The 108460-nt window shown below is 56.2% G+C and carries 95 protein-coding genes, 2 tRNA genes, 1 pseudogene and 1 riboswitch (1 of these 99 only partly in view); of the genes and pseudogenes, 56 read left to right on the top strand and 42 right to left on the bottom strand.

Going from position 1 to position 108460, the window contains the following annotated elements; translation table 11 throughout:
- Nucleotides 1–95 carry the start of an argininosuccinate synthase gene (locus ACR0AA_RS15310; protein WP_209224461.1) on the bottom strand. It extends 1132 nt beyond the left edge of the window, so the window shows 95 of its 1227 coding nt (coding positions 1–95); it begins with the start codon at nucleotides 93–95; its stop codon lies off the left edge, out of view.
- A 141-nt stretch (nucleotides 96–236) separates the two neighbouring features.
- Here ACR0AA_RS15310 and ACR0AA_RS15315 point away from each other — a divergent pair, with 141 nt between their 5' ends.
- The 3 genes from ACR0AA_RS15315 (at nucleotide 237) to ACR0AA_RS15325 (ending at nucleotide 3288) form a co-directional block, all read left to right on the top strand.
- Nucleotides 237–1004 (top strand): hypothetical protein, encoded by a 768-nt coding sequence (locus tag ACR0AA_RS15315; protein WP_480756364.1) that lies wholly within the window; start codon nucleotides 237–239, stop codon nucleotides 1002–1004.
- Between the two features lie 58 nt (nucleotides 1005–1062).
- Entirely contained in the window at nucleotides 1063–2289 is a 1227-nt protein-coding gene (ilvA, locus tag ACR0AA_RS15320) for a threonine ammonia-lyase IlvA (RefSeq protein WP_480665325.1), read from the top strand.
- 117 nt (nucleotides 2290–2406) lie between these two features.
- Complete coding sequence (locus tag ACR0AA_RS15325) at nucleotides 2407–3288, top strand: hypothetical protein (protein WP_480665324.1); 882 nt, start codon at nucleotides 2407–2409, stop codon at nucleotides 3286–3288.
- 32 nt (nucleotides 3289–3320) lie between these two features.
- On the opposite strand, the gene ACR0AA_RS15330 is transcribed toward ACR0AA_RS15325, so the two are convergent.
- Nucleotides 3321–3644, bottom strand: coding sequence for an Hpt domain-containing protein (locus ACR0AA_RS15330; RefSeq protein WP_480756365.1), 324 nt, complete (start codon nucleotides 3642–3644; stop codon nucleotides 3321–3323).
- 164 nt (nucleotides 3645–3808) lie between these two features.
- Here ACR0AA_RS15330 and ACR0AA_RS15335 point away from each other — a divergent pair, with 164 nt between their 5' ends.
- Nucleotides 3809–5080: a PP2C family protein-serine/threonine phosphatase gene (locus ACR0AA_RS15335; RefSeq protein ID WP_480665322.1), complete on the top strand. Its 1272-nt coding sequence runs from the start codon at nucleotides 3809–3811 to the stop codon at nucleotides 5078–5080.
- Here the strand turns inward: ACR0AA_RS15335 and ACR0AA_RS15340 are convergent.
- Nucleotides 5074–5523, bottom strand: coding sequence for an NUDIX hydrolase (locus ACR0AA_RS15340; protein ID WP_480665321.1), 450 nt, complete (start codon nucleotides 5521–5523; stop codon nucleotides 5074–5076). The two genes, ACR0AA_RS15335 and ACR0AA_RS15340, sit on opposite strands and share 7 nt — an antisense overlap.
- 76 nt (nucleotides 5524–5599) lie before the next feature.
- Between ACR0AA_RS15340 and hslO the strand changes: the two genes are divergently transcribed.
- From hslO to ACR0AA_RS15380, 8 genes are all read left to right on the top strand, one after another.
- Complete coding sequence (hslO, locus tag ACR0AA_RS15345; protein ID WP_480665320.1) at nucleotides 5600–6577, top strand: Hsp33 family molecular chaperone HslO; 978 nt, start codon at nucleotides 5600–5602, stop codon at nucleotides 6575–6577.
- A complete protein-coding gene (locus ACR0AA_RS15350; protein WP_480756366.1) occupies nucleotides 6561–7166 on the top strand; it encodes a CoA pyrophosphatase in 606 nt (201 codons plus the stop codon). Before hslO ends, ACR0AA_RS15350 begins: the two co-directional genes overlap by 17 nt.
- Nucleotides 7163–8317, top strand: coding sequence for a CCA tRNA nucleotidyltransferase (locus tag ACR0AA_RS15355; protein ID WP_480665318.1), 1155 nt, complete (start codon nucleotides 7163–7165; stop codon nucleotides 8315–8317). Before ACR0AA_RS15350 ends, ACR0AA_RS15355 begins: the two co-directional genes overlap by 4 nt.
- A gap of 191 nt (nucleotides 8318–8508) precedes the next feature.
- On the top strand, nucleotides 8509–10347 hold the full coding sequence (locus ACR0AA_RS15360; RefSeq protein ID WP_480756367.1) for an ABC transporter ATP-binding protein: 1839 nt from the start codon (nucleotides 8509–8511) through the stop codon (nucleotides 10345–10347).
- On the top strand, nucleotides 10344–12176 hold the full coding sequence (locus ACR0AA_RS15365; protein ID WP_480756368.1) for an ABC transporter ATP-binding protein: 1833 nt from the start codon (nucleotides 10344–10346) through the stop codon (nucleotides 12174–12176). The genes ACR0AA_RS15360 and ACR0AA_RS15365 overlap by 4 nt, the downstream gene beginning before the upstream one ends.
- Nucleotides 12177–12215: 39 nt before the next feature.
- On the top strand, nucleotides 12216–13445 hold the full coding sequence (locus ACR0AA_RS15370) for a class I SAM-dependent RNA methyltransferase (RefSeq protein WP_480756369.1): 1230 nt from the start codon (nucleotides 12216–12218) through the stop codon (nucleotides 13443–13445).
- Between the two features lie 15 nt (nucleotides 13446–13460).
- Nucleotides 13461–14246, top strand: a complete 786-nt coding sequence (locus tag ACR0AA_RS15375; protein WP_480665314.1) for an ion transporter — start codon at nucleotides 13461–13463, stop codon at nucleotides 14244–14246.
- Nucleotides 14247–14303: 57 nt separating this feature from the next.
- Nucleotides 14304–14822: a L,D-transpeptidase family protein gene (locus tag ACR0AA_RS15380; RefSeq protein ID WP_480665313.1), complete on the top strand. Its 519-nt coding sequence runs from the start codon at nucleotides 14304–14306 to the stop codon at nucleotides 14820–14822.
- Here ACR0AA_RS15380 and ACR0AA_RS15385 read toward each other — a convergent pair.
- The 7 genes from ACR0AA_RS15385 to cysQ all read right to left on the bottom strand — a co-directional run bounded on the left by ACR0AA_RS15385 (nucleotide 14806) and on the right by cysQ (nucleotide 22805).
- The gene (locus tag ACR0AA_RS15385) at nucleotides 14806–16251 is read right to left on the bottom strand and encodes a nodulation protein NodH (protein ID WP_480665312.1); all 1446 of its coding nucleotides are present in this window, start codon (nucleotides 16249–16251) and stop codon (nucleotides 14806–14808) included. The genes ACR0AA_RS15380 and ACR0AA_RS15385 overlap by 17 nt on opposite strands.
- A gap of 6 nt (nucleotides 16252–16257) precedes the next feature.
- Complete coding sequence (locus tag ACR0AA_RS15390; RefSeq protein ID WP_480756370.1) at nucleotides 16258–17958, bottom strand: DUF5927 domain-containing protein; 1701 nt, start codon at nucleotides 17956–17958, stop codon at nucleotides 16258–16260.
- Nucleotides 17955–18941, bottom strand: coding sequence for a glycosyltransferase family 2 protein (locus tag ACR0AA_RS15395; RefSeq protein WP_480665310.1), 987 nt, complete (start codon nucleotides 18939–18941; stop codon nucleotides 17955–17957). Before ACR0AA_RS15395 ends, ACR0AA_RS15390 begins: the two co-directional genes overlap by 4 nt.
- A 146-nt stretch (nucleotides 18942–19087) precedes the next feature.
- Nucleotides 19088–20146 (bottom strand): glycosyltransferase family 2 protein, encoded by a 1059-nt coding sequence (locus ACR0AA_RS15400; RefSeq protein WP_480756371.1) that lies wholly within the window; start codon nucleotides 20144–20146, stop codon nucleotides 19088–19090.
- 7 nt (nucleotides 20147–20153) lie between these two features.
- The gene (gene galE / locus ACR0AA_RS15405; protein ID WP_480665308.1) at nucleotides 20154–21137 is read right to left on the bottom strand and encodes a UDP-glucose 4-epimerase GalE; all 984 of its coding nucleotides are present in this window, start codon (nucleotides 21135–21137) and stop codon (nucleotides 20154–20156) included.
- Between the two features lie 70 nt (nucleotides 21138–21207).
- Nucleotides 21208–22008 (bottom strand): 3-deoxy-manno-octulosonate cytidylyltransferase, encoded by an 801-nt coding sequence (locus ACR0AA_RS15410; RefSeq protein ID WP_480756372.1) that lies wholly within the window; start codon nucleotides 22006–22008, stop codon nucleotides 21208–21210.
- Nucleotides 22008–22805: a 3'(2'),5'-bisphosphate nucleotidase CysQ gene (gene cysQ / locus ACR0AA_RS15415; protein ID WP_480756373.1), complete on the bottom strand. Its 798-nt coding sequence runs from the start codon at nucleotides 22803–22805 to the stop codon at nucleotides 22008–22010. The genes ACR0AA_RS15410 and cysQ overlap by 1 nt, the downstream gene beginning before the upstream one ends.
- Nucleotides 22806–22927: 122 nt before the next feature.
- Here cysQ and ACR0AA_RS15420 point away from each other — a divergent pair, with 122 nt between their 5' ends.
- Nucleotides 22928–23749, top strand: a complete 822-nt coding sequence (locus ACR0AA_RS15420; RefSeq protein WP_480665305.1) for an ABC transporter permease — start codon at nucleotides 22928–22930, stop codon at nucleotides 23747–23749.
- On the opposite strand, the gene ACR0AA_RS15425 is transcribed toward ACR0AA_RS15420, so the two are convergent.
- Complete coding sequence (locus ACR0AA_RS15425; protein ID WP_480756374.1) at nucleotides 23746–24348, bottom strand: alpha-ketoglutarate-dependent dioxygenase AlkB family protein; 603 nt, start codon at nucleotides 24346–24348, stop codon at nucleotides 23746–23748. The two genes, ACR0AA_RS15420 and ACR0AA_RS15425, sit on opposite strands and share 4 nt — an antisense overlap.
- Nucleotides 24349–24561: 213 nt before the next feature.
- Here ACR0AA_RS15425 and dnaK point away from each other — a divergent pair, with 213 nt between their 5' ends.
- The 13 genes from dnaK to radC all read left to right on the top strand — a co-directional run bounded on the left by dnaK (nucleotide 24562) and on the right by radC (nucleotide 36121).
- A complete protein-coding gene (dnaK, locus tag ACR0AA_RS15430) occupies nucleotides 24562–26472 on the top strand; it encodes a molecular chaperone DnaK (protein WP_480665303.1) in 1911 nt (636 codons plus the stop codon).
- Nucleotides 26473–26546: 74 nt separating this feature from the next.
- Nucleotides 26547–27698, top strand: coding sequence for a molecular chaperone DnaJ (gene dnaJ / locus ACR0AA_RS15435; protein ID WP_480756375.1), 1152 nt, complete (start codon nucleotides 26547–26549; stop codon nucleotides 27696–27698).
- 123 nt (nucleotides 27699–27821) lie between these two features.
- Nucleotides 27822–27927, top strand: a riboswitch (TPP riboswitch).
- A gap of 45 nt (nucleotides 27928–27972) precedes the next feature.
- Nucleotides 27973–28776: a bifunctional hydroxymethylpyrimidine kinase/phosphomethylpyrimidine kinase gene (gene thiD, locus ACR0AA_RS15440; RefSeq protein ID WP_480665301.1), complete on the top strand. Its 804-nt coding sequence runs from the start codon at nucleotides 27973–27975 to the stop codon at nucleotides 28774–28776.
- Nucleotides 28773–29750 (top strand): FAD-dependent oxidoreductase, encoded by a 978-nt coding sequence (locus tag ACR0AA_RS15445; RefSeq protein ID WP_480665300.1) that lies wholly within the window; start codon nucleotides 28773–28775, stop codon nucleotides 29748–29750. Before thiD ends, ACR0AA_RS15445 begins: the two co-directional genes overlap by 4 nt.
- On the top strand, nucleotides 29734–29928 hold the full coding sequence (thiS, locus tag ACR0AA_RS15450) for a sulfur carrier protein ThiS (protein WP_480665299.1): 195 nt from the start codon (nucleotides 29734–29736) through the stop codon (nucleotides 29926–29928). Before ACR0AA_RS15445 ends, thiS begins: the two co-directional genes overlap by 17 nt.
- 3 nt (nucleotides 29929–29931) lie before the next feature.
- The gene (locus ACR0AA_RS15455) at nucleotides 29932–30696 is read left to right on the top strand and encodes a thiazole synthase (protein ID WP_480665298.1); all 765 of its coding nucleotides are present in this window, start codon (nucleotides 29932–29934) and stop codon (nucleotides 30694–30696) included.
- Entirely contained in the window at nucleotides 30693–31289 is a 597-nt protein-coding gene (locus ACR0AA_RS15460; protein ID WP_480665297.1) for a thiamine phosphate synthase, read from the top strand. Before ACR0AA_RS15455 ends, ACR0AA_RS15460 begins: the two co-directional genes overlap by 4 nt.
- Nucleotides 31286–32248 carry a HesA/MoeB/ThiF family protein gene (locus tag ACR0AA_RS15465; protein ID WP_480665296.1) on the top strand — a complete coding sequence of 321 codons (963 nt, stop codon included), beginning with the start codon at nucleotides 31286–31288 and terminating at the stop codon, nucleotides 32246–32248. The genes ACR0AA_RS15460 and ACR0AA_RS15465 overlap by 4 nt, the downstream gene beginning before the upstream one ends.
- 19 nt (nucleotides 32249–32267) lie before the next feature.
- Nucleotides 32268–33203 carry an ABC transporter substrate-binding protein gene (locus ACR0AA_RS15470; RefSeq protein ID WP_480756376.1) on the top strand — a complete coding sequence of 312 codons (936 nt, stop codon included), beginning with the start codon at nucleotides 32268–32270 and terminating at the stop codon, nucleotides 33201–33203.
- Nucleotides 33200–33874, top strand: a complete 675-nt coding sequence (gene tenA / locus ACR0AA_RS15475; RefSeq protein ID WP_480756377.1) for a thiaminase II — start codon at nucleotides 33200–33202, stop codon at nucleotides 33872–33874. Before ACR0AA_RS15470 ends, tenA begins: the two co-directional genes overlap by 4 nt.
- Nucleotides 33871–34599 (top strand): ABC transporter ATP-binding protein, encoded by a 729-nt coding sequence (locus ACR0AA_RS15480; protein WP_480756378.1) that lies wholly within the window; start codon nucleotides 33871–33873, stop codon nucleotides 34597–34599. The genes tenA and ACR0AA_RS15480 overlap by 4 nt, the downstream gene beginning before the upstream one ends.
- Entirely contained in the window at nucleotides 34596–35330 is a 735-nt protein-coding gene (locus ACR0AA_RS15485; protein WP_480756379.1) for an ABC transporter permease, read from the top strand. The genes ACR0AA_RS15480 and ACR0AA_RS15485 overlap by 4 nt, the downstream gene beginning before the upstream one ends.
- A 35-nt stretch (nucleotides 35331–35365) precedes the next feature.
- Nucleotides 35366–36121: a RadC family protein gene (radC, locus tag ACR0AA_RS15490; protein ID WP_480665291.1), complete on the top strand. Its 756-nt coding sequence runs from the start codon at nucleotides 35366–35368 to the stop codon at nucleotides 36119–36121.
- 3 nt (nucleotides 36122–36124) lie between these two features.
- Here the strand turns inward: radC and ACR0AA_RS15495 are convergent, their stop codons facing one another.
- From ACR0AA_RS15495 to secA, 3 genes are all read right to left on the bottom strand, one after another.
- Complete coding sequence (locus ACR0AA_RS15495; RefSeq protein ID WP_480665290.1) at nucleotides 36125–37669, bottom strand: phosphate ABC transporter substrate-binding/OmpA family protein; 1545 nt, start codon at nucleotides 37667–37669, stop codon at nucleotides 36125–36127.
- A gap of 24 nt (nucleotides 37670–37693) precedes the next feature.
- Nucleotides 37694–38617 (bottom strand): hypothetical protein, encoded by a 924-nt coding sequence (locus tag ACR0AA_RS15500; protein ID WP_480665289.1) that lies wholly within the window; start codon nucleotides 38615–38617, stop codon nucleotides 37694–37696.
- Between the two features lie 100 nt (nucleotides 38618–38717).
- On the bottom strand, nucleotides 38718–41435 hold the full coding sequence (gene secA / locus ACR0AA_RS15505) for a preprotein translocase subunit SecA (RefSeq protein WP_480665288.1): 2718 nt from the start codon (nucleotides 41433–41435) through the stop codon (nucleotides 38718–38720).
- A gap of 176 nt (nucleotides 41436–41611) precedes the next feature.
- Between secA and ACR0AA_RS15510 the strand changes: the two genes are divergently transcribed.
- The 3 genes from ACR0AA_RS15510 to mutT are packed head-to-tail and all read left to right on the top strand — an operon-like array spanning nucleotide 41612 to nucleotide 44087.
- Nucleotides 41612–42460: a peptidylprolyl isomerase gene (locus ACR0AA_RS15510; protein ID WP_480665287.1), complete on the top strand. Its 849-nt coding sequence runs from the start codon at nucleotides 41612–41614 to the stop codon at nucleotides 42458–42460.
- Nucleotides 42461–42465: 5 nt separating this feature from the next.
- A complete protein-coding gene (argJ, locus tag ACR0AA_RS15515) occupies nucleotides 42466–43692 on the top strand; it encodes a bifunctional glutamate N-acetyltransferase/amino-acid acetyltransferase ArgJ (RefSeq protein WP_480756380.1) in 1227 nt (408 codons plus the stop codon).
- Nucleotides 43689–44087, top strand: a complete 399-nt coding sequence (gene mutT, locus ACR0AA_RS15520) for an 8-oxo-dGTP diphosphatase MutT (protein ID WP_170404924.1) — start codon at nucleotides 43689–43691, stop codon at nucleotides 44085–44087. Before argJ ends, mutT begins: the two co-directional genes overlap by 4 nt.
- 96 nt (nucleotides 44088–44183) lie before the next feature.
- On the opposite strand, the gene ACR0AA_RS15525 is transcribed toward mutT, so the two are convergent.
- Nucleotides 44184–44522 carry a c-type cytochrome gene (locus tag ACR0AA_RS15525; RefSeq protein WP_480665285.1) on the bottom strand — a complete coding sequence of 113 codons (339 nt, stop codon included), beginning with the start codon at nucleotides 44520–44522 and terminating at the stop codon, nucleotides 44184–44186.
- Nucleotides 44523–44866: 344 nt separating this feature from the next.
- Between ACR0AA_RS15525 and ACR0AA_RS15530 the strand changes: the two genes are divergently transcribed.
- The 10 genes from ACR0AA_RS15530 (at nucleotide 44867) to ACR0AA_RS15575 (ending at nucleotide 55777) form a co-directional block, all read left to right on the top strand.
- Nucleotides 44867–46810, top strand: coding sequence for an AMP-binding protein (locus ACR0AA_RS15530; protein WP_480665378.1), 1944 nt, complete (start codon nucleotides 44867–44869; stop codon nucleotides 46808–46810).
- A gap of 78 nt (nucleotides 46811–46888) precedes the next feature.
- A complete protein-coding gene (locus ACR0AA_RS15535; RefSeq protein WP_480665284.1) occupies nucleotides 46889–47707 on the top strand; it encodes an ABC transporter ATP-binding protein in 819 nt (272 codons plus the stop codon).
- Between the two features lie 29 nt (nucleotides 47708–47736).
- Entirely contained in the window at nucleotides 47737–48723 is a 987-nt protein-coding gene (locus ACR0AA_RS15540) for a branched-chain amino acid ABC transporter permease (RefSeq protein WP_480665283.1), read from the top strand.
- Between the two features lie 4 nt (nucleotides 48724–48727).
- A complete protein-coding gene (locus ACR0AA_RS15545; RefSeq protein WP_480665282.1) occupies nucleotides 48728–48985 on the top strand; it encodes a hypothetical protein in 258 nt (85 codons plus the stop codon).
- 3 nt (nucleotides 48986–48988) lie between these two features.
- Entirely contained in the window at nucleotides 48989–50065 is a 1077-nt protein-coding gene (locus ACR0AA_RS15550; RefSeq protein WP_480665281.1) for a branched-chain amino acid ABC transporter permease, read from the top strand.
- A 75-nt stretch (nucleotides 50066–50140) separates the two neighbouring features.
- Nucleotides 50141–51424, top strand: a complete 1284-nt coding sequence (locus ACR0AA_RS15555; RefSeq protein WP_480665280.1) for an ABC transporter substrate-binding protein — start codon at nucleotides 50141–50143, stop codon at nucleotides 51422–51424.
- Nucleotides 51425–51494: 70 nt separating this feature from the next.
- On the top strand, nucleotides 51495–52328 hold the full coding sequence (locus tag ACR0AA_RS15560) for an ABC transporter ATP-binding protein (RefSeq protein WP_480665279.1): 834 nt from the start codon (nucleotides 51495–51497) through the stop codon (nucleotides 52326–52328).
- 19 nt (nucleotides 52329–52347) lie between these two features.
- Entirely contained in the window at nucleotides 52348–53565 is a 1218-nt protein-coding gene (locus ACR0AA_RS15565) for a phenylacetate--CoA ligase family protein (RefSeq protein WP_480756381.1), read from the top strand.
- A gap of 120 nt (nucleotides 53566–53685) precedes the next feature.
- Entirely contained in the window at nucleotides 53686–55350 is a 1665-nt protein-coding gene (locus ACR0AA_RS15570; protein ID WP_480756382.1) for an ABC transporter permease, read from the top strand.
- 76 nt (nucleotides 55351–55426) lie between these two features.
- A complete protein-coding gene (locus ACR0AA_RS15575) occupies nucleotides 55427–55777 on the top strand; it encodes a DUF2794 domain-containing protein (RefSeq protein ID WP_480665276.1) in 351 nt (116 codons plus the stop codon).
- Here ACR0AA_RS15575 and ACR0AA_RS15580 read toward each other — a convergent pair.
- From ACR0AA_RS15580 to ACR0AA_RS15590, 3 genes are all read right to left on the bottom strand, one after another.
- Nucleotides 55774–56511, bottom strand: coding sequence for a C40 family peptidase (locus ACR0AA_RS15580; RefSeq protein WP_480665275.1), 738 nt, complete (start codon nucleotides 56509–56511; stop codon nucleotides 55774–55776). The genes ACR0AA_RS15575 and ACR0AA_RS15580 overlap by 4 nt on opposite strands.
- Entirely contained in the window at nucleotides 56508–57890 is a 1383-nt protein-coding gene (locus ACR0AA_RS15585; RefSeq protein ID WP_480665274.1) for a leucyl aminopeptidase family protein, read from the bottom strand. The genes ACR0AA_RS15580 and ACR0AA_RS15585 overlap by 4 nt, the downstream gene beginning before the upstream one ends.
- Before the next feature lie 63 nt (nucleotides 57891–57953).
- On the bottom strand, nucleotides 57954–58337 hold the full coding sequence (locus ACR0AA_RS15590; protein WP_480665273.1) for a hypothetical protein: 384 nt from the start codon (nucleotides 58335–58337) through the stop codon (nucleotides 57954–57956).
- 150 nt (nucleotides 58338–58487) lie between these two features.
- On the opposite strand from ACR0AA_RS15590, the gene ACR0AA_RS15595 reads away from it, so the two are divergent.
- Nucleotides 58488–59138 carry a carbonic anhydrase gene (locus tag ACR0AA_RS15595; protein ID WP_480665272.1) on the top strand — a complete coding sequence of 217 codons (651 nt, stop codon included), beginning with the start codon at nucleotides 58488–58490 and terminating at the stop codon, nucleotides 59136–59138.
- A gap of 102 nt (nucleotides 59139–59240) precedes the next feature.
- The gene (locus tag ACR0AA_RS15600; protein ID WP_480665271.1) at nucleotides 59241–59777 is read left to right on the top strand and encodes an SRPBCC family protein; all 537 of its coding nucleotides are present in this window, start codon (nucleotides 59241–59243) and stop codon (nucleotides 59775–59777) included.
- A 362-nt stretch (nucleotides 59778–60139) separates the two neighbouring features.
- Here ACR0AA_RS15600 and ACR0AA_RS15605 read toward each other — a convergent pair whose 3' ends face one another.
- From ACR0AA_RS15605 to ACR0AA_RS15615, 3 genes are all read right to left on the bottom strand, one after another.
- A complete protein-coding gene (locus ACR0AA_RS15605; protein ID WP_480665270.1) occupies nucleotides 60140–61162 on the bottom strand; it encodes an aspartate-semialdehyde dehydrogenase in 1023 nt (340 codons plus the stop codon).
- Nucleotides 61163–61273: 111 nt separating this feature from the next.
- Complete coding sequence (locus tag ACR0AA_RS15610) at nucleotides 61274–62314, bottom strand: glycosyltransferase family 4 protein (RefSeq protein ID WP_480665377.1); 1041 nt, start codon at nucleotides 62312–62314, stop codon at nucleotides 61274–61276.
- A gap of 19 nt (nucleotides 62315–62333) precedes the next feature.
- The gene (locus tag ACR0AA_RS15615; protein WP_480665269.1) at nucleotides 62334–63506 is read right to left on the bottom strand and encodes an MFS transporter; all 1173 of its coding nucleotides are present in this window, start codon (nucleotides 63504–63506) and stop codon (nucleotides 62334–62336) included.
- A gap of 139 nt (nucleotides 63507–63645) precedes the next feature.
- Between ACR0AA_RS15615 and ACR0AA_RS15620 the strand changes: the two genes are divergently transcribed.
- On the top strand, nucleotides 63646–64788 hold the full coding sequence (locus ACR0AA_RS15620) for a DUF3095 domain-containing protein (protein WP_480756383.1): 1143 nt from the start codon (nucleotides 63646–63648) through the stop codon (nucleotides 64786–64788).
- A gap of 4 nt (nucleotides 64789–64792) precedes the next feature.
- On the opposite strand, the gene ACR0AA_RS15625 is transcribed toward ACR0AA_RS15620, so the two are convergent.
- Complete coding sequence (locus ACR0AA_RS15625; RefSeq protein ID WP_480665267.1) at nucleotides 64793–65563, bottom strand: HpcH/HpaI aldolase family protein; 771 nt, start codon at nucleotides 65561–65563, stop codon at nucleotides 64793–64795.
- Nucleotides 65564–65578: 15 nt separating this feature from the next.
- On the bottom strand, nucleotides 65579–66991 hold the full coding sequence (locus tag ACR0AA_RS15630; protein WP_480756384.1) for a pyridoxal phosphate-dependent decarboxylase family protein: 1413 nt from the start codon (nucleotides 66989–66991) through the stop codon (nucleotides 65579–65581).
- Between the two features lie 236 nt (nucleotides 66992–67227).
- Between ACR0AA_RS15630 and hpaR the strand changes: the two genes are divergently transcribed.
- Both hpaR and ACR0AA_RS15640 read left to right on the top strand, forming a co-directional pair.
- On the top strand, nucleotides 67228–67662 hold the full coding sequence (hpaR, locus tag ACR0AA_RS15635) for a homoprotocatechuate degradation operon regulator HpaR (protein WP_480665265.1): 435 nt from the start codon (nucleotides 67228–67230) through the stop codon (nucleotides 67660–67662).
- 510 nt (nucleotides 67663–68172) lie between these two features.
- Entirely contained in the window at nucleotides 68173–68865 is a 693-nt protein-coding gene (locus ACR0AA_RS15640) for a fumarylacetoacetate hydrolase family protein (RefSeq protein WP_480665264.1), read from the top strand.
- A gap of 8 nt (nucleotides 68866–68873) precedes the next feature.
- On the opposite strand, the gene ACR0AA_RS15645 is transcribed toward ACR0AA_RS15640, so the two are convergent.
- A complete protein-coding gene (locus tag ACR0AA_RS15645; protein WP_480756385.1) occupies nucleotides 68874–70088 on the bottom strand; it encodes a winged helix-turn-helix domain-containing protein in 1215 nt (404 codons plus the stop codon).
- Nucleotides 70089–70092: 4 nt separating this feature from the next.
- On the bottom strand, nucleotides 70093–71118 hold the full coding sequence (locus ACR0AA_RS15650; RefSeq protein ID WP_480665262.1) for a LacI family DNA-binding transcriptional regulator: 1026 nt from the start codon (nucleotides 71116–71118) through the stop codon (nucleotides 70093–70095).
- Nucleotides 71119–71232: 114 nt separating this feature from the next.
- Here ACR0AA_RS15650 and ACR0AA_RS15655 point away from each other — a divergent pair.
- The 4 genes from ACR0AA_RS15655 (at nucleotide 71233) to ACR0AA_RS15670 (ending at nucleotide 75852) form a co-directional block, all read left to right on the top strand.
- Nucleotides 71233–71309, top strand: a tRNA-Arg gene (locus ACR0AA_RS15655).
- 380 nt (nucleotides 71310–71689) lie between these two features.
- Nucleotides 71690–73636 carry an HAD family hydrolase gene (locus ACR0AA_RS15660; protein ID WP_480756386.1) on the top strand — a complete coding sequence of 649 codons (1947 nt, stop codon included), beginning with the start codon at nucleotides 71690–71692 and terminating at the stop codon, nucleotides 73634–73636.
- A 14-nt stretch (nucleotides 73637–73650) separates the two neighbouring features.
- On the top strand, nucleotides 73651–74847 hold the full coding sequence (locus tag ACR0AA_RS15665; RefSeq protein ID WP_480756387.1) for a glycosyltransferase: 1197 nt from the start codon (nucleotides 73651–73653) through the stop codon (nucleotides 74845–74847).
- Between the two features lie 129 nt (nucleotides 74848–74976).
- Nucleotides 74977–75852, top strand: coding sequence for a class I SAM-dependent methyltransferase (locus ACR0AA_RS15670; RefSeq protein ID WP_480756388.1), 876 nt, complete (start codon nucleotides 74977–74979; stop codon nucleotides 75850–75852).
- A 103-nt stretch (nucleotides 75853–75955) separates the two neighbouring features.
- Here ACR0AA_RS15670 and ACR0AA_RS15675 read toward each other — a convergent pair whose 3' ends face one another.
- The 3 genes and pseudogenes from ACR0AA_RS15675 to ACR0AA_RS15685 all read right to left on the bottom strand — a co-directional run bounded on the left by ACR0AA_RS15675 (nucleotide 75956) and on the right by ACR0AA_RS15685 (nucleotide 80954).
- Complete coding sequence (locus ACR0AA_RS15675) at nucleotides 75956–78403, bottom strand: M10 family metallopeptidase C-terminal domain-containing protein (RefSeq protein WP_480756410.1); 2448 nt, start codon at nucleotides 78401–78403, stop codon at nucleotides 75956–75958.
- Nucleotides 78404–78430: 27 nt separating this feature from the next.
- Nucleotides 78431–78871, bottom strand: a pseudogene (locus tag ACR0AA_RS15680) (matrixin family metalloprotease); the annotation flags it as partial.
- 286 nt (nucleotides 78872–79157) lie between these two features.
- On the bottom strand, nucleotides 79158–80954 hold the full coding sequence (locus ACR0AA_RS15685; RefSeq protein ID WP_480756389.1) for an ABC transporter ATP-binding protein: 1797 nt from the start codon (nucleotides 80952–80954) through the stop codon (nucleotides 79158–79160).
- A 613-nt stretch (nucleotides 80955–81567) separates the two neighbouring features.
- Here ACR0AA_RS15685 and ACR0AA_RS15690 point away from each other — a divergent pair.
- From ACR0AA_RS15690 to glf, 3 genes are read left to right on the top strand one after another with little or no spacing between them, the layout of a single operon-like run.
- Nucleotides 81568–82368 (top strand): glycosyltransferase family 25 protein, encoded by an 801-nt coding sequence (locus tag ACR0AA_RS15690; protein ID WP_480756390.1) that lies wholly within the window; start codon nucleotides 81568–81570, stop codon nucleotides 82366–82368.
- Entirely contained in the window at nucleotides 82365–83255 is an 891-nt protein-coding gene (locus ACR0AA_RS15695) for a hypothetical protein (protein WP_480666368.1), read from the top strand. The genes ACR0AA_RS15690 and ACR0AA_RS15695 overlap by 4 nt, the downstream gene beginning before the upstream one ends.
- A gap of 1 nt (nucleotide 83256) precedes the next feature.
- Nucleotides 83257–84405 carry a UDP-galactopyranose mutase gene (gene glf / locus ACR0AA_RS15700; protein ID WP_480756391.1) on the top strand — a complete coding sequence of 383 codons (1149 nt, stop codon included), beginning with the start codon at nucleotides 83257–83259 and terminating at the stop codon, nucleotides 84403–84405.
- A 26-nt stretch (nucleotides 84406–84431) separates the two neighbouring features.
- Here glf and arsB read toward each other — a convergent pair whose 3' ends face one another.
- From arsB to ACR0AA_RS15720, 4 genes are read right to left on the bottom strand one after another with little or no spacing between them, the layout of a single operon-like run.
- Nucleotides 84432–85454 (bottom strand): ACR3 family arsenite efflux transporter, encoded by a 1023-nt coding sequence (gene arsB / locus ACR0AA_RS15705; RefSeq protein ID WP_480756392.1) that lies wholly within the window; start codon nucleotides 85452–85454, stop codon nucleotides 84432–84434.
- A complete protein-coding gene (arsJ, locus tag ACR0AA_RS15710; RefSeq protein ID WP_480756393.1) occupies nucleotides 85451–86728 on the bottom strand; it encodes an organoarsenical effux MFS transporter ArsJ in 1278 nt (425 codons plus the stop codon). The genes arsB and arsJ overlap by 4 nt, the downstream gene beginning before the upstream one ends.
- Nucleotides 86725–87723 carry an ArsJ-associated glyceraldehyde-3-phosphate dehydrogenase gene (locus tag ACR0AA_RS15715; RefSeq protein ID WP_480666364.1) on the bottom strand — a complete coding sequence of 333 codons (999 nt, stop codon included), beginning with the start codon at nucleotides 87721–87723 and terminating at the stop codon, nucleotides 86725–86727. The genes arsJ and ACR0AA_RS15715 overlap by 4 nt, the downstream gene beginning before the upstream one ends.
- On the bottom strand, nucleotides 87720–88553 hold the full coding sequence (locus ACR0AA_RS15720; RefSeq protein ID WP_480666363.1) for an arsenate reductase/protein-tyrosine-phosphatase family protein: 834 nt from the start codon (nucleotides 88551–88553) through the stop codon (nucleotides 87720–87722). The genes ACR0AA_RS15715 and ACR0AA_RS15720 overlap by 4 nt, the downstream gene beginning before the upstream one ends.
- A gap of 349 nt (nucleotides 88554–88902) precedes the next feature.
- On the opposite strand from ACR0AA_RS15720, the gene ACR0AA_RS15725 reads away from it, so the two are divergent.
- The 3 genes from ACR0AA_RS15725 (at nucleotide 88903) to ACR0AA_RS15735 (ending at nucleotide 90649) form a co-directional block, all read left to right on the top strand.
- Nucleotides 88903–88978: transfer RNA gene (locus tag ACR0AA_RS15725), tRNA-Thr, on the top strand.
- A 225-nt stretch (nucleotides 88979–89203) separates the two neighbouring features.
- Nucleotides 89204–89647: a hypothetical protein gene (locus ACR0AA_RS15730; protein WP_480756394.1), complete on the top strand. Its 444-nt coding sequence runs from the start codon at nucleotides 89204–89206 to the stop codon at nucleotides 89645–89647.
- 21 nt (nucleotides 89648–89668) lie between these two features.
- The gene (locus ACR0AA_RS15735) at nucleotides 89669–90649 is read left to right on the top strand and encodes a restriction endonuclease (protein WP_480756395.1); all 981 of its coding nucleotides are present in this window, start codon (nucleotides 89669–89671) and stop codon (nucleotides 90647–90649) included.
- A gap of 115 nt (nucleotides 90650–90764) precedes the next feature.
- Here ACR0AA_RS15735 and ACR0AA_RS15740 read toward each other — a convergent pair whose 3' ends face one another.
- The 5 genes from ACR0AA_RS15740 to ACR0AA_RS15760 all read right to left on the bottom strand — a co-directional run bounded on the left by ACR0AA_RS15740 (nucleotide 90765) and on the right by ACR0AA_RS15760 (nucleotide 96192).
- Nucleotides 90765–92816, bottom strand: coding sequence for a DNA/RNA helicase domain-containing protein (locus ACR0AA_RS15740; protein WP_480756396.1), 2052 nt, complete (start codon nucleotides 92814–92816; stop codon nucleotides 90765–90767).
- Nucleotides 92817–93085: 269 nt separating this feature from the next.
- A complete protein-coding gene (locus ACR0AA_RS15745; protein ID WP_480756397.1) occupies nucleotides 93086–93697 on the bottom strand; it encodes a hypothetical protein in 612 nt (203 codons plus the stop codon).
- Between the two features lie 353 nt (nucleotides 93698–94050).
- The gene (locus ACR0AA_RS15750; protein WP_480756398.1) at nucleotides 94051–94242 is read right to left on the bottom strand and encodes a helix-turn-helix transcriptional regulator; all 192 of its coding nucleotides are present in this window, start codon (nucleotides 94240–94242) and stop codon (nucleotides 94051–94053) included.
- Between the two features lie 88 nt (nucleotides 94243–94330).
- Nucleotides 94331–95008, bottom strand: a complete 678-nt coding sequence (locus ACR0AA_RS15755; protein WP_480756399.1) for a hypothetical protein — start codon at nucleotides 95006–95008, stop codon at nucleotides 94331–94333.
- Nucleotides 95005–96192 carry a tyrosine-type recombinase/integrase gene (locus ACR0AA_RS15760; protein WP_480756400.1) on the bottom strand — a complete coding sequence of 396 codons (1188 nt, stop codon included), beginning with the start codon at nucleotides 96190–96192 and terminating at the stop codon, nucleotides 95005–95007. Before ACR0AA_RS15760 ends, ACR0AA_RS15755 begins: the two co-directional genes overlap by 4 nt.
- A 560-nt stretch (nucleotides 96193–96752) precedes the next feature.
- On the opposite strand from ACR0AA_RS15760, the gene ACR0AA_RS15765 reads away from it, so the two are divergent.
- Nucleotides 96753–97673, top strand: coding sequence for a hypothetical protein (locus ACR0AA_RS15765; protein ID WP_480756401.1), 921 nt, complete (start codon nucleotides 96753–96755; stop codon nucleotides 97671–97673).
- Nucleotides 97674–97990: 317 nt separating this feature from the next.
- On the opposite strand, the gene ACR0AA_RS15770 is transcribed toward ACR0AA_RS15765, so the two are convergent.
- The 4 genes from ACR0AA_RS15770 to ACR0AA_RS15785 form a co-directional block, all read right to left on the bottom strand.
- Complete coding sequence (locus tag ACR0AA_RS15770) at nucleotides 97991–99859, bottom strand: nuclease-related domain-containing DEAD/DEAH box helicase (RefSeq protein WP_480756402.1); 1869 nt, start codon at nucleotides 99857–99859, stop codon at nucleotides 97991–97993.
- A 208-nt stretch (nucleotides 99860–100067) separates the two neighbouring features.
- A complete protein-coding gene (locus ACR0AA_RS15775; RefSeq protein WP_480756403.1) occupies nucleotides 100068–103466 on the bottom strand; it encodes an AAA domain-containing protein in 3399 nt (1132 codons plus the stop codon).
- Nucleotides 103467–103929: 463 nt separating this feature from the next.
- Nucleotides 103930–104844, bottom strand: coding sequence for a hypothetical protein (locus ACR0AA_RS15780; protein ID WP_480756404.1), 915 nt, complete (start codon nucleotides 104842–104844; stop codon nucleotides 103930–103932).
- Complete coding sequence (locus ACR0AA_RS15785; protein ID WP_480756405.1) at nucleotides 104844–105563, bottom strand: hypothetical protein; 720 nt, start codon at nucleotides 105561–105563, stop codon at nucleotides 104844–104846. The genes ACR0AA_RS15780 and ACR0AA_RS15785 overlap by 1 nt, the downstream gene beginning before the upstream one ends.
- Before the next feature lie 250 nt (nucleotides 105564–105813).
- Between ACR0AA_RS15785 and ACR0AA_RS15790 the strand changes: the two genes are divergently transcribed.
- Nucleotides 105814–106629, top strand: coding sequence for a hypothetical protein (locus ACR0AA_RS15790; protein WP_480756406.1), 816 nt, complete (start codon nucleotides 105814–105816; stop codon nucleotides 106627–106629).
- Nucleotides 106630–106631: 2 nt separating this feature from the next.
- Here ACR0AA_RS15790 and ACR0AA_RS15795 read toward each other — a convergent pair whose 3' ends face one another.
- Entirely contained in the window at nucleotides 106632–107309 is a 678-nt protein-coding gene (locus tag ACR0AA_RS15795) for a hypothetical protein (protein ID WP_480756407.1), read from the bottom strand.
- Between the last annotated feature and the right edge of the window lie 1151 nt (nucleotides 107310–108460).

The following is a 108460-nucleotide window of genomic DNA, read 5'->3' on the forward strand; positions in this document are numbered from 1 at the left end:
ACCTCACAACCATACTCGGTCTGCAGCCATTTCAGAATGATCGAGGTATCAAGGCCACCGGAATAGGCCAGAACAACTTTCTTGGGCGCGGACATCTGACTTCCCTTTATGCGTAGAACGACTGGCCCCTAGCGGGTTTTGGACGCGGGGGCAAGTTATCAGCGTTGACGCAGGGAGCGAATTGGGGTGAAACATTTGCATATAAAACAATGATTGGTTGAGAGGGCAGTTGAAAGATGTTGGGCTGGCAGATTTTTGTCCATTCCGTGCGGATGGTGTTTGGAAACATCAAACAGGTACTGCAAATCACGGTAGGTCCCGCATTGGTTGCGACAGCATTGATTGTGGCGCTGTTCCTGGTGTCCGGTATTCCATTGGAAGCCTTTGAAGAAAGCGCAGGAGAGCTACCTCCGGGGACATCTGCAGGGGCTGTTATTCTTTTTGTCCTGGGGTTGATCGCGGTTATTTTTGTCACTGTTTTCTGGATCGCCGTTTCATGGCACCGTTTTATCCTGCTTGAGGAATACCCCAGCGGTATTTTTCCCACGTTCCGCTTCGACAGAATTCTCGCCTATCTGGGGCGCGCGTTGATGCTGGGCCTGCTGTTTGCAATCGCCTGGCTTCCGATGGGGCTGGTTTTCGCAATGCTCGGCCAAAACCTCGTGGGTCTGTCGATCATCGTGGTGGCGGTCTACCTGGTTTATCTGGTGGTCTGTTTTTACCGACTGTCGATCATCCTGCCCGCCACCGCGATCGGTGAACCGATTACAATCGGTAGGGCTTGGAACAGTACGACAGGTATTGCCAGTTCCATATTGGTCCTCATTGTAGTGGCGTTTTTGTTCCAGGTACTGGTTCAGCTTGTATTCACTGTTCTGGCATTCATTCCGGTGTTGGGAATCTTGCTGACAGTATTCTTTGGCACGCTGATTCTGCCGATGATCAACGTCAGCATCATGACCACCATGTACGGAGTTTTCGTCGAAAAGCGGGAACTCACCTGATCGCCGTACACATATGTATTCCTTGCCCTTATAGTCGGGATAAGTCAGTGAAGCGTGCATGACCGATTTCATGACCCGTGCCCGCGCAGCCGAGCAGGCGATGCGCTCTGTTTTCCCGGCAACGCCATTGCAGCGCAATGCCCATCTGTCTGACCGTTTTGGCGCCGATATCTGGCTCAAGCGAGAAGACCTCAGCCCGGTGCGGTCCTACAAGATCCGCGGTGCGTTCAACGCCATGCGCAAGCGGCAGGGGCAGGACCTGTTTGTCTGCGCCAGCGCGGGGAACCATGCGCAGGGCGTGGCCTATATGTGCAAGCATCTGGGCGTGAAGGGTGTGATTTTCATGCCGGTGACGACGCCGCAGCAGAAAATCCAGAAGACCCGCATTTTCGGCGGCGACAACATCGAGATCCATCTGATCGGCGACTATTTTGACGATACGCTGGCCTCCGCGCAGGATTGGTGCGCGCAGCAGGGCGGGCATTTCCTGTCGCCCTTCGACGATGAAGATGTGATCGAAGGGCAGGCCTCGCTGGCGGTTGAGATCGAGGCGCAGCTTGGTGGTGTGCCGGATCATGTTGTTTTGCCGGTTGGTGGAGGCGGGATGTCCTCGGGCGTGGCGACGTGGTTCGGGGATCGGACGCATTGCCTGTTCGTGGAACCGGCGGGCGGAGCGTGCCTGCGCGCCGCGCTGGCGGCTGGCCATCCTATGGCTTTGGATCATGTGGACACGTTTGTTGACGGCGCGGCGGTGGGACGGATCGGTGAAAAACCGTTCGAACTGCTAAAGTCTCGCCATCTGTCGGATGTGCTGGTGATGTCGGAAGACCGCATCTGCGCCACGATGATCGAAATGCTGAATGTCGAGGGCATTGTTCTGGAACCCGCCGGCGCTTTGGCGGTTGAGGCGATCGGCGACGTCCAGAGCTTTATCCGAGGCAAGACCGTGGTGTGCGTCACATCGGGTGGCAATTTCGACTTCGAACGTTTGCCCGAGGTCAAGGAACGGGCGCAGCGCTATTCCGGAGTCAAGAAGTACTTCATTCTCCGGTTGCCGCAGCGCCCCGGTGCGCTGAAAGAGTTTCTGGGCATTCTCGGTCCCGAGGACGATATCGCCCGGTTCGAATACATGAAAAAGTCTGCGCGCAATTTCGGGTCGGTTCTGATCGGGATCGAAACCCGCAAGCCCGAAAACTTTGTGCGCCTGTTTGCGCATCTGGATGACGCCGGCTTCACTTATACCGACATTACCGAGGACGAAACGCTGGCGCAGTTCGTGATCTGAGGCTTTGGTTTCAAGGACTCTGTGCCACAGGGCAACACGCCTGACCTGCAGTAATCTTGTCGGGCGGGTGGAATTCACCTACGCAAAGTCAGGCATTTAGGACCGGAAAGCAGATATATGAAGCCGCTCGCTGCAGTGACCATGGTTTGGCGCGACTATTGGTATCTAGAGAAATGGGTCGCGTATTATGCCGCCCAATTGGGCCGTGAAAATGTATACATCCTGTCGCACGGCGCTGACCCCGAGATCGATCGGATCGGTCAGGGCTGCAATGTAATCGCCATCCTGCGGGACGGATTGCACCAGTCGTTCGACTATGCCCGGTGGCGGATGCTGTCGGATTTTTCCGCCATGCTGACCCAATTCTATGAGCGGATCATTGTTTCGGATTGCGATGAGTTGCTGATGACAGTCGATGGTCGTCCTCTGGTCGAATACCCGTTTGCGTTCGAGGAAAACTCTGCCGGTGCGGTCGGATTCAACCTTGTTGCAACCCGGGATGACGCGGATCAGCAGGCATTGATCACAGACAGCAAATATTGCCTGTTCGAAATCCCTCATTCCAAGCCTTGCCTGGTGCAACGCAAGGTGTCCTTTGGCACTGGCGGGCATGGTGTGATGAACGACAGCTTTGGCCTGCTGCCTGGCTTGTTCAACCTGCATTTCCATTTCGGCAACTGGCAGGAGTTGCAGCGCCGTGAGCAGGAAAGATCACCGCTGGTCGATGAAACCATGGCGGATGGTGTGAAAATCCGGAAATCCCCCGGACAGTCGGTGGGTATCGTTGGCTGGCGCAGGCGGTCGCGCCGTTTTAGACGGATGAACAAGGAACTTACCGGCACGCCCGAACTGCCGATGGAAGACTGTGTCGAGCTATGTCGACAGGAGGCCGCTACGACGCTGAAAAGAATGGATGACGGGTACTTCACACTAGACAGAACGATGGAGTTCAAACTGAAGAAGTTCCGGTTTCCCAGTGAGTTTCCGGTAAAGATCTAGTTGTTTGGGCCCCAACTGCACCGTTACCATCCTCAGAAATTGCTTAGCCCCGATTTGAACTCAGTGGCTGAACTTTCGAACACACTGACAATATTGGGAAGGTCAACGGTTTGGCTTTGTCCTTGTGCTGACTGCCTCTCCCCGTCCTGACAGAGTCTTGCCAGTGCCTCAAAGCCCAGGCTTAGCGCGCTGCCCTTCAGAAAATGCAGGTTCTGTACGTAACCGGTGCGTGCGGTGTCATGCTGCAGCCGGGAAAGCGCCTCATGAACCTCATCGAGGAAGATCTGCACCACCTCATCGAACTCGCTGGCGCCAACTTCGTCCCGTAGCTGTTGGACCCTGGACCAGTTGATCATGCCATCCTCTCTTCACCTGCTCTTCACTTGCCGCGACATACCTTTGATACTGCGAGATAGGTAAAGAGCAGGTTAAGTGGAGTGTTTTGCCGGCTTCACCCTATGTTAAACCGCCGTGCGTTAGGGTCATCGCATTCCGATTAGCGTCGCGGGTCAGGGTAACGGTGGCAGAGGTCAGTCAGGCAGACACCAGATCAGATCTGGATTTTGGTGCGATCCAAAAGGTGCTTGTCGTTGATGACAGCCGCCTGCAGCGGCGGATTCTGGTCGCCTCTCTCAAGAAATGGGGCTTTGAAGTGATCGAGGCGGACAGTGGCGACGTCGCGATCGAAATGTGCCTCAGCGATCCGCCGGATCTTGTGCTCAGCGACTGGGTCATGCCGGGGATGAGCGGGCTGGAATTCTGCAAAGCTTTTCGCGCGCTGGATGGCGATCAATACAGCTATTTCATTCTGCTGACGTCCAAGAGCGAAAAACAAGAGGTTGCGCGGGGCCTTGATGCCGGCGCGGATGACTTTCTGATCAAGCCGCTTGAGGCAGACGAACTGCGTGCGCGCATATCGGCAGGGGCACGCATTCTGGACATGCAGCGCGAACTGTCTGAGAAAAACCGCATGATCGAGTCCGCGCTTGAAGAACTGCGTGTGGCCCATGATGCGATCGACAAGGACCTGATCCAGGCCCGAAAAATTCAGGAATCGCTGGTTCCGGAACTGACCCGGGAGTTTGGCAAATCTCGGGTCAGCTTATTGCTGAAGCCCTGCGGGCATATCGGTGGCGATCTGGTGGGGATGTTTTCTCCGGGCGTCAACCGGCTGGGTTTTTACAGCATCGACGTGTCTGGCCATGGCATCACATCGGCCATGATGACGGCCCGGTTGGGCGGGTATCTGTCAAGCAGTCACTTTGATCAGAACGTGGCCATGGAACGGCGCTTTGACAAATTCTACGCGCTTCTGCCGCCGGAAGAGGTGGCCGCGATGCTGAACTCGCGGCTGATGGCGGATGCGGGCATCGAAGAGTATTTCACGATGGTCTATGCGATAATCGATCTGCGCAATGGGCACCTTAAGATGGTTCAGGCCGGGCACCCTCATCCATTGCTGCTGCGGCAGGATGGGAGCACGGAGTTTCTGGGCAATGGCGGGTTGCCTATTGGCTTGTTGCCGGACGTTACCTTTCAGCGGACAGAAACGTATATGCAACCGGGCGACCGACTATTGCTGTACTCAGACGGGTTTACGGAGTGTGGTCTTGCCGAAGGTGGCTTACTGGAAGACGAAGGGCTGCGTCAGATGGCGCTCGATTGCGCCCCTGGCCGCAGCGGATCAGAGTTTCTGGACGATATGTTCTGGCGGCTGACGCAAGTGATGTCGCCGGACAGTGGTATGGACGATGACGTCTCGGCCGTATTCTTTGAATATAACGGTCACTGAAGCCCTTGCAGATGCAAACCGGCAAAGTGGCGATCACCGCTGTTTCCCAGCTTTTCGACGGCGTCTGCGGTATCCATCCACCGGGCTTCGTGAAACTCTTCACGCGGCGGACCCATGCGGCGCACGGGTTGTGCGCGATAAATCAGACAGACTTTTTCTGCCCACAGATCATATTCCGGCATGTAGGTGAAACGTCGAAAGGCACCTAAACGGCGCGGGGCCGTAATTAACCATCCGGTTTCTTCGAAAACTTCTCGGTGCAGCGCGGATATCGGTGATTCGCCTGGATCAATGCCCCCGCCGGGCAGTTGCAGTTCCGGGTTTAGCCCATCGTCGTACCAGGTGACCAACAACCCCCGCCCGCGCGGCAACAAAGCATAGACACCGGGCCGACGCGTGTATTTGCGTCCCGCTTGTGGGGTTTCACCAAACCGTCTGATCATGTATGGCCCCTTACAACCCGAATTGTTCGACCTATATGCTGGCGGTATGCCAACCTGTGGCGTGTAAGGAAACCCCATGTCTCTTGGAACAAAAATCGCGTGGGACGACACCGTCCTGCCCTTTCAACTGGATGTATCGGACATGCGTGGCCGCGTGGCCCGTCTGGATGGCGTGCTCGACGGCATCCTGAAACAACATGATTACCCCGAAAAGGTCGAGGCCTTGGTGGCCGAAATGGCCTTGCTGACCGCTTTGATCGGCCAGACCGTTGCGCTGCGTTGGAAGCTGTCGCTGCAGGTCCAGTCCAAGGGTGCCGTGCGTATGATCGCTACCGATTATTACGCCCCGCGGAAAGAGGGCGAGCCGGCGCGCATCCGCGCTTACGCCAGCTTTGACCGCGATCGCCTGTCCGACGGGGCACCGTTTGATCAAGTCGGTGAGGGGTATTTCGCAATCATGATCGATCAGGGTGAAGGTACGCAGCCTTATCAGGGGATTACCCCGTTGGCTGGTGGGTCGCTGAGCGCCTGCGCCGAGGCGTATTTTGCCCAGTCCGAACAGTTGCCGACCCGGTTCTCGCTCAGCTTCGGCAAGTCGACCGAGCCTGGCGTTGGCGAACACTGGCGCGCCGGTGGTGTCATGTTGCAGCATATGCCCAAAGCCTCGCCCTTTGTTGCGTCGGGTGAGGGCGAAGGCAAGATCCTGACTGCTGACGATCTGGTCGACGGTGAGGAAGGCGAGAACTGGGGCCGCGTCAACATCCTGTTGGACACGGTCGACGATCTGGAACTGATCGGTCCATCGATCGCGCCCACAGATCTGTTGATCCGGCTGTTTCACGAGGAACAGCCTCGGGTTTATGATGCGCAACCGGTGCAATTTGGGTGTACCTGTTCCGAGGATCGGGTGCGGCAAAGCTTGTCGATCTATTCGGCCAAGGACATTGAAAAGATGACCACGCCGGAAGGTGAGGTGACTGCCGATTGCCAATTCTGCGGCGCGCATTACGTGCTGGATCCCTCCACGGTCGGATTTGATGCCGACGGTGCCTGATCCGACAGATCAGCTGCGGGCGGCACTGCGCCGCCCCGGCGACGGGTCGAGCGATTTCGACCTGAACCCCGATACCGTTCTGCCCGAAGGGCGTAAACTGCGCCCCGCCGGAGTCCTGGTTCCAATCTCAGTTGTTGATGGCGCTCCGCGTTTGATCCTGACCAAGAGATCGTCGGCGCTAAAGCATCATCCCGGCCAGATCGCTTTTCCGGGCGGCAAGCAAGACGAAGGCGACGCAGACGTCACCGCCACCGCCCTGCGCGAAGCGCGCGAAGAAATCGGCCTGCCATCCGAACTGCCCGAAATTCTCGGACACCTACCCACGCATGAGACCGTGACGTCTTTCACCGTCACACCGGTGGTGGCGATCCTGCGTGAGTCTTTCCAATCCGTGCCCGAGCCCGGTGAAGTAGCCGAAGTATTTTCGGTTCCACTTGCACATGTGCTCAACCCTGCGAATTATATCGTTGAATCGCGCCGGTGGCGTGGACAGAGGCGGTATTATTTTACGGTACCTTACGGCCCCTATTATATCTGGGGCGCAACGGCCCGTATTCTGCGGGGATTGGCAGCACGGATCAGCGAATGACGCAAATCGAAGAAGACTGGGTAACAGAGCCCGCTACGCAACGGGTCTGTGCCGCCTTAACGGATTCTGGGTCGCAAGCCTTGTTTGTCGGAGGTTGCGTTCGCAACGCTCTGTTGGGTGCACCGGTCTCGGATATCGACATTGCCACCGACGCGAGGCCCGAAAAAGTGGTCGAACTGGCGCAAAGTGCGGGGCTCAAGGCGATCCCGACAGGAATTGACCATGGCACCATAACCGTGGTCAGCCAGGGTATCCCGCATGAGATCACCACATTTCGCCGTGATATAGAAACCGATGGCCGCCGCGCTGTCGTCGTCTTTTCCGACAGGGTCGAAGAGGACGCCGCCCGCCGCGATTTCACCATGAACGCGATTTACGCGCGGCCTGACGGCACCGTACTGGACCCTCTGAAAGGGTTGCCCGATTTGCAGGCGCGTCGTGTCCGGTTCATCGGAACCGCAGAGAACCGCATTCGCGAAGATTATTTGCGCTCACTACGCTATTTTCGGTTTCACGCCTGGTATGGCGATGCCGATGCCGGGTTTGATCCGGATGCCCTGGCGGCGATTGCTTCGAATCTTGATGGGCTGACGGACCTGTCCCGCGAACGGGTCGGGGCAGAGCTTCTGAAGCTGTTGGGTGCACCGGATCCGGCCCCCTCGGTTGCCGCAATGCGCAGTGCCGGCGTACTGGCACAGTTGTTACCGGGCGCAGATGATCGTTCACTGGCCCCGTTGGTCGCGCTGGAGCAGCAGGCCGGGGCAAAATCGGATGCCGTGCGCCGTCTGGCGGCAATTGCGACCCCTGAGATTGCAAAGACCCTGCGTCTGAGCCGCGCCCAGTTGCAACGCCTGACCCGCATGCGGGATGAAGCTTCAGGTACGGCCAGCATTGCCGAATTGGGCTTTCGCTATGGCGAAGAAGGCGGGCTGCACGAAACCCTATTGCGCTGCGCCTTTCTGGAGCAGCCCTGGACAGAGTCCATGAGGGATGACCTGAGCGCCGGCGCTGCTGCAACTTTTCCAATCAGTGCCGGTGATCTGATACCCGAATTTACCGGCCCCGCGCTGGGCAGGAAACTGGCCGAGCTTGAGGCACGCTGGATCGCCTCGGGCTTCACGTTGAGCCGCGAAGATCTGCTGGGCGGATAAAGGAAGTCTCAAAAGGGGATGACAAGTAAATTAGTTTATGGTTACTTGCCTCTGTCACATGAATGGAGGGATGCGAATGTATTACGGGATCTGGTTCGGCTAAAGCCGGGACACATTGACCCGTAAGGGTGGTGTTCTGGCGCCATCTTTCTTCGCATGACTTAATTTTCTGCTCAATCGGAGCACTCTCCATGTTTCGCTATTTCGAAAACCTCGTTGACCCATTTGTTGCCTATGACGAAACCGACACGCCGCCCACGCGGTTGTGGCCGTTCATGTTGGATTATTCCAAGCCGTTCTATTGGGTCTTCTTCTGGGCGGCGCTGATTTCCATCATCGTCGCAGCGGTCGAGGTCGGGCTTATCTACTATATGGGGCGTGTTGTTGACCTGTTGTCCGGCACACCCACCGAAGTCTGGCAGGACCACGGGACCGAGCTGATCCTGCTGGCACTGTTCGTGCTGTTTCTGCGCCCTTTGCTGCACGTCGTGGATGTGCTGCTGCTGAACAACACGATCCTGCCGAACTTTGGCACGCTGATCCGTTGGCGGGCGCATAAACACGTTCTGCGCCAATCCGTGGGTTGGTTCGAGAATGACTTTGCCGGCCGCATCGCCAACCGGATCATGCAGACCCCGCCAGCCGCGGGTGAGGCCGTGTTTCAGGTGTTTGATGCCATCTCTTTCTCGATTGCCTACCTGATTGGTGCTGCGATTTTACTGATGGCGGCTGATCCGCGTTTGCTTTTGCCTTTGCTGATCTGGTTTGCGCTCTATGCTGTTCTGGTTCGCTGGACGGTGAAAAGGGTCGGCCCGGCGTCTCAGGCGGCGTCGGACGCGCGTTCGGCTGTGACGGGTCGGGTGGTAGACAGCTATACCAACATTCATTCGGTCAAGATGTTCGCCCACGGCGCGCAGGAACTGGATTATGCGCGTGAAGCCATCGAGAATACACGCCGGACTTTCCAGATCGAGATGCGGATCTTCTCCATCATGGATGCGGTACTGGTCACTCTGAACGGATTGCTGATCGTCGGAGTGGTCGGCTGGGCCATCGCCTTGTGGATGCAGGGCAGTGCGTCCGTCGGCGTGGTTGCGGCGGCAACCGCTCTGACCCTGCGGCTGAACGCGATGACCGGTTGGATCATGTGGGCGCTGACCAGCTTCTTCCGCCAGCTTGGTGTTGTGGCCGAGGGGATGGAGACGATTGCGCAGCCCATCGACTTGCTGGATGCGCCGGAATCCAAGCCCTTGCAGCTGACCAAAGGTCAGATCGACATTCGCGATCTGTCACACCATTACGGACGCAAAACCGGTGGTCTGGATCACGTCAACCTGACCATTCATCCCGGTGAGAAGATTGGCCTGATCGGGCGGTCTGGCGCAGGTAAATCGACTCTGGTTAAGCTACTTTTGCGGTTTTACGACGTGGAACAGGGCGCGATCCTGATCGATGATCAGAACATCGCGAAAGTGACTCAGGACAGTCTGCGCAGCCATATCGGCATGGTTCAACAGGACAGCGCCTTGCTGCACCGCTCGGTGCGCGACAACATTCTGTACGGTCGACCCGAAGCCACGGAAGAGCAGATGATTGCAGCCGCCAGACAGGCCGAGGCGCATGAGTTCATCCTTGATCTGCAGGATCCGGAAGGGCGTACCGGCTATGATGCCCATGTGGGCGAACGCGGTGTGAAACTGTCCGGCGGTCAGCGGCAGCGGGTGACGCTGGCGCGGGTGATCCTGAAGGATGCGCCGATCTTGCTGTTGGACGAGGCGACATCCGCCCTAGATTCCGAGGTCGAAGCCTCAATTCAGGAAACTCTTTACGGCATGATGCAAGGTAAAACCGTGATCGCCATTGCCCACCGGCTCAGCACCATCGCGCAGATGGATCGTATTCTGGTCATGGATGGTGGCCGCATTGTCGAGCAGGGCGGACATTCCGAACTGCTGGCGCAAGGTGGGCTTTACGCCCAGTTCTGGGCGCGGCAATCTGGCGGCTTCCTGAACCCGGAGGCTGCGGAATGAAGGTTACCGACCTGATCAACCCGTTCAAGAACATCGAAACGCCCCCACCGCAAACACTGGGGGCGTTCATTCGCTGGTGCCTGTCGGGGGCCTGGCCGATGATTTTCGTCGCCGCATTCTTCTCGGCCATGGCAGGCGCGATGGAGGCCGGAACGGCATGGGTTCTGGGTTTGGTGATCGACATTGCGACGACAAGCGGGCCAAATGACTTTCTGACCGCTAGCAATGTTTGGATGATGCTTGGGGCCGTGGCTTTTTTCATGTTGCTGCGCCCGGTTTTGTTTGGCTTATCAGCCTATTCGAACGCCTATGTGGTTATGCCGAATATCACACCGCTGGTTCTGGCCAAACTGAACCGGTGGACGCTGGGCCAGTCGGTGACCTATTTCGACGACGATTTTGCAGGTCGCATCGCGCAAAAACAGATGCAAACGTCTAACGCGATGGCCTCGGTCGTGTCCGAAACGATCAGCGCGATCGTTTTCGCTCTTGCCTCGCTTGTGGGCTCTTTGCTTTTGTTAGGGTCTATTCATCCGCTGGTCATGTTGCCCTTTGCGGTTTGGCTGGCTGTGTATTTTCTTCTGATCCGCTGGTATTTGCCGCGCATCCGTAAACGGTCGGCCGCGCGGGCAGGCGCGCGCGCCATGGTCTCGGGGCAGGTCGTTGACACGATCACCAACATCAAGACTGTCAAGCTGTTTGCCCATTCCGACTTCGAGGATCAGGCCGCGCGAAATTCCATGGTGGATCTGCGCGACAAGATGCTTGCCTTCGGCAGCCTGTCGGCCAGCTTCCGTTTGATTCTGATGTTGCTGGCGGGCGTGCTGCCTGTTCTGTTGATCGGGGCGACCTTGTGGCTGTGGCAAGCCGGTGCTGCGACTGCGGGGGATATCGTGGCCGCAGGTGCCGTGTCGATCCGCATTGCGCAGATGACGGGCTGGGTCAGTTTCACGTTGATGGGTCTTTATGCCAATGTGGGTGAGATCGAAAACGGCATGAAAACGCTCGCCAAACGTGAACGGGTCGAAGATCAAGTCGGCGCAACGGAACTCACAGTTCCGGCCGGTCAGATCGATTTTGACCAGGTCAGTTTCGCCTATGGACGGGATGTCGGCGGCGTGTCGGACGTGAACATGACGGTTCATCCCGGCGAAAAGCTGGGCATTGTCGGCGCATCCGGGGCGGGCAAATCGACCTTGGTTTCGTTGCTTTTGCGTCTGTATGACGGCGAGAAGGGCGCAATTCTGATTGATGGGCAGGATGTGTCTAAGGTGACGCAGGACAGTCTGCGCCGCCAAATCGGCATGGTCACGCAGGAAACCGCGATGTTCAACCGCTCTGCGCGCGAGAACATCCTCTATGGTCGTCCCGACGCGACGGAAGAGGAAATGATCGAAGCCGCGCAAAAAGCCGAAGCGCATGAGTTCATCCTCAGCCTTCAGGACGCACAGGGCCGAACCGGGTATGACGCGCATTTGGGCGAGCGTGGCGTGAAGCTTAGCGGTGGACAGAGACAGCGGATTGCGCTGGCCCGCGCAATTCTCAAGGATGCGCCTATCTTGGTGTTGGACGAGGCGACTTCAGCACTGGATTCCGAGGTCGAAGCCTCGATCCAGACAGCGCTGCACCGTGTGATGCAGGGCAAGACGGTACTGGCGATTGCGCACCGCTTGTCGACGCTCAGCGAGATGGACCGGATCATCGTTCTGGATCAGGGGCGCATTGTCGAGGCCGGAGCCCATGAAGCGCTGCTCAAACAGGGTGGGCTGTATGCGCGCTTCTGGCACCGCCAATCGGGTGGGTTCATTCAGGCCGAAGCAGCAGAATAAGGGTTTTGTTGCACGCAAACCCCCGGTATCAGGCGCCCTATGACGCAAACCTATACCATTACCCGCCTTGGGCATCAGGGCGACGGGATCGCCGATGGTCCCGTATACGCGCCACGCACCCTGCCGGGTGAGGTGGTTACCGGCACGCTACTGGGGCAGTTTCTGAGCGATATTCGCGTTGAAACGCCGTCAGATCAGCGGGTCAAAGCGCCCTGTCGTCACTACAAGTCCTGCGGCGGATGCCAGTTGCAGCACGCCGCGGACGATTTCGTCGCAGACTGGAAGGTCGAAGTGGTGCGCACGGCACTGGCCGCGCAGGGGCTTGAGGCCGAAATGCGCCCGATTCATACGTCGCCGGAGCGGTCTCGGCGCAGGGCTACGATCGCTGTTCGGCGGACCAAGAAGGGTACGCTGGCCGGGTTCCATGGCCGTGCCTCGGACACGATCACCGAAATCCCCGATTGCCACCTGCTGGACCCCGCCCTGATTGCGGCCATTCCGGTGGCCGAAGCGCTGGCCGTCTTGGGTGGCAGTCGTAAAGGTGTGCTGGCCGTGACGCTGACGCTTTCCGAAGGTGGATTGGATGTGGCCGTCAAAGGCGGCAAACCACTGGATGGCCCACTGGAACTGGCATTGGCACAGGCGACCGAGAAGCACGGCCTCGCGCGGCTCAGCTGGGATGGGGAAGTGATCGCCATGCGCCAACCGCCGGTCCAGCGCTTTGGCGTGGCCGATGTCGTGCCGCCGCCCGGAGCGTTTCTGCAGGCGACAGAGGACGGAGAACAGGCTCTATTACAAGCGGTTTCAGAGGCAGTTGGAGTGTCCAAGCGCGTTATTGACCTGTTCGCGGGCAGTGGCACGTTCTCATTGCCCCTGGCCGAAAATGCCGAGATCCATGCCGTCGAAGGCGAAGCCGCGATGACGGAGGCGCTGGATCAGGGCTGGCGCAGAGCCCAAGGCCTCAAGCGGGTCACAACCGAGGCGCGCGATTTGTTCCGGCGTCCACTGATGCCCGATGAGCTGAAATCCTTTGATGCGGTGGTGATCGACCCGCCTCGTGCTGGGGCCGAGGCGCAGGTGGCCGAACTGGCGCAGGCATTACGCCCGGTGATTGCCTATGTGTCCTGCAACCCGGTCACGTTCGCCCGCGACGCAAAAACTCTGGTTAATGCGGGGTACACCCTTGAATGGGTACAAGTCGTTGACCAATTTCGATGGTCGTCACACACCGAACTTGCCGCTCGGTTCACTTTGAACCCAAAAACCTGACAGGAGACCACCCGAATGGTGATCGCCCAGCGCTTGCTACCCATTATCGAAGCCCCGATGTTCGGGAAATTCATCACCGGTGTGATCATGTTCAATGCGGTTCTGTTGGGTATGGAGACATCGCCGACGCTGATGGAAATCGCGGGTCCCGCTATTGTGTTTCTCGACAAGCTGTGTCTCGCCATCTTTGTAGCAGAAATCGCGATGAAGCTGATTGCCACCGGGCGCAGATTCTTCACTAGCGGGTGGAATGTTTTTGATTTTGTCATCGTCGGAGTCGCCCTTGTTCCCAGCGCCGGTGCGCTATCGGTTCTGCGGGCGTTACGAATCTTGCGGGTTTTGCGCGTCATCTCGGTGGCGCCGCGTCTGCGCCGCGTGGTCGAAGGATTCATCTCGGCCCTGCCGGGTATGGCCAGTGTGTTCTTACTGATGGCAATCCTGTTCTATATCGGTGCGGTGATCTCGACCAAACTGTTCTCGCAATCCTTTCCGGATTGGTTCGGCGATCTGGGATTGTCGGCCTATACGCTGTTCCAGATCATGACGCTGGAAAGCTGGTCGATGGGCATCGTACGCCCAGTGATGGAGATCTATCCCTACGCCTGGCTGTTCTTTGTCCCCTTTATCATGGTCACGACCTTTGCGGTTGTGAACCTTCTGGTGGGTCTGATCGTGAACTCCATGCAGGACGCGCATCACGCCGAGGATGAAGTCAGAACAGACGCCTATCGCGATGAGGTGTTGGAGCGGTTGGAGTCTATCGAGCGCCGCCTGCTTGAGCAGTCGCACATCAAAAAGTGATTTCAGTTTTCACGTTTTCTGGCATAATACCGAAAAAAAGAGCAGCAGGCAGTGAACATGGATCGTCGAGCATTCGGATTGGGCGCAATGGCAACGCTGAGCCTCTCAGCTTGTGCATCAGCAGGCCCCAGATTTCTGGCATATGATGGACCCGAGGTGACCTCTTTGGTCATCAACAAGGGCGCGCGGAAGCTTTATCTTCTGCACAACGAACATGTCCTTAAGGAGTACAAGGTTGATCTTGGATTTGCCCCGAATGGCACCAAGACCAAACGTGGCGACGGGCGCACGCCCGAGGGCAGTTACCTGATCGACCGGCGCAACCCCAACAGCCGCTATCACCTGTCGCTTGGGATTTCATACCCGAACTCTCAGGATATCGCGCAGGCCAAGGCGGCGGGTGTCGATCCCGGCGGTGACATTTTCATACACGGCCAACCCAAGAAACGGTCCGAGCGGAAGCGCGCGAAAAAGACCGCAGATTGGACTGCAGGCTGCATCGCCGTCAAAAACGACGAAATGGAAGAAATCTATGCGATGGTCAACAAAGGCACGCTGATCACTCTGCGTCCGTAAGCGGCTTCCAGTTTCCGAATCCGAATTGCATGTAGTCACGCTGGTACGCTTCAGCTGCCAGCGTTTCCAGTTTCTCGTCGTAGATGTCGCCCAATGTGAACGGGATGTCTGGCTCGCTGACGACCGGCTTTGGCGGCGCTTCGTGCCCCATCCGGCGGGCCAGATCGGGCAGGGCGGTAAAGCTCTCCTCTTCCCTCAGGATCAGATCGGGCAGGGCGAAGGTTGATATCCCCTCAAGTATCTGTGCCTGGCTGCACCAGGACCCATCCACACGCACGGAGGTTTGCATGGCAAGGTTCTGACGCAGGAAGGTCAGGAACGCGGAAAACGCCTCGTAATGCTGTTCCACAGGATAATTGCCCTGACGCAATTGCCCCGGAATCGGAATTTTCAGACGGTTACGCAGAAAGTTCCGAATTTTCAGGTAGGCGCCAGGCCCGGTGTTCAGGATATGCGCGCAAAACGCGTGGTGCGCGCGCGCCAATGGGTGTCGTAACACGGTGAATTTTCTGTGTCCCGAGTTGGACATTAACCACTGACGGGTCTGCTTTCTGTTCTGGTTGGTGATCAGGCCCTGGGCGTCGACCGCATCCAGCGCAGCCATCCAGCTTGTCACAGATTCTTCCAAGCCCCCGCGCACCGGAAGATACATGAGCGGAGTCTTTGGTGCGGCAACGTAATTCGCGACAACCGGACGACGGCGAGGTTCGAAATTCGGGGTACTGTGCAGATTGAAGCTGTCGATCTGAGACAGTGCCTGCTCCATCTCGTCCGGGTTCGTCACTTTCGACAAGGCCGGCTCCGGGTTCTGCGGCTTCAACGTGTCGTCAATCGCGGAAAGCCTGCCGGACACGCCCAGCCAAGAGGCCAGACCGTTCAAGATGTCCAATCGGGTCAGATCGTCATAGGCGATGAAAAAAGGCGACTGACCGCTTTTCTGCAAGCGCTGCGACAGAGTTAGATGGAACTCTTGCTGCCGGTTCAGGTACTTCACGAAATCTTCGGCATCGAACGCGACCTGTGCCTCGCGGCGGCGCTTTATGTTTTTCAATTGCCATTGCTTGGTTTCCCGCGCGATTTTGAGCGAGACGTAACTGTCCAGCGGGTTGCGGGTCAGAATGATCTTGGCGCAGCGCGGATCGTCCAAAGCAGGCTCTAACACGCGCGGATCGTGCCCCTGAAAGAAACGAAATCCGTTCAGCTCACCCGGTGCCTGACGGATCGCCTTCAGCAAGGCAGCGGGGTCGCGATCACGTTCATCCAGCGAGATGCCCAGCAAGGTATCGGATTTGAGCCGTCCGATGAAATGCGGGTTGAACGCCTCACCATGGCCGGTGACACCTTCGATTGCGTTCAGGTTCTCCTCAAGCAGGTTGGACCCGGTCCGCATGGCTGCAAGAATGATGAAATAGTCGAATTTAGGCGTCATAAAGGGTTACTGCACCAGATAGGGTTTTCGGTACGGTCGGACCCGGTTTGCAAACGCGTCATCCGTCGGAAAGTCACCCATGAGATAAGGGTGCATACCCTGGTTTTTGAGGTTTTGCAGGAACTGACCGAACCCGGATAGATCGACCATCTTGGGCGCTTCGGTCAGGTGGCTGTGGTGGGCTGTGCCGGTTTCTTCCGCGACGGTTAGCAATGGCTCGATCGGGGATTCGACGAAATCGGCCAAAGTCCATGTTCGAACACGCGCTTTGGTCCAGACGGACGATAAAATATCCAGCTGCTTTGTTTCGATCTGCTGAAGCCGGGCGGCCTCGGCCCTTATATCGGCGAAGTTCGTGTTCGACTGAAACAGCGGAATCGCCCAGGCTCCGGTAATGACCGAGATCTGCGCATTCTTGTCCCGTGCAAGAAACCAGTTGATCTCCTGCGTGTCTGCGGGGCCGAACTGAAAACACTGCTGCTCGCCTCGCGTGTTCCAGATCAGGTTCGAAATAAACGCGGTTGGATTATAGTCCCGGAGTTTTGCGCAATCGCTGAGGCCGCCATTGGTGACAGTTTCACCCCCGGCGAATTCGGCGCGCTCCGGGCCAAAAAGATGTCCATGAACACGCGTGCCCGTAACGTTTGCCAGCCAGTGTTCGAAATCTTCGAACAACTCAGTAAAACCCTGAAAAACCGAATACGTGGCAGATGTCAGACCGTTTTCGTTCCCGTGACGGGGAAAACGACTTTGCATATACAGACCATCGCGGCCGCGCGTTCGTCGCTCAACCGCTTTGGAAAAGACCCGGTCAATCTTGCTGGGGTTGGGTTCGGCAGGCTTCATAGCGCCGGCCTGGTCGGTCAGAAAGGCCTGATACAGGCGATCTGCTTGGGGCCAGACTTTACGGGCCACGAAACAGTCGGACCGGCGCAGCAACTGCAGGTGGTCGTCATAGAAGATATGCGGGCGACCCTGATAATCGAATTTCGACAGAGTCAGCGACCGGCTTTCGATATGGGTAGAGTATAGACGGGCCAGCGTCTGGAAATAGCTTTCATCGGGAATCCAGACTCGTCGGAAGTATCGATCATAAGTCTTGCGCCTTGGGTCCTGCAAGATGGCAGAAAGGGTTTGGCGGCTCAGGCACCACCACTGGCTGCCCATATGCGGCACCAGCCCTTCGGGAATGCGGCGGCGTATGCGCAAGGCGCGTTGCAGTTTCACATAGGCGTCGAACAGCTTGCGGTTCTTGCGCCACGAAAAAGGAAACCGCAGGGTAAACCGTTCCTGATCCAACCCGCCAATGGTCCAGCTGACATCGGCGGTTGTGGCGCTTTCGATGAAATCAACACGCGGCCGATCCAAGAGGTAGTTGATCAACTCATCCAGCGGTCGCAAAGGCAGGCAGGCGCCAGAAGACAGGAAAACATGGCGCACATCGGGAAAGGACTTAAGCATCAGCTCGGCCGCAGATTGTGAGGCCGCGACGATTCCCCAGCCGCCCCAGTCACAGACATGACGGTGCGAAAACCGGATCAGCGGATCATCCGAACATGCTGCCACGAATTCCGTGTACACCTTTTTCGACACTTTTTGATCCACGTGGATCACCACCGGACACCCCGAAGCCGTCCAATGGCGCGCGACCTGCCCGGCCCGGTTCAGCGCGGTATGGACCAGCATGACGACGCCCAGGCTGCTCATGCCCAGTTTCCTTTCGACATGAGGCCCAGAATTTCAAGCTGTCGCCAATTGATGTATGCCTCGGACTTGTCGCACCAAAACACCGGATTTTCCACGAGATGTTCCGCATAGGCGCGATACTCGCCCGAGCCGCGGTAGTGTTGCCTACGCTGCAATTCCTCGCTTGCCTTTTCGCTCAACGTGCTGATGAGCTTGGCGTGGAGCAGGGCACCGCTGGTCTTTTCGCCACCCCATTCATCATAAACTTGGTTCAACCCTCGCGGCAGAAGAGAATGGGTCGAACTGACATAGACATAGCGCCTGTCCCATTTCACCAAGGGGATCTTGTTCAATGCCGGTGCTTTGCGCGGAGTGTCCCTGAAAAACACCCGTGCACGCGGTCCGCCTTGAATCCAGAGGTTTCCGTAAGTTGGATTTTTGGTGATCGTGTAGTTGCCGGCATCAAACCAGTTGGCGATTTCGAATGGGTTCTGCCCCTCGGTATAGGTAGCGTCTGCAACGGGACCTTCGGGATACATGTCGATCAGCATCGCGCTGAAGCTGCGCACCGCGCACCCATCCAGCCAATCAGTCAATGCGCGGATAGGCCGTGTGTCGCAGAAGGGGTAGATAAAAAACTCGTCGGGATCGACGGTAAGGACCCAGTGACGGTGGGCATATTTGCGAAGCAGGTAGTTCGACCAGTCGACCCCAAAAGAGGCGCGCTTGTAGCTTGCATCGGCCCGCCAGACCGAGACATCGGGTTGATCCGCCAGATACTCAAGCGAGCCGTCGTCGCTTGCATTGTCGACAAACAGAAAATGATTGATACCCAGCTTGCGGTAGTAGTCCAGAAAATACGAGAGACGGATTTTCTCGTTCCGCATAACGCAGACCAACAGGACATCGCGGCGTTGTATTGCGTTGGTTTTCACGGAAACCGGTTTCAATTCGCGCCGTTTTCGCAGGCATCGAAGAACACGGCGCTTGCGCCGCAATCTCATCCGATATGAATCCAATAGGCCCACGCGACTGCCCAACCTTTTTACCTACGCGAGCATACCCGGTGTCTGAACAAGCCAGAGTGGTGCCGGATAATTGCCGTTTTATGCCATTTTTGCATCTTTCGAAGCAACGGCTTTAAATATAGTTAGTTCGAGTTGTGGTTTTCCCAGTTGATTTCGCCCATCAGGCCCAGCTGCTGCAATTGCCGCCAGTCCGTGTACTTTTCGGATTCCGGTGTCCACATGACCGGGCAATTGATGATTTCATCGTAGTACGCCGTGAATTGATCCGGGTCGTGAAAGTGCTGGCGCCGCTCTTTTTCCACCCTCGATTTTTCAATAACTTCGGGCAAAAATTTCGTATGTAGCAGAACGCCCGATGGTGACGGGTCGCCGGGGCCGCCATAGGCAGCGTTCAATCGGCGCGGCAATGCGGAATGGCATGAGTTAACATAGGCATAGCGCTTCGACCACCGGACCAGCGGGATCTTATTCAGCGTCGGGGAGTGGCGTGGGCTATCCGCAAAGAACATCCGCTCGCGGGCGCCTCCCTGCACCCAAAGGTTGCCCAAAGGGGCTTGCCGTTGCGTGCGGTAGGGGCCGGTATCGAACCAGCTTGCCACCGCGGTCGGGTTGGTCTCGGGGTCATAACTCTGAGAACCCAGTGGCCCTTTGGGATAAAGGTCCAGCATCAGCGCTCCGAATTCGACACGCCCCTGACTGTCCAGCCATTTGGTCAGATCGTGCAGGGATCGGGTATCATGGTCGGGGTAGATCAGCAGTTCGTCCGCATCCACCATCAGGGTCCAGTGGCCATGCCCGTAACGCATTTGCAGCCATGTCAGCCAATCCAGCCCATAGCGCGATGCACGGTAGCTGTCATGGGTCTGCCACAGAGACACGTCTGGTTGTTCTGCCAAATAGTCAACCGACCCGTCATCGCTGCCGTTATCAACAATCAGAAAGTGGTCGACCCCCAGCGCGCGATAGTGGCTGAAGTACCAGTGCAAGCGATCGACCTCGTTTCGCAGGGTGGTAAAAGCCAGAACGTCGCCGGGACCGGTTTCTGACGTGCGGTCGGCAAGACAAGACAGTTGATGGCGGCTGCGAAATGACCGCCACAACAACCGTCGCCGTTTCAGCCGTAACCGGTACTTTTGCACCCATCCAATGGGCGGAAGCGTATCTTCGCTGGTACCGGTCACGCAGATCTCATTTTTCGTAGTGACCGTTCTGATGCCAGCGCCATGCGTCGGCAATCATGGTCTCTAATGTTGACCTTTTTGGCGTCCAGCCCAGCTCTTGACCGGCGCGGACAGAACCAGAGACCAGCTTGGTGCAATCGCCTGCGCGACGTGGCCCGATCGAGTAGGGCACATCGCGGTTGGTGACTGCTTTGGAGTGGTTGATCACCTCCATCACCGAAAAACCGGACCCGGTGCCCAGGTTGAACACGCGGCTGCCCTTTTCCTGCTCCAGCCAGTTCAGCCCCAGCACATGGGCATCGATTAGATCGCAGACATGCACATAATCGCGGATGCAGGTCCCATCGGGCGTGTCATAGTCCGTGCCGAACACGGTTAGCCCGTCGCGCTTTCCGTCGATTGCGTCCAGCATCAGCGGCACAAGGTGTGTTTCCGGGCGGTGGAACTCACCCACGTCACCATCCGGGTCGGCGCCTGCAACGTTGAAGTACCGGAAAATCACATGGTTCAGCCCGTGTGACGCCTGAAAATCGCGCAGGATGTCTTCGATCGCGCGTTTTGAGGCGCCATATGCGTTCAGCGGCATCTGCGGCGTGTCCTCGTCCAACACGACATTGTCATGATCGCCATAGGTGGCGCAGGTGGAGGAAAAGACGAAATTTAGACACCCGGCGGCCACGGCGGCTTCGATCAGGTTCAGGGAACCGGTCACGTTGTTGGACCAGTATCTTCCGGGCTCGGACATTGCCTCGCCGACTTGGCTGAGGGCTGCAAAATGCATCACTGCTGCAGGTTCATACTTGGCAAAAACCTCGTCCAGCCGCGTCCGATCCAGCAGATCGCCTTGTTCGAACGGCCCGAATTTTACCGCGTCCTGCCAACCGGTGACAAGGTTGTCAAAGGTTACTGGCGTGTATCCGGCCTGGGACAATGTTTTACAAGCATGAGATCCGATGTACCCGGCGCCGCCGGTTACGAGAATGTTTGTCATATTGCTTTCCAAATTTCAGTACGGCGCCCAACTAGCCGCAGGCGCGATCGAAGTTCATGGGGAATATTGGTTAATCCAACCCCATCGCTGCCATCATCTCTTCCAGCTTCGGTACATCTTGAGGATTGTTCAACTCCCAGAACTGGCGACCTTTTGCCTCGACCTCTACGCACAAGACCTTGCGGCCGTTTTCCATGAACCGAAGCTGTTCCAGCCCTTCGAGCTGCTCGAGCGGTCCAACGGGCCATGTGGGGTAGGCGGCAAGAGCATCGGGGCGATAGGCGTATACGCCGACATGGTGAAACACAGGCGTCGCCTCATCACCCACAAAGGCCTGATTGGTGAAGGGGACAACCTCTTTCGAGAAGTACATTGCACTGTGGTCGGCCGCGAATACGGCCGTGGTGCCGCCGACGCGCCCATGTTTGCGGTCATTCAGCAAGCTGTTCAACGCGTCGCCGTCGCAGCGCAGAACAGGCGTGGCCACTCCGGCTTCGGGGGCTGCGCGCAGCCCTGCGATCAGGTCCTCGACAAACCAGTGCGGTGTCAGCGGCGCGTCGCCCTGCAGGTTCACGACAATCTCATAACCCGTGCCCAGAACTTCGTGTGCTTCGGCGCAGCGCTCTGTGCCATTGCCGCAGGCTTCGGATGTCATCACGACCTCTGCGCCGAATCCCTCGGATACTTCGCGGATGCGGTCGTCATCCGTGGCGACAACAACCCGGTCAACGCCGGATACGGAACAAGCCGCGCGCCATGAGCGTTCGATCAGGGTCATGGCGTTGCCATTCGCCCCGGTCAGCGGAACCAGTGGTTTGCCAGGATAGCGGGTCGAAGCGTATCGGGCGGGGATGGCAATCAGTACGGACATCAGGCCTCCTTCAAGTCTACGCCCGGAGCGTAGGCGATAAAGAACGGGTTTGCATAGCCGTCCTTGCCGTAGGTCAGCGGCGTGTGGTCATCAAAACGCACAACTCTGCCGCCCGCGCCCGCCAGAACGGCGTGTCCCGCAGCCGTGTCCCATTCCATGGTGCGCCCGACGCGGGGATAGAGGTCCGCCTCCCCGGTTGCGACCAGGCAGAATTTCAGGGAAGAGCCCGCGCTCTTGCTGTCCTGCACCTGGTACTTGTTGATGTAATCCTCGGTCGCCTGATCCCGGTGCGATTTCGACGCGACGATCAAAAGCGCCGAATTGTCCGGTTTAGACACTGATATGGGGGTCACATCCCCAGCATGTGCCTTGTCCAGTGCGCCTGTTTCCTCGACCGATTGTCCATCGGCCTGCGTATAGAACATGCGCCCTTTTGCAGGGGCGTATACGACCCCGCGGGTCGGGACGCCATTTTCGACCAGCGCGATGTTCACCGTGAAATCGCCGCGCCGGTTGATGAACTCTTTGGTACCATCCAGAGGGTCGACGATCAGGAATGTATCACCCTTCTCAGAGTGCGACGCCGCCTGCTCTTCGGTCACCAGCAGGATGTCGGGGAATGCCTCGCGCAGACCGGCCGAGATCAGTGCATCTGCGGCTTCGTCGGCTTCGGTCACGGGGCTGGCGTCGGATTTGACTTTGATGTCGAAGTCATCCGCTTGGTAAATCTGCATGATCGTGTCCCCGGCCTCAAGCGCCAGACGTCTGATTACGGGAATAAGGGCGTCATAGGTCACAAAAATGCTCCGTTCCTGTGGTTTGTTGATCGAAATCCCTGACGGCCTTATGATGTGCCGGTTACGGAACGGCAAGAATTTCGTGGCAGTTTGCAGGTAATTCAGCAGGAAAGAGTGCGCCGGTGTTTTATTTTAAACGAAATCAGACGCTTTTAGGTGGCGCATTTACCTTTTCTGAGCTGGTGTTCCACGCCGTTGTCCGTGGTATTCGATCTGGGCATTCCAATGCCGTGCTGGCGATCGTTATGAACATCATTCAGATCCTCGCACTTGTGACGGTATTTTATCTGATCATGTCGATGCTGGGAACGCGGATCGCCAAAATCCGGGGTGAGTTCATCCTGTTTCTGCTGACCGGCGTCTTTCTGTTCATGACACATATCAAATCGGTCGGTTCGGTCGGTGGTGTCGGCACCGGGAACAACCCAATGATGCTGCACTCGCCCATGAACATGATGGTGTCGCTTCTATCGACCGCATTCGGCACGCTATACACACAGGTCGTATCCATACTTGTGATTCTGTTCGGATACAGTGTTGCCGTTGCGCCGTTGGAGATCCAGGATCCAGGCGGCGCGTTCTACATGCTGATCCTGGCTTGGTTTACGGGCTGCGCCGTCGGCGTTATTTTCATGGCAATCAAGCCATGGTTTCCCAGTACTTCCTCTATTCTCAGCACCGTTTACAGACGCCTGAACATGATCTTCTCGGGTAAAATGGTTGTCGCGAACGCGCTGGGTGGATTCATGCTGAGTTTTTTCGCTTGGAACCCGTTGTTTCACGTGATCGACCAGTGCCGCGGTTTTGTCTTTCGAAACTATTTCCCGCGCAACACCAGTTGGGAATATGCGATCTGGGTCGGTGTGGCGCTGTTGATGATCGGTCTTTTGGGCATTTTCTACACCCGGCAACATGTTTCGGCCAGTTGGGGCGCGCGCCGTTAACTGGCCACGCGCAGGGTCAGGTTGATCCGTCCGCCTTTTGGCAGCAGTTTTGAAGACCCGAACCGGATACGGTCCACGCCATGATAAGTCAGGCGGGCAGGGCCGCCCATAACCACGATGTCCCCTGAGTTCAGCCAAATGGATTCCGTCTTGCCGCCGCGGGACGTGTTACCGATGCGGAAAAGCGCGTCGTCGCCCAGTGATATCGACAGCACCGGCCACGAAAAGTCGGCTTCGTCCTTGTCCTGATGCAGGCCCATTCGCGCGCCTTCGCCGTAGTAATTGATCAGACAGCAATCGGGAGCCTGCTCGGTGCTGGCCAGATCGCGCCAGATATCCAGAATGGGATCCGGGATCGAGGGCCACGCCATCCCCTTTGGATGTTGTGCCTGGTACCGGTACCCGGCTTTGTCGGTAACCCAGCCAAGTGGTCCCGCCGACGTCATACGCACCGACATTTCCTTGCCGGATGGCGTCACGGGACGGAACAAAGGGGCGGATCTCAGAATCGGGCGCAAGGTCTCGATCAGTTGCGCTTGTGCCGCAACGTCCAGATAGGCTTTTCTGATATCAAAACCGCGCAAGAGCAGCCGCGTCATACAAGATTCCCCAATCCTTGCCAAAACCTTGCCAAAAAAGGCCACAGATTCCCGAAAACCTGCCTTTTACACCGCTTGCAGGCTTTTCGTCTCGCCCTTATATACGCCGGGACGCGCGATGGTGTAGGGCTGTTGCGCAAAACAGATCGGGGCCAGATGCCATAACGGGTCCGGACCTCGGGACATCGCCTTGAAGAGAAAGGGATTGAACATATGGGAAAAGTAATCGGTATTGACCTCGGGACCACCAACTCGTGTGTGGCCATCATGGACGGCTCGCAGCCGAAGGTCATCGAAAACGCAGAAGGGGCGCGGACCACGCCCTCGATCGTCGCCTTCACTGAAGATGAGCGACTGGTCGGTCAGCCTGCAAAACGTCAGGCGGTCACCAACCCCGACAACACCATCTTTGGCGTCAAGCGTCTGATCGGTCGACGCGTGGATGATGCAGAAGTCGAAAAAGACAAGAAAATGGTGCCGTACGCCATCGTTGATGGCGGAAACGGTGACGCGTGGGTTGAGGCTCGCGGTGAAAAGTACTCCCCAAGCCAGATCTCGGCCTTCACTCTGGGCAAGATGAAGGAAACCGCCGAGAGCTATCTGGGTGAGGAAGTCACGCAAGCGGTTATCACCGTTCCGGCCTACTTCAACGACGCACAGCGTCAGGCCACCAAGGACGCTGGTAAAATCGCCGGTCTGGAAGTGCTGCGGATCATCAACGAGCCGACTGCTGCCGCGCTGGCCTATGGTCTGGACAAGCAAGAAACCCAAACCATCGCGGTTTATGACCTTGGTGGCGGTACCTTCGACGTGACCATTCTGGAAATCGACGACGGCCTGTTCGAGGTTAAGTCGACCAACGGCGACACCTTCCTGGGTGGTGAAGACTTTGACATGCGCATCGTCAACTACCTGGCGGACGAGTTCAAAAAGGAACACGGTGTCGATCTGTCTGCCGACAAGATGGCCCTGCAGCGTCTGAAAGAAGCCGCTGAAAAAGCCAAGATCGAACTGTCCTCGACCTCGCAGACCGAAATCAACCAGCCGTTCATCTCGATGGGCGCCAATGGTCAGCCGCTGCACATGGTTATGAAGCTGACGCGTGCCAAGCTGGAATCGCTGGTTGGCGACCTGATCAAGAAGTCGATGAAGCCCTGTGCCGCTGCATTGAAAGATGCGGGGCTGTCGGCTGCTGATGTGGACGAAGTTGTTCTGGTCGGTGGTATGACCCGGATGCCGAAAGTGATCGAAGAGGTCACCAAGTTCTTCGGCAAAGAGCCGCACAAAGGTGTGAACCCGGACGAAGTCGTTGCCATGGGTGCCGCCATTCAGGCCGGTGTTCTGCAGGGCGACGTTAAAGACGTGGTTCTGCTGGACGTAACCCCGCTGTCGCTGGGCATCGAAACGCTGGGTGGCGTGTTTACCCGTCTGATCGACCGCAACACCACGATCCCGACCAAGAAGTCTCAGGTCTTCTCGACCGCTGAAGACAACCAGAACGCCGTAACCATCCGCGTGTTCCAGGGTGAGCGTGAAATGGCCGCGGACAACAAGATCCTGGGTCAGTTCAACCTTGAAGATATCCCGCCGGCACCGCGCGGCATGCCTCAGATCGAGGTAACTTTTGATATCGACGCCAACGGCATTGTCTCGGTTTCGGCCAAGGACAAAGGCACTGGCAAAGAGCAGAAGATCACCATCCAGGCTTCTGGCGGTCTGTCGGATGACGACATCGAAAAGATGGTCAAGGACGCCGAAGAGAACGCGGAAGCCGACAAGGAACGCCGCGAACTGGTCGACGCCAAGAACCAGGCGGAAAGCCTCATCCACTCGACCGAGAAGTCGATGGAAGAGCATGCCGACAAGGTCGACCCGACCACAATCGAAGCCATCGAGCTGGCGATCGCCGCGCTGAAGGACGAGCTGGAAACCGAAAATGCCGACAAAATCAAGTCGGGCATTCAGAACGTCACCGAAGCTGCGATGAAGCTGGGTGAAGCGATCTACAAAGCGCAGTCCGAAGAGGCCGAAGACGAGCCTGCGGCGGCAGACGCTGCTCCGGCTGGTGATGACGACATTGTCGACGCCGAGTTTGAAGATCTTGACGACGACAAGCGTAAGTAACGGGTAACCGGGCCAATTCGGGCCGGTCCGGTTGCCGGGCCGGCCCGATTACGTTGAGGCAGAAGGAAAAACTGATGTCAAAACGCGACTACTATGATGTGCTCGGCGTGTCCAAGGGCGCATCAGCGGACGAGATCAAGAAGGGTTTTCGAAAGAAAGCCAAAGAGTTGCATCCCGACCGCAACAAGGACAACCCCGATTCCGAGGCGCAGTTCAAGGAAGCAAACGAAGCCTATGACGTTCTGCGCGATGCCGATAAAAAGGCCGCGTATGACCGCTTTGGCCATGCCGCATTCGAAAACGGCATGGGCGGCGGTGGCCGTCCCGGTGGCGGATTTGGTCAGGGTGATTTTTCCAGCGCCTTCTCGGATGTTTTTGACGATCTGTTCGGCGACTTCATGGGCGGTCAACGCGGTGGCGCTGGCGGTGGTCGTCGTGCTGCGCGCGGATCGGACCTGCGCTATAACCTGCGCGTAACGCTGGAAGAGGCGTTCTCGGGTCTGCAGAAAACGATCACCGTTCCTGCCGCTGTGGCCTGTTCGGCCTGTGACGGCTCGGGCGCAGAAAGCGGGGTCGAGCCCACAACCTGCCCGACCTGTTCCGGCATGGGTAAGGTGCGCGCGCAACAAGGGTTTTTCACCGTCGAACGGTCGTGTCCGACCTGTTCGGGTCTGGGACAGATCATCAAGAACCCCTGTAAATCCTGCGGTGGCGCGGGGCGCGTCGAAAAAGAACGCGCGCTGTCGGTCAACATCCCGGCCGGTGTCGAAACCGGCACCCGTATCCGTCTTGCGGGCGAGGGTGAGGCCGGGATGCGCGGTGGCCCTCCGGGCGATCTGTACATCTTCGTCGAAGTTTCGGACCACAAGCTGTTCGAGCGTGACAGCGTGAACCTATATTGCCGCGTACCGGTCAGTATGGCCAAGGCTGCGCTGGGTGGCTCGATCGAAGTGCCCACCATCGACGGTGGCCGCGGTCGCGTGCAAATCCCGGCTGGCAGCCAATCCGGTCGCCAGATGCGCCTGCGTGGCAAGGGAATGCCTGCCCTGCGCGGCGGCGGTGTCGGTGACATGTTCATCGAGTTGGCGGTTGAAACCCCGGTTAACCTGACCAGCCGCCAGAAGGAACTGCTGAAAGAATTCGACGATCTGGGTGAAGATAACCACCCGGAATCAAATAGCTTTTTTTCGTCCGTCAAATCCTTCTGGGACGGCATGAAAGGCTAGCAGCCTCGATAATCTACGCACAAAAGGCCGGTCCCAAGGGACTGGCCTTTTTTGAGTCCAGTTTGGCCTTCGAAACACACGAAATTGGCCCTTGATTCCCCAGGCAACCCCTGAGATTGTCCGCTCAAACCGTTGGGGTGCCCTGTCCGAGGGCTGAGAGGCGTCAATGCGCTAACCCATCGAACCTGATCCGGGCAATACCGGCGTAGGGAACGGTCTCACAGTGCTTAGACGTTTTCCATGCCCGTTGCCCATTATGAACCGGAGCAACGACATGGCACCTATTGCTTTAACAATCGCAGGATCTGACAGCGGCGGCGGGGCCGGAATTCAGGCCGATCTAAAGGCGATGTCGGCGCTTGGGGTTTACGGGGCCAGTGTGATCACCGCAGTGACGGCCCAGAATACCAGGGCTGTGACTGCTGTGCATGGTATTCCATTGGATATCATTGCTGCCCAGATCGACGCTGTTCTGACCGACCTTGATGTTGGCGCGATCAAGATCGGCATGCTGGCGACACCAGAGATCATCCACAGCGTCGCCGACAGTATCGAGGGTTTTTCCGGGCCGGTTGTTCTGGATCCGGTCATGATCGCAAAATCCGGCGATGCGCTACTGGTCGAAGAGGCCGTACAAACCCTGCGCGATGTGTTGCTGCCCCGCGCGACCGTTCTGACGCCCAACTTGCCCGAAGCTGCTTGTTTACTGGGCGTTGCGCCGGCGGCCACCCTGGATGAGATGGTCGCACAGGGACATGACCTGTGCGAGATGGGCGCAGACGCAGTTCTGATGAAAGGTGGTCACGGTACTGGCGATATTTGCCACGATCTTCTTGTTACAACCCAAGGTGTGACCGGAGAGTTCACGGCCCAGCGCCAACAGACCCATAACACCCACGGAACGGGCTGCACTTTGTCCTCGTCGATTGCGGCCGGGTTGGCCAAGGGTCTTTCACTGACCGACGCCGTGGCTCAGGCGCACGGCTACCTGCAAGGTGCCATCACACAGGCTGACGGTCTGAATATCGGACAGGGATACGGACCAGTACATCATTTCCATCAGGTCTGGCCCGCGTGACGGTCTGGTCGGTCATAGGGGCCGGTGTGGCCGGATTGGCGGTCGCGTCCGAGCTTGTTTCACGCGGGGCCAAGGTGCAGGTGTTTGACCCCGGCGGCTCACCTGGCCCGCATGGGTGTTCATGGTGGGCGGGCGGTATGCTCGCACCCTGGTGCGAATACGAAAATGCCGAGGAACCTGTCCTGCGCCTTGGACAGGCGGCGATTGACTGGTGGGCCTCGCGGACGCAGGTTCACAGGCGCGGTACGCTGGTCGTCGCAAGCCCGCGCGATCTGCCCGATCTGCGCCGCTTCGCCCGAAGGACCGAAGCCTTTTCTGAGGTCAACGGAGCAAAAATCACGTCATTAGAGCCTGATCTCAACAATTTCAGCAAGGGCCTGTTCTTCAGCGACGAGGCCCATCTGGACCCACGTCTGGCATTGCAGGACTTGTCTCGCCAGCTTTGGGATCAAGGAGTCGAGTTCCACCAAAAGCTCGCGCCGATGCAGTTGGAAAACGCCATTGATTGCCGTGGTCTGCATGCGCGCGAATACCTACACGACCTGCGCGGGGTCAAAGGTGAAATGCTGGTGATCCGGTGCCGGGACGTGACCCTGACCCGACCCGTTCGTTTGCTGCACCCGCGCATGCCGCTCTATATCGTGCCGCGCGGGGATGGCGTCTACATGCTGGGCGCAACGATGATCGAATCCGAGGATAGCAGCCGCATCACCGCGCGTTCGATGCTGGAGCTGCTCAGCGCCGCCTACGCGTTGAACCCCGCCTTTGGTGAAGCCGAAGTGTTGGAAATCGGCGTCGATCTGCGCCCGGCCTTTCCAGACAACCTGCCGCGTATCCGGCGGTTAGGACGAACAATCTATGCCAACGGCCTTTATCGCCACGGCTACCTTCTGGCCCCCGCGCTGGCGCAGGGGGTGGCTGATCTGGCGTTGGATAACAAACATTCGGAGATGGTCGATGAAGATCGTGCTTAACGGCGAACCGCGAGAGGTGCGCGCCGAAACCCTTGCCGAGCTTTTGCAGGAATGCGGGCTTTCGGGCCGTGTTGCCACGGCGGTAAACGAGGACTTTGTGCCTTCTGGCCGGCGCATTGCCCATGCGCTCAATGCCGGTGATCGGGTTGAAATCGTTGCGCCGATGCAGGGGGGCTGAGGGATGAAGACGTTCTACGGCACCCAACTACCCAACCCGCTGATGTTGGGCACGGCACAATATCCCAGCCCCGCGATCCTGGAACGGGCGTTTCGGGACAGTGGTGCCGGCGTGGCCACTGTATCGCTGCGGCGCGAATCTGGTGCGGGACAGGCCTTTTGGCAGATGATCCGCGAGTTGGGCGTGCTGGTCCTGCCCAATACCGCCGGGTGCCATACGGTCAAAGAGGCCGTAACCACCGCCCATATGGCGCGTGAGGTCTTTGACACCAGATGGATCAAGCTGGAACTGATTGGCCACTCGGACAGCCTGCAACCGGATGTGTTCCAACTGGTCGAAGCTGCCCGCATTCTCACCGAAGACGGGTTCGAGGTCTTTCCCTACACAACCGACGATCTGATCGTGGGCGAACGCCTGCTGGCCGCCGGGTGCGAGGTGCTGATGCCTTGGGGGGCGCCCATAGGGTCCGGGCGCGGCCTGAACAACGAATACGCCTTACGCGCGATGCGGGCCGAGTTTCCGGACGTGCCGTTGGTGATCGACGCCGGGATCGGTTTGCCCAGCCACGCTGCGCGCGCGATGGAGCTGGGCTATGACGCTGTTCTGCTGAATACCGCCGTGGCACGTGCCGGTGATCCGGCTGCGATGGCGCGCGCGATGTCGCTGACAATCGAAGCCGGGCAACTGGCCTATCGGGCCGACCCGATCGAGGCGCGCGACATGGCCGAGCCTTCGACGCCCGTCATCGGAAAGGCGTTCCTGTCATGACCCTCGACCAGTTTTACCCGATCTTCGACCATTCCGATTGGTTGCGCCGGATGCTGCCTTTGGGCGTCAAGTTGGTTCAGTTACGGATCAAGGACCAACCGGATGAGGTTGTGCGAGAACAGATCGCGATTTCAAGTGACCTCTGTCGCGCGCATGATGCCGTTTTGGTCGTGAATGACTACTGGCGGCAGGCCATCGATGCGGGTTGCGACTGGATTCACCTCGGACAGGAGGATCTGGACGACGCGGACTTGATGGCAATTCGCAAGGCGGGGCTGAAGCTGGGCGTCTCGACCCACGATGATGACGAGCTTGAGCGCGTCTTGGCCATGAGCCCCGATTACGTCGCCTTGGGGCCGGTATACCCGACAATCCTGAAGAAGATGAAATGGCAGCAACAGGGTCTACCGCGCGTGACCGAGTGGAAATCCCGCGTGGGGAGCATTCCTCTGGTCGGGATTGGAGGGATGAGCGTTGAACGCGCGCCCGGCGTCTTGCAGGCGGGTGCGGACATTGTTTCGGCCGTCACGGACATCACCCTGAACGCGGATCCCGAAGCGCGAGTACGCGAGTGGATCGAGGCCACCCGATGAGCCGCTATTCGCGCCAAATGATCTTGCCTGAGGTGGGCGAGCAGGGTCAGGCCCGTCTGTCCGGGGCGCGGGTTCTGGTGGTAGGTGCCGGTGGGCTGGCGGCACCGGTTCTGCCGTTGCTGGCCGGTGCTGGTGTAGGACACCTGACCATCATGGATCGTGATGAGATTGCGTTGTCGAATCTGCATCGCCAGACAGTGTTTACCGAGCGGGATTGCGGCCGCCCCAAAGCGGAGGTTGCAGCAGAACGTTGCCGGGCTCTCAACCGTGAAATCTCGGTTTTTGCTGAAATTCAGGCTCTAACAAGGGCAAACGCGCAGGAATTTGTTTCCGACTCGGGCATCATCCTTGATTGCGCCGACAGTTACGCCGTTAGTTACACGCTTTCGGACGTATGTCGCGAATTGGACAAACCCCTCATCAGTGCTTCGGTGCTTGGATTGTCAGGTTACGTCGGTGGCTTTTGTGGTGGTGCTCCGTCTTTGCGGGCGGTGTTCCCGGATGCGCCCGAAAGCGGTGCCAGCTGCGCCACCGCGGGCGTTTTGGGTTCGGTGGTTGGCATGATCGGGGCGATGCAGGCGCAGATGGCGTTAAAACTGATCCTTGGTGTCGAGCCTTCGCCCCTTGGTCAGATGGTGCAGTTTAACGCCCGCACGCTGCGCAGTACGTCATTCCGATTTGATGGCGCACCGGAACCAGAGCAGAGCTTTCCTTTTCTTTCCGCGAGCCAACTGACCCGTGATGACCTGATTATCGAGCTGCGTGACCAGGATGAGGCACCCGAACCGATCCATCCCGACGCGCACCGAGTGTCGCCCCGGGCTTTGAAGACAATTCAATGCACCGGCCAACGGCTGGCCTTGTGTTGTGCCACCGGTCTGCGCGCCTGGCGTGCTGCGGAAGAACTGAAACCGGATTGGCCTGGCGAGATCGTGCTCGTCGCGGCCTCAACCTCGTGAACAGAAGGAAACGCGAGAAATGAAAAAGCTGATGACAGCGATCGCCCTGCTGGCCGCCGCGCCGGCCTGGGCGGATGACAAGATGACGGTACTGCTGGACTGGTTCGTGAACCCGGACCATGGGCCTATCATTGTGGCGCAGGAAAATGGCTATTTTGCAGATGAGGGACTGGAAATCGAAATCGTCCCGCCAGCCGATCCCTCGGCCCCGCCGCGTCTGGTGGCCGCCGGTCAGGCCGATCTGGCCGTGTCCTACCAGCCGCAACTGCATCTGCAAATCCACGAGGGCCTACCGCTGAAACGCGTTGGCACGCTGGTTGCGACGCCGCTGAACTGCCTGCTGGTGCTTGAAGATGGCCCGATCAAAACGCTGGCCGACCTGAAGGGTAAAAAAGTTGGTTTCTCGGTCGCGGGTGTGGAAGAGGCCGTTCTGACCGCCATGCTGAACGTCCACGGCGTCGCGCTGGACGATATCGAGATGATAAACGTCAACTTCTCGCTTTCGCCGTCTCTGATGACCGGGCAGGTGGATGCGGTGATCGGCGCCTTCCGGAACTTTGAATTGAACCAGATGGACATCGAAGGCGTTGCGGGCCGCTGCTTCTATATCGAGGAAGAAGGTGTGCCGCCCTATGACGAACTGATCTATGTCGCCAACCCTGACACGATGGATGCCGAAAAGGTTGCCCGTTTCCTGGCTGCGACCGAGAAGGCGACCCAGTTCATCGTCAACAACCCGGAAAAAAGCTGGGAAATCTTCGCCGCCACCTCGCCCGAGTTGCAGGACGAACTGAACGCACGCGCCTGGGTCGACACGCTGCCCCGCTTTGCGCTGCGTCCGGCAGGGTTTGACGCGGGCCGCTACGCCCGGTTCGAAGCCTTCCTTAAAGACAGCGGCATGATCGACAGCATCAACCCGGTCAGCGACATCTCAGTCGACGTGACCGTGCAATGAGCGACTATGGCAAAGCGTTCGCGCTGATGCGCGATGCCGCGCAGGAACCGTGGCGGGATTACACCCGCCACGCCTTTGTCGAAGGGATGAAGGACGGCACCCTGCCGCGAGAGGCATTTCTGCACTACCTGCGGCAGGACTACGTGTTCCTCATCCACTTCTCTCGCGCCTGGGCGCTGGCGGTTGTGAAATCCGAGACGCATTCCGAGATGCTAACCGCGGTAGCTACGGTCAATGCGCTGGTGGCCGAAGAAATGCAGCTGCATATCGGGATCTGCGAGGCCGAAGGGATTTCCAGCGAAGAACTGTTTGCAACACCCGAACGCGCGGAAAATCTGGCCTATACGCGCTTTGTGCTTGAGGCCGGGTACAGCGGCGATCTGCTGGATTTGCTGGCCGCTCTGGCGCCTTGCGTGATGGGCTATGGCGAAATCGGCGCGCGTTTGGCGGCGGAAGCCACGTCCGAGACTTATCGCGACTGGATCAACACCTATGCCGGCCAGGATTATCAGGACGCCTGCAAGACGGTTGGAGAGCTGCTGGATCAGGCTCTAATAAGGCGTATTGGTCCGAACTATGCGCTTTCACCCCGCTGGCAGCGCCTGTGTCAAACCTTCCGCACCGCGACCGAGCTTGAGGTCAATTTTTGGCAAATGGGTTTGACCCCGTGACACCAGCGCCCGATCTGACCATCAGCGGGTTCGCCACTATCAACGGCGCGCCTTTGTTCGCGCCTTTGACCTTATCCCTTGCGGCGGGGCAATGGACCTGCCTGCTGGGCGGATCGGGCGTTGGAAAAACCACCATTCTGCGCCTGATTGCCGGCTTGGATACGGGTGCGGAATTCACCGGAGAGATTACGGCCAATGACCGTCAGCCCGTGCACGAGCGTGTCGCTTACATGGCGCAGGATGACCTGCTGTTGCCTTGGGCCACCGTTGCGCAGAACGTGTCGCTGGGCGCGCGGCTACGCGGTGAAAAGCCTGACCTGAAACGCCGGGATCGTCTGATCGAACGGATGCGGCTTGGGGATCACTTGACCAAGAAACCCACTGAGCTGTCCGGCGGTCAGCGTCAGCGCGTGGCACTGGCGCGCACGTTGATGGAGGATCGCCCCATCGTGCTGCTGGACGAGCCCTTCTCGGCCCTCGACGCGCGCACGCGTGCTGACATGCAGGATCTGGCGACCGAAGCCCTGCAGGGTCGTACCGTATTACTGGTCACCCACGACCCGGGCGAAGCTGCCCGATTGGGCCATTCTATCGTCGTCATGACGCGGCATGGCCTGACACCCTGTGAGCCACCCCACGCGATCGCGCCGCGCAAGGTTGATGACTTGGAAACACTGGAAACCCAGGGCGCGTTGCTGCGTCTGTTGCGTGAGGAGGCGGCATGAAGGTGCTGTCAGCCATTGCGGCGACGGTGTTTGCGCTGACCATCTGGCAGGGGATCGTCACTCTGACCGGTCTTCCCAAGTTCATCCTTCCGGGTCCGGCTTTGGTAGCTGAGACGTGGTGGCAAAACCGCTGGGTGATTGCGGAACACACGTGGATCACTGCTGTCGAAGTTGTTATAGGCCTCGCCTGTGGTACGGTTCTGGGGGTTTTGACTGCGTTGCAACTGGCCAATTCCCGAGCCGCGCGGGTGTTGGTGCAGCCGATGCTGGTGTTTACCCAAGCGCTGCCTGTCTTTGCATTGGCGCCCTTGCTGACATTGTGGCTGGGATATGGTCTGTGGTCCAAGGTCGCGATGGCAGTGCTGATCATCTATTTCCCGATCACCTCGTCCTTCTTTGACGGTTTGATGCGGACACCAGCGGGGTATTTGGATCTGGCGCGCACGATGCAGGCCAGTCCACGCTCGGTGTTGTGGCACATTCGTATTCCCGCCGCTTTACCTTCGCTGGCTTCCGGTATGCGGCTGGCCGCTGTCTATGCTCCGATTGGGGCCGTGATTGGCGAATGGGTCGGGTCGTCGCAAGGGCTTGGGTATCTGATGCTGCTGGCCAACGGCCGTGCCAAAACAGACCTGATGTTCGCGGCGATGCTGACGCTGGGTGTTTTCTCGATCCTGTTGCACCTGATTGTCCGACGCGCCACGGCGCATATGGCCGGCGAAATGCGTTAACCATTCAGAAACCGATTCTGCGGCACGGTGGGACTATGACTCAGGACGCCTTTGCCGAAGCCCCGATGCTGTTTGAAACGGACGAAGCCCCGGCGCAACCGCTGCCCACGGGCCGGTTGCCGTCCTACATCAAGGATCACCGCAAACGCCTTCGCGAACGGTTCATGTCCGGTGGATCGGCGGCAATGCCGGATTATGAACTGCTGGAACTCGTCCTGTTTCGGTCGATTCCCCGGCAGGACGTTAAGCCTCTGGCCCGTGCGTTGATGGACACGTTCGGAGACTTCAATCGCGTTCTGACCGCGCCCGAAGAACGGTTGCGGCAGATTAAGGGCGTTGGGGACTCGGTGATTACCGACTTGAAGATCCTTGAGGCCTGCGCTCACCGTATGGCCCGCGCGCGGGTGATGCAGCGCCATGTGATCTCGGGCTGGGATGCGCTGCTGGACTATTGCCATACCACAATGGCTCATCGTGAAACCGAGCAGTTCCGTGTGTTCTATCTGGATCGCAAAAACGTACTGATCGCGGACGAAGAGCAGGCCAAGGGCACCGTGGATCACGTGCCGGTCTACCCGCGCGAGGTTGCGAAACGGGCGTTGGAGCTTAACGCGTCGGCCCTGATCTTGGTGCACAACCACCCTTCGGGCGATCCGACTCCGTCACAGTCGGATATCGACATGACCAACCGTATTCAGGACGCCTGTGTGGCGCTGGGCCTGACCCTGCATGACCACCTGATCATCGGCAAATCGAATGAGCTGAGCTTTCGGTCCGAAGGCTATTTGTGAAGGTTATTGAACCCACACCTCGACTCGCCGATTGACCTTGCGGCCCCAGTCTGTGTCATCGCAGGCCATGGGCATCGCCTCGCCGAAGGCGTCCACGGCGATTTCGACGCTTTCCGGAATGGCGGTTTCCACGGCGGACAAAACCGCGTTGCGAACGGTCTTTGCCCTCAGCAACGCGATCCGGGCATTTGCCGAGGCCGCGCCGTCTCCGTCGCTAAAGCCGACAAACGTAAGCTTGCGGGCGTCTATGGCTCCGGTTTCCAGCGCATGGGCCAATTGCCGGATGTTCGAGCGCGACTGAGCATCCGGGCGGGAGGAACCGGCCTCGAACCTAAAGGACAGGGACAGGCGCGATTGAGGACGTAGTGTGTCGATCATACGCTGCAGTTCTTCCAGCCCAACTTCGGCACCGCCCGAAACCACGGCATTGGCCAGGCGGTCGCCTTGCAGCCCAATCCGCATCGTTTCCGGAGATTGATCCACAAAGCCGGCCTTGCGGATCACCATTTGAGCCTCGGCGCTTTGGGTATAGGCCAGAAATTGCCGCGCGATGCGCGGCAGGCGAATGGCAGGCAAATACAGGAACATCGGTGAGGTCAGCGGGTAGTCCTCGGTCTTGATGGATTGCCTTGTCGCGACAAGGGCGTGACCGCATCCACCGGTCAAGGGCAGGGCGCGTGTGCCTTCTATTTCGGCTTGGCTGGCGATACCGATGGCAAAGGGATCGTCCGCAACGGTGCTCACGAGATCGCTGCTGCGGGGGTGACGGACCACCTCAGCCAAAAGCGTGGCCCTGGCTGGCACTAGCAGCTTATCCTCAACCCCTTGTGCCAGGCCGGAGCCGGTTTCGGGCAGGTGCAGAGAGACAGGCGCATCAGGCCCACCCAGTTCGGACCAGTTCGTGATGTCGCCGGAAAATACCCGCACAAGATCTGCGGGCGATATCTGCCGCACCGGGTTGTCACGCGCCACGATAGGCACCAACGCATCCAGAGCAATGACCCGCGAAGACAGATTGCCCAACCCGGCAGTTAGCGCATCTTTTTGCTCGGATGGGCGAATTTCACGCAGCGCCATCACCACATCGGTCTCGCTGGCAATCAGTTCCGCAAAACCGCCGCCCGTATTGCCCGGGTTGAAAAAGAACCGACCCAAAGGGGCATCGCGTCCGGTCTGGTGCAGCTCATAGGTAAATTCGCCCGTGTCCAAACGGTGCGGTGTGGCTGACAACCCTTCCTGCCGGGCGAATCCGACAATCAGCGCCGGTAGCACCTTTTCGGCCATGACCGAAGAACCGGAAAAGCGAATTTCGGCGACATAGTCGGTCAGACTGGGGCAGGCTGGCCCTTCGCAGGTTACGCCTGACCCATCTATGGTCAGCTCGCCGAACTGGGTGTCAACGCGGTAGAATTCGCCGTCAAAGCCCAACAGGTTGCCTGTGACTTCGACCTTCCCGTCCTGGGATGTCAGGGTAATGTCCTGTGCGGTCACGTTTGACGCCAGCGTCACCGATATCAGTGTGGCCGCTGCCACACGAAAGAATGTCATAAGAAAGCCAAGCCTGCCTGCGGTTTAGTTTGCAGCGATTGTCAGGTCTTGGAGCAGATTATTCAACACCAGAAACTCACCCGACTGCGCGCAATCAGGCAGGGTCAGCGTCAAATCGCGCGACCGCAGGCGGTGGTCGCTGCGCAGTTCCAGGGTTTGGACGCTCAGATCACGGCCGCAATTCACGTCCGTCACTTCGGCCTCAACCGTCAATTCGATTGATCCGCTCTGACTGATCTCAGCTGCCGGGAAAGAGTAGACTTCGATGTTCTGCGCGTCATCAAAGCCCGAATGACCCAGATGCATGACATTGCCCGCACCTTGCGTCGCAGGGTCCGAAGATACGTGGCCTGTTCCGCCATAGCTGGCCCCAAATTCCAGCGCATGGATTTGCAGGTCTGTTTCGCCCTGCCATTGCAATGCAATGCGGGTATAATCGACCAGATCGGGAATGTGAGTGGTGGCTACGGTCCCAGTCTGATCGTCAACCGAGATCAGAAAAATTGCATATTCCGACAGGGCCGGGATCGTCAGGTCCAGCCTGCCGTTTTCGTCCGTCTTTTGAGTAACCGTCAAACCGCTGTGATGAATTTCGATCCGCTCATTCGTGTGGCAGGGGGCTTTGACGGTCAATCTAGCGGCCGCGCCCGGAATGGCCTTGGCGCGGGCGCTGAGGGCACACTTTGCCTGATCAGAGGGGGCTGAACGACTGGGTTGCAGGGTGCGTTGTAAAGGTTGGCTGCTATTGGATTTGTCCAAAGCTGGAGTCGAGGAGGTCAAGACGATGTCCTCCAGCCCGGCGATAACCGTAGACTGGCTAGAATTCACTTCCAATTGCGCCTGCGCGTCATCAGGTTGCGCCGGCGTTCCATTTTGCATCAGGTAACCAATGGCCAAGGCACAAGCGACGGTGCCGCCGGTGGTCACGTAATTCTTTATTACGAACAAAACACCCTCCCCAGTTGAAGGAGCGAGTCGCACCCTGCAGTTGAATCACGGCCAATATGTGGCCGTGAAGCGGACTCAATGTGTCGGGGTCAGGGTGACGTCAGGTCAGTCTGCCGTGGCAATGTTTGAATTTCTTGCCGGACCCGCAGGGGCAGGGATCGTTGCGCGACGGGTTCCCCCAGGATGAAGGATCGTCTTCGACAAAACCGGGGCGCGCGTCGCCCGAAGCCTGCGCTTCGGCCACTGCTTCGGCGCGATCAGTGGCCTGATCCACCGCTTTTTGTGCCTGTGCCTGCTGCGCCTGCATCTGGGCCAGCATCTCGCGCTGTTCCTCTTCGGTCAGCGGGCGGACGCGCGACAATTGTTGGGTTACGGTCTCACGCAAACTGTCGAGCATGCTTTCGAACAGCTGGAAGCTTTCGTTCTTGTATTCGTTCAGCGGATCGCGTTGGGCATAGCCACGGAACCCAACCACCGAGCGCAGATGTTCCAGCGTCAGCAGGTGCTCTCGCCATTTGCCGTCGATGGTCTGCAGCAGAACCTGCTTTTCGATATTGCGCATGTTCTCGGGGCCAAATGCCACCGCTTTCTGTGCCATCATCTCGTCGGCGGCCTTGATCAGGCGTTCGCGCACCTGCTCGTCATCCACGCCTTCCTCGGCAGCCCAGTCCTGAACCGGCGCGTCGATGGTCAGTTTCTCTTTGATGGCTTCATGCAGGCCGTCTGTGTCCCACTGATCGGCGTAGGTTTTCGGCGGCATGTATTCGTCGATCAGGTCGTCGATCACCTGTTCGCGCATATCCGAGACGATCTCGGACAGGTCATCGGTCGACATGATTTCGCGGCGCTGACTGAACACAACCTTACGCTGGTCGTTCATCACGTCGTCGAATTTCAGAACGTTCTTGCGCATGTCAAAGTTGCGGCCTTCGACCTTGGACTGCGCTCGTTCCAGCGACTTGTTCACCCAGGGGTGCACAATCGCCTCACCTTCCTGCATGCCCAGTGTGGTCAGAACCTTGTCCAACCGCTCCGAGCCGAAAATACGCATCAGGTCGTCTTCGAGGCTCAGGTAGAACACGGTGCGGCCCGGGTCACCCTGACGGCCCGAACGACCGCGCAGCTGGTTGTCGATACGACGGCTTTCGTGGCGTTCGGACGCCATTACATAGAGGCCACCGGCGGCCAGAACCTTTTCCTTTTCCTCGGCATGGCGCGCTTCTTCGGCGGCGCGCAATTCGGCCGGGTCGGCCTCGGGGTTTTCGGCCAGTGCTTGCAGCACCTTCATCTCGACATTGCCACCCAGCTGAATGTCGGTGCCGCGACCCGCCATGTTGGTGGCGATTGTAACCGCGCCCAGACGACCCGCGTCGGCGACGATCTGCGCCTCTTGCTCGTGCTGACGCGCGTTCAGAACATTGTGCTGGATGCCTTCTTTTTGCAGCATCTGGCTGAGCAGCTCGGATTTTTCGATGGATGTGGTTCCCAGCAGAACCGGCTGACCCTTTTCCTGAGCTTCCTTGGTCTGCTCGATCATGGCGCCGTATTTCTCAGCGGCGGTACGATAGACCTGATCGTCTTCGTCCAGACGGGCAATCGGCTTGTTGGTCGGAACCTCGACCACACCCAGACCATAGATTTCGGCAAATTCCTCGGCCTCGGTCAGGGCAGTGCCGGTCATTCCACCCAGCTTGTCATACAGGCGGAAGTAGTTCTGGAATGTGACGCTGGCCAGCGTCACGTTCTCGGGTTGGATTTGAACACCTTCCTTGGCCTCGATCGCCTGATGCAGACCTTCGGACAAACGGCGCCCCGGCATCATCCGGCCAGTAAATTCGTCGATCAGAACCACATTGCCGTCGCGCACGATGTAATCCTTGTCGCGCGTGAACAGCTTGTGCGCGCGCAGGCCTTGGTTGACGTGGTGCACAACCGTGGTGCTTTCGGGGTCATACAGCGAATGGCCCTCGGGGATCAGACCAGCGGCGATCAATTGCTGCTCCAGAAACTCGTTGCCCTCATCGGTGAAGGTCACGTTCCGGGACTTTTCGTCCAGCGTGAAGTGGTCATCGCTCAGCAACGGGATCAAACTGTCTATAGCGGTATAAAGGTCTGAGCGGTCCTGCGAGGGGCCCGAGATGATCAGCGGCGTCCGGGCTTCGTCGATCAGGATCGAGTCGACCTCATCCACAATCGCGAAATTGTGGTATTTCTGGTAAATCTGATCCAGATCGGCCTTCATGTTGTCGCGCAGATAGTCGAAGCCCAGCTCGTTATTGGTGGCGTAAGTCACATCACAGGCGTAGGCGGCCTTTTTCTCGTCATCGGGCTGGCCCGACCAGATCACGCCGGTGGTCATGCCAACGGCGGCAAACACCTTACCCATCCACTCCGAGTCGCGCTTGGCCAGGTATTCGTTCACCGTGACCACGTGCACACCTTTGCCGGTCAGCGCATTCAGGTAGGCGGGGAAGGTGGCTACCAGAGTCTTGCCTTCACCCGTCTTCATTTCCGAGATGTTGCCCTGATGCAGAAACGCGCCGCCCATCAGCTGCACGTCAAAGGCACGCAGACCCAGCGCGCGTTTGGCACCCTCGCGGACGTTGGCAAAGGCTTCGGGCAGCAGGTCGTCCAGCGCCTCACCATCAAGTGCGCGTTTGCGCAGTTCGGCAGTCTTTTCGATCAAGCCCTCATCGGACAACTTTTCGAACTCAGGTTCCAGCGCGTTGATCTTTTCGATCAGGGGGCGGGTCGCCTTGATCTTGCGGTCGTTCGGTGTTCCGAACACCTTTTTGGCGAGCGTTCCGAGTCCCAGCATGTTCACTCCAGCGGATCTGTTCTTATCTTGGTTGCGACAGGCTTGCCCACCTTGCGCGCAACCCATAGATACGGGGGGTGAAAGGCGGCCCTGTCCAAGGCTTCAAAGCGATGTAAGCGGCAGGTTCTGAAGTGTCAACGCCGCGCCCTGTCGCGGCAAAGAAATAGGATGATTCCATGCCCAAAGGCCTCACTTTTCTGCCATCGCTGGCGCTTGCAGCCGTGATGGCGATGCCGCTTGCCGCCGAAACCAAGCCTGATCCGGATACCGTCGTCGCTATCGTGAATGGCGATGAGATCACATTGGGTCACGTTATCGCGTCCGTTGCGGCGCTGCCGCCGAATTACTCCGAGATCGAAGATGACGTTCTGTACGGCTTCATCATCGAGCAGTTGATCCAGCAGCAATTGCTTGCTCAGGAACAGGACGCGCTGACCCTGCTGAACCAGCTGGGGCTGGAAAACGAAGCCCGGTCCATGCAAGCGGTGCAGACAGTCAATGAGCTGGTCGGCGACGCTGCGACGGATGAGGCGATCCAGGCCGCTTATGACGCTCAGTTCGGTGATTTTCAGGGCGAAGATGAGTTTGATGCCAGCCACATTCTGGTAGAGACAGAAGAAGAGGCAAAGGCAATCAAGGCGCTGCTGGATGACGGTGCGGATTTTGCTGAGACGGCCAAGGAAAAATCCACCGGCCCGTCAGGCCCCAATGGCGGGTCTTTGGGATGGTTCGGCAAGGGTCGGATGGTGCCTGAATTCGAAACCGCCGTTCTTGAGCTGGAAAAGGGTCAGGTTTCCGAACCGGTTCAAACACAGTTTGGCTGGCACGTGATTATCCTGAACGATACCCGCAAGTCCGAGGCACCGGCGCTAGCGGCTGTACGCGACCAGCTGGCCCAGTCGATCCAGCAGGAGACCATTCAGGCCAAGATCGACGAGTTGACCCAGAAGGCGCAGATCGAACGTCCCGAACTGGAAGGCGCTGGCCCCGAGGTCATCCGCCAGATCGACCTGATTCAGGAGTAAGTCGCGTGGCCAAGATCACCAAGGTTTCTCCGCTGGCCCCGGCGGCATTTCCCGACTTGCCCGCCATTGACGGTGTACGTTTCGCGACGGCCGAGGCTGGCGTGCGTTATCGGGGGCGTACCGACGTTATGCTGGCGGTACTGGACCCGGGCACTTCGGTCGCCGGGGTGTTTACCCGGTCGGCTACCCGTGCGGCCCCGGTACTGGACTGTCAGGAAAAAATCGGCGCGGCCAGTGACGGACCTGCTGCCATACTTGTGAATTCGGGCAACGCCAACGCGTTCACCGGCCACTATGGTCAAACCTCGGTGGCCGAGGTGACACAGGCGGTGTCAAACACAACCGGTGTACCGGCCGAGCGGGTCTTTACCTCATCCACCGGCGTGATCGGGGAACCGCTGCCGCATGACCGCATCGTGGCGCAGCTTGAAGCGCTCAAGGCCAGCCTCAGCCGTCATGCGGTTGAGGACGCGGCGCGAGCCATCATGACTACGGACACCTTCCCGAAAGGCGCAAGCGCGCAGGTCGAGATTGATGGCAAAACAGTCTCTATTGCAGGGATCGCCAAAGGATCTGGCATGATCGCGCCCGATATGGCGACGATGCTGGTTTACATTTTCACCGATGCCAAGGTCGAACAATCCGCGCTGCAGGCAATGCTGGGCGCACAAACCGACCGGACGTTCAACTGCATCACGGTGGATAGCGATACCTCGACCTCGGACTGCCTGTTGTTGTCCGCCACCGGCGCATCCGGCGTGGATGCTACCGGCAATGACGCTTTTGCGGCAGCTTTGGAAAGCGTAATGCTGGATCTGGCGCAACAGGTGGTGCGCGACGGTGAGGGCGCCACGAAATTCGTGGAAATCCGTGTGACCGGCGCCGCTTCGGACGCGGATGCCAAGGTGCACGGGCTGGCCATCGCCAACTCACCGCTGGTGAAAACGGCCATCGCGGGCGAGGACCCAAACTGGGGTCGTGTCGTCATGGCCATCGGCAAGTCCGGCGCTACGGCGGATCGCGACCTGCTGAGCATCTCGTTCGGCGACATTCTGGTCGCCGAAAAAGGCTGGGTCAGCCCCGAATATCGCGAAGAGGACGCGGCCGAGTACATGAAAGGTCAGGATCTGGTGATCGCCGTCGATCTGGGGCTGGGCGAGGGCAAATCCACCGTTTGGACCTGCGATCTGACCCATGGTTATATCGAGATCAACGCGGATTACCGGTCGTGAAAACAGTTCTTGTTTCTGCGGTCGCCTTGATCGACATCGAAGGCCGGGTGCTGCTGGCGCAGCGCCCGGAAGGCAAATCCATGGCTGGCCTGTGGGAATTCCCTGGCGGTAAAATCGAACCTGGTGAAACCCCCGAGGCCGCCCTGATCCGCGAATTGCACGAGGAGCTGGGCATCGACACCTGGGCCTCTTGCCTCGCCCCGCTGACCTTCGCCAGCCACAGCTATGACGACTTCCACCTGTTGATGCCGCTGTTCGCCTGCCGCAAGTGGGAGGGCATTCCGCAGTCCAAAGAAGGGCAGGCGCTGAAATGGGCCCGTGCCAATGAGCTGCGAAACTACCCGATGCCTGCGGCGGATGTGCCACTGATCCCGATTTTGCGGGATTGGTTGTGATTGAGTGTGCTCGAAGACATTCGAACTGGTCCATCGGATGTAAGATGCGCTGACGCAGCGCTCACTCGATCACTCAAGACCAATGGAACTTTGAGACTAATACCGCTTCTGTGCCTCAAAGAATGCAGCAATGTCTTGCAAGTCTTGGTCGCTCAGCTCTTTTAGCTTCCCAGTCATTGCAGCGTTCTTGCTACTATCTTCGCGTGCACCCAACGCGTAGTTTCGCATCTCTTGAAGCAGGTAAACAGCTGGTTGACCGGCCAACATGGGAACCGGTTGAAACGACGTTGATCGGGCATTTCCATCGACACCATGGCAGTGGGCACAATCTGTTCGCGCAAGATTCCGACCGTTTTCCGGATCACCTTCCGCAAGCATAGGACTTGCCATGCATGAGACGGCCATCACCATTATCGCCAGGACACGTTTAGGCATGTTATGCCTCCGCGCAATCGTTTGCTCATCAGATTGTAACATAATCAATTACAACACGACAATCGCGGCGACTTGGCCTCCGACCTGCATCCACAAAAGGCTCAAACGAGCCACCCGCTCGCTTCGCATCAAAATTCGTTCCTCCAATCAGTGACTCCACCCCATGTTACAATTCGTAAGAATTGAGAAAACATCAGGAAAAAGTTGACGTTGATCTTTCCTGTGTCCCTTATCGGGGCATTGGCATCCGGGGTTGATCCTCGGGTTCGCCGTTTCCGGCCCGGAGAAGGGGTCGGATGGGGAGGAGAAAGAGATTGGCTCAGACGCAGTCGAGCGCTGAAGGGATGCACTCCCTTCCGGCGCTTCTACATCGCAATGCGGCCCGGTTCGGGGATGCTCCGGCTTATCGGGAAAAGGAATTCGGGATCTGGCAATGCTGGACCTGGGCTGAAGCAGCCAAGGAAATCCGTGCCATCGCGCTGGGCTTTCTCGAGCTTGGCGTCGAAAAAGGTGACCACATCGCCGTCATAGGCCGCAACCGCCCGGCGCATTACTGGTCGATGGTCGCTGCCCAGATGGTGGGGGCAATCCCCGTCCCGCTATATCAGGACGCTGTGGCCGAAGAGATGGCCTATGTGCTGGAGCATTGCGGTGCCAAGTACGTGGTCTGTGGCGATCAGGAGCAGGTCGACAAGGTCATCGAGATTCAGGAAAACCTGCATCAGGTCAAACATATTCTCTATACCGACAAGCGGGGGATGCGGAAGTACGACCACAGCCAGATGAACGCGTTGGAAGATCTGATGGCCGAAGGCAACGCCGGGCATCAACGGTTCGACGCGGAACTGGACAATCGCATCGCCGGGATCGGATATGACGACACCTGCGTGATGCTGTACACCTCAGGCACCACTGGTAAACCCAAGGGCGTGGTGCTGTCGAACCGGAACGTGATCGAAAGCGCCAAGAATTCGGCCGATTTCGATCATCTGACCCGGAACGAAGACATTCTGTCCTATCTGCCGATGGCATGGGTCGGGGATTTCATCTTCTCAATTGGGCAGGCCTATTGGTGCGGGTTCTGCGTAAACTGCCCCGAAAGCGCCGATACGATGATGACCGACCTGCGCGAAATCGGACCGACCTATTTCTTCGCGCCGCCGCGCGTGTTCGAGACTCAGCTGACCAATGTGATGATCCGGATGGAGGATGCGGGCAAGCTTAAGCAGCGCATGTTCCACCACTTCATGGCGCACGCCAAAAAGGTTGGCGGCTTGCTGCTGGACGGTAAGCCGGTCGGTTTTGGCGACCGTATCAAATATGCGCTGGGCAATATGCTGGTTTACGGACCGCTCAAGGATACGCTGGGCTATGGCCGCTTTCGCGTGGGCTATACCGCGGGTGAGGCGATCGGGCCGGAGATCTTTGACTTCTATCGCTCGCTGGGCATCAACCTGAAGCAGCTTTACGGCCAGACCGAGGCCACAGTTTTCATCACCGTGCAGCCGGATGGCGAAGTGCGCGCAGATACCGTTGGGGTTCCTGCACCGGATGTCGAACTGAAAATCGATGATAAGGGCGAGATCCACTACCGCTCGCCCGGTGTCTTCGTGGAATATTACAACAATCCGGACTCAACGGCCTCGACCAAAGATGCCGAAGGGTGGGTTGCAACCGGCGATGCCGGGTTCATCGAGGAAAGCTCGGGCCATCTGCGGATCATCGACCGGGCCAAGGACGTCGGCAAAATGGCCGATGGGTCGATGTTTGCGCCGAAATATGTCGAGAACAAGCTGAAGTTCTACCCCGATATCCTTGAGGTCGTGCTGTTTGGTAACGGCAAGGACCGTTGTGTGGCCTTTATCAATATTGACCTGACTGCGGTTGGGAATTGGGCTGAACGCAACAACGTGGCCTATGCGTCTTATCAGGAACTGGCGGGCCATCCCCGTGTGTTAGAGACGATTCAAAACCACGTTGAAGAGGTGAATAAATCCGTTGCCGCTGATGAAATGCTGTCAGGCTGCCAGGTGCATCGCTTTGTCGTGCTGCACAAGGAACTGGACGCGGATGACGGCGAAATGACCCGCACGCGGAAGGTACGGCGCGGGTTTGTCGAGGATAAATTCAGCGACATCATCGATGCGCTTTATGACGGGTCCAATCAGGTGTCGACGACAACCGAGGTCACGTATGAGGACGGCCGCAAAGGGTCGATCAGCGCAACGCTTGAGATCGTGGACGCGGCCGTCGTGCCGGTTGCTCAGCACAAGGTGGCGGCAGAATGAGGGCCGGTCGTGCGCCGCTCGACCTGCGGTCATCGCCCCGCCCGCCGTCCCGTTTTTCCGCAAGTCAGGGAGTGACTGATGCTGGATAACTCCGAAGGATATGTCACCGAAGACGGCCGCAAGATCGGCGGTGTGGTGATGGAGATGAAGAACATTACCCTGCGCTTTGGCGGCGTAGTGGCGATCAAGGATATCTCGTTCGATATCCGCGAAGGTGAAATCCGCGCCATTATCGGGCCAAACGGGGCGGGCAAGTCCTCGATGCTGAACGTGATCTCCGGGTTCTACGTGCCTCAGGAGGGTGAGGTCTGGTTCCACGGGGCGAAACGCCCTCCGATGCGCCCTTATGAAGTGGCGCGGCAGGGGATTGCCCGGACGTTCCAGAACATCGCCTTGTTCGAAGGTATGAGCGTTCTGGACAACGTCATGACCGGACGGCTGAATTACATGAAGACGAACATTCTGCAGCAGGCCCTGTGGAAGGGCAAAGCCGAGGCAGAAGAGGTCGAGAACCGTGAAACCGTTGAAAAGATCATCGACTTCCTTGAAATCCAGCACATCCGCAAAACGCCGGTTTCCCGCCTGCCTTATGGTTTGAAAAAGCGCGTCGAACTGGCGCGCGCGCTGGCGGCGGAACCAAAGCTGTTGCTGCTGGATGAACCGATGGCGGGCATGAACGTCGAAGAGAAAGAGGACATGAGCCGCTTTATCCTCGATGTGAATGACGAGTTTGGCACCACCATTGCCCTGATCGAGCACGACATGGGTGTTGTCATGGACCTGAGCGACCGCGTGGTCGTGATGGACTACGGCAAGAAGATCGGCGACGGCACCCCGGACGAGGTGCGCAGCAATCAGGAAGTCATCGACGCCTATCTGGGGGTGAGCCATGACTGACCAACTGACAGACATGAGAGGGGGCGCACATGCCTGATCAGCTGATTTTTGCGATGGAGGTCATCCTCAACGGCCTGATGGCGGGGGTGCTCTATGCGCTGGTGGCTCTGGGCTTTGTGCTGATCTACAAAGCCTCTGGGATTTTCAACTATGCCCAAGGGGTTATGGCCCTGTTCGCAGCGATGACACTGGTCGGGATCATGAACGGGCAGGTGCCGTTCTCGCATCTGATCAACGCAATATTCGGGACTCATATCCACAAGTTCGGATGGAACGTTCCGGCGTTTCTGGCGATTATCCTGACCATGGGTGTCATGGTGGTATTGGCCTGGGCGGTGCAGCGCTTTGTCATGCGGCATCTGGTCGGGCAGGAGCCGATTATCCTGTTCATGGCCACCATCGGATTGGCCTATTTCCTTGAAGGCGTGGCCGACCTGATGTGGGGCTCTGAGATCAAGACGTTGGATGTGGGTCTGCCGCAGGGTATCAACCTATGGATCGATGAGACCACGTTTAACATCTTTGGCTACGGGTTCTTCATCGACAATCTGGATATCGTCGCGACGATCATTGCCGCGCTTCTGGTGGCCGGGCTAGTCGCGTTCAGCCAGTACACAAAACAAGGCCGTGCGATGCGTGCGGTAGCCGATGACCATCAGGCGGCGCTGTCGGTCGGCATCTCGCTGAACTTCATCTGGATCATGGTGTGGTCGGTCGCGGGCTTTGTTGCCCTGGTTGCGGGCATCATGTGGGGCACCAAGTCGGGCGTTCAGTTCTCGCTGTCGCTGATCGCACTCAAGGCGTTGCCGGTGCTGATGCTGGGCGGTTTTACCTCGATCCCCGGAGCCATCGTCGGCGGCCTGATCATTGGTGTGGGCGAGAAACTGTTCGAGTTCGCCATCGGTCCCTTGGTGGGCGGCGCGACCGAGAACTGGTTCGCCTATGTGCTGGCGCTGATCTTCCTCGTGTTCCGGCCGCAGGGTCTGTTCGGTGAGAAGATCATCGAGAGGGTGTAGCCCGATGACCAAGCTGATCGCCATCGTCAACGTCATCTCGTGGGCCGGGTTCTGGGCTTTTGGGTACATCGCCCTCACCTCGGACGATCTGAGCAAAGGCCAGATGACGATTGCGGCGATCCTGGCCTTTGCCGGGTTGGTCATGGGCATCCTGGCCTACCTGAAACTCGTGCGCGCCTCGGAGGCGAGCGGATATGCAAAAGGGTCCAACCAACTGGACGCCGCAGCCCGCAACCGGGCGCAGGAAGAATGGGAAAAGTAAGACATGTTCTATCGTGAGGCCGGAGATTTCAAAACCTCCTACGTGGATGACAGCCAGACCTTCCCGATCAAGTTCGACCGCTATCGGTATTACGCGGTGCTTGCAGTGGCGTTCGGGATCATCCCGTTCATCATCAATGATTACTGGGCCAATGCCCTGCTACTGCCTTTCCTGATCTACGCGATCGCGGCGATCGGGCTGAACATTCTGGTGGGCTATTGCGGGCAGGTGTCCTTGGGTACCGGTGGTTTCATGGCCGTGGGTGCCTATGCCTGCTACAAGCTGATGACCGCCTTTCCCGATGTCAGCATGTTCATTCACGTCATTCTGGCAGGAGGCATCACGGCAATCGTCGGAGTGCTGTTTGGCCTGCCCAGCCTGCGGATCAAGGGCTTTTATCTGGCGGTGGCCACACTGGCGGCGCAGTTCTTTCTGGTGTGGCTTTTCAACCGAGTGCCGTGGTTCTACAACTACTCGGCTTCGGGCCAGATCAACGCGCCGGAGCGGGACGTGTTCGGCATTATCATCACCGGCCCGAACGCGCCGGCCTGGGCCACCTATCTGTTTTGCCTGATCTTCCTTGCTGTAAGCGCCCTGATCGCGCGCAATCTGACGCGCGGCACTACGGGCCGGACATGGATGGCGATCCGTGACATGGACATCGCGGCCGAGATCATCGGGGTAAACCCGCTGAAGGCCAAGATGAGCGCTTTTGCCGTCAGTTCGTTCTTCATCGGCATCGCGGGCGCACTGTTCTTTGCGGTCTACCTTGGCGCGGTCGAGGTCGGCGAAGTCTTCGGTATCCAGAAGTCGTTCCTGGTGCTGTTCATGATCATTATCGGCGGGTTAGGGTCTATTTTTGGGTCATTCGCTGGTGCGGCTTTCCTTGTTCTGCTGCCGGTGGTCCTGAAGGTTGTCGGCGTCGACGTGCTGGGCTGGCCCACGGATATCGTGGCGCACCTGCAGCTGGTAATCGTCGGCGCGCTGATCATCATGTTCCTGATCCTGGAACCGCACGGGCTGGCGCAGCTGTGGCGCGTGGCGAAAGAGAAACTCAGACTCTGGCCGTTCCCGCACTAAGGGGCCGGCCCAATGAAAAGACGGGCGGCACAAGCCCGAACGCAACATCGGACTAACCAAGGGAGGAGACACCCGATGAACAAGACACTGGCAACCATGGCGCTGGGCGCCCTGATGGCCGCAGGGCCGGCGATGGCGGATCTGGTAATCCCGGATCTCAGCTATCGGACCGGGCCCTATGCCGCAGGCGGTATCCCGTTCTCGGACGGGTACAACGACTATTTCACCCTGCTGAATGAACGCGACGGCGGTATCGGTGGCGAACCGATCCGCGTGGTAGAATGCGAAACCGGATACAACACTGAAAAAGGTGTTGAATGCTATGAATCGACTAAGGGTGAAGGCGCGCTGGTGTATCAGCCTCTGTCGACCGGTATCACCTATCAGCTGATCCCCAAAGTAACCGCAGACAACATCCCGTTGCACACGTTGGGCTATGGCCGCACCTCGGCGGCAAATGGCACCGTATTCAGCCACGTATTCAACTACCCGGCGAACTACTGGAATGGGGCGTCCGGCGCGATCAACTATTTGCTCGACGAGAATGGTGGAGACCTGAGCGGTAAGAAAATCGCGCTTGTCTATCACAACTCGGCCTATGGCAAAGAGCCGATCCGTACTCTGGAAACTCTGGCGGAAAAACATGGGTATGAGCTGGCGTTGCTGCCCGTTGACCACCCGGGCCAGGAACAGAAATCCCAGTGGCTCCAGATCCGCCGTGACAGACCCGATTATGTGATCATGTGGGGTTGGGGCGTCATGAACCAGGTCGCCGTGCAGGAGGCCGCCAATATCCGCTTCCCGATGGAAAATTTCATCGGTGTCTGGTGGTCCGGTGCCGAATTTGACGTCGAACCAGCGGGAGAAAAAGCCAACGGATACAAGGCATTGACCTTCACTGGGTTGGGTATGGACTACCCTGTGTACGGCGACTTGCAGAAACATGTCGTTGACGCAGGTAAAGCCGCTGGTGCTGGCGATCAACTGGGCTCGGTCCAGTACAACCGGGGTCTTTATGCCGCGATGCTTGCTTCCGAGGCAATCAAGACGGCTCAAGAGATCCACGGCGTTGCCGACATTACCCCCGCGATGATGCGCGACGGCATGGAAGCGTTGGAAATGACCAACGCAAAGATGGATGCGCTTGGCATGGCAGGCTTTGGACCCGAGTTCACGGTTTCATGTGAAAACCACGGCGGCCCCGGTTTGGTCGGTGTTGTCCAGTGGGATGCCTCGGCCAAAACCTGGAACACGGTTCAGGACTTCAAACCAACCGATGCCGAAGTGATCGGCGCGCTGATCGCCGAAGACTCGGCGGCCTATGCGTCCGAGAACAACATCGAACCGCGCTGTAACTAAGGCGCTTTGAACTCCGGGGCGGCGGCAGACCGCCGTCCCGAACCCAACACACGCACGAGGACACACCCAGATGCTGGATGCGGCTCAAACCACTGATGTGCAGGCGGAAACCCTGCTTGAGGTCAACAATATCGAGGTGATCTACAATCACGTGATCCTCGTCCTGAAAGGCGTCAGTCTGACCGTGCCCAAGGGCGGCATCACGGCCCTGCTGGGTGGCAACGGCGCTGGCAAGACCACGACCCTCAAGGCGGTGTCCAACCTGCTGCATTCGGAAAGGGGTGAAGTCACCAAGGGGTCGATCACCTATCGTGGGACCAGCGTGCATGAAAGCGATCCCGCCGATCTGGTGGAAAAGGGCGTCATCCAGGTGATGGAAGGCCGCCATTGTTTTGAACATCTGACCGTTGAGGAAAACCTGCTGACCGGGGCCTATACCCGCAAGGATGGCAAGTCGGCCATTCAGCAGGACCTTGAACTGGTCTACACATATTTCCCCCGCCTCAAGGAACGCCGCCGATCGCAGGCGGGCTACACCTCTGGCGGCGAACAACAGATGGTTGCGATGGGTCGGGCGCTGATGTCGCGACCTGAAACGATCCTGTTGGACGAACCCTCGATGGGCCTGGCCCCACAGCTGGTCGAAGAGATTTTCGGCATCGTGAAGGACCTCAACGAGAAGGAGGGCGTATCCTTCCTGCTGGCCGAGCAGAACACAAATGTGGCTCTAAGGTTTGCACATTACGGCTATATTCTGGAATCCGGGCGCGTCGTGATGGACGGTCCGGCCGCCGATCTGCGCGAAAACCCAGATGTGAAAGAGTTTTATCTGGGCATGTCCGACGAAGGCCGCAAAAGCTTCCGTGACGTGCGATCTTACCGCCGCCGCAAGAGGTGGCTGTAAGGGAATGGAGGATCTGGCGATGACCTATTACGACGCACTCGAAACCCGATCAGCCGATGAACGTGCCGCAGATCAGGCGCAGGCGCTGCGCACTCAGATTGACCGCGCTCTGTCCGCCCCCGGCTTTACTGCTCATCTGGCCGACGCCGACACTGGCGCTGTAAAGTCCGTTGAAGACCTGGTCAAACTGCCTGTGTTGCGGAAATCCGATCTGGCGCAGGCGCAGGCGTCGCGCCCGCCTTTCGGCGGCTTCACTGTCAAACCGGCGCGGCACTTCCATCACGTCTTCCAGTCGCCCGGCCCGATTTATGAACCCGGCAGCACGGATCATGATTGGTGGCGCATGGGGCGGTTCCTGAATGCGGCAGGCGTGGGTCCCGGTGATATCGTTCAGAACTGTTTTGGGTATCACCTGACGCCAGCCGGCATGATCTTTGAAAACGGCGCTCGGGCTGTTGGGGCTGCTGTGCTGCCTGCGGGCACCGGCCAGACGGAACTTCAGGTGACGGCGGCGCGGGATGTGGGCTGTACCGCCTATGCGGGTACGCCGGACTATCTGAAGGTCATTCTGGACAAGGCTGACGAGATGGGCGTGGCGCTGCATTTCTCGAAGGCCGTTGTCGGCGGCGGGGCGCTGTTCCCGTCTCTGCGTCAGGACTATGCCAACCGGGGCATTTCCTGCTTGCAATGCTATGCCACGGCCGATTTGGGCAATATCGCCTACGAGAGCGCCGCGATGGAGGGCATGATTATCGACGAACACGTCATCGTTGAGATCGTCACTCCGGGCACCGGAACACCGGTGGCTGCTGGCGATGTGGGTGAGGTTGTGGTGACCTCTCTGAATCCTGATTACCCGCTGATCCGGTTCGCCACCGGTGACCTGTCTGCGATTATGCCGGGCGTCTCGCCTTGCGGGCGTACAAACGCCAGAATCAAAGGCTGGATGGGCCGTGCGGACCAGACCACCAAGATCAAAGGTATGTTCGTGCGACCTGAACAGGTGGCCGCTTTGGTCGACAAACACGAAGAAATCGTGAAAGCCCGTGTCATCGCCGCCCGTCAGGGTGAGATGGACACGATGACCGTTCAGATCGAAAGCGCGGGCGGGGATGATATGGCCTACGCCAAATCTGTGGTCGAGGTGCTGAAACTGAAAGGCGCGATCGAGGTCGTGGCCCCCGGATCGCTGCCCAAGGACGGTTTGGTGATCGAAGATCAGCGCGTCTACGAATGATCGTCTGACAATTCTGCGGCAGTATGTGCCGCAGAATTGTTCCCCTGCGGACTGGTGTTTCTTAGCATTTTGGTCGATTAAAGGCGGATCAATAGCCAACGCCAGTCACAAACCGGGTCCATGGCCGAAATCGACTATTCAGAACACGGAAAGCGCAATCGCGGCGCGCTGGGCACCCGGCTGGTGGGTATCGTTGCCTATTTGGTCGCGGCGGCTTGTCTGCTGCCGATGGTGGCGGTCGTATTGGCGGCGGTCACTGGCGGGACAGATACGGTCTCACACCTGTTAGAGACGGTGCTGCCCGGTTACGCACTTACAACTGTGATACTGGTCGTTTTGGTGGCGGCAGGGACTTTCTCCATCGGCGTTGGCGCAGCCTGGCTGGTGACGATGACGCGCTTTCCCGGTGTCCGTTTTCTGGAAATCGCACTGGTCCTGCCTCTGGCCTTCCCGGCCTATGTCCTGGCCTACGCCTATACGTTCATTCTGGACCATCCCGGAATTGTGCAGACGACGCTGCGGCAGGTGACCGGATGGGGGCCGCGCGACTATTGGTTCCCCGAAATCCGCTCGACCGAGGGCGCGGCCGTGATGCTGATCCTCGTGCTCTACCCTTATGTCTATCTGCTGGCGCGCGCGGCGTTTCTGCAGCAAAGCGCCACCGCCTTTTTAGCCGCCCGTGCTCTGGGCAAAAGCCCGTGGCTGGCGTTCTGGCACGTGTCTTTGCCGATGGCGCGCCCGGCTATTGCGGGTGGTGTCTTGCTGGCGATCATGGAGACCATTGCAGATTTCGGGACAGTGGCCTATTTCGGCGTTCAGACGTTTGCCACCGGCATCTACACCAGTTGGTTCTCGATCGGAGATCGGGCTGCTGCCGCGCAACTCGCCCTGTGTTTGTTGGGCTTTGCATTGCTCATGGCCGTGGCCGAGCGGATGCAACGCGGCAAGGCCAGGTATTATCAGGCGGGCAAAAGTCATGCTTCTCTGCCGTCGGCTCAACTGAAGGGTTGGCAGTCTGTGGCGGCCTTTACGCTCTGCATTATACCGGTGTTGCTGGGCTTTTTGCTGCCGGTGTTCATCCTGATCCAGATGGGTATGACGTCGGAACAGAACTTGCTGTCGCGGCGGTACATTGGGTTCATCCAGAACTCGCTGACATTGGCCGGCGTTGCGGCGGTTGTCACAGTCTGTGCCGCGATCTGCGTGGGGTTCTTTCAGCGGCTGCGTCCGGGTCGCAGTTCGGCCACCGCGGGCTATCTGGCGCGGCTGGGTTACGCTGTGCCCGGCGGCGTGATCGCCGTTGGTCTGATGGTCCCCTTTGCCAGCTTTGACAACGCGCTGGACGCCTGGATGCGCGAGACGTTCGACGTCTCGACGGGTCTGCTGGTCACAGGTTCGATCTGGCTGCTGGTGGCGGCTTACATGGTGCGTTTTCTGGCCGCTGCACTGAGCGCCTATGAAGGCGGGCAGAGCACCGTTCATGCCAACATGGATGCGGCGTCACGGTCTTTGGGTCAAACGCCGCTGGGAACGTTGCGCCGGGTGCATCTGCCGATCCTGACACCTTCGTTGCTGACCGCGCTGTTGATCGTTTTTGTTGACGTGATGAAAGAGCTGCCCGCAACCCTGATCATGCGGCCGTTCAACTTTGATACACTGGCCGTGCAGGCGTATCGGTTGGCCTCGGATGAGCGGCTGGAGGGGGCTGCGGTGCCGTCTCTGGTCATCCTTGCTGTGGGGCTTTTGCCGGTGATTCTGATCTGTCGGCAGGTCGGGCGGCGCTAGGGCCCAGCGATCCAAAAATACCACACCTGTCGCCACCGGACTTGATTCAAACGCGTTTTCCGGCAAGGCTGAGGGTATGAACATGCAGCCTCCCAGCCGGTTTTCTGCAAACTCGGCCCAGATGCCAGTCGCGTTCGACCGGCGCGAGATGTCACATATCCTGTCCGTCTATGGCAGGATGGTCGCCGCCGGAGAATGGCGCGATTACGGCATTTCCAACCTGCGCGACATGGCGGTGTTTTCCATCTTTCGACGTACGGCAGAGCACCCGATCTATCGGGTCGAAAAGCACCCGCGCCTGCGATCGAAGCAGGGGATGTACTCGGTGATCGGTATGGATGGGCGCATCCTGAAGCGTGGCCATGATCTGCGCACTGTTTTGCGGGTCCTGGAACGCAAGCTGATCCGGTCCGTAGACCTTGATTAGAGCCGTTTATGGGCCGTTACAGGCCCGTCTCCCTGCTCCAGAATTCGGGTGATGGCCTGGTCCATCGGCTCAAACGTCACGTCCATGTGGTAGGCATTGGCATGCAGCAACATGTTGTCGCCATAGACCCATGCGACATGGCCCTTCCAGAACAAAAGATCGCCCCGTTTTGGTTCCGTCCCGGCGGAAAGTGCCTCGCCCAGTTTGCGTTCCTGATCCCCGCTGTCCCCAGGGCACGCCACGCCGCAGGCCAATAACCCGGCCTGAACCAACCCGGAGCAATCGATACCAGAACGGCTGTTGCCGCCCCACAGGTAGGGCGTGCCCAGAAACAACTCGGCCACAGTGACCGGATCGGTGAGCCGCGTTGCGCTGAGTTTGGCGTGAATTGCCGGTATGAACCCCAGTTCTGTCTCAAGAAACCGGTCCTGTTCGGACAGCACATGCAGTCTGCTGCCGAAACTCAGTGATACCCGGTCGGGGCTTTTCATGTCTGGCCGTTCATAGGCATGGGTCGCCGGTGCGGTGACCCAGTGGGTCTCTGTAGCCTCGGGTCCCAGATGTTCGGACCGGACCCAACCGGGATAGCCGTCCTTGTCCGAAGTGATCCGGCTCCATCCGTCGGTTTCCTCGGCAACATCTACCGGGTCACCAAACAACAGTTGCCGGTCCCGAGGGCCATTCGGATCGCGCAGCAGGTCCACAACCGGCTGTATGATGCGCCGGCGTGTCATAGGCCCAGAATTTCGGGCAGAGCGGTCAGCAAGGCGCGCGGTCCTTGTCCCAGTCCGCCTTTGCTGCGTCCGGGGGCTTTGCTGGGCTGCCAGGAATAGATGTCGAAATGCATGTAAGGAGTATCGCCCACAAACCGGCGCAAGAACAGGGCTGCGGTGATAGAGCCTGCAAATCCGCCTGCCGGGGCATTGTCCAGATCGGCAATGCCGGGTTCGATCATCGCCTCATACGGTTCATGGAACGGCATCCGCCAGACCGGGTCAGCGGCTTTCTTGCCTGCTCGTGCCAGTGCCTCCGCCGTGCTGTCGATATCGGTGTAGAACGGTGTCAGATCAGCGCCAACGGCAACTCGGGCTGCGCCGGTCAGCGTCGCCATCGAGATGATCAGGTCTGGCTCACCCTCGTCCGCCAATGCCAAAGCATCTGCCAGAACCAACCGTCCTTCCGCATCGGTGTTATTGATCTCAACGGTCAGGCCCTTGCGTGAGGTCAGGACGTCCCCGGGTCGGAACGCATTGCCGGACACCGAATTCTCGACCGCCGGGATCAGAATGCGCAGCTGCACCGGCAGCTCCAACGCCATGATCATCCGCGCCAGACCCAACACATTGGCCGCGCCACCCATGTCTTTCTTCATCAAAGCCATCGAGTTGCCCGGCTTAAGGTTCAACCCGCCCGTATCAAAACAGACGCCTTTGCCAACCAGCGTCAACTTGGGGCCGGATTTACCCCAGTTCATCTCGATCAGGCGCGGTTCCTGCGCGGCGGCGCGGCCAACGGTGTGGATCATAGGGAAGTTCTGTTCCAGCAGAGCGTCGCCCCGGATCACGGCACAGGATGCGCCGAATTCCTGCGCCAACACTTCGGTTGCCGCATGCAACTGGTCCGGACCCATGTCGGAGGCCGGAGTGTTAACCAGGTCGCGGGTCAGAGCCTCGGCATTTGCCAGAACCTCGATCCGAGCGGCATCGACACCTTCGGGCGCGACAAGGCGGGCCTTGGCCGCGGATTGCGTAGCATAGCGGTTATAGGCGTACCCTGTCAGCAACCAACCTAGGCATTCGGTGCTCAACGCGTCTTCGGGCACTCCGGAGGCGATGTGATAGGCCCCTTTTGGCAACGCTTCGGCCGCGGCAGCCAACGGGAACCGTTTTCGCGCGCGATTGGCGGCTTTGCCGTAACCAGCCAAAGCAAATCCCGACCTGGCCTTCGCGCCTGGAACCAACAACGCCTGACCCATCGCGCCGGTAAACCCGTTGGCCTCGACCCAAGACACGACGTTATCCGGCTGCTTTTGCAGCCAGGCGTCCAGATCGGGTTGCGCAATAACATGAAGCGGAACAGAAGATTCGGATGGCGAAGCGAAGGACAGGGTCATGGGGATCTCGGCTGGTTCGATTTGCGCCCAGCCTAGCTGCCCACAATCCGTCCGCAAGCCCCGTCAGACGGAAAGATCCTGCTGATCCCAGATCACGGTCAGTGATTTCTCACCGACACGGATCAGCCGCGACAGGGTGGCGCCGGTTGCAACGGCGTCCCCTGTATCCACGTTTTGCGCCACGTCGTCGGCCACCCGGGCCAGCGCGGTCATACCGACCTGCTCGGCGATGGCCACCAGCGAACGTGCGCATTTGCGCAGCCCGGCCCAGTCGCGTCGTCGCCAGAAACGCTCGCAATTCGACAGTCGTACCGCCAGTTCCTCGACCGTACGGCACAACACATCCAGGGCATTCTTGTCGCCCAACTGGTGATGTAACCCGTTCAACCTATCCGAATCCAGTCGCACGGTTTCTTTGTGTTCAAGCGTGATTATGTTAGCCACCACAATTACCCCAATTCTTTACGCCCCCACGGCATAGCTGGACTTTGGTGGTAGAATCCTTTGCAAAACCTTGCATCTGTGTTTGAAAATGGGTCGAATTTTTCGCGAATTCAGTTTACAGCAGCCGACAGACACAAGAACAGGGACACGAGAATGGACTTAGCCAAACCTCTGCCGACCTATCTGGTCAAGCGGTACCACGGCTGGAAAGCCACCACCTATTCGGAAAACCAGGTCTGGTATCGCCGCCTGGCCACCGAAGGACAGCGCCCACGTGCGATGGTGATTTCCTGCTGTGACAGCCGGGTTCACGTGACATCGATATTTGGTGCTGATCAGGGCGAGTTTTTCATTCATCGCAATATTGCCAACCTCGTGCCGCCTTATGCGCCCGATGGTGATCACCACGGCACCAGCGCGGCTATCGAATACGCGGTTACCGCGCTGAAAGTTGCACATCTGATCGTGCTGGGCCATTCGCAATGCGGTGGCGTTCAGGGCTGCATCGACATGTGCAAGGGCAAAGCGCCACAGCTGGAAGCAAAAGAAAGCTTTGTTGGCCGCTGGATGGACATCCTGAAACCGAAATACGATTTGGTTGCCGATGTTGAAGACGGCGTCGAACAGGCACGGCAGTTCGAACGGCAGGCGGTCGTGGCCTCGCTGGAAAACCTGATGACATTCCCCTTCGTGTCTTCGGCCGTCGAGGATGGCTCGCTCAGCCTTCACGGCTTGTGGACCGACATCGGTGAAGGCGGGCTGCAGTGCTATGACCCAAAGGAGAAGAAATTCGTGGTTGTCTAGACGACCCGATGTCTGAGAGTTTTTGTGGCGCGGATCAGGTCTCTGATTTCGCGCCATTTTTTGTTATGCTCAGGGCAAATCTTTTTGGATCAGGAGCGCACAATGCGATTCATTAAACGTATTCTCGTCACTCTGCTTTTACTCATTCTGGTTCTGGTCGGCGTCTCTTACCTTTTGCCCAGCAAGGCCGAAGTGTCCCGCAGCATTATGATCGACGCACCGGCCAGCGCGATCTTTCCTTATGTGAATTCGATGCAGGAAACCGAAAAGTGGTCGCCCTGGCTGTCGCGCGACCCTGAAACCCAACTGTCCTATAGCGGTCCCGAGGCAGGCGTTGGCAACACCCTGAACTGGACCTCTGAGCACCCGCAGGTTGGCTCCGGGACGCAAGAAATTGTCGAAAGCGTGCCGGACCAGACAGTCAAAACGGCGCTTGACTTCGGTCCGATGGGTACGGCTTCTGCATCCTTCGATCTGACGCCCGAGGGCAATCAGACTCAGTTAACATGGGGATTTGAATCCGATCTTGGCATGAATCCAATGTCGCGTTGGATGGGCCTGATGATGGATAACTGGGTCGGTGGCGATTACGAGCGCGGGTTGGCCAATCTCAAGGCACTTGTCGAAGGGCAGGGGTGATCAACGCCGGGCGCGACATTTGTTAAGATTTGGCGGTGGCGATACCTGACAAGATTGACCTGTAGAGCGACCAATTCTGTCACATCCTGAACCGATTTGGTCGGTGACACGCGTGAGTTTGTGGGAAGTGAAGTCCCGGTCAAATTCACCGGCTAGATCAACGATACGGAAGGCTATGATCCAAAGCCAAAAAGACCAAAAGAAGGATTGTTAACCTCAATTTCTTTTTGCCCTTCTAAATCAAAAGTACCCTGCAGGCTTCTGAACGCTGCCAATTTGAAAACAGTATTGCTCCGCAAAGCCTAATAAAAAAAAGCCCCACCGATCACTCGACGGGGCCTCGTTCATTTACGTCTGTGGACTTAGCCCTTCTTCAGAACCTCACGGCCCAGCAGTTCTGCGATCTGCACCGCGTTCAGCGCGGCACCTTTGCGCAGGTTGTCCGAGACGCACCACAGGTTGATGCCGTTTTCAATCGTCGAGTCCTGACGGATGCGGCTGATAAAGGTGGCGAAATCGCCTGCGCATTCGACCGGCGAGACGTAGCCACCGGCTTCGCGCTTGTCGATCACCATGATGCCCGGTGCTTCGCGCAGGATGTCACGCGCTTCGTCTTCGTCCAGGAATTCCTCGAACTCGATGTTCACAGCCTCGGAATGGCCAACGAACACCGGAACGCGGACGCAGGTGGCTGTGACCTTGATTGACGGGTCGACGATCTTCTTGGTCTCGACAACCATCTTCCATTCTTCCTTGGTCGAGCCGTCTTCCATGAAGACGTCGATCTGCGGAATGACGTTGAAGGCGATCTGTTTCTGGAACTTTTTCGGCGGAACGTCCGAGGTAGGGTTGTAGACCGCTTTGGTCTGATCCCACAGCTCGTCCATGCCTTCCTTACCGGCACCCGAAACCGACTGGTAGGTCGACACGACAACGCGCTTGATCTTGGCGCGGTCATGCAACGGCTTCAGCGCGACAACCATCTGCGCGGTCGAGCAGTTGGGGTTGGCGATGATGTTCTTGTTTTTGTAGTCGTGGATCGCCTCGGGGTTACATTCCGGCACGATCAGCGGAATCTCGGGGTCATAGCGATACAGCGACGAGTTATCGATCACCACGCAGCCAGCGGCCGCCGCCTTGGGGGCATAGGTCTTGGTTGCGTCCGAGCCAATGGCGAACAGGGCCATGTCCCAGCCGGTGAAGTCAAAGGTGTCGATGTCCTGGGTCGTCAGTGTCTTGTCGCCAAAGCTAACTTCTGTGCCCAGCGAACGACGGCTTGCCAGAACGGCGAGTTCATCGACTGGGAACTGGCGTTCCGCCAGAATGTTCAGCATTTCGCGGCCCACGTTACCCGTGGCGCCGGCGACAACGACGCGATAGCCCATTTCATGTCTCCAAAGTTAAGGACGCGCGTTCATAGCTGCGTTGCGGCGAAGAAAAAAGAGTTTTCGGGGTATTATTGCCGGAATGACGCCGATTTTACGCAATGCAGCCCGTCAGGCGTCGCTGAGAAGCCGTTCATAGAGGGCGACAAGTGTTTTTGCTTCACCATTGATGTCGAAATTCTGCTCGACATGGGCGCGTGCGGCGATGCCGGAACGGGCCAGGGATTCGCGGTCGAACAGCATCTCGGCGGCGGCGTCGGCCAGCGCGGGAATGTTCCCGGGTTCGACCACACGGCCCAGAGACGGGTCGGTGACAATCTCGGAGAACGCACCTACATCGGTGGCAACAACCGGCACGCCACAAGCCATCGCCTCGAGAGGCGTGAGGCCAAAGCCTTCCCACCGTTGAGGGGCGATGAACAGGTCCAGCACCTGATACCACTCGGCGATCTGATCGACGGTCACTTCGGGCATGAACAGAATGCGGTCAGCCAGGCCGGCCTTGGCGACCCTGTCTTTCAGTTCGGTCAGAAAGCCGGTGTGTTTCTCGGTCGCGCGTCCCATGACGATGCCATGGACGTCGTCAAACCGCCCGCACAGGTCGATCATTGCGTCGACAAACGCGTCGGTGCCTTTCTGATGCCGGATACGGCCATAGCAGCCCAGCAACAGGCCATCAGGCAAGCCCAGCCGGGCACGGACAGCGGCCTTGTCTTCGGGAGGCGTGAAATCCTGCAGGTTGATACCGTGCATGATCACCTGCGCATCACGCTCCAGATACCCGGCAGTTTTGCGCGAGGTGGCAACCACGGCGTCCATCTTGTCGATCAGCCACTTGGTATAGCCGCTATGGGCGCGTTGCGAAGCGCTGGTGAACAGCAGTTTCAGGCGCAGGCGGAGGATATTGCGCAGGAACAGGCCCAGCAGCATCTCGGTATTGCGGCGCGCATGCCAGACGCGCAGGGTTTTGCGTGACAGAAAAGGCAGGCGACCCAGCGGAATATGAGGGATGTCAGCGGGCAGGCCCGGACCTGTTGCGGCGATCTCGATCCACTGCACCTGCAGCGGCACAAGCCGCGCAATCGTCGCCGTCACACCCGAAAGCCTGCGTTTGAGATTGGGGGCAAGGACGCGCGGGTCGGACACTGGGATACTCCTGACTGATCCAGCGTCAGTCGACGCTGTCTCGGCTGAACAGATAGATCACGCATCCGATGGCAAGCGCGACCGCAAAAAAGCCGAATATCGCTGTGTAGGGCGCGGTTGGACTGATGTCCACCGTGGCCGCGTGTATCCGGCCGGTGACAAATTGCGCCAGACCTGCGCCGCCGATGCCAAAGAGATTCAGCAGGGTCATACCACGCCCGACCAGATGCGGCGGCACGAAGGCGCGGCCATGGGCCATAATGACCGGAAAGCTGGCGCCCAGAAAACCGATCGCTGCCATCAGCACCACGGACAGCCAGACCGCGCTGTCGATCCAGAGACACATCAGAACCAAGCCAGCCGCACCCAGCGCGTTGCCGCCGAAGATCACCCACTTCCGGGTGCCCAGCATCCGATCCAGCGGGCCATAGGCAAAGGTGCCCGCAATCATCGCGGCACCCATGATCAGGGTTGCGGTTCCGATCTGAGTGGTGCTGAGGTTGAAGATGTCGCTCAGGTATGGCCCGGCCCAAAGGCCCCGCGTGGCTGCCGAGGGCGCATAGGCGACCAGCATCAGCGGCAGGATTGCCCATAGTGCAGGTTCTTTCAGCAGATCCAGAAGTGAGCCACGATGTGCGGTCTCAACCCGTTTGGGATCATGCACGGTGAACAGGATGCCCAGCGCGATAGCGCCCGAAAACAGGGCAAGCACCCACATCGTTGCGCGCCACCCCAGAAGTTCTACGGCCAAGGCCGTTGGGTAAGAGGCCACCAGATTGCCGACGGAGCCAACACCCAACATCACCGCGGCCAAGGTCGCAAAGCGTGCTGGCGGATATTCCCGCGCAAAGATGTAGTAAGACGCCATCAGGACCGGAGAGCACCCAATGCCGATCAGCCCCATGGCGATCGCAATGTGAAACGGCGTGCTGGACAGCGCGAACAACGCCGCACCGCCTGCGCCTCCAACGAAAAGCAGAATCGCGGCCGTCAGGCGCGGCCCGACCTGGTCCAGCGCCCAGCCCACGGGCAATTGCATGGCGGCAAAGACCAGGAACCAGAGGCCGGAGGCAAAGGCCAGATCCTCGGGGGTGGCGCCAATGTCTCGCCCCAGATCGACGCTAAGCACTGCGAGAAAGGCGCGAAAAAACTGGCTGAGCACATAGCCCAGACACAACACCACCAGACCTGCCTTCATGAAAAGCCTCTTCCCCGAACCTGCGCAGAAATGCTTGGCACGTCACGGTGCCACACACAAGCGCGTGTGCTATACTGTTTTCACCGGACAGCGATCACATTCGGGCTATCCTTGTCCCTACCGAACATCCGAGGTGCCAATGAAAGACGCCCAGGCCGCGTTCTATGACAGTCTTCCCCTGTTGCGGGACTTCAACCGCCTGGTGGAACCGGAACGGTTTTCGGCGGTGCCCAGTGACTGGGCGCTGGGCGTTGCGGATATCGTCGACTCCACCGGCGAAATCGCAAAGGGCCGGTACAAGACGGTGAACATGGTTGGTGCAGCAGTGATCTCGGCTATGATTAATGCGCTTCGGGGCAAAGAGTTTCCTTATGTTTTTGGCGGTGACGGTGCCGGATTTGCCGTACCTGCCAGCGAGATCGATACTGCGCGCGCCGTTCTGGCCGACGTTAGACGGTGGGCAGAGGAAGAGTTTTCGATATCTTTGCGCGGGGCGTTGGTGCCGGTTTCAAATATCCGTATGGCAGGCAAGGACCTACGGGTTGCACGCTACGCGCCATCCGACGGTGTAGACTACGCCATGTTCTCGGGTGGGGGTCTGGCTTGGGCCGAAGCGCAGATGAAAGCCGGAGAATTCACCGTCCCAGCTGCCGAGCCCGGCGCGCAGCCGAACCTGACCGGGCTGTCTTGCCGCTGGTCCAACAGCAGGGCGCGCAACGGCCAGATCGTGTCGGTCGTCGTGCAACCCACTGCAAGGGCGACTGAGAGTGATTTTGCCGATCTCGCCCGATCCGTTCTGTCCGCCTCGGAGGGTTTGGAGCGTTCGGGACATCCGGTTCCGGAAAACGGCCCGCCGATCAAATGGCCGCCCCCCGATGTCGGGCTGGACGCCCGCGTTGCGCGAGCCGGTCGCAACCTGCTTATGCAGCGGGTCAAGTTGCTGGGACAAAACCTGTTGATTGCCTTGTTGTTCAAATCGGGGAAACGGTTGGGCAATTTCGAACCCGAACACTACAAGCGCATGGTCAGCCGCAATGCCGATTTCCGCAAGTTCGACGACGGGCTGAAAATGACGCTGGACTGTGATCCGGCCACGCTGACACAGATCCAGACGATGCTGGAACTAGCCCGGGGTCGTGGAAAGATCCGCTATGGGCTGCACGCGCAGGACGAAGCGATGATGACCTGCTTCGTCCCCTCGGCCACGCGCGATGACCATGTCCACTTCGTGGACGGGGCCTCGGGCGGCTATGCGCAGGCTGCTGCCGCCATGCAGGCTTAACGTCTCACTTCGCCTTCCATTCTGCCGCCAAGGCTCGCGACACCTGCGCGAGCAGCATCACGTCAATGCCGACCGCCAGAAACTGCGCGCCCATCTCGAGATAGGCTTGGGTTGCTTCTGCGTTGGTGCCAAGAATGCCGGGAGCTTTGCCGGCCGCGCTGATCCGTGTCATCGCATCGGCAATGACGGCGCGCACTTCAGGCGCGGCGCTGTTGCCCTGGTGGCCCATATCTGTCGACAGGTCTGCCGGGCCGATAAAGACCCCGTCAATTCCCTCGACCTGCAGAATGTCATCCAGCGCCGCCATCCCGGCGCGATTCTCCACCTGAACCAGCAAGCAGATTTGATCGTCGGCGGATTGAATATACTCGGTGACCGACCCGTACATCGTCGCCCGGGCGGCACCAGCTCCGACACCGCGAACGCCTTGCGGCGGATACTGGCACGCCTTCACCAGTTCACGCGTCTGTTCGGCGCTTTCGACCATCGGCACCAGGATCGTCTGTGCTCCGGCATCCAGTACCATTTTGATCAGCGCGGTATCGCCCACCGGCACCCGCACCACCGGGTGCGAGGCGCTGGCCGTCAGCGCGATCAGCTGGTCGCGGATCGAGCGGATGTCGTTTGGTGCATGTTCACCATCAATGACCAGCCAGTCGAAGCCGGCGGTGCCCATGATCTCGGCGGTGACGGTTTCGGCAAAGCTCATCCAGCAGCCGATTTGTCGCTCTCCGTTTCTGAGGGCGTGTTTGAAGCGGTTCATGGGGGCGGGCATCGCGGAACCTCCTGTTTACGTCAGCGAGCGGGCGATTTCGGTAATCACGTCAAAGGCCATTCTAACATCGTCTTCGGTCGTCTCGAACTGACCGGCCTGGAACCGGATCACCAGATCGCCATCAACCCGGGTTTGTGTCAGATAAATGCGGCCATCATCGTTGATAGCATTCACCAGCCGCAAGTTCAGATCGTCCAGATCAGCATGACCCGACGGAGCATACCGGAATGTCCACAGTGACCACATCGGTTGGGTCACGATTTCGAAGTCCGGTTCAGCCGCCAGCCGGTCATGAAGTGCAACGGACCAATTGACGTGGTTGCGCAGACGGTCGCGCAGCCCTTCCAGCCCATAGGCGCGCATCACGAACCACAGTTTCAGCGCACGGAACCGGCGGCCCAATGGCACCGACCACTCCGAGTAGTTGATGATCCCATCCTTACCGTGGGTCTTCAGGTATTCCGGGCTGATGGCCAGCGTCTGCACCAGATCGTCGGGGTCTTTCAGGAAATGCGCGCAGCAGTCGAACTGAATGCCCAGCCATTTGTGCGGGTTGAAGACGATGCTGTCGGCCTGATCCACACCGGGCCAATAGCGGCGATATTCGGGGCAGATCATGGCCGACCCCGCCCAGGCCGCGTCCACATGGGAATAAAGCCCATATTTCTGCGCGATCTTCAGACATTCATCGACCGGATCGGTCGCCCCCGTGCCCGTGCCGCCGACGCAGAGAATGACGCCAGCAGGATGCAAACCAGTGTCTAAATCGGACTGAATTGCCGCTTCCAGCGCTTCGGGGTCCATCCCCCGCCAATCCCCTTTGATCGGAATACGCACCAGATTGTCCTGCCCGATCCCGGCAACCCATATGGCGCGATCAACGGATGTGTGCACTTCGGCCGAACAATAAACGCGCAGTGGTTTCCGCCCGAACAATCCTTGTTGGTTCCCTTGCCAGTTCAGGGCTTTCTCTCGCATCGTCAACACTGCGGCCAGTGTCGCTGAGGAGGCGGAATCCTGAATGACACCCGCAAAGCCTTCCGGCAGGTCCAGCGCCTGACGCAGCCAGTCCATCATCCGCGTTTCCATCTCGGTCGCGGCCGGCGAGGTCTGCCACAACATGCATTGCGGGGCGATGGCGCTAGCCAGGAACTCGGCCAGGACCGATGGGGCCGAGGCGTTCGAGTTGAAATAGGCAAAGAACCGAGGATGCTGCCAATGGGTGATCCCCGGCATCACGATGTCCTCGAAATCGCGGAAGACGTCCTCCATCGGCTGCGCGTGCTCCGGCGGATGTTCGGGCAGCGCGTTGAGAATGTCCCCCGGTTCGGTTCGGGCGCGTACAGGTTTGTCACCGACCGTCATGTGATAATCCTGTGTCCACTCGGCGATTTTCTTGCCCCAGTCCGAAAACTCATCCCACTTCATGCTAATCCTCAGATTTCCATCAAACCCGAGGCCGCCCCGAGCTGAGTTTCTTTATGTCGACAGTCATGGGCATTCAGCGCCAAAGGTCAATATTAATTGCTATGTTTACTAAATTTGATACCGCTTTGACGCGGGTTAGCGCCATTCATTAAGTCTCTAATAAACGAAATTCAGATAATAACGTACGAATTTGACTGGTCAGTTGCAGTAACGCCCGAATTCGGCAAAGATTCCGTATGACCAGCGACTTACCTAAAACGTCTCGCTCATTGCCGATTGCACTGCTGCGGGCGCGCGAAAGGGTCATGGGACCTATTCGGAATATGCTGGCTGATGCGGGTGTAACGGAACAACAATGGCGCGTTTTGCGCGTTCTGAAAGAGGAAGGCCCGCAGGAGCCAACGCGTATCGCGGATCGTGCGTGCCTTTTGCTGCCCAGTCTGACGCGAATCCTGCAAAAACTGGAAGCCAAGGGTTTGATCCGGCGCAAAGCTCATTCCGATGACAAGCGTCGCCAGATTGTCGACATCACCGCGAAAGGTGAAAAGATCATACAGGACAACATGCAGGTGACGCTGCACCTGGCCGAAGAGATCAAGGCCCAGTTGGGACCCGACCGGCACGAAGCCCTGTTGGATCTGCTGAATGATTTGCATGATCTGAAGACCTGATCGCGTGTGCTGCAGGATGCGGGCACAGCCCCCGCCGGAGAGATAGGGGGTATCCTCCGACGGGGTGGCCAGACTTTGACTGGACTTTCTGTCTGGCCCCGCGGCCAGATGTTCCGGGTTACCCTTTCCCATCCAGCTCACGTTTCAGAGAAACAGCCGACCTGAAATTAGGCGGACATCCGGACACAAAGACCGTGTTGGGGGTGATGATCTTTGGCCGTCGTTCTCTGATACAGTCGCACCCAACAGCGGGTGAGTGGCTTCAGCTGCGGCGGGTGTCTTGAGGTCAACGCTAGGTCTCCGGCTATATGTCTCCGGATTCGCATGACTTTCTTTGTCTGGTCACATAGCCCGTGTCGGGTGCTTGCCAAGGCAAAAAACCCAATTGTGAACACGCGCTGAAAGCTGCCCGTTCCCGCAATGGTGATAAAGGGTGCGTTCCCGCGCGGCTTGTCCAAGTGATCATGCCGACTTAGAAACGACGTGCGTGTTGCAGTTTAGGGGGCATTGATGCCGGACAATCTGTTTTCCTTACCCGAACCGGTCGCAATTCCGGTAGAGGGTGTTTCGTCAACATATCCCGTAGGTCGAATTTTCTGTGTCGGACGCAATTATGCGGCTCATGCGGCGGAAATGGGGAATGAAGTCGACCGGGAAGCGCCTTTTTACTTCACGAAATCTGCTGCGAACGCGGTTTTGTCCGGTGCGACAGTGCCATATCCACCGGGCACAGAGAATTTTCACTATGAGATGGAGTTGGCGGTTGCGATCGGCAAATCGGTATTCCGTGCAGGCAGTGCCGAGGCGCTGAGTGCTGTTTACGCCTATGGGTGCGCCTTGGACATGACCCGCCGCGACCTGCAAATCCGCGAGCGGAACAAGCAACGTCCATGGGATTTGGGCAAGGATCTTGAAAACGGAGCCGTGTTCGCGCCCTTGACCCGCGCTGCGGACTGGGCCCCGGACGCCAACAAACGAATTCACCTGAGCGTGAACGGCGAGATCCGGCAGGACGCGACGCTGGAAGAGATGATCTGGAAAATTGACGAGATCATCTGCCACTTGTCCGGTTTCTACCACTTGCGGCCGGGTGACCTGATCCTGACTGGCACCCCGGCAGGGGTTGGCCCGGTCCAGGCAGGCGACGTTTTGGAAGGCGGCATTGACGGGTTGCGGCCGATCGGCCTGACATTGACGCGGTGAAAAAGACCCTACTTGGAGGCTTTTAGCCAATCTGCCGCGAATACCACGCTGTCGAGTCCGGTAAATCGGCGGACGCGGTCGAGTTCTGATTGCAACCTGTTGGTCCGTGCATCGGACCAGCGCACGGATCGTTCCGGCCACAGTGCATTGACCTGAAGCACACCGCGATCCCGTTGCGCCTTCATGTCTATACGGCCGATCATCCGGTCACCTTCCAGCAGTGGGAAGACGTAATACCCGTAAGTTCGCTTTGCCGCCGGCACGAATACCTCAATCCGGTAGTGGAACCCGAACAGTCGCTCGGCGCGATTGCGATCCCGTAGCATGGGATCAAAGGGGCTGAGGACACGGATGCGGCCTGACGGGCGCGGCACGGTCGCGGCCATTTCCGAAACAGACGGGCGAGCGATCACTTTGCGCACATTCCCGTCCGCACACGTAATCTCGACCTCTTCCAAAACACCCTTGATTAGACCCTGTTCACACCAGGATTTCGCTTCGGACACGGAAACGGTATCCCAGAACGCGGCCAATTCGCCCGAGGTCGCGAACCCCAACCGATCCAGTGCCGCATTGCAAAGCCAGTTCACTGTTTCCTTGGCGTCGCAAGGGGCGTTCCCAGGGCAAAGATGTGTTTCGATCACCCGTTCCGTCAGGTCATAGCGCTTTTGAAACCCCTGCCGCCCGATGACCGTTAGCGCGCCTGAGCGCCACAGAAACTCAAGCGCGGTTTTTGACGGGTGCCAGTCCCACCAACCGCCCGAGCCCTTTTTCTCATCCTTGCCAACATCGGATGAGGACACGGGGCCATGGTCGCGGATGTGCTGCAGGACAATGGCAAACTGCTGTTCGAACCCGTCCCGGCGCCAGTTCTTCCATCGGGATTTCAGCAAATCGGCGTCGCGCTGAAAGCGCAGGTGCCAATGGGGATAAAACTCCATAGGAATGACAGCCGCGTCATGGGTCCAGTGTTCGAACAAAGCCCTGTCGCGTTCGTACAGGCGTTTGAGATTGCCCGCGCGGTAGGATGGCCGCCGCGAAAACAGGATCATGTCATGCGCGCGCGCAACCGTGTTGATGCTGTCCAGTTGCACAAAGCCGAGCCGGTGGATCAATTCCAGCAGGTCCGAGCCTTTGGAGCCACCTGACGGCGGTTCAGCCAATGCATGCCGATCCATGAACAGCGCGCGGGCTGTCCGGTTATCCAGCCGTTGCATGGCCATGCGGTCAGCGCCGTTTCAGCGTGTCGCCATAACTGATCTTTGGGGTCAGGGTTACGCGTGTTTCGATCTCGGCATTGGGATCGGCCAATTGCGCCGCGATGATTTCCGCCGCCTTCCGGCCGATTTCCAACCGGCAGGCGTCCATGGTGGCCAGCTTGCGTGGCAGGCCCTGCAAAAGTTCGACGTTGTTGAACCCGGCCAGGCCGATCTGCCCTGGTACATCAATCCCCTGATCCAGCAGGTACAAAAGCCCACCGGCACCGATCATATCGTTGGAATAATACAGGAAATCCAGATCCGGAGACCGCTCCAGCATGGCCTGGGTCATCTCGCGCCCCTTAGCCAAGGCCGACCCGCCCGAATAGAACTCGCGATCTTCGATCTCGACGCCGTGTTTGCCCAGAACTTCGGTAAAGCCTTCGAACCGTTTGCGCGCGCGGTGGTCCAGCGGCATTTTGGTGCCCATGAACCCGATATGTTGATAGCCAGCCTTCAGGATCGCCTGTGCCATTTCTCGCCCTGCGCGACGATGAGAGATCCCTACCATCGCATCCACGGGTTTGCCGTCTGTATCCATGACCTCGACCACCGGAATACCGGCCGAATCCAGCATCGCCCGTGCCGCCTCGGTATGTTCCAAACCCGCGATGATCACACCGGACGGTCGCCACGAGAGCATCTCGTACAGCACCTTTTCCTCTTTTTCCGGCATGTAGTCGGTGACGCCCACAACGGGCTGCAGCTCGGTATCTTCCAGCACCTGGTTGATGCCCGTCAGAACTTCAGGGAACACCATGTTCGACAGCGATGGAATGATCACCGCCACCAGATTGACCCGGCTGGAAGCAAGCGCGCCTGCGATCTTGTTGGGCACGTACCCCAGCTCTTTCGCAGCTGCCAGAACGCGGGTTCGCGTGGCGTCCGAAACATCGCCTCTGTTTCGCAGGACCCGACTGACCGTCATTTCTGACACTCCGGACGCTTCCGAGACATCACGAAGGGTAAGCGGGCGTTTGGTATCTGTTGTCACTGGGGTACCTGCGAAGTTGTTTTGCCCGATGGTAGCGTGAACAGAGGAAGATTTACAACCATTGTGCAAAGGCCATGACAACCCCGAAAAACCCGGTTACAGAGGGCGTTGCGCGGCCCCGTGGCTCAACTGGATAGAGCAGCCCCCTCCTAAGGGGCAGGTTGCAGGTTCGAATCCTGCCGGGGTCGCCAGGCTATTCTGATGTTGGGGTGGTATTTTGCGCTCGCCGCGACCCTAGCAGGCGTCAGGTGAAACAGAAAACCAGGTGGCGTTGCCATATGCGGTTTCGATACTCTCGCTCTGCCAAGGTACCAATACCTGTAGAAAATGAGTACTGGGCATTCTGCTCTGCTGCCGGCATGGCAAACTTGACTCCGAGAGCTTTCGAGCACTCCGGTCAAAGTCTCAGGGTTGGATTGTTTTCTGACATGCGCATCCTGTTTCCACGAGATCGAGTTTCGACACGATGCCTGCGGCGGAAACGCTCTGAGCGCCAGAATCGGGCTGGCAATTACTGCCCAATCTACGATAAAGAGCGGGCAATATCGTTTCCATAAAAGGCTGCGTATCTTTGTTCGGGACAGACACCAATATCGCCCACTTTTCAGTGGATATATTTGACACGCTGGTATTTCGACTGACAAAAACACCTATCGATGTGTTTGTCGGAATGGAAGCGGATCCTGAAGTGAAGCGTATCATCGATAACTTCACTGACTATAGAGTTCACGGTGAATCGCTTGCTCGTCGAATGGCTGCAACTGATGGTCGCGAAGAAACCTCGCTCGACGAGATATATGAATGTCTGTGTCTACTGGCGCGTTGCAGTGAAGAAGATGCGCGGATATTGAAGGCAAAAGAAATCGCTGCTGAAAAGCGGGCGATCAAGCTTTCGGTTTTCGGTCGAAAATTCCTAGACCACATTAAGAAAACTGGCGCGCGCTACGTGGTGACGTCGGATATGTATCTTCCGCGTGACGTTATTGAAGATATACTTGCGAACGTTGGGATCACGGGATACGAAAAGCTGTTCCTGTCCAGTGAAACACAGAAGTCCAAGCATCACGGCACCGCATACGATCTGGTATTGGAGCATTTCGAAGTCGCGCCGCCGGAGATAATGCATATCGGCGACAACTGGTACCCAGACGTACGCATGGCCGAATTGAGGGGATTCAGGACCCACCATCTGACGCCATCCAATTCTCTTATTCATCGTGTCAAACGGGCTAAGGATAACACCTTTGCGTATTATGGCAGTCATGCCTTGTCTCAGGCATTTATCGCTCGTTTTTTGGAAGAAGAGTGCTTCGATCGCGCAACTGCGGATGTCACCGGGCTGAGTGAAGAAAAGTATTTTGAAGCTATCGGTGCGACCGTACTTGCGCCATTTGTGACAGCATTCAGCATTTGGTTGGCGGATAACGCCGATAAGCATGGTGTTCAAAAAATGGCGTTTCTGGCTCGGGATGGTCAGTTTATGCAAAAGGTCTTTGATCTTTTGCACCCAGAGCGGGAAACATCCTACGTCGCGGCGTCCCGGCGTCTTACAACCTTGCCATTTACACTTTTGCGACCGGAAGTAGTCAAAAACTTTCTGCACACGACATTGGAAAACTCGGAAACCATTTCAGAGTTTTTTGCCAAGTTGCGCGTGGCGGACTCTATAAAAATTCATATGAATTCTCTGGGGTTCGACCCTGATGCGAAACTTGATCGCAGATCGCGTAAGAAGTTTCTGCACGGCCTGTCCGAAAATTCCGGTCCTCTGCTACGCGCGTTCGGAGCAGAGCGTGAAGCCGTTGTTGACTATTATGAACGAGAGTTTCCAGAGGGTCAAAAAACCGGTCTGGTTGACCTGGGGTGGCGCGGAAGTCTGCAAGCTGCCATCGAAGAATGCCTAGGTGGCAAAAGAGACATTGTTGGCTTTTACGCCGGAACCAGCTGGGAGGCGATCGACATTCTTGAGCGCCGGGATTATCCTCATGAAGCCTTTACTTGCATGAATGGCATGGGGTCATACCAAGCCGAAATGACTGGCCGGTATCGCGACATTCTGGAGTTTTTCTTTTCCGCCGATCATGGCAGCGTCTACTCCGTGGCAATGGAAAATGACGAGTACACTTGGCTCAAGTTCGATGTATCCGAAGCGGAGCAATCCGCTATGCAAAAGGCGCGGTACATTCAAAACGGCGCTTTCAAAGCGATCAAAGATCTTACCGAGAAACTGTCGTATGACGATATTAAGGTACTCACCCAGGGCTATGATGCGTCGGACGCTTGGAAATTTATGCAAATTCCATCACGGCATGATGCACATCGTTTTTCTTCTGTCAGAGTCTTTTCGGGGATTGGGGACGAAATTGGCGAAAGCCTCACAATGATTGGTGAAAAGAACTCGCACCAAAGAAATCTCAAACGTAGTCGTTGGCCTGAAGCTTACGCGGCAGCACTGGGTAAATTGACCCGCGCAAGGGTCAATTATGTCCGCAAGAAAAAGAAACTCTCTAAAGTCTGAAGACCGGAGCGAATATGAAAGTAGCTGTAGTCAGCAAAAGCGATGTGCGCGGCGGTGGTGCAAGTGCAGTCGCGGCCGATGTCACCCGGTATCTGCAAAAGTTCGGGCATACGGCCGTTCATTTCAACGCCGATGACGATTCCCAACATCCAATTTATGGCGGTGCCGGACCTGTTATTCGGGCACTTAAGAACGTCGAAGGAAAGCGCGGTTACCGTGACCACAATCCTTTCGAGTTGCTATCTTCGACGGTACGGAAGCTTCGTCAAGATTTCGACATCGTACACATGCACGATCTGTCTACCACGCTCTCGCATGAGGCTGTGAATTGGATCTCGCAAAAAACTCCAGTTTTGTGGACCCTCCACGATTGCTCTCCGTTTACGGCCGGTTGCCTGTACCCTACCAATTGCACTCAGTTTCAAACGACATGTGAGTTTTGCCCGCAACTGGGAAATTGGCCTATGCAGACCAGAAAGAACCGGGTCAAGACTCTGCACACACGGCGGAAGAAGTTGCAGCAGGAAAACGTTCATTTTTCGGCGCCCAGTCGCTGGATGATCGAGCAATACAAGTCCGCTGGCTGGCCCGCTGATAAAGCACATTTTGTCACCAATGGGGTGGACCTCGAGGGGTACCGTCCTCGCAACGTCAGTGAAATGAGAGCAAAGCACGACATACCAGACGACGGCCGTCCGGTTTATCTGTTTTCAGCCAGCCACCTTGGGGATACGCGCAAAGGACCGAATAAAGTCGCGGAAATTGCGCGGATTATGGAAGAAAAAGACCCCGTAATCGTTCTTGTCGGGCGTTATTCTGAATTGGCGGCTGACCTGTTTGAAGGCTTGTCTGTCGTCCATGCGGGGTTCGTAAAAGACCAAGAAACACGTGCGGAACTATACAGCCTCTGCGATACCGCCTTTGTGTTTTCAGAAGAGGAAAACTGCCCGCTTATTGTTCTGGAATGTTTGGCGTCAGGTACGCCAATTGCCGGTTTTGCTAACGGAGGCATTCCTGAGCTTGTAGAAAATGGAGTCACCGGTATCCTGTCCAAGAACAAGATCGAGCCCATTGTAGATTTTTTGCGTGAACTCACGCCAGAGAAGCTGGCCGTTATTCGGAAGGCTTGCCGCGAGGCTGCGACAAGCGAGCACGATTATGAGGACATCTGCAACTCGTACATTGACCTGTATAAGCAGATCCTTGACTGAAACGTATCAGGTACCTCCCGGCACGCGACAGCTGGTGCTTAGAGACTTCGGAGCATTGGCTTAGTCACAAGTGCGGATTCGCGACAAAATTCGTCTGAATCCGTGCATGACAAATGGAAAGAAAAATACGTGGAAAAAGAAAACAAACCAGTCGTGAGCCAAGAACTGACTAGCTGCAACTGCTGCCACTCTGAGGATATAGTCCCAATTCTCAGAGCCCCGGATTTCGAAATGGCACCCGTTCGAATCTTCCATTGCAAAAATTGTGCCGCGCTGTGCCCTGAATATCTTGAAATTGTTGAAGACGAGATTTCACGGCAAACGTCTTTTCACGAGGACTTCTGGAAGGATGAGACGCCGGAATCCCTGACCGAACTAGTTGCTGGCATGGAGGCCGTCGTTGATTTTTATAAGGAAATCATTAAGGCACCAGACGAAGACACCGTCGTTTATGATGTCGGTTCGGGTCGCGGTAACCTTTTGACTGCTTTGCTTAACAAAGGCTATGACGCCTACGGATGTGAGCCATCTGCCGAACTAAGTGAACAGGCACGTGCAGTTTTCGATTTGTCGGGTGATCGACTGGTATCGACTTCGGCCCTGAACTTTCTGGCCCAGCGTTCTGACGAACAGGGAAGTGTGGACATTGTCTTCCTTTGGCATGTAATCGAGCACTTTGAAAATCCGATGGAAATCCTCAGTGAGGTCGTTAAATCGCTTGCGCCGGATGGTGTGTTGATTTGCCAGGGACCAATGCTTTCGCCTGGATATGTGTATCCCGCACACCGGTTTTTCCATAGCGAGTCCAATATCGCGTGGATCGCACGCGAGCTTGGTCTGAAGGTGATCTTTTTGGATGGGTTCACGAAAGAAAGGTTTGTCTCGTTTGCGCTGGCCAAAGAAGAACATCCTAAGCCAGCGATCGACACTGTCTTCCTGACATCTCCCGAGGATGCCGTAGGCAGCCTATACTACACTCTATCAAAAGCGCTGGCTGAGAACTGAGTTTTTGGCTCAACGGTGAGTACAACAGGCGGGATGCAATTCGCATCCCGCCTTTTTTTGTTGAACCTTTGAAAATACGACGGTCTTTTCGCTTCCATGGGCCTCACAGCCAGAAAGCGTCTTCCTCAAGCATGCTTTCAAGAGTGAAACCTGCCGGTAATCCCTGATCAATACCTGCGTTACCTTGGGTGGTATCGCGGTGCGCTTCATGCGCGGCAGTGGTGAGCAGAACATCAAGCTCGCCGGATTCGTCTCCTAGGTTGGAATTAGTACCCGCCAACCGTTCCATTGATTCTGCGTCGAAGTGAAACTCGTCCTCGGAGTCGTTCGCGGGCAAGTATGCTTGACGCTCTTCCGGGATATTGGTCTTTTGGATGTTGCTTGGCTGTTGCGCTAGCCTTGGCTCCTCCAGACCGACACTTCCGCTTCCGTCGATATCGGCACCATAAAAGCTTTCGACATTTGCAGCTTCGTCTACAATGGTGTGGCGTACATAATTGCTGTCGCCATCAAGGGTCCATTCTGTGTAGTTTCTGTCGCCATCCCTCCATAGGACACGGAAGCCGCCTGCAGTGGCTTCGACGTGAATGGCGACCCAGCCTTCAAAACTGCTGGGGCTGACGTCCTGACCGTTAAATTTGATCCGCGTCGCGCCATCAATCAGGTAGAACCCCTGACGCGCTATGGCCAGCGATGTTGAACCGTTTGTCTCGACGGTGGTGGTCTCATACCCAGTTGTTCCGTTGTCATTCAGATCAACGCCGAAGAGAATTTCAGCATCTTCAATGACTCCGACAGGAGCATGAGACACATACTCACCGTCGCCGTTCAGGGTCCAATCCGTGTATTCACCAGATTCGTTCTTCCAGAGAACGCGGTACCCGCCATCCTTGGCTTCGACCTGTACGGCCTCCCAGCCGGCAAAGCTGTTTGGTCCTACATATTCCCCGTTGAATTCGATCTTTTTATCCGCGCCAATCAGATAATACCCGTGTGTCGATGCGGACAGGGTCGTGGATCCGTTGGACTCAATGGTTCTGGTGGTATGGCCGATTGTGCCATCATTGTTGAAATCGACGTCGAACACGGTTTCAACATCAACGATGTTGTCGACAGTCGTGTGACTTACATAAGAACCGCTTCCGTCCACGGTCCAATCTGTGTACTCCCCATTACCGTTTGTCCACAGAACCCGGTAATCATTGCCATCGGCCTCAACGTGAATGGCCTTCCAGCCGGCGAAGCTTTGGGGTCCGACATCCTGGCCGTTGAATTTGATCCGAGTATCCGAGCCGATCACGTAAAACCCATGTGTGGATTCGCGGAGATTGGTCGAGCCATCTGTTTCAACGGTGTTGATCGTGTGCCCGATTGTCCCGTCATCGTTCAGATCAGCATTAAAAAAGGTTTCCAGGTCGACAATGTTTTCAATGCGGTCAGTTGTGATGAAGTTACCTGAAGAATGTACGACCCAATTCACGTACTGACCGTCGGAGCTTTTCCACAAAACCCGATAACCACTGTTGGAAGCCTGGGCTTGTACAGCCTGCCAGCCTGCGAAGGTTTGGTCGCCGACGATTTGGTCATTGTACTTCAAGCCAATGTTCAATGTGCCGCCGTCCAAAATGTAAGCGCCTTGCGCGGCGTGTTGGAGAACAGTGCCGTTGGTTTCAATATTCTGAACGGCCACCCTAGGGAGCAGATCCGCCAGATCGTAAGTCCATACCCCGTTTTGGAACTGAAACAGTTCGACATCAGTGCCAACGGTGAATGTGGATCGCGAAATCAGGTTAAGGAACTCGTAATTTCCGCCGTTGTTGAGGAACAGGAAATTACTTAATGCGCTGACAAATCTGATCGTGTCATGCCCGGCGCCGCCAAAAAACGAACCCTCGTTTCTTGATACAAGGGCAATGTCGTCATCATTTTCACCATAAACGGTATCCGCGCCACGCCCATTGGCGAGGTGTATGACGTCGTTGCCGTTCCCGCCGTAGATTGTGTTGTTGTTGTAACCGTTTGATGCCGAGAATATCGTATCGTGCCCGTTGTGACCCCGCAGATCATTCACCGCACTGTTGCCGTAGATCGTGTCATCGCCCCAACCGCCTGCAGCGTTCTCAATTACGACGCCATGGGCGATCGTGAAGCCACCTTTGACTCCTGCAGCGTGCGAAACAACACCACCACCGGTGCTTGAATAGTCCAGAGTGGCAGCTCGCAGGTCGATTGTTGCCCCTTGCTGGCCGTTATGGGCGATAATGTCGATGCCGCCGGTATCCCAGATGGCCTGATAGCCTACACCAGCAACATTCGCTGCCGAGAGAATATATACGTTGTCCCCGGAATTGGTTGACGTGTTTGCGCCGTACATATTCTGCAGGGCGGCGATATCCAATGCGCCCAGACCGGTTGAGCCGCCATAAGTTGCTGAAACCGAGAGCAGGCCGTTCTGCTGTGTCCAACCGTCATTGTAGGACATAACGGTGTAAACGCCCTGGTTCAAATTTCCGACCCCATAGGAACCGAAGGGCGAGGTCACTCCGTTCATGACAGATGTGCCAAGATCGTTATCATGCGGGTGCAACAATCCCAAGGCGTGCCCAATTTCATGAACGATTGTTGTGAAAAAAAATCCGCCGGGGTCGCCGTTGCTCTGAGCGCCCGGCCTCCAATAGTCAGTGCTATAATTGCCCTTGGACGGGCCAAAGAAATTAATTTGATGTGAACCTAATGTGTTTGGTCCTCCGAAGGCTGAACTTGGTGCAATAAACTCCTGCAGATCAGCCGTCACGCTGGCAGTTTCAACAAATCTGATATTTGCGACAGCTTCAAAGACGGCGAGTGCAGCCCTGAATTCTGCTTTGTATGCCTCGGTCCAGGGCTGCGTGTCGACGTTTTGGGCGAAGTTATATGTGAGTACGGTCGTCGTGCCGTCAATTCCATCACCATAGGCCACAGGTCCTTGAATTGAGTGCAGTGGTGAAGAGGAGGAGGGCCTCGAAACACTAGTGACCATGTTTAAGCCTCAAGTAGAATAGTTGAATACTAAGTCGCACTGGTATTCCGCATCATTTCAGTCTCGTAGCGGAAACGGGAGTCTTTGGAAGAAGTTATTAAATTTCAGGTTGTGCGAAATTAAGTCCCAAAATCAAAGTTTTCAAAGATGATGGGACAGAAATGCAACAGCTTTCTGTCGGTAGCCCGATCGCATCAAACTGGTACAACGTCTTTGGCAGCAATCCATTTGCCAAGGCGACGGCCAAGGGCTGGCCATCGCGTTCATAAAATCAGCTGTGCCGCGATCAATCCGTAGTTTCGACACTTACCTCGGCTGTGGATTCCCGTTTCTTAAATTGCTGGTCGAACAAGTTGCGGAACTGGCCATTCATTTCCATCAATTCGTCCAAGTTGCCCTGCTCGACCACAGAACCATCCTGCACGACCATGATTTTGTCGGCTTCAAGAACAGTCGAAAGCCGGTGGGCAATCACAATTACGGTCATATTCTGCGTCAACGAGTCCAGTGCCGACTTTACGAGAGCTTCGGATTCAGCATCCAACGCGCTGGTGGCTTCGTCCAGCAGCAAGATTTCGGCATTGCGCAGAATCGCCCGTGCAATAGCAATCCGTTGTTTTTGACCGCCTGACAGGAAGGTACCGTTTTCACCGACCTGTGTGTCATAGCCATCCGGCAGACCGCTTATGAAATCATGCGCGTATGCTGCCTTTGCGGCTTCGATGACCTCCTCGTTCGACGCGTCCGGTGCCGAGCAGCGTAGGTTCTCCATAACGGAGGCCGAAAACAGGAACGTGTCCTGGCCTACATAAGATATCTTCCGCCGTAATGACGCGTAGCTGGCGTCTTCCAGGTTCTGGCCGTCGATTTCGACCGTTCCTTCATCAGGGTCATAGAACCGCATGATCAGCCCGAATATCGTCGACTTACCGCCCCCAGATTGCCCTACCAAGGCCGTGGTTTTCCGGGCGTCGAAAGTCACGTTCATGTTTTCGATTACAGGAATTGAACCGTGGTATCCGAAGGTGACGTTGCGCAAAGCGATCTCACCAGGTCCATTCAGAAGGTCGCGCGCTTCGGGGCTTTCCTGCATCGTGTCTTCCTGATCCAGAAGGCCAAAAAGCATACCGACGCCGACCATGGCTGCCTCGATCTGAACGCGCATTCTCGACAGACGTTTGGCGGGCTCATAAGCCATTAGCAAAGCTGTGATAAAGGACATTAACTGACCCGCGGTCGGCTGTTCCGTACCTGCAATACCGAGGGTCGAGACGACCAGAACGCCGGCAACGGCAAGGCCGGCCAGAAATTCCATCAGCGGGCTGGCGATGGACTGCAGTCGCGCAATGTCGTTCGAGCGTTCCTCGACCTTGAGGATGGCGGTTTCCATGCGGTTGATCATGCGATCCTCAAGCGAGAAGACCTTGATCACCTTGATACCAGCCGAAGTTTCCTGCAGCACCCGGATGATCTCTGCCAGCGATTTGAATTCCTGCTGCATGATCGAGCGTACGCTTTTCAGCAAGTACCGCACACCCAGCAAAGCCACCGGGCCGACAACGAAGAACATGATGGATAGCACGGGCTGCTGATACACCATGACGATTACAAGACCCACCAGGGTTAGCGCGTCGCGGACAAATCCTGTGACGATAACGTCAATCAGGGTTCGCGCGGCTTGCGCACCATGTGTGGTGCGCATGAGCAGGTCAGAGGATTCATTTTGGGCAAAAAATGAAACGCCATGCCGCAACAATTTGCGATACACGCGGTCTTGTTGCATCGCGATGATCCGGTTTCCCGCACGCGCAAGGTAGATCGACTGAATGTAAGAAGCGACCGCCTTGGCCAGAAAAAGCAGAACAACGCCGAGGGCAATCATCGCTGCCCACTCGCGCATATCAGGGCTGGTCATCGCGTCGACGATGTATTCCATCATAAAGGCAGAGCCAGCGGTGGTCGCGGCAACGGCGATCATCGCAACGATGGCAACGGCATAAAGAGGACCTTGGGCAAAAAAGCTTTCGCTGATGAGGCGGCCCATATAGCCTGATCGCCACTCGGTCCAGGCACGCTTAATCATTGAATTCTCCAGATCATGAAATCATGCGCTCGCTCAGATAACCTATAATCGATCCTGTCTAAAGGGCAGATCAAATGACGCGACAGAGTTGCCCATTCCGATCGGGGCGCAGAGTCGTAGGCAAATAGGTTCATGCGGCCGGTCGCGCAAGTGCATGGTGAAGAAATAAGTGGCAGTGACGTTGCGTGTTTCCCTCCGGACCCCCGCGATATGCCGCGTAAACGCCGGCTGCGATGCCTGCATTTGGTGCTCTCAATTCCATGCGATACCACATTTGCACAACTTTTGAGCGGTTCGAAGGTGTTGCATGGGTCGAAAATCTCTTGGTCGAAAACAAAAAAGGTTTTCGCCAGCAAAACTCTGCAAAGGGACATTTAGCGGAGACAAGCGATTTTCTTAGTGGTTTCATTATGATATGTTAATGAAAGAAGGCAATGACGCCTGATGTTTCAGAGTCGATTGTTGGAGCGTTGCTTTGTTAGAGGCTTGTGGGCGGTTTTCTGCCGTTTGAAATTGTTGATGTGTCATGGAAAAAATGATCGACCTTTTACGCTTGTACTTGGTAAACACGGCCCATAGTAACGCTGTGAAAAAAATTATTGGTAATAGATAAGTGTCGATCAAGGCCGTCATTCTGAGTCTGCCCACCGACGTGGAGCGGCGACGTTTCTGCGAAAATGAGTTTGCGCGCTTTGGCTTGAACCTTGAATTCAGCGACGCCATTTCTGGTGAACAGTTGAACAACTCGGAGTTGCGGAGCTTCTATGATGCGGAGATGAACCGCATCAAGTTCAAACGTCCGCTCAGCCGCAACGAGGTCGCCTGTACCTTGGGGCATCGCCAGATATGGCAGGAGGTCGTGGATTCTAAGGACCCTGTAAGCCTTGTATTGGAAGACGACGCCACATTCGTGCAAGATCCCAGGCCATTTTTCGATGAGCTTTCCGAATGCGGCGATTGCTTTGAAGACGTCATGATCAAGTTGGATGGCGTGTCGGGCAACAACGGGCAAGTGATAAAATCCGTTGCAGATCAGGACCTTGTTCTGTCGGATCGGCTTCCTCCCAGGACCACGGGCTATATCATCGGTCGACGGGCGGCCGCGCGGCTTCTGGCGCTTGACGCTCCGATTGCACGGCCGATCGACATCGACCTGAAATTCTATTGGGAGCACAATGTGCCCATCCTTACCCTTGGGGAAAAGATGGTCACAGAACGCCAAGAATTTGACAGTACAATTGACCATTGTCGCAGCAAGACCAAACCGGGTTCGCCCTTTACCAGATTCGTTCGCAACTTGCTCTATCAGGCCAAATACACACATGGACGGTTGAGCCATCCCCTGAACCCGGACATGATTGAAGGGCTTGGCCCGTTGATGAAGGCCGATAATCGGGTCCGGAATCGCGTATGAAGAAAAGCCTTGTGGTTGTCCGTGCGGGCAAAAACTCATTGCACCATCGGTGGCAGGAGATTCCCCATGAAGATCGAAATTTCGATCTTCTGATCAGCTATTTCTCGGATGAGGCGTTTGCGGCTTTTGAACCCGAGCCGGGTGTTGAGGCCGTTTTGGTCAAGGGCGGCAAGTGGGACGGCTTGTACAAAACTCTCGCAGATCGAGACCTTGATCAATATGACTTTTACTGGCTGCCGGATGACGATCTCGACATCAGTGCAGAGGACGTCAATGCGCTGTTTGATGCCATGCAGGTTCATGGATTACGTATCGCGCAGCCATCCCTGACCCCGGAAAGCTATTTCTCGCATTTCGTGTTCAGCCAATGCCCGGGCTTTGTGTTGCGATACACAAATTACATCGAGATCATGGCCCCGTGTCTGCATCAGGATATCTTGAAGAAAGCGCTGCCGCTGTTCCAGGGCACGATGAGCGGCTACGGCCTGGATTATATCTGGTGCCGCTGGGCCGAGGCCGGCGCATTTCGAACCGCCATCCTGGATGAAATCGCGATGCACCACACACGGCCGATCGGAAAGAACCTGAAAGTTGCGATGGCCGAGTCCAACAACCTCAGTTCCGAAGAAGAAGAGGCCGTGCTGAAAGAGATGTTCGATCTGTCCCGGCGCACCGTCCCGGTCGTCTTTGCAGCGATCTTGCAGGGCGGGCAGCCGATTTCGGGCCGTTTGAACGTGGGTTGGCACATGTGCCGCGCCTGGATGTCGGTTCTCTCGAATTTCCGCAGTTCCAGCGAGGCGCGGTCCGGCATTTTCAAGATTGCCCGGCGCCAACTGATCAAACCGCTCGACATGACGACGATTTCGCTGAAACGGGAAAGTGCCTGAGATGCGATTTTTGATGGTAGGGGCAGGGCTGTCCGGAGCTGTGATTGGTCGGGAACTTGCCGAACAAGGCCATGAGATCACAGTTGTCGACAGCCGCGACCATATCGGCGGCAACTGTCACACCGAACGCGACGCCGATACCGGGGTCATGGTGCATGTCTACGGGCCGCATATTTTCCATACGGACGACGAAGAAGTTTGGGAATATGTGAACCGATACGCCAACTTCCTGCCTTACAAGAACCGCGTCAAAACCACGTCTCAGGGTCAGGTCTATTCCCTTCCGGTGAACCTGCACACGATCAACCAGTTCTTTGGCAAGACCATGCGCCCCGAAGAAGCACGCGCGTTTATTACCGAAGAGCAGGCTGACACATCGATCACCGACCCGCAGAGTTTCGAAGAACAGGCGCTGCGGTTCGTCGGTCGCGATCTTTATGAGGCGTTCTTCAAGGGTTACACGATCAAACAGTGGGGCTGTCACCCGTCCGAGTTGCCAGCGTCGATCCTCAAGCGTCTACCGGTTCGATTCAACTACGACGACAACTACTTTTTCCATAAATTCCAGGGTATGCCCGAGAACGGCTATACCGACATGATTGCAGGTATCATCGATCACCCGGGAACTACGGTTAAGCTGAACACCACCTTCGACCGCAGCATGACGGACGACTTCGATCACGTGTTCTACTCCGGCCCGTTGGACGGCTACTTTGAGTATGAGCTTGGCCGTCTGGGCTATCGCACCCTTGATTTCGAACGCTTCACCCATGACGGCGACTATCAGGGCTGTGCGGTGATGAACTATGGCGAAGAAGACGTACCCTTTACCCGGATTACCGAGCACAAGCATTTCGCGCCATGGGAAACGCATGAAGGCTCGGTCTGTTATCGTGAGTTTTCCCGCGCTGCCGGTCCGGATGACATTCCCTACTACCCGATCCGTCAGGTGAAGGAAAAAGCACTGCTGGGTGAGTATGTTGCCCTGGCTGTAAAGACCCGGAACGTCACCTTTGTCGGTCGCTTGGGTACCTATCGGTATCTGGATATGGATGTCACGATCCGAGAGTCTCTGGATACCGCACGCGCAGTGTTGAAAGCGATCTCAAACAAAGAACAGCTGAAGCCGTTCTTTGTTTCAGTACTTTGATGAATTTGGTTTCGCGCTGACCCGACCTATGACGGCGCAGATTCGGGAAACCCGGCTCGGGGGCGGTTCGCAATCGCGACGAGCGACAGCATGACCGGAACTTCGACCAGAACACCCACAACAGTAGCCAGCGCCGCGCCCGAGTTCAGGCCAAACAGGCTGATGGCAACGGCGACCGCGAGTTCGAAAAAGTTCGATGTCCCGATCATCGCGCACGGTGCGGCGATCCGGTGCGGGACCTTCAATGCATAGGCGGCACCGTAGGCAAGCGCAAAGATGCCGTAGCTCTGGATCAGGATCGGTACCGCGATCAGCACAATCACCAGCGGTTTGGCCAGAATGGTATGTCCCTGCAGACCGAACAGGATAACGACGGTGGCGATCAGCCCCATCACCGACCATGGTTTGACGCGGGCCGAGAACGCATCAATGGCCGCCTGTGATCCGAGTTTTTGGCGCGTAATCAGGCCGGCGATCAGAGGCAGAACCACATAAAGCACAGTTGCCAGAACCAAAGTCTGCCACGGGACCTGAATATCGGTGACACCCAGCAGGAAGGCCACGATAGGCGCAAACGCAACCACCATAATCAGGTCGTTCACAGAGACCTGCACCAAGGTATAAGTCGCGTCGCCTTTAGTCAGCTGAGACCAGACAAACACCATCGCTGTGCAGGGTGCCGCACCCAGAAGGATCAGACCGGCGGTGTATTGGGCCGCGTCTTCGGGCTTAATCCATGGGGCAAAGACGTAGTCAAAGAACAGAACCGCCAGAAAAGCCATGGTGAATGGCTTGATCAGCCAGTTGACCACCAAAGTCACGATCAGACCACGCGGCTGGCGGGCGACGCCAGCAACCGCACCGAAATCGACGCTGACCATCATTGGATAGACCATTGCCCAGATCAGAATGGCCACGACCAGATTGACGCTCGCCACCTCGGCCGAAGCGACCAGTTGAACCAGGCCGGGCGCGGCGAGGCCGATCAGGACGCCGACGACCATGGCGAGGGCGACCCAGACGGTCAGGTAACGTTCGAAGATGCTCATGTATATGCCTCATTCGTCTGATCGGTCAGCTTGCCGGATGTCAGTGCCGCCAGTGCCACCATCACAGCGGCCGTGCCCAGAACCATCGGAAGTCCCCCGATCTGATAGGTCAGGCCAGACAAAACGGTGCCCATCAGGCGGCCCGTTGCGTTGGCCATGTAGTAGAATCCCACATCCATCGTGACTCGATCCGATTTGGTGAAGGCCAGAATCAGATAAGAATGCAGCGAGGAATTGACCGCAAAGATCGCGCCGAACGCCAACAGGCCCACGACCAGAGTAACGGTCAGCCATATCTCTGGACCCGACGACAGCAGGACAGCGATGGTCAATGCGGCCGGGACACAGAACAAGGCAGCCGCCCAGTTGCGGGCGGCTTGGATCAGGTCGCCTTCAGTTCGTTCATTCGCGCGCAGGATTTTGGGGGCGCTGGCCTGGACGGCACCGTACAGGATCACCCAAACCGCCATGAAGGTGCCGATCATGAAGAACGCGGCGCGGTTTCCTTCCTCGGTGCCGTCCGACAGGACGGCGTAGAAGTAAATCGGGACACCGACCACGAACCAGACATCACGTGCGCCGAACAGAAAGACCCGCGCCGCCGACAGCCAGTTCACGTTGGGTGATTTCGAGAAGACCTCGGAGAATTTCGCCCCTTTGCGCCCCTTGGGCAGGCCGGGCGGCATGAACAAGATCACAGTGAACAGGATAACCGCCAACACGATTGCCATGACGAGAACGGCCCACATAAAGCCAAGCGTTGCCAAGAGTGCGGCACCAAGCAAAAAGCCCAGCCCTTTGACCGCATTCTTTGACCCGGTCAGGACGGCAACCCAGCGAAACAGGCCGCCACCTTCGGTAGGTGCCAGCAGTTTGACGGCAGATTTCGAGGACATCTTGGCCAGATCCTTGGCGACCCCGCTGGCCCCCTGAACGATCATCACAAAGACAACTTTGGTTGGAATCGCCCAATTAGGGTCTAACTGAGTGAGAACAAGCAGCGCCCCAACCTGCAACGCCAGCCCTGCATAGAGCGTTGACGCCAGCCCGAACCGGGCTGCAATCCAACCTGCGGCAAGGTTCGTCGCCATACCGGCGATTTCATACAGAACAAACAGATACGCCAACTGCACCGGCGAGAAGCCCATCGTATGAAAGTGCAACAGCACCAGCATACGCAGGGCTCCGTCGGTCAGCATAAAGGCCCAATAGGCCGCCGTGACGGCGATATAGGCCGACAGACCTTCGGGCCTTTGTTCGGGCGCAGTTGTCACAGCGAGGCACCGACCATCAAGGCTACATCGACCAGACGATGCGCATAACCCATTTCGTTGTCGTACCACGCATAGATCTTCACCTGCGTACCGTTCACCACCATGGTCGACGGGGCATCAACGATCGAAGAACGTTCGTCATTGGTATAATCCGTCGACACCAAAGGCCGCGTTTCATAGCCAAGGATACCTTTCAGTTCACCTTCGGCTGCGGCTTTGAAGAACGCGTTGACCTCTTCGACCGTGGTTTCGCGTTCCACTTCAAACACGCAATCCGTCAGTGACGCGTTCAGCAAGGGAACTCGCACGGCGTGGCCATTCAGCCGGCCTTTCAGTTCGGGATAGATCAGCGTGATTGCGGTAGCCGAGCCGGTCGTCGTCGGGATCAGAGAATTCAGCGCGGACCGCGCGCGGCGCAGGTCTTTGGCGGGACGATCCACGATGGTCTGGGTGTTTGTCACGTCATGGATCGTGGTCATTGAGCCGTGACGGATGCCCAGGTTTTCGTGGATCACTTTGACGACCGGAGCCAGGCAATTGGTGGTGCAAGACGCTGCGGTCACGATGTTATGTGTGGTCGGATCATAGGTATCGTCATTTACGCCGACTACGATATTGGCGGTCGCGCCATCCTTGACCGGAGCTGAGACGACAACTTTCTTCACGCCGGCGTCGAAATAGGGGGCCAGATTTGCCTCGGTTTTGAAGACGCCCGTACAATCGATAACGACGTCGACACCAGTCAGAGGCAGGTCGTTCAGGTTTGTGGTGCCAATGAAGGGCAGGCGTGTTCCATTGATCGTAACGCTTTCGGCGTCATGTCCGAAGCTGGCATCCCAGCGACCGTGCACCGTGTCAAATTCCAACAGATGCGCATGCGTTTCCGGGTCGCCGACAGCGTCATTGATCCAGGCAATCTTGGCGCCCTTCTCCAGCAACGGCTTCAGGGCCAGTTTCCCCATCCGGCCCAAGCCGTTTACAGCATATGTCGTCATTGCGAGTCCTCAGTAGGCGTTCTGCCGATGTCATCGACAGCAGATTGAAGTGCGTTCCGGTCGAGGCTTTCGACCGGCAAAGAGGTAAAGGCCTCGATCCGGCGCTTGAGCGCGCCGTAGGCATTTTGAAAGGCGAGGCTTTTCTCGGCGTCCGTGCCTTGGGCCTTGACCGGATCCGGCATGCCCCAATGGCCGCTGATCGGCTGGCCTTCCCAGGCCGGGCATTCCTCGTTTGCAGCCTGATTGCAGACGGTGAAAACGAAATCCATTTCAGGTGCGCCGGGGGCTGCAAATTCGGACATGTGCTTGGAGCGCAAAACCGACGTGTCATGCCCCTTGTCGCCAAGAACCTGCAAGGCGAACGGGTTGAGCTCGGAGGCGGGCTGCGTTCCCGCCGAATACACGTTGAACCTTTTGCCGCCGAGGGAACGCAGCAACGATTCAGCAAAGATCGAGCGGGCAGAGTTGCCCACGCACAAAAACAAAACGTTGTATTTCCGGTCGGTCATTGTCTTATTTCCTTGCGCAAAGGGCATGCAGATGTCTGGGCGACCACGGCAGCAATCGACGATCAGGTAATCGAGCATTTGCTGCACGTTTTTCATTTCAATCGAATAGAGCAGAGACGTTCCCGAACGTTCCTGTTTGACCAGCCCCGATCGCTGTAGCGCGTTCAGGTAGTTCGACAGGGTGCTGGCCTTTATGCCGAGCTCTGCCGCCACCTCTCCTGCAGGAACACTGTCAGGAAAACGTCGCATTAACATGCGAAACACCGAGATACGCTGCGGATGACCGAGTATGGCCAGTTGGCCTGTTATTTTTTCTATCATAATTCATGAATTATTGAAATAAAGGGCGATGGTCAATCATTATCGTGTGACTGGTGGTATTAAAGGTAAATCCTTGAAAAAAAGCGCGTTTTGGAGCCGGCCGCTCATCCAGGCAAGCCCGCAGACAGCTGGGATCGAGGGAATCATCCCCAAATTCGCCTGCGGTGACTTAAGATTTCGAGGCTTGCACGTGCCAGCACGACGGTTTAAACGAACCTTCGCTTGCCTCAATAGCTCAGCTGGTAGAGCAGGTCCTTCGTAATTAGCGGGTCCCTGCGAGAATGACTTGCAAAACCAAGGAGTTCGCGGCAAAGACATAGAACTAGTAGGGCCATAGTAGGGCCTGAAAGCCTCAATAGCTCAGCTGGTAGAGCAGGTCCTTCGTAAGGACAAGGTCGGGGGTTCGAGTCCCTCTTGAGGCACCATTGTTTTCTAATGTCTACAAGTAGAACTGTATTTTCCGCCCCACCACTGCCGATAGTTTGGTCATCACGATGTTGCGGTGTGACTTGTCACTAGTTGCAGCGGAGACTTCTTTCGTCAGGCTGTTCTCTCAAATCGCGAACAGTACTGCTCTAGAAGTCATTGGGTGTGCAGTTGCTATGTGTTCTTCTTCTCGATAAAACAAACGCTTCAAGCGGGGAGCAGCAATGACAAATCCGTACGAGGAAGCAGTGGCATTCGCTCGCACCTTTGGGCAAACTGAGCACGCCCTAAAAAGATCAGGATATTTACGTAAAAACAAGGAAGTTGCTGAGGCGGATTGGGACGCGTTCGCAAAAAATCTCGGTCAAGAATTTTTCCGGTATATCGAAGCTAGTGGGATCGCCGTCACACTTGTGGGCGATCCACCAAGGCGCCTGCTAGCTAACATGGAATGGTCACCGGAGCGGACCAAGCCCTTGACGAACGTAGCTCAACTTATTGTCAATGGCGTCTGTCGTGTTCGCAATAGCTACCTCCATGGAGAGAAATTCGTTGGCGGGCCAGAAGGACAGTTCAAGCGCGACCTTACTCTCGTTAGTGAGGCTCATGCAGTGCTGCGTGAGGCAGTGAAACACCTCACTAGCGATGCGGCGAACCTGAAAGCATGACACAAGCATAGGGAAGTTGGCGTGACGGAATTCCATCCAACTCAACTTAGGCCGTTTCAAGAGAGCTTTCTTAACAGTTTCCTTGCCCGGAGCGATACGCGAACGTTGCTCGTCGCGGCAACAGGTAGTGGAAAGACTATAACATCCCACGTTGCGGCGACCCGTATGGTTGCAGCTGGTCTCGTAGATAAGGTTCTGTACATAAGTGCTCGCCGAGTGCTGGCAGAACAATGGCGACATGTTGGCCATAATTTCGCCCCAAAGCTACTTGGGCTAGAAGAAGACACATCTTTTACTACGACTTACGCCGCACTCGCCCACAATCCGGATCAAATGTGGAACGAAGTTTCAACTGACACGCGCTGGCTTTTCGTATTCGACGAGGTGGATTGGGCTGGCAACCGAGCTGAGACGATAGCGGCTCAGGCGATCGAGCGGTTCCCGGCTTCTCGTGCCCTGTTTGTCTCCACCAAAGTTCCTTCTATTGAAGTAGAATCTCAGTTTACGTTCGGATTTTTTGATGGAGATGTTCTAGCGCGAACTAATACGCAAAGGAACCTTCAAAGACTTGCGCCGAGCATAGGGGTTTTGCAGAGGCTGCAGCACAAGCTGATACAGCTCGATGATCTTTCTTGGCGAGAGTTCGAGAAGCTTATCGCCAAGATGCTTGAAGCCGATGGCTATCGCGTCGATCTTATGCAGGGAACCAAGGATGGAGGGGTTGACGTGGTCGCGGTCAAAGATCTCGGCCCCGCTGGCCTTATGAAGTCGATCTGGCAGGCCAAAAAGAACCGAGAAGACCGAAAGGTCGGACTGTCAGTTGTTCGTGAGCTTGCTGACACCCGACTGGAGCATAAAGCAAGCAAAGCATTTATCGTCACCACATCTTTTCTCACAGCCGGTGCTCTTCAACGCATTGAGCGTGACAAGTACCTACTAGGGAAGGTTGATCGCAACGATCTCGATCAATGGATTGCCAGAACTCTGCGAAATGAGAGATAGCTTCCCGGCCACTGTCGAATGCTCAAGCGAAGTGTCGCAGCTTCGCAGGACCGTTTATTTGCAGCAGTAACAACATAGAGCGCTGATATTAAATGCTCTATATTGCGTGTTCATATCAAATTGCCGCCGTCTGTCGCGCCAGCCCAGAATAGTGCTTGTCAGGCGAAACGTTACCACTGTCACTGCTGACAAGAGCCTCACTTTCGTTGCTGATTTCAGAGATTCCACACTGCAGCAGATACGCGTAGGTTTCGTCGTAAAAGGCTGGTGGGCGAGTAAGATCGGAAGGATCGCCATAGGGAACAAAGATCACAAACCCCTGCCGTGCCCTTGTTAATAAGACGCGATATGCATTCAATAGATAGCTGCGCTTTGTTTGATCTCGCACGTTTTGCCATTTTGTTCCTTTAAAGGCATGGAACTGCCATTCATCTTCAACCCTGCGCAGGTCTGCATCCCAACAGACGCCTGCCCAATCGAGCTCGAGCCCCTGAACGTCGAATTGCGTGGCCACTTCTTCCAGATAGTAGGAGGATCGCACATCAGTCTTTTCATTAAGAAACCAGCTTGCTGGGTCGATGCTTGATTTGACATGAATCCCTTCAGAGCGAAGTCTTAGGGCCCCGGACGAAGCGACAAGGCCATAGCGTTCCGTTCCTCGAGAATGACTTCGCAGCCAATTGCGCGCCAGGTTTAGATCGCGTGTGACCGCAACCGGATAGCGGTCTCGGAGCTGGTCCAACGTCGTGCGAGCTCCGTCAGCATTGCCATCTAGAATATAGCTGACGAAGGCCGAAAGCCGCTCAGCCCGAAACGAGCGCATCGAAACTGATAGATGAAGGTCATTGTGTTTCTGAATATGCGGTGCCGACAACATCTCTATGGCCGTTCGATCAGCCGTGTAGTGGCGATCACTGAGCAAATCGGAAGCATGAACGTCCCAATTGGAAAAACGCGTTTTAAGCGCAGTTAGCCATTCTGAAAGCCCTGCCTCGCCGGTGTTGATTTCTTGCCCACCGCCAATCAAGCAAACGATCGTGCACCAATCCTGACGGCGATCCATCACACTAATCAGAAATTCGGGCTCTGACATGTCAAAGTCGGATTGCCCTCGTTTGGTTTGCATGAATTTTGAGGCTTGGTCACTTGTCCAAGCGCGTTGGGCCTCATCGAAGACGACCACCTTTTCAAATGGTACTTCATCTGAACCGACGTAGTGGTCTCGGAAATGATGGATATTTTGGATGAACTGTCGAACCGAGCGCAACGCATCGCTTTTCTTGATGCCATCACGGGTGACCTGGTCCCGAGCGAGCGCTTCTCTCAGTACGTCAACCAGCGGGCCATTGCCCGACAAAAACACGGCGTGTTCATCTTCGTGACGCTGGGCGCGTTTGGAGGCGATGTTCAGACCAGCTAAGGTTTTCCCGGCTCCCGGTACTCCGGTAACGAAGCAAATGGATTTTCGATTGGCTCGTTTGGAGGACTCGATGATTTCAGCAATGCGGTTAGACGTGGCCTTAAGGTTTATCGCGCCGGCGTCAGAACGCGAAATCTCATCGACGGAATGATCCCGGTACAGGGCCTCAGCTGCTTCTATGATAGTGGGCGTCGGGCGGTACCCCGATGCACGCCAGGATGAAACATCTACTTCGTCCGCGGGGGCGCCCTGCGGTCCCTCCAGGGTCAGTGCGGCACCCAACCCCATACCCCCTACCAAAACTGGGGCGGCCACCAGGTCGTCTGCCCAGCGCGTCTCTGTTGGCGTCGCTTGGGCCCGTGTCGCCACAAGAATGGGTACGATCGCCAGAGTGTGACTGCCGAGGTGGAAATTCTTTAAGTCCAGCGCGTAGTCGTGAACTTGGTCAATCGCGTAGCGATCAAAGGTTGCTGAGCCTACTTTGAACTCGATCACGAAGACTATGCCGTTTCGGACCAGAACGACATCAGCTCGCTTACCCATGCGAGGAATGGAAAATTCCAAGAATATGTAACCGGTTCGATCAGCCTTCAGTTGATCCTTAAGTATCGTGATTTGCTTGATCCAGGCGTCGCGTTGCTGGTGTTCCAACGCGTGGTGATGGGCGCGGGTAAGTTCACCAAGGATTGCGTCATCAGAGGCATACAGGAAATCAGCTACAGAAGAAAAAAAGTAAGAATCTTTCATGGTTTGTAATGTTTGCCTATCGGCGAATGAACACAACCAAAAACGTGCAGATTCGAAGGCAAATGTTTCGGAAGTAGAGCCCTTGTGTGCCCTCCTGCCATGCGTAAAAAGCGGCTGCGAACGGTTTTTCTGATTTTGAATTTAATACGGACCAAATGACCGGGCATTTGCAACCGGTGGCGGTGCTTAAACAAACCCGGCAAACCATACAAAGCCGGCGCGGGTGTCGCTTCCCGCGCCGTTACCTGGTATCTGATGCTCTCTGCAGTTCAGAACGGAAAATCATCTGGTGGTGGGCGTTCATATGCCTTTTCAGAACGCCCAACCACCTCGACACGGTAGAGCTTGGATCCAGCTGAATCCGATTCCGCGCGAAGAACGCGCCCGTTCACGATCCGGTCTTTGTGTTTCATCAACAAACGGCCGATGCTCTTAGCGTTGAACTGTCCGCCTCGGGTCATCGAGGCCAGGGCCCGATAGAGGTCGCCAATCTTATGGGATTTGTTCTCTTCGGCCATCACCCCGATTTCCGCCAAACATTTTGCTTGCTGCCCGAGGGCGGCTTCCCAAACGTGAAGAAGGTTTGCCAATTCCGATTTTTGGGGATCGTCGATTTTATTGCGTTCCACAGTAATCACCGGGTCAGGCAAACCGAGCCAGATGATTGCATCCCGGATCAAATTCCATTCGCGAAACGAACCCAGGGGCGATGACTGCTTCGGCTGGCCGGCCGCGATGTACGCGCGCAAAACCGTCAACCCGGCGGATACCAGGGCCGCACGTTTCTCTTCTGCTTCAACTCTGGGATCAAAGTTGTGCTCTGCCAATTCCGGGTGCTCGGTCCGAGGATCGAGGCGGCAAACCAAAGTGCGGCGAGCCATGTCTCCTGCAATTACGAGGTTGTTCCCGGTTGCCATGAAAAGCGCATTCGTAGGGGTGCGCGCGAGTTCCGATTTACCGAGAATGCGAGCCGCCCAAATATCGGTGGTAAGTACAGCGCAGAGGGTATCGCCTCCGATGGGGCGTTCGCAGTTGTCGATTACTACGTTCGAATCGCCAGCGATCAACACTGTTGCAATGCGCTTCTCGTCTTCTTCGTCGCTTTTCCCCTGCGAAATGATAGTGGGTGTGTGCGGTCAGTTTCGCGAGCGCGTTGGTGTGCAGCAGCGTCGTTTCACGAAAATGGTATGATTCGACGCAAAGAACAAAAAAGTCCCAAGTGACGCAGGGGGTCTCATTCTTCATCGCAGCCTCCTTCGATGAAAGCTTCGATGGCATGGCTGCTATAGCGAACCGACTTGTTGCCAAGCTTGATGAAATTCGGGCCAACACCCTGAGTACGCCATTTTTCGAGTGTCTGAGGGCTCAGTCCCAGCAGGCGCGCGGCCTGCTTGGTAGTCAGAAGAGAAGTGTCTTTAGTGTGCATTTTGATGCCTCCGTTATTTTTGCCTAACGGTTCATCAAATCGCAGGTGTTTGGGTGTCAGAATATCGCCGCCAAACGGGTTATTTTTCTTACCGTTTAGCGAACAGCACCTTGGCGGCAGTTTTCAACATTGATACGGGAGCTTTGGCGCCGACTAAGCCCGGCAATTTATCGTAAAGCTGATATACCCAAATTGAGAATGGGTTATCTGTTCCTGTACGATAAGGCAGCGTTGTTCCACCGCTCATGTGTCGAAACCAAAATTCCTGGCACTTTACGCAAAATTCATTCACCCAGTCTGGATTTTCGCGCGATCCCCCTTTCCCCTCGAACTCTGCAGCCTCTGCTAAAATTTCCTGTAATTCGCCAACTTTGGAATTTAGCTCCGGGATTTCTTCAAATCTCTCCATACGTTCCAGCGCTGCGCGTGCCGTTTCATTTCCAACAAGTGCGAAAACAGCCTCGTAAGCTTGCCCTAGTTTAGTAGCAGCTGTCTTAATAGATTTACGGGCGTTTTTGATCGTTGGTTGGTCTTTGGGCGGTGAAATGGTGCCATCTATTTCACGCACCACAGATCGTGTGTTGATCAGCCGAACAAGATCGTAGAGCAGTTCCTTATGCTCTGCGCGAGCCTGAATATTGTGCTTGTTACACATTTCCTCATTGATTTTGGCCAACGCACTTCGCTGATCACTTGTTAAAGGTCGACCATCCCACAGCCACGTGTCGGGAAAATCGGAATAGTCAAACTCAGGCTCGTCGTTCACGCGATCTGTTCCTTTCCCTCTTCATCGGTGTTTGTCAGTTCCAACACGCGTGCTGAAACCTCGTTCACCGGGCCCCTTAGCCTTTCGACGTCGCTGACAATGTAACCAGCTGTGACATCTCCGGACATCCGGTGATTCAGAAGACGCTTCAAAGCGTAGTGCGGGATGTCGAGACTTTCTGCTATTGTGATGAAGGTGCGACGCAGATCGTGCAGTGTGAACTTTATCCCGCTACGCTCGCTAACGCGTGCAGTGAACTTCTTGGTTTCGACGACGTGGCCGGTACGGCCGTTGCTAGGAAAAACCCAGGGCGACTTTCCGGTGTTCGCGCGCCGGCCCCGCAATAAACTCACGAGATAGTCGGACAGAGGAAGGTCTAAGGGGTCACCGTTTTTGGTCTTGGGGATATGCAAGGCCCTTTCCTCCAGATCGATATATTCCCACCGCAGTGAAGCAATTTCATTGCGGCGCATACCAGTGAAAAGGGCGATCAAAAGAAAGTCGCGTGAATAGTCAGGTTCTGCCATGACGCCCAGCCACCACGTGGGAAGATCTATCGCTGACACCACTGTACGCCGTCGCTGCTCCGGGAACCAGGCGCGCGCTTGCGTTAGTATTTTTACCGGATTTGGAGGAAATTCATCGTGTGCAGCTGCTGTGACGTTATAGACAGACCGGAAATGACGCATAACATTGTTAGCTGTGACTTCACCATGGACTATGGCGATACGCCGGTGACGCTTCAGAACCATCTGGCGACTGATCTCGGTAACGGGCTTAAGTTTCCAGTCTTTCAGATAAAGGTTGATGCTACGTTGATACCTGTCACGTGTGCTCTCCGCTAGGTTGGGCCTGGTTTCGAAAAAGTTGTCAAATGCTTGGCCTAGCGTAACGCACTCTTGAGCTATGCGCCGCTTTTCGGCATTTGGATCGATACCCGCAGCCATGTCGCTAAGAATGCCCAATGCACGTTTGCGAGCTGAATCCACGCCAAGCACATCAGCCCGTCCAATAGTAACACGGCGGGTACGGTTCTGTACTTGCCCTTCAGCAAAGTAGACTTTGGAGTTGGAACCAACCCGCAACCCGAACCCGCGTAACATTTCATCGCGGTAAAGAACCTGACCTTTGTGGGTATGTGGAAGCGCTTCGATCGCGCGTTTCGTAAATCTAAGTGTTGGCATTGAGACCTCCTTTGGCCTCAACTCAACTTAGGCGCAGAATCTCGAAATTACAATCATTATCAGATACTTATACTGCTTAAGGTGACGTGTTCGTACACGCGCACGCACGAGCAAAGAGGCACAGGATCACCCGATAAACAGATGTGGCAAGCGAACATGGATGTGTTTTTGTGACTTGGGTGTCTTCAAGTGGGTATCTTGCACCGGAGCATTGGTGCTCGCTGCGCCAGCCGAACCCGGTGCAAATTTGCGCCTGGTTGATCCGGGACCTGTCGATAGTGTGGGGTTGCCTGGGTTGCATCGACTATCAGATTTGCTCTGATGGCTTGATTTGCATTTCTAACCGGTTTTCTGTGGCTGCAGAACCCAAGTTAGGTGGAGCTATTCGGACGCGCACGCAGAAAGCCTAAGTTGCTTACGAGGTTGACTACTAATGGGACAAACTCCGGGATAATGACAACGCCGATCTCGCCGAGTGGCTTGGTTTTAAAGAAACTAACCAATTCTGTTTCGTTACTTCTCACTTGGTCTTGGACCATGTTTTTTGTATCGCAGGGGTTATGAATTTTGATGTACAAAAAGCACTTAGCCTGCCCGACATTGATCGCATCGTTTCCAAACGTGACGAAGTGGTTCACCGTTTTGGACCTCTTTTCCGAGATCCTTCAAGCCTTTCGCAGCAGGATTACCTCGATTTCCTAAGCTTCCAACACAATCACCACTGGACGGGCTTGGAGCGCTTGGGCCGCCCTGCGGTGGACAATATGGATAATTTGCGGAACGCCATAGCCATTTTAGTCAACGAAACTGCGCCTTTGTCTGAGAGGTTCGATAACGCATTGGCCATGGTGCATGGTGTAGGTGCAGGCACTCTTACCCCGATGTTACTTTTAGCATTTCCTGATCGCTACGGAGTTTGGAACGGTACTAGTGAGCCAGAGATGCGTGAACGTGGGGTTTGGCCCGCATTTCCGCGCGGTGCCACCGACGGCAAGAAGTACGAAATTGTTAACACTGTACTGCTCGATCTAGCCGACGACCTGAATATTGATCTGTGGACGTTGGACGCTCTCTGGTGGCAGAGCAAGCTGGAGCGTCAGAACACCGGCCACATAAAAGATGCAAGGTTTAAAGCAGTTTGGTCTATGGCGAACCAAGCGGAACAAACGGCAAAGCAGTCATACGGGCAGACTGTTGAACGCAACGTAAAAAACAAAGACCTCAGATTTACGAAAGAGGCACTAATTGCACATCTGAATGAGTTGCTCGATGAGGCCGGTGATCGTTGTGCTGTTACGGGTCTCACTTTGCAATTTGATGGTTTAGATAACCAGTTGCGGCCGTCTCTGGATCGAATTGACAGTGGTGGCCACTACGAAGTGGGAAATTTACAGGTGGTGGCACGCTTTATCAACTTCTGGAAACGCGACACTGCAGACATCGAGTTCCGCCGACTTATTGCAATGGTTCGGGGCGAATAGGTAGTACCATCGCCCCTACGATGAAGTTGGAAGCCTGTCGCCGCAAAAAAGCGCGATCGATCAATTCAAGAGCCGCATAACCGATGGCATAAACGTGAGCCGTCATCGAGGCTTTCCAATTCCGTCGGAGGGGGTAGTGCTAGCGGGCTGACCTGCTCGAAACCCGTCGCTGGGGTGGGGTTGCCGGGGTTTGTATGGTTTGCCGGGTTTGCACTGGTGCCTTGCCCCGCACATCTACCCGCCTTTACGCCTGGCCACCTTTCCAGCTCAACACAAGGGCGCTTATCTGACCTTTGATATGAAGCGGACGCCAGCGGCTACATTGGTTGAACTCTGCTGTTCACTTTACGATTTATGAACTCCGGAAAGGTCTGGCCATATCTATCCAAAGTGGAAGCAGAGCAAACCACTGTAAGCCAACTTCCTTCTCTGCTTCGTTTAAGACGCGTCAATCCTGCATAAACCAATGCCAGGCTTTCCGCGTGTATCGCTTCAGTGACGTACACAACAAGTAGACGCGATTCCCAACCTTTGAAGCTATGTAGAGTTGTCGCTTTGATCCTGGCGTCACCCATGTAGAATCCCATTTTGCGGCGGCGGCTTTCCTGTGGATCCTTACTAAAGGTGCTCACTGCGTGAATGCGGTAGTCCGATAGACGATCTACAACACCGGAACCAGATTTCATATCGCCTACCAACACTGTGATATCTGCGTTGGCCAAGTCATTTTTTCCAGTTTCGCGCATAAGAGCGAGAATTTCATCGGAACACACCTCTTCCGCATTATGTGGATCACACTGCACCCAACGGAGATGGCTGCCACCAAAGTCAAATGCCCCCTGTTCCGGCTCAGGAAGGTCAATGGTGTCTTTGGGAAGAAATGCTTCAGCAAAGTTCCTCGCGAGGTCCATTGCGTCAGAGGGTAATCTGTAGCTCACGCTCAACTGAGACCAATCACCACGAAAGCCAGCCCCTTTCATGACGTCATCCGTCCACGACTGAGCGGTGCCGTAAACGTCTTGAGTTGCGTCCGCGACCAGTAGCATTTCCCCGTTCGGATTGCACGCTTTGCGCAATACGTTCCACCAAAGTGGGTGATAGTCTTGCCCTTCATCTACTAGTATGGCGTCATACGATTTCGCTCCCGGCTGGCTGAGTGCTTCTTCAGCCAGTTTCGGCAAAACGTTGTTCAATATGTCTTCTTGATGACCGCTTTTCCAGAGGTCGTTATACTTCTTTTCCCAGCCTGCGTCATGACAGGCATGTTTGCACCAAAGATGGAAGTGCGTGAATTGGATATTCTGGATGTTTGACGGTGTTTCCAGATCGCGGACGATGAGGTCCCGAAGGTAATGCCAAAGTGTGATGTTGAACGTCGCAACCAGGACTGACTTTCCTTCGTTAGCTAGCCTAGCTGCGCGTGCCGCCAATACTAAAGACTTTCCCGAACCTGCGGGCCCCTTTATGCGGCGTAAGCCTGTTTCAGTACGAGTTTCGGCAAGGGACCTCTGGTTCCGGTCTAGGGTCAATGGCGTTCTTTGCCTCGTTGAAAAATCTGGCTCAACCAGCCAACCACGCAAGTCTTTCGCATGGTCTTCTGACATTACTCTGGAGCTGGTTCGGAAAGACTCTGGGAAGACCGATGATATATCTCCAGATGACAGTTCTTCCATCCCGCTCACAGGTTGATACTTGGCGTAGGGGTCACCGGATGTTGATCTCAAAAACGGCTCGAAAAGACTTTTAACTTCGTTGGTACGAGCAAATGGAAAGATGACACCAGCGGTAATTGCAGCCCAACCGTTTCCCTTCTGTAGGCGAGGGCAATACAGATCAAAAATCTCTTTTTTATAAAGGTTTACTTTGCTGACTGGGTTGTCTTTTTGAACACAAAACGTTTTTCCATCCCGATTTGCCCAGAGCGAATGACCCCCGGCTTCTTTCTCGGTGAAGTATTGCGTTGAGGCAAGGTTCCAGTCCTTCACTTCGAACACGCCGATACCACCATTAGGGTGTAGAAGGACAAAATCTGGCCTCAACCCATTCAGGTGAGGTTGAATGTAAATTTCCCAACCGTCCGAGAGTTTCTTGTTAAAGAGCTGTAATACCCTTTCTTCTCCAACAGTTAGTGGTTGCCGAAGTTGCGCATGCTCTGACAACGGTGGATAAACTACTCTTTGCTTCATTGATAAATTGGACCTTGTCTTACTGGTCTTATGAAAATGGGTTTGTCTTTGTGTCCATTTTAGCATTTGCCCAAAGTTGTTCTTTTACCACCTTGACCTGGTAACTCTGGACGTAGCCCACCGATTGTGGCGTATAAGCAAACTCACTGAGTCACGTTCTCTCCTGTCCCAAATTTTTGAATACATTTTGATCTATCGGCTAAGTTGGTCATTTCTCTCGGACACCGAGGCTTTGAAAAATCGTGTTAATCTCCGACTCCAAATGCTGGCCTCTGTAGACAAATGAGGTTTCGTGTCGCGCGTACTTTCCGTGTCGATCGGCGCTAAGCCAGTTGTACGATCCAATTGCCAACAAGTTGTCGTCGACTGCTACGATCTTGCTATGCAGTCGAGGTACTTCGTGAAGTTGAACTCCGATATTGGCGAGGCTGTCTTTGGCCAATGACATCTGGGTTTGACCTTCATTTGTAGTTTTGGAGTTTAAAAGGGGATCTGAGAATACATCCACCTTGGCACCCCGACTAATCGCCTTCGCGAAAGCAGTTAGTAAGCCAACGTTCTCCATGGTACGTGCAATGATCCACGGACTGACGATTGAGTATTGGCGCCCATTCCCAGCGAGGGCATCAATCAAGAAAGCGTCGTGCTCAGCAGCATCGCGAAGCATCTGGAGCTCGCCACTATTATCCTGCAGATCGCTCCTGGGCTCCGTTTCAAACTCAAGTGCATTCTCCGTTGAGCTGAACAGGAAATCACCAAGCATCGAACGAGGTGATCCCGGAGAAGCAGTTGCCAGAACGTCCATGTCTCCGAAGACAAGACAACTGTCTTTAGCGCGGGACACAGTGACATTGAGCATGCTGGCCGAGGCGTCGATGAAATTGCCGTCTGCATGTTTCGAGTAGACAGGGGAGAAGATAACCACAGGTCGCTCTGCACCTTGTAGTGAGTGAACCGTACCGATTGTCATGCCATCGCGTAAATCGACGGATATGCCTCTGTTCGCACAGGCTGTCCGAATTTCACGCACTTGTCGGCCAAATGGCGTCACGACGCCCACAATTTGCTCAAGACGTGCCTGGTAGCGGCTTTCCAATTCCGATCTATTGGCAACCAGCCATGCAGCAATCGTCCGAGCCTCAAGCAAGTTTGCGCGACTACTTCCCAGCCGAATTGCTCGTCCATCTACGTGCAAATATCCTAAACCCGGCAATTTGGCGTCTGGGGGAACTGGCCCTCGAAGTGGACGCAGTTTGCCTTTATAGCAAAGTGCATTGCTGTAACCTATGATCTCGTCAAAGCAGCGCCGATGTTCAAAAAGGTACAGCCCTTTCTCAAGTTCGGAATATGGTGAAACCTTGCAAGCTTCCTGCGCAATCCTCATCGCGCTGCCGGACGTGGTGCAAAACCCTCTCGCCGACAACTCACTCCAATCTTCATCGTTTTGGAGCAACCCAACTTCTCGTAGGTTCCCGACATCTACCGGCTTCGGCACGGATGAGATGGGTTCAATCTGCTGGGTGTCGCCAATCACAAGAGCACATTTAGCCAGGGAAAAGCTCGCCCCGGAGACTTCCGGCAAGACTTGCCCAGCCTCATCTACAATCAACAAATCAATGAAGTTAAACAAATAGTCTTTCGCCCATTTACCTCCGGTTTTGCGACTGTAAGTTAGTTTTCCCGGCAAACTGGCAAATGTGGCAACAGCACAAGGTGTTAGCATCATGCGTCTATGCCAGCGAGGAACGAGCGTCGCCTTCCCTCTCTTGTTTGAGGAGCCTGCGATGCCCGCGAGGTCTTCTTCCATAGACAGCAACCAACGCCCTTCCCAATAGTGGGTCGCGAGCAGAAAGAGTCTAAAGCGAATGCTCAAATCTGCGGCACGTTCCAAGTCCAGGTCATCCTCGGCGTTGCCAACAGAGCATTTTGCGCGATGCCAGCGGTTCTGAGCATTCCCGAATGCGAAACGAAGACGACGAGCATTATCTAGGTCCTGCTCGGCCTGTTTTGCCAATTGTTCGACGGAACGAAGGTTTTCAGTGACATGAGCTTCAATGTCCGCAACACGATTGAACCCATTGGAGGCCGGCATGAACTCGCGGATCGCCTGTTGAGCCGATAACACCCGTTTTCTTTTGATGGCTGGCAGAAAACCTAAGATCGCCGTTACTGTAGACTCAGCTGTTAGATGCTTTTCCAAGGCATTTTTTGCGGCTTTGATCCGTTCCTCGTTGTGCTGCGCCTCTGCTACCGCCTCAGTTAGCCTCTTTTCTGCTTCTTCAGGGTTCTCACCGAGAACCGCTTCTACCGCTTGCTTTGCCTCTTTGAGGGTCTTGGCAGCCTCGTCCAGTTCTGAAAGCTTTTGAGCCTCTTTTGCCATTTCATTCTGAATGGTTTCGACAACCAGCTCTACGTTAACTTCTGACAGATCGGAAAATGCGAGTTTTGCTTTTTGAAGATACTCTTCCTTGGCTCGTGAGAAATACTCGACACTTTCGCAGGCTATTTGAAGATCTTCTGTTTGGTACTTCTTTGCTGCTTCCAACTTACGAGAGTGCGATGGAAGGAATATTCCGAAACTCCAGATATCTGGTAGCCATCGTCCGGCAAATGGACCTTCTCCCTTGGCGAAGTCTTTTCCAAAGGCATCAATGATGTTTGTCACCGCCTGATTGTTGGTGGACGCAGCAACGATGATCGGTGGTTCCTTACCTTTGAGGGCAGCTTTGATCCAGAGACTAGCCACCGCCGAAAGTAGCATTGTCGTCTTGCCCGTGCCTGGTGGTCCATTCACGGCGATAACTTCCGCAGGAGACATGGCGTCAAGGTAGGCCAAAACCTGACGCTGATGCTCAGAAAGAGGAAAATGTGGATTAGAGTGGCCTAAGCGGCGACTGAATTCACTCTCAACTTTAGGGTCCGGAAGAGATTTCGATTTGCTCGGCGCAGCGACCTGCCTCAATAGAGGCGCATCTGGCTTCTCACTAAGCAACTTGTCGTAAAGATCTACGATATTGCGGATTGTGGCACTGGCATCTTCTGCCAACTCGAGAAAACCGAAGCCCATAGACTGGTAGTCTTCGTCGCCATTCGGCCAGCCCTCCGCCACAGCGTCCACCATTTGACGACAGTGCCCGAGGTATTCTTGCCACGCGTTTTCGTCGATCATGTCAGGCAAGGGTGTCTCGGTCAGAAAATCATCGAGGTCGTCAACACTACCGATTGAAAATTCTCCGGATGGAAGTGGTGAAAGGACATCTCGCGCCAGCGCATTGCGCAATGGGGTGATCTGGCCATCACGGTCCACTGTTGCTTCCGTCACAACTGGTGCAACGATCTCCGGTAAGCCGTCGACACGCGCTGCGCCGTGCGAGGACTTTCGAGCCATAACGAGCGGCCAAAATCTCACGGCAACGTTCTTGGCCGATTTCCGGCCCCCAAAGACCCTGTCCAGGATCACATCCGGCAGTGTCCCCGAACGAACCGTCTCCCTGGACACCTCTATGAACCGTTTTCGATCCCGTTGGGTGAACTTACCGTCCCCTAAGGCACTGTCCGCTAACGAAACACGCCAATATTTGAGGATCTTCTCTGCTTCTTTGTCCATAATTCGCTTTTTCGCCGCGGAACTACGCGGTTGTTTGATTGGGAGCCGAGCCGGTGGCGCAAGTAGGCCAACAAGCCGAACAAATAAACTGAATTGAAATGCTAGCGCATTGTTTTGCAAAGATTATGGCGCGCGATTTTGAACTTAGCTAGAGAGAATGAACATCGGCTTCGTCCCATCGTCACGAATTTTGAATCATAGCAGCCTAATACGAGCGAAAAACAGTGGACCAGGTGGCTGCCGACACCTTGTCTCAAAAGTAGGCGACTATTGACCAATCTACTTATCAATGGCGCTGTATCGGCGGCTCCTGGGCATATCACTCAAGTTCTTTTTGTGGTCGGGTCGTCATTTCCTTGAGCTCGATGCTAAACCAAAGCTTAGATATAGCCGCAGAGCGCGATATCCAAAAAATCATAAGTACTTGATTTAAATTCATAAATTACTGTCGCCAATAATCGCTTTAGTCTCGTCGAGCAAATGAGTGCAATTCAAGGACGCTAATTGCGAGCGAAATAAATAGCCCGACGATCAGTACGTAAGGACTTGCCAAAGTACTATCAATCCAATCGGGCTTCATGACCGCAGGTTCATCCATTCCAAATGACGAAATCTCAAGGGCGTGATCTCCCGGCGATGACTGAAACACCAACCTTGCAGCCCCATCAATTTCTGTCGAACGTGACAAATGACCGTATCCAAGAGCAGAGGATTTGAAGTCTTCACCATTTACTACTCGGACTTGATCCCCTCTCGTCAACTCCGACGCCGCAACTTCATAGGTTTGTTTTCCGAGCAAAGAAGAAATTATGTGGTTCTCCCTAACTCTGTAGCTTCCGTCCAGCAAAATGTCTTTCGCGCCAGTGTTTATCGTTCTGCCGAACATTACAGAACCGGCAAAACTTAATGCTCCATGGGAAGAAAAAAAGTTTTTTGGCAAAACAATCAGTGTGTTCTTAGTGATTCCAGGAATCTCAATGGGGACGAAGAACTCTAGTCGCCCGGACTTCCCAATTCTTACGCGCGTTGATGCCCCATCTGGCCACTGAACTATTTTTTCCGGTTCTACACTAATATTATAGACGCGGGGATCGCAGACGTCGTTCGTTGAAGGTTCCGTCGATCTTTGTCGGCGTTTCTTCGGGGAGCAGATGGTCGCTTCGTTCAAGTACCAAGAGTTGTGGTTTCCGTTAAAGGTGATCGTTGCACCTGATACAACTGCGTCGACGATAAAGGTCTTTTCTGATCCCCAAAGACTGTTCCCGAAGAAGGCTATTCCTAGGGCAAAAATAGCTGCAAGCGGGACCAAAAATGGTCTCAACCAAGTGTAGACGCTCAAAACAACTCTTTGAGTGCCATTCAATCCGATAACACGCATTAAAATGAACCACCAAGCTCCAGTTCAATAAACTCAGATGGTGACATTTGTCCTGCGGATATACGAACCATCTCAATTTCGATGAGTTCGTCTTGGTCAAAATTTGATACGTCGAGTTCGCAAACTGTATCAAAAACTGTCCTAACACCAGCTTCCAGGATAGTGCAATCTACAGGATCAGAGTTTGGATCACTACCCACGTAAATGAACACTTCATCAGCGCCAAAACCATTTGCGTAGAGAGAGATTTTTGCAGAACTCGCGGCTTCTTTGCTTCTCCAGGCAATCGGCATTATCGCACCCTTCTCGGTTGTTTCGCAGTCGCCCATGTTCGTGGAAATAGCTAGCTCGTTCTGCTGAAGTTCTAACAAGCGATCAGCATACTTTGTTGGGTATGGGATTTCTGCGATTCCTCCGCCCCAGCTATCATCAATACGATATGTGTTTCTCGCCTCGTACAAGCCGTCTGCCGAAATCATCGAAATACAGATTTCGTTCCCCCCCCAATCTTTAGGAAGTGCTGCTGTCATCATCACATGATCTGAAAAAGTTCCGCTGTGCCTGATGGCCCCCAAAACTAATAGTCCAGAAATCGTAGCAGCGGGTTTCACCTCTTCATTGAGCGCATTTCCCGCGAGGGCAACTTGTTGCGCCTTGCAAAGTGGCGAAAATGCGAACAAAGCTATAGTGAATACAACTGGACTAAGTAACTGCTTCATGGCCTGCAACTCTCTGATTTTACGCTGCTCTCAACTTATAGCTTCATTGGCATTTGGTATTTGTCAAGCATCAGCAGAGCCCGTCGCAGTTAGGGGCGCAGAAAGAGGTCAGGGATATCTTTTTTCGCACGACTCTCACTGCTATCTCATCACAGCAAAACATGTCGCGAACGACCGCCCGAGAGCGCAAGTAATCGCTGAAGGGTCTCTTACAGGTTCTGCCTCGCTTCGCTTTCCGTTTTGGGACGGGATGGATGTTGCGGTCGGAATCGTGCGGCGAGGAGCGGCGGAACGCTGCTCTGGGTCAATCGAAGAGCTAAAGGGGGTTGATGGAGCTATTGGAAAAAGTGCCAAAGCTTCTCTTGTGTTGATCGACGACGAAGGTTTCGTTGACCGGTTGAATATGAACATTCTTGAAACACGATACCTCGACATGGACGCGGAATTCGTTGGTTCAGATGAAAACATGTCTGCGCGCCAAGGTATGAGCGGCGGTTTTTTGTTCCTAGACGGGAAACCAGTCGGTATGGCGATTGAAACGGTCGATGGCCGAACTATCCGCTTCATGCGTATTGAGGAAATTCATCAAAACGTGTCGCGCTGGATCGGAACCCAGAGTGAAATACAGGTTACGGCAGCGCCAGTCCAAAAAGGCCTTCCCAAAGACGGCTTGCCTCTGGTTTTGAGTTCAGTTAGCGCTCAAGCGGTTGGCCCCGAGTTTCTTCCCGAAAACCTACTCGTTGACGGTGCCTCCTATGTTTACGCTCCCACACGGAATGCAGAAATAATCCTGAATGTTTCGACTAATGAAAAGGCGACACTTTCGCGGGTCAGGCTGTTTTCAGAAGAAAAGCCCGGGTCAGCGATACCCCGTCGAATCGTCATCTTTGCCAGTCCCGACTCAGAGGGAAAACGCTGGAAAACATTCTGGTCAGGCGAGATGTCCAGAGATGGGATTTTGGACACGGGGCCTCGGGCCCAAAGTTGGGCCCGACGAATTAAGATCGTAGTCGCGAGCAGTTGGTCACATGGTCCGATTGCAATCAGCTCAGTTTCCGCAAACTAAAGTTACTCTATCAACTTGATCGTGGCCTTAAGTGGAGGAGATTTGAAGCAACTGCTTCTACAATATGATCCAACAAACCCGCCTTCCAGGACCCCGTTTTGATTGAGGGTCATTTGCACCCATTGCGAGGCAGTACGATTTTCCTCTGAACTCGCTAAAAACAAGCTAATGGAAGTTGAGTTTACTCTTAGGGCGCAAGTATCGCTGGAGATACCACTGACATTACATCCAAGCTCGTCACTATAATCTCCGACTTTAATTGATATGCTTCCCGTCTTATTCACCCCCCAAGAGCCGTTAAGTCTCCGGAGTATTCTGTCCATATTGTCAAAAGTACTTTCGTCTTCTGACAACTCCTCAGCGACAACTGTCAACCCTATGCTTGGCTTCCCAGCAAAGTAGGCTTTTAACGCAGTTTGCCGTACCGCAGAATCAGGACTGGTTAACCCATGATTTAGTGCCATCTGCACCAAGCTATCGTCACCCGATTCAAGCATAATCTGCAACGCAGCCATGGCTCTTTTGGGATCCGGGTCCATCAGAAAATCTTCGTAGCCACCTAAGGTCTGAGTGCGCTCATCGACTTTGGCAGCAAGCTCTTCCAGCGAAATCGATTGACCGGAAGCTGCGCTGGCTGTGAGAGCAACTGCCAGCAACACTGAAGTTAGTTTTCTGTTCATTTCGGCCTTCTAAATTTAACAACGGTAGTGATGAGCCGAACTAACTACGAGGCTTCTGCACTCTCCAGATGCGGTAGTTGATTCCTAGGCAAACATTCTAAGGATGTTGCGCGACCAACACATTGCTGTAGCCGTATTTAGGGAAAAAAGATTGAAGTAATTGTAGTTACTTAAATCTAGCTTTGGAAGCCGCCGATCTTCGCCCGCAATCAAGGCAAATACATTGTTGGAGCCAGTCTTCTTTGGTTGCGCCTTGTCAAATCAGATTTGCGGTCGCAACCGCATTGTGGCGGCGTAGAAAGGCAGAGCACCTATCCTAGGACTCTCTGTGAAATGGTGAAAACTCAGGGCACCGGTCACCAGAAGCATAGCTCACAACTCACACCTTAGCCGCAACATGGCTAACGCTCTCCAATTCCGTCGGAACGGGATAGGCCAGTGGGTGAACTTACTCGAGAGCCGTCGATGGGGTGGGGTCATTAGTAGGGCGTTGTTTGTGATTTAGTAGGGGATTAGTAGGGGATGTACGTCAAACGTTCGCGGGTACCATCCGACACAATCCAAGACCTGGACCGGAATTAATCAAATATTTGCAGTGTGTTATCAAAATCGAGGCGGTTTGAGCCGGTCCCGTCCAACCCAAGGACGCCAAAATTCGTAAGGACAAGGTCGGGGGTTCGAGTCCCTCTTGAGGCACCATATCTCTAAAAATTCAACATATTTATCAATAAATTGCGTTATTGATTCTAATTCAGCCGACCCCTTGGCCCGCCTTTTGGAAACACCATTCTCGACTTCGCTGCTTGCTATCCAAAAAATCAGCGCGAGTGCCAACTGTGGTATACGAATTTGGTTTTCTCGAAGCCTTGCGACAATTCCACTTCTGAATTGGCGGGCCTTAACTGATGGAAAATTAAGCTGATTCCTGGGGCCCTATACTTCAAGCCAAAGGGTTGCTTTTCTCGTACGTCCGAAACCCAAGCATTCCGAAATAAACATAGGTGGTGCTTTAGGGTCATGACCCATTGATTTCCGTTTTGCGGCGTGATTCACGGTTCAAAAACGAGCGGTGAACAAGTCTGATCTCTTCTGGCTTGCGGATGCGCAAATGGCGCGTCTGGAGCCCTTCTTCCCGAAGCCCCACGGCAAGC

Source organism: Ruegeria sp. CE8 (assembly GCF_056537465.1).

Coding starts and splice junctions, on each gene's coding strand:
- ACR0AA_RS15315 (WP_480756364.1), top strand. CDS start 237: ATGTTGGGCTGGCAGATTTTTGTCCATTCCGTGCGGATGGTGTTTGGA.
- ilvA (WP_480665325.1), top strand. CDS start 1,063: ATGACCGATTTCATGACCCGTGCCCGCGCAGCCGAGCAGGCGATGCGC.
- ACR0AA_RS15325 (WP_480665324.1), top strand. CDS start 2,407: ATGAAGCCGCTCGCTGCAGTGACCATGGTTTGGCGCGACTATTGGTAT.
- ACR0AA_RS15330 (WP_480756365.1), bottom strand. CDS start 3,644: ATGATCAACTGGTCCAGGGTCCAACAGCTACGGGACGAAGTTGGCGCC.
- ACR0AA_RS15340 (WP_480665321.1), bottom strand. CDS start 5,523: ATGATCAGACGGTTTGGTGAAACCCCACAAGCGGGACGCAAATACACG.
- hslO (WP_480665320.1), top strand. CDS start 5,600: ATGTCTCTTGGAACAAAAATCGCGTGGGACGACACCGTCCTGCCCTTT.
- ACR0AA_RS15350 (WP_480756366.1), top strand. CDS start 6,561: ATGCCGACGGTGCCTGATCCGACAGATCAGCTGCGGGCGGCACTGCGC.
- ACR0AA_RS15355 (WP_480665318.1), top strand. CDS start 7,163: ATGACGCAAATCGAAGAAGACTGGGTAACAGAGCCCGCTACGCAACGG.
- ACR0AA_RS15360 (WP_480756367.1), top strand. CDS start 8,509: ATGTTTCGCTATTTCGAAAACCTCGTTGACCCATTTGTTGCCTATGAC.
- ACR0AA_RS15365 (WP_480756368.1), top strand. CDS start 10,344: ATGAAGGTTACCGACCTGATCAACCCGTTCAAGAACATCGAAACGCCC.
- ACR0AA_RS15370 (WP_480756369.1), top strand. CDS start 12,216: ATGACGCAAACCTATACCATTACCCGCCTTGGGCATCAGGGCGACGGG.
- ACR0AA_RS15375 (WP_480665314.1), top strand. CDS start 13,461: ATGGTGATCGCCCAGCGCTTGCTACCCATTATCGAAGCCCCGATGTTC.
- ACR0AA_RS15380 (WP_480665313.1), top strand. CDS start 14,304: ATGGATCGTCGAGCATTCGGATTGGGCGCAATGGCAACGCTGAGCCTC.
- ACR0AA_RS15385 (WP_480665312.1), bottom strand. CDS start 16,251: ATGACGCCTAAATTCGACTATTTCATCATTCTTGCAGCCATGCGGACC.
- ACR0AA_RS15390 (WP_480756370.1), bottom strand. CDS start 17,958: ATGAGCAGCCTGGGCGTCGTCATGCTGGTCCATACCGCGCTGAACCGG.
- ACR0AA_RS15395 (WP_480665310.1), bottom strand. CDS start 18,941: ATGAGATTGCGGCGCAAGCGCCGTGTTCTTCGATGCCTGCGAAAACGG.
- galE (WP_480665308.1), bottom strand. CDS start 21,137: ATGACAAACATTCTCGTAACCGGCGGCGCCGGGTACATCGGATCTCAT.
- ACR0AA_RS15410 (WP_480756372.1), bottom strand. CDS start 22,008: ATGTCCGTACTGATTGCCATCCCCGCCCGATACGCTTCGACCCGCTAT.
- ACR0AA_RS15425 (WP_480756374.1), bottom strand. CDS start 24,348: ATGACGCGGCTGCTCTTGCGCGGTTTTGATATCAGAAAAGCCTATCTG.
- dnaK (WP_480665303.1), top strand. CDS start 24,562: ATGGGAAAAGTAATCGGTATTGACCTCGGGACCACCAACTCGTGTGTG.
- dnaJ (WP_480756375.1), top strand. CDS start 26,547: ATGTCAAAACGCGACTACTATGATGTGCTCGGCGTGTCCAAGGGCGCA.
- thiD (WP_480665301.1), top strand. CDS start 27,973: ATGGCACCTATTGCTTTAACAATCGCAGGATCTGACAGCGGCGGCGGG.
- thiS (WP_480665299.1), top strand. CDS start 29,734: ATGAAGATCGTGCTTAACGGCGAACCGCGAGAGGTGCGCGCCGAAACC.
- ACR0AA_RS15455 (WP_480665298.1), top strand. CDS start 29,932: ATGAAGACGTTCTACGGCACCCAACTACCCAACCCGCTGATGTTGGGC.
- ACR0AA_RS15460 (WP_480665297.1), top strand. CDS start 30,693: ATGACCCTCGACCAGTTTTACCCGATCTTCGACCATTCCGATTGGTTG.
- ACR0AA_RS15465 (WP_480665296.1), top strand. CDS start 31,286: ATGAGCCGCTATTCGCGCCAAATGATCTTGCCTGAGGTGGGCGAGCAG.
- ACR0AA_RS15470 (WP_480756376.1), top strand. CDS start 32,268: ATGAAAAAGCTGATGACAGCGATCGCCCTGCTGGCCGCCGCGCCGGCC.
- tenA (WP_480756377.1), top strand. CDS start 33,200: ATGAGCGACTATGGCAAAGCGTTCGCGCTGATGCGCGATGCCGCGCAG.
- ACR0AA_RS15485 (WP_480756379.1), top strand. CDS start 34,596: ATGAAGGTGCTGTCAGCCATTGCGGCGACGGTGTTTGCGCTGACCATC.
- radC (WP_480665291.1), top strand. CDS start 35,366: ATGACTCAGGACGCCTTTGCCGAAGCCCCGATGCTGTTTGAAACGGAC.
- ACR0AA_RS15495 (WP_480665290.1), bottom strand. CDS start 37,669: ATGACATTCTTTCGTGTGGCAGCGGCCACACTGATATCGGTGACGCTG.
- secA (WP_480665288.1), bottom strand. CDS start 41,435: ATGCTGGGACTCGGAACGCTCGCCAAAAAGGTGTTCGGAACACCGAAC.
- ACR0AA_RS15510 (WP_480665287.1), top strand. CDS start 41,612: ATGCCCAAAGGCCTCACTTTTCTGCCATCGCTGGCGCTTGCAGCCGTG.
- ACR0AA_RS15525 (WP_480665285.1), bottom strand. CDS start 44,522: ATGCCTAAACGTGTCCTGGCGATAATGGTGATGGCCGTCTCATGCATG.
- ACR0AA_RS15530 (WP_480665378.1), top strand. CDS start 44,867: ATGCACTCCCTTCCGGCGCTTCTACATCGCAATGCGGCCCGGTTCGGG.
- ACR0AA_RS15535 (WP_480665284.1), top strand. CDS start 46,889: ATGCTGGATAACTCCGAAGGATATGTCACCGAAGACGGCCGCAAGATC.
- ACR0AA_RS15540 (WP_480665283.1), top strand. CDS start 47,737: ATGCCTGATCAGCTGATTTTTGCGATGGAGGTCATCCTCAACGGCCTG.
- ACR0AA_RS15545 (WP_480665282.1), top strand. CDS start 48,728: ATGACCAAGCTGATCGCCATCGTCAACGTCATCTCGTGGGCCGGGTTC.
- ACR0AA_RS15550 (WP_480665281.1), top strand. CDS start 48,989: ATGTTCTATCGTGAGGCCGGAGATTTCAAAACCTCCTACGTGGATGAC.
- ACR0AA_RS15555 (WP_480665280.1), top strand. CDS start 50,141: ATGAACAAGACACTGGCAACCATGGCGCTGGGCGCCCTGATGGCCGCA.
- ACR0AA_RS15560 (WP_480665279.1), top strand. CDS start 51,495: ATGCTGGATGCGGCTCAAACCACTGATGTGCAGGCGGAAACCCTGCTT.
- ACR0AA_RS15565 (WP_480756381.1), top strand. CDS start 52,348: ATGACCTATTACGACGCACTCGAAACCCGATCAGCCGATGAACGTGCC.
- ACR0AA_RS15570 (WP_480756382.1), top strand. CDS start 53,686: ATGGCCGAAATCGACTATTCAGAACACGGAAAGCGCAATCGCGGCGCG.
- ACR0AA_RS15575 (WP_480665276.1), top strand. CDS start 55,427: ATGAACATGCAGCCTCCCAGCCGGTTTTCTGCAAACTCGGCCCAGATG.
- ACR0AA_RS15580 (WP_480665275.1), bottom strand. CDS start 56,511: ATGACACGCCGGCGCATCATACAGCCGGTTGTGGACCTGCTGCGCGAT.
- ACR0AA_RS15585 (WP_480665274.1), bottom strand. CDS start 57,890: ATGACCCTGTCCTTCGCTTCGCCATCCGAATCTTCTGTTCCGCTTCAT.
- ACR0AA_RS15595 (WP_480665272.1), top strand. CDS start 58,488: ATGGACTTAGCCAAACCTCTGCCGACCTATCTGGTCAAGCGGTACCAC.
- ACR0AA_RS15600 (WP_480665271.1), top strand. CDS start 59,241: ATGCGATTCATTAAACGTATTCTCGTCACTCTGCTTTTACTCATTCTG.
- ACR0AA_RS15605 (WP_480665270.1), bottom strand. CDS start 61,162: ATGGGCTATCGCGTCGTTGTCGCCGGCGCCACGGGTAACGTGGGCCGC.
- ACR0AA_RS15615 (WP_480665269.1), bottom strand. CDS start 63,506: ATGAAGGCAGGTCTGGTGGTGTTGTGTCTGGGCTATGTGCTCAGCCAG.
- ACR0AA_RS15620 (WP_480756383.1), top strand. CDS start 63,646: ATGAAAGACGCCCAGGCCGCGTTCTATGACAGTCTTCCCCTGTTGCGG.
- ACR0AA_RS15625 (WP_480665267.1), bottom strand. CDS start 65,563: ATGCCCGCCCCCATGAACCGCTTCAAACACGCCCTCAGAAACGGAGAG.
- ACR0AA_RS15630 (WP_480756384.1), bottom strand. CDS start 66,991: ATGAAGTGGGATGAGTTTTCGGACTGGGGCAAGAAAATCGCCGAGTGG.
- hpaR (WP_480665265.1), top strand. CDS start 67,228: ATGACCAGCGACTTACCTAAAACGTCTCGCTCATTGCCGATTGCACTG.
- ACR0AA_RS15640 (WP_480665264.1), top strand. CDS start 68,173: ATGCCGGACAATCTGTTTTCCTTACCCGAACCGGTCGCAATTCCGGTA.
- ACR0AA_RS15645 (WP_480756385.1), bottom strand. CDS start 70,088: ATGGCCATGCAACGGCTGGATAACCGGACAGCCCGCGCGCTGTTCATG.
- ACR0AA_RS15665 (WP_480756387.1), top strand. CDS start 73,651: ATGAAAGTAGCTGTAGTCAGCAAAAGCGATGTGCGCGGCGGTGGTGCA.
- ACR0AA_RS15675 (WP_480756410.1), bottom strand. CDS start 78,403: ATGAACGGAGTGACCTCGCCCTTCGGTTCCTATGGGGTCGGAAATTTG.
- ACR0AA_RS15685 (WP_480756389.1), bottom strand. CDS start 80,954: ATGATTAAGCGTGCCTGGACCGAGTGGCGATCAGGCTATATGGGCCGC.
- ACR0AA_RS15695 (WP_480666368.1), top strand. CDS start 82,365: ATGAAGAAAAGCCTTGTGGTTGTCCGTGCGGGCAAAAACTCATTGCAC.
- glf (WP_480756391.1), top strand. CDS start 83,257: ATGCGATTTTTGATGGTAGGGGCAGGGCTGTCCGGAGCTGTGATTGGT.
- arsB (WP_480756392.1), bottom strand. CDS start 85,454: ATGAGCATCTTCGAACGTTACCTGACCGTCTGGGTCGCCCTCGCCATG.
- ACR0AA_RS15715 (WP_480666364.1), bottom strand. CDS start 87,723: ATGACGACATATGCTGTAAACGGCTTGGGCCGGATGGGGAAACTGGCC.
- ACR0AA_RS15720 (WP_480666363.1), bottom strand. CDS start 88,553: ATGATAGAAAAAATAACAGGCCAACTGGCCATACTCGGTCATCCGCAG.
- ACR0AA_RS15730 (WP_480756394.1), top strand. CDS start 89,204: ATGACAAATCCGTACGAGGAAGCAGTGGCATTCGCTCGCACCTTTGGG.
- ACR0AA_RS15740 (WP_480756396.1), bottom strand. CDS start 92,816: ATGAAAGATTCTTACTTTTTTTCTTCTGTAGCTGATTTCCTGTATGCC.
- ACR0AA_RS15745 (WP_480756397.1), bottom strand. CDS start 93,697: ATGGCTCGCCGCACTTTGGTTTGCCGCCTCGATCCTCGGACCGAGCAC.
- ACR0AA_RS15750 (WP_480756398.1), bottom strand. CDS start 94,242: ATGCACACTAAAGACACTTCTCTTCTGACTACCAAGCAGGCCGCGCGC.
- ACR0AA_RS15760 (WP_480756400.1), bottom strand. CDS start 96,192: ATGCCAACACTTAGATTTACGAAACGCGCGATCGAAGCGCTTCCACAT.
- ACR0AA_RS15765 (WP_480756401.1), top strand. CDS start 96,753: ATGAATTTTGATGTACAAAAAGCACTTAGCCTGCCCGACATTGATCGC.
- ACR0AA_RS15770 (WP_480756402.1), bottom strand. CDS start 99,859: ATGAAGCAAAGAGTAGTTTATCCACCGTTGTCAGAGCATGCGCAACTT.
- ACR0AA_RS15775 (WP_480756403.1), bottom strand. CDS start 103,466: ATGGACAAAGAAGCAGAGAAGATCCTCAAATATTGGCGTGTTTCGTTA.
- ACR0AA_RS15780 (WP_480756404.1), bottom strand. CDS start 104,844: ATGCGTGTTATCGGATTGAATGGCACTCAAAGAGTTGTTTTGAGCGTC.
- ACR0AA_RS15785 (WP_480756405.1), bottom strand. CDS start 105,563: ATGAAGCAGTTACTTAGTCCAGTTGTATTCACTATAGCTTTGTTCGCA.
- ACR0AA_RS15790 (WP_480756406.1), top strand. CDS start 105,814: ATGGATGTTGCGGTCGGAATCGTGCGGCGAGGAGCGGCGGAACGCTGC.
- ACR0AA_RS15795 (WP_480756407.1), bottom strand. CDS start 107,309: ATGAACAGAAAACTAACTTCAGTGTTGCTGGCAGTTGCTCTCACAGCC.